Raw genomic sequence first — 111,831 nt, forward strand, 5'->3', positions numbered from 1 at the left:
CGGCCACCTCCGTCTACCCCTGGGCGGCGCAGATCGGGCCGGGCGGCGGCCCCAGCGACTACGCCGGCCTGGCCTGGCTGACCAGCTCGGACGCCCGCACGCTGGCCGCCGCCCGGCACCTGCCGGTCACCACGGCCGTCGACCTCAAGCTGCGCGACCCCGCCGCCACCGAGGCGTTCCGCGACGCGCACCGCGACCCGGACCTGCGGGTCAACCTCCACTCCTGGCAGTTCACGGCCGAGCAGGACACCGTCGTCCTCAAGGACAGCCAGCCGATCCTGGTGGTCGGGAGCTGGCTGCTCAGCTTCCTGGCCGTCACCGGGGTCGCGACGCTGGCCGCCGGCCGGGCCGCCGCGCAGACGCGCCGGGCCGGGCTGCTCAAGGCGGTCGGCGCCACCCCCGGGCTGATCGCCACCGTCCTGCTCACCGAGTACCTGGCGCTCGCGCTGGCCGGCGACGCGCTGGGGCTGGCGATCGCCCGCCTGACCGCGCCCGCCCTGGCCGGCCCCACGGCCAGCCGGATCGGCGACGCGGCCGAGCTCGGCGGCTCCGTCGTGGTCACCGCGACCGTCCTGGCCGTGGCGGTCGCGGTGCTGTCCACGCTGCGTCCGACGCTGCGCGCCCTGCGGACGGCCACCGTCACCGCGCTGTCGGCGACCGCGCGCCCGCCCCGGCACCGGCCCCTGATCACCGCCCTGTCGGCGCTGCTGCCCACGCCGCTCCTGCTCGGGCTGCGGCTGACCGCCCGCCGGCCCGGCCGGGCGGTGCTCCAGGCGTGCTCCACCGCCACCACGGTGATCGCGATGGTCGCCCTGCTGACCCTCAACGTCCAGCCGGAGCGGGGCTACGGCCTGGACGGCTCCTCCGTGCTGCCCAACCTGCGCGGCGAGCAGGACCGCCGGCTGATGCTCGCCGTCACCGCCCTGCTGATCGTCCTCGCCGTCGTGAACACCGTCACGCTCACCTGGACCACGGCCATGGAGGCGCGCGCCACCATGGCCGTCGCCCGCACGCTCGGCGCCACCCCCGGGCAGGTCGCCGCGGGCCTGTCCAGCGCCCAGCTGCTGCCCAGCCTGCCCGGCGCCGTCGTCGGCGTCCCGCTGGGCCTCGGCCTGCTCTCGCTCTTCGCGGCCGGGAACTCGGTCCAGGCGCCCTTCTCCTGGCTGGCCGGCGCGGCGCTGGCCAGCCTCCTGGCGACCGCGGCGTTCGTCGCCCTGCCCGCCCGGCTGGCCGCGCGCCGGCCCGTGGCCCAGGCGCTCAGCGCCGAGGCCGCGTGACCGGCCGCGCGGAAACCCGGTGGACGGCTTCCGTGATCTCCGGCTAGGGTGGGGCGCGTGTCCGGTCCCGAGGCGTCAAGACGCTAGCCACCGATCGTCGGTGGCTTCTCGTGATGTCCTGCGGCCGCGCCGTCCCTGAGACCGCGCGCCTTTCCGGCATCCGATCACCTTCGTCCGGACCGGTTCTTCCCGGCTGTTCCGCCACCGTCGTGGCGTCGAACCCGGGCCTTCCCTCCTCGCGGTAGCGCCCGCGCCCCGCTCTGAGCTGTGCCGCCGGCGCGCCGCGTTCCTTCGTGCTGCCTTTTGGAGTACTGCTCGTGCCTTTCGCCATCTACGTTCTCGGGCTGGCCGTGTTCGCCCAGGGAACGTCGGAGTTCATGCTGTCCGGGCTGGTTCCGGCCATCGCCGCCGACCTGGGCGTGTCCGTCCCGGCCGCGGGCGCGCTGACGTCCGCGTTCGCCGCGGGCATGGTCGTCGGGGCGCCGCTCATGGCGCTGCTCAGCCTGCGCTGGCCACGCCGGCAGGCGCTGCTCGTCTTCCTCGTCGCGTTCGTGCTCGTGCACGTGGCGGGCGCGCTCACCGCCGACTTCGCCGTGCTGCTGGTCACCCGCGTCCTCGGCGCGCTGGCCAACGCCGGTTTCCTCGCCGTGGGCCTGGCGACGGCGGCCGGCATGGTCGCCCCCGACGCCAAGGGGCGGGCCACGTCCGTCCTGCTCGGCGGGATCACACTGGCGTGCGTCGCCGGGGTGCCCGCGGGCGCCGTGCTCGGCCAGGCGTTCGGCTGGCGGTCGGCGTTCTGGGCGGTGGCGCTGGTCTCGCTGCCGGCCGTCCTGGCCGTCGTGCGGTCGGTGCCGGCCGGCGGGCCGGAGAGCGCCCGTCCGCGCGCCCGGCACGAGCTGCGGGCCTTGCGCGAGCCGCGCCTGCTGGTCGCGCTGGCGCTGGGCGCGCTGGTCAACGCCGCCACCTTCTGCACCTTCACCTACCTGTCGCCGCTGGTCACCGAGGTGAGCGGCGTCTCCGGCGGGTGGGTGCCGGTGCTGCTCGCGCTGTTCGGGCTGGGGTCGTTCGCCGGGGTGACCGCCGCGGGCCGGCTGTCGGACGCGCGGCCGGCGCTGGTGCTGGTCGCGGGCGGGCTCGCCTTGCCGGCCGGGTGGGCGCTGTTCGCGGTCGCGGCGGACGTTCCGGCCGCGGCGTTCGTCCTGGTCTTCGTCCAGGGCGCGCTGTCCTTCGCGGTCGGCTCGACCCTGATCGCCCGCGTCCTGTACGCCGCCGCCGCGGCGCCCTCGCTGGGCGGCTCCTTCGCCACGGCGGCGCTCAACGTGGGGGCCACCGCGGGCCCGGCGCTGGGCGGCGCGGCCATCGCCGCCGGGCTCGGCTACCGGTCGGCGCTGTGGGTCAGCGCCCTGCTGGTGGTCGTGGCGCTCGCCGTGGCGGCCGTCGTCCACAGGTCGCCGGCGAGCGTCACGCCGCGCTGACCGGGGGCGGGAGGATGGTCCGGCGGCGGTGACCAGGCGCGGTCGCCGGGCGTGCTCTCGTGAATGCGATGGCATGCCCGGCGATCGTGTCGCTGTTGCATAGCCAGATGGGGCTTCAGGGTTGATTATGCGGAAGGTAGGGTGTGGGTTTGTGACGACGTTCCGGATCAGCGAGGCCGCGGCGCTGCTCGGGGTCAGCTCCGACACCGTCCGGCGGTGGGTCGACGCGGGCCGGCTGGCGGCCGAGCGAGACGAGCACGGCCACCGACGGGTCGACGGCGCCGATCTGGCGGCCTTCGCCCGCTCGCAGATCGAGTCCGACGGCGAGGGCGGCCGATCCTCGGCGCGCAACCGCTTCCGCGGCGTCGTGACCGAGGTGCTCCGCGACGCGGTGATGGCCCAGGTGGAGATCGCCGCCGGGCCGTTCCGCGTGGTGTCGCTGATGAGCCGGCAGGCGGCCGACGAGCTGGGCCTGCAGGTGGGGGTGGTGGCGGTCGCCGTGATCAAGTCCACCAACGTCGTCGTGGAGATCCCCGGCCACGAGCGCGTGGCCAGTCAGATGTGAGGAGCCCCCGTGGTGTTCAGGGTCAGGTGTGCGGAGCCCCCCTTGGTGTTCATGCGTCTTTCCCGGTGGTCGATCGCCCTGCCCGTCGCGTTCGCGCTGGCCGGTCTGGCCGGCTGCGGCTCGGGCGCGCCGGCCACGTCCGCCTCGGCCGCTCCCGCCGCGTCCGCCGGTGGGGGCGCCGGGCAGGTGACGGTGTTCGCGGCGGCCTCGCTGACCGGCACGTTCACCGAGCTCGGCAAGAGCTTCGAGAGCGCCCATCCGGGAACGACGGTGAGGTTCAACTTCGGCTCCAGCGCCACCCTGGCCCAGCAGATCGTCCAGGGCGCCCCCGCCGACGTGTTCGCCGCCGCCAGCCCGGCCACCATGAAGACGGTCACCGACGCCTCCCTCGCGAGCGCCCCGGCCACGTTCGTCCGCAACAAGCTGCAGATCGCCGTGCCCGCCGCCAACCCGGCCAAGGTCGACGAGCTGAAGGACCTGGCCGACCCCGCGGTGAAGGTGGCGCTCTGCGCCGAGCAGGTGCCGTGCGGGGCCGCCGCGGTCAAGGCGCTCGGCGCGGCCGGCCTCAAGGTCACGCCGGTCACCCTGGAACAGGACGTCAAGGCCACCCTCACCAAGGTGCAGCTGGGCGAGGTGGACGCCGCGCTGGTCTACCGCACCGACGTGATCGCCTCCGGCGGCAAGGTGACCGGCATCGACTTCCCCGAGGCCGCCCAGGCGATCAACGACTACCCGATCGCGGCCCTGACCAAGGCCCCGGCCGGCGACCTGGCCCAGCAGTTCGTCGACCTGGTGCTGTCCCAGCAGGGCAAGGACGTCCTGGCCAAGGCCGGTTTCGAGGCCCCGTGACCGCGCGTTCCCGGCGTCCCGGCCCGGCGGACCCGCCCGCCGGGCGTCCGGCCGCGGGCCGTGAGATCTCGGGGCGGGCGCCGTGGATGCTGGTCGTGCCCGCGCTGGCGGGGCTGGCCTTCCTGGTGCTGCCGCTGGCCGGGCTGCTGATCCGGGCCCCCTGGTCCACGCTGCTCCAGCGGCTGGCCGAGCCGCACGTGCTGGAGGCGCTGCGGTTGTCGCTGCTCTGCGCCACCGTCGCCACGGTCTTCTGCCTGCTGCTCGGCGTGCCGCTGGCCTGGTTGCTGGCGCGGGTGTCGTTCCCGGGGCGGCGGCTGGTGCGCGCGCTGGTCACCGTGCCGCTGGTGCTGCCGCCGGTGGTCGGCGGCGTGGCGCTGCTGCTGGTGCTGGGGCGGCGCGGCCTGGCCGGGCAGTGGCTGGAGTCCGCCTTCGGCCTCACGCTGCCGTTCACGACGGCCGGGGTGATCGTCGCCGAGGCGTTCGTCGCGATGCCCTTCCTGGTGATCAGCGTGGAGGGCGCGCTGCGCGGCGCCGACCAGCGCTTCGAGGAGGCCGCCGCGACGCTCGGCGCCTCCCGCTGGACGGTGTTCCGCCGGGTGACGCTGCCCATGGTGATGCCGGGCGTGGTGGCCGGGGCCGTGTTGTGCTGGGCGCGGGCGCTCGGCGAGTTCGGGGCGACGATCACGTTCGCCGGCAACTTCCCCGGCACCACCCGCACGATGCCGCTGGCGGTCTACCTGGCGCTGGAGACCGAGCCGGCGGCGGCGATCGTGCTCAGCCTCGTGCTGCTGGCCGTCTCGGTGGTCATCCTGGCCAGCCTGCGCGACCGGTGGGTGAGCGCGCCATGACCCTCGACGCCCGTCTGGTGGTCATCCGGCCGGCCTTCACCCTCGACGTCTCGCTGCGGGTCGCCGCCGGCGAGGTGGTGGCGCTGCTCGGCCCCAACGGCGCCGGCAAGACCACCGCCCTGCGCGCCCTGGCCGGGCTCACCCCGATGACCGGCGGGCGGATCAGCCTGGGCGGCGCGCCGCTGCACACACTGCCCGCCGAGGGCCGCCCTATCGGCGTGGTCTTCCAGGACTACCTGCTCTTCCCGCACCTGTCGGCGCTCGACAACGTCGCCTTCGGGCCGCGCTGCCAGGGCGTGCCCAAGGCCGAGGCCCGCCGGACGGCCGCCGCCCTGCTGGAGCGGGTCGGCCTTGCCGCCCACGCCGCCGCCAGGCCGCGGCGGTTGTCCGGCGGGCAGGCGCAGCGGGTCGCCCTCGCCCGCGCGCTGGCCGTACGGCCCGAGCTGCTGCTGCTGGACGAGCCGCTGGCCGCGCTCGACGCCCACACCCGGCTGGAGATCCGCTCCCAGCTGCGCCGCCACCTGGCCGACTTCGAGGGCGCCACCGTGCTGGTCACCCACGACCCGCTCGACGCGATGGTGCTGGCCGACCGGCTGATCGTCATCGAGCACGGCACGGTCGTGCAGGAGGGCCCGCCGGCCGAGGTCGCCCGCCATCCGCGCACCGACTACGTGGCCCGCCTGGTCGGGCTCAACCTCTATCGCGGCGTGGCCGAGGGCGTGCGGGTCAAGGTCGGCGAGGTGCTGCTGCACACGTCGGAGGAGCTCGACGGGCCGGCGTTCGTGGCCTTCCCGCCCGCGGCCGTGGCGTTGTACCGCAGCCGCCCCGACGGCAGCCCGCGCAACCTGTGGCAAGCCCGGATCGAGGGCATCGAACGGCACGGCGACAACGTGCGCGTGCACCTCGACGGCCCCCTGACGGCCTTCGCCGACATCACCCCGGCCGCCGTCGCCGACCTCGACCTGACCCCCGGCCAGCGGATCTGGGCCTCCGTCAAGGCCACCGAGACGCACGCCTACCCGGCCTGAACGCCCCGATCCCACGGTCCTTCGCCCGCGCCGACCCGGATGGTTCCTGCGCCGCTCCGCCGCATTGGCGGAGCGGCGGGCCACCGAGGAGATCGGGGCCGGCTCTGAGCCGCTGAGGCAGGCTTACGGAGTGAGCACGACCTTGTTGCACTCGTCCTGCTTGTGCTTGAACAGCTCGAACCCGCGCGGCGCCTCGCTGAGCGGCATGCGGTGCGAGACGACGAAGCTCGGGTCGATCTCCCCCGCACGGATCCGCCGCAGCAGCGGCTCGGTGTAGCGCTGCACGTGGCACTGGCCGGTGCGGATGGTCAGCGACCGGTTCATGACGGTGCCCATCGGGAACTTGTCGACGAATCCGCCGTAGACGCCGATGACGGAGATCACGCCGCCGTTGCGGCAGGCCATGATGGCCTCCCGCAGCGCGTACGGCCGCTCGGTCTCCATCCGGGCGGCCTGCTTGGTGCGGTCGTAGGCGTACATGGTGGGGGTGGGGTGGTGGGCCTCCATGCCGACGGCGTCGATGCAGGCGTCGGGGCCGCGCCCGCCGGTCATGTCGCGCAGTGCGTCCAGCACGTTCACCTCCTCGTAGTTGAGCACCTCGGCGCCGGTGCGCTGGACCCGCCGCAGCCGGTACGGGAAGCGGTCGATGACGATGACCCGCTCGGCGCCGAGCAGGAACGCGCTGGCCGCGGCGAACTGCCCGACCGGCCCCGCGCCCCAGATCGCGATCGTCTGGCCCGGCTTGATGTCGCACATCTCCGCACCCATGAAACCCGTCGGGAAGATGTCCGACAGGAACAGCACCTGCTCGTCGGTCAGGTCGTCGTCGATCTTGATGGGGCCGACGTCGGCGAACGGGACGCGCACGTACTCGGCCTGCCCGCCGGCGAAGCCGCCCAGCATGTGGGAGTACCCGAAGATCCCGGCGGGCGCGTGGCCCATCAGCTTCTCGGCCATGCCCGCGTTGGGGTTGGAGTTCTCGCACAGCGAGTACAGCTCGGCCTCGCAGGCGAAGCAGGCCCCGCACGCGATGGGGAACGGCACCACGACGCGGTCCCCGGTGCGCAGGTTGCGCACGCCGGGGCCGACCTCGACGACCTCGCCCATGAACTCGTGGCCGAGGATGTCGCCCTTCTTGACGGTCGGGATGTAGCCGTCCACGAGGTGCAGGTCGGAGCCGCAGATCGCGGTCGAGGTGACGCGGATGATCGCGTCACGCGCGTTGAGGATCTGCGGGTCCGGGACGTCCTGGATCTCCAGGCGGTTGCGGCCCGCCCACACGTTGGCCTTCATACCCGTCCTCCGATCGGTTGTGCGGGACGCTGCTGGAGCTGGCGCCGGGCGCGGTGGCCCTCGGGGCTGCCCTCGGAGCGGACCACCTCGCCGGTCTCCATGACCTGCTTGAAGCGGCGCAGGTCGTCGCGGAGCTGCTGCTCGGGGTGCTCGCCGAACATGCGGGCGACGGCGGCGGCGAGCTTGCGGCCGCGCGCGCCGTACTCCAGGGAGACGTCCACGACCGTGCCGTGCCCGGCGGGGCCGTCGGTGCAGCTGACCAGGCCGGCGGTGGCGATGCCGGTGCCGGGCACCGACCGCCAGGCGATCAGGTCGCCGAATCGCTCGTCGATGATCTCGGCCTCCCACTCCAGGTCGACGATCGGGCCCTTGGCCTTCCAGTGGGAGTGGCGCTGGTTGACGGTGCGCACCGAGTCCAGGTGGACCATGAACGTGGGCAGGTTCTCCAGGTCGCGCCAGAAGCGGTAGACGTCCTCGCGGGGCTTGTTGATGGTGATGGAGGCGCGTACCTGGAGCGGGCCCTTGGCCTTGGCGGTGCCGCGCCGGGCGCAGGCGGCGTCCAGTGCGGTGAGGCCCGCGACGGCGCCGAGCGCGGCCAGCGCGCGGGTGCGGCGGACGCCGGTGCGGCCGGCGGCGGCCCGGCCCAGGAGGCCGAGGTCCATCGTGTCGCCGGCGACCCTGGTCCACGCCCACTGGGCGGGGTTCTTGGCGCCGAGCAGCAGCGCGGCGTGCAGGAGCTCGCGCCCGCCGACGAGCCTGGCGACGGTCGTGGCCCCGGGCGCGTCGTCGACGCCGCACAGGCGGGTCACGGCTCGTGGTGCCGCCAGTTGCGCGGCGCCCAGCGCGAGGCTGGCCCACCCGAGCGCACGGGCGAATTTGTCAGTCATCATGTGTCCTAACACAGGTTGCAGTGGTGAATGCGTGCGCCCTGGTCTGCTGACGCCCCCGCGTCCTTTGCCCCCGACAAAACGGATGACACCAGCAGATTCAGGCATCAAAGGTGCAGGTCGTCTGGATGGCCCTCCCCATGGGGCCCAGGACCAGCCCGAACGCCACCGACGTCGAGATCGCCGGAAGCGGCGCCGCCGCGGACAGCGGCGGGCGCACGTTCGTGAGCGACGAGGTCACGCCGGGCGTTCAGCGGCGGCGGGCTGCGGACCTTTGGCGAACTCCTGCACGATGCGCTCGCAGAAGGCCGGCAGGTCGTCGGGCGACCGGCTCGTGGTGATGTTGCCGTCGGTGACGACCGGCTCGTCCACCACCTCGGCGCCGGCGTTGCGCAGGTCGGTGCGCACGCTCGGCCACGAGGTCAGCCGGCGGCCCCGCGCGACGTCGGCCTCGACGAAGTTCCACGGGCCGTGGCAGATCGACGCGACCGGCTTGCCCGACTGGACGAAATCCCGGACGAACCGCACCGCAGCGGGTTCCATCCGCAACTTGTCCGGGTTCACCGTCCCGCCGGGCAGGAGCAGCGCCTCGTAGTCGTCGACCGACACCTCGCCGACCAGCCGGTCCACCGTGAAGGTGCCGGCGTCTTCGAGGTCATGGTCGCGGGCCTGGATCTCGCCGCCGGCGATGGAGACCACGACGGTGCTGGCGCCGGCGTCGTCCAGCGCCTGCCGCGGCCGCTCCAGCTCGACCCGCTCCACCCCGTCGGCCGCGAGGATCGCGACCCGGCGTCCGTTCAGCTCTCCGGCCATCTCAGGCACCCGCCCCCGCCGTCTCCGGGTGCAGGACGACCTTCGTCCAGCCCTCGTCCCGCTTGTCGAAGTGCTCGTACGCCTCAGGCGCGCGGTCGAGGGGCAGCTCGTGGCTGACGATGAAGGACGGCTCGGCCTTGCCCGCGGCGATCAGGTCGCGCAGCTGCCGGTTGTACCTCTTGACCGGGGCCTGGCCGCTGCCGATGTGCTGGCCCTTGAACCAGAACATGCCGTAGTCGAAGGCGAGTTTGCCCTGTTTGGCCAGCTCGTCGCCGGCCCCGGGGTCCTGCGGGACGAAGACGCCGACATTGCCGATCCTCCCGGTGAAGCGTACCGAGGCGACCAGCCGGTTCATCGTCAGGTCGGGCTGCTCGCGGCCGTCGGGGTCGTGCGCCTGATAGCCGACGCACTCGCAGCCGTTGTCCGCGCCCAGCCCCATCGTCTCCTCCAGAACGACCTGCACCGGGTCGACCTTGGAGTCGTCGATGGCGATCGCGCCGATCGATTCGGCCAGCCGCAGCCGGTCGGGGTGGCGGTCGACGACCATCACCTTGCTCGCCCCCCGGATGGTCGCCGAGAGGGCGGCCATCAGCCCGACCGGGCCCGCGCCGTAGATGACCGTCTGGTCGCCGGGCTGCACGCCGGCCATCTCGGTGGCGTGGTAGCCCGTCGGGAAGATGTCGGCGAGCATCACGTAGTCGGTCTGGCGCTCCTCGGCGTCCTCGCCCAGCCGCAGGCAGTTGAAGTCGCCCCAGGGCACGCGCAACAGCTCGGCCTGCCCGCCGCCGTAGGGGCCCATGTCGGCGAAGCCGTAGGCGGCGCCGGCCATCTTCGGCTCTGGCTGAGCGGTCAGGCAGTAGTTCGTCAGCTGGCGCTCGCAGTTCTTGCAGTGCCCGCACGCGATGTTGAACGGCAGGACGACCCAGTCGCCCACCTGGACCTTGTCCACCCCGGAGCCGACCTCGACCACCTGGCCCAGGTTCTCGTGCCCGAACCAGCGGCCGGACTCGAAGTCGGTCCGGCCCTCGTACATGTGCAGGTCCGAGCCGCAGATGTTCGCGGACGTGATCCGCACCAGGACGTCGGTCGGCCGCTCGATCCGCGCGTCCGGCACCTCCTTGACACTGACCTGCCGCGGTCCCTCGTACACCACTGCCTTCATGACCATCCCCCGTCGCAGATGCCTCCCTCCCCACGGGCGGCCCCCCAGCCGATACCCCCGGAAAACCCCCTGAATCCACAGCCGGGCGCGTTGAGTGTCCGAATGGGTGCTGACCGTCACAACGAGGGCTGAGAACGCCTCCAGCCCGTTCATCACCCGATACACGATGCATGTGCCGCAGGACTGTGGGTATGCGGTCCGGGATCCACCCGGCCACCGGCGAGGAGCGCTCATGGCCATCAGTGAGCAGCACCGGCCGGAGATCGTCGTCGGGCTCGTGGCGACCCCGCCGGACTATCCGGCGCAGGTGGTCGCGCGGCTCGCCGCCGAGCTGGCCGACCGGCTCGCCGAGCAGGTGGACCCGCACGTGCGGTGGACCGTCCGGGCAGGCTGGGGTGACGTGGCGCCGCGCCGTGACGGCGGCGTCGAGGCGCTGCTCGACGATCTCGCCCGCCGGCGCGCCGACGCCCGGTGGGACGTCGCGATCTGCCTGACCGACCTGCCGCTGCACACCGAGCGGGTGCCGCTGGTCGCGCAGACGTCCGCCCGGCGCCGCGTCGCGGCGGTGTCCCTGCCCGCGCTGGGGCTACGCCAGCTGCGCGCGCTCCGCGCCGCCATCCCGGGCTTCGTGAGCCGGCTGCTCACGGACACCTCCGAGGAGCGGGTGCCGCCGGCCGAACTGGCCGGCCAGGTCGCCGCCATCCACCGAGTGGTCGGCGAGGCCGAAGCCGGGGAACTGGGCTACCTCGCCTCGCGGCTGGCCGGCCGGGTGCGGCTGCTGACCGGAATGGTCCGGGCCAACCGCCCGGGACGCGCCCTGCTGGGCCTGTCCAAACTCCTGGTCGGCGCCTTCGCCACGGCCGCGTTCGCGCTCACCACCAACACCATCTGGGAGATGGGTGACGCGCTCGGCGGACTCCGCCTCACCGTGATCATGTTTCTCGGGCTGACCGCGCTGGTGACCTGGCTGATCATCGCGCACGGCCTGTGGGAGAAGTCGGACCGGGAGACACCGGCCGAGCTGGCCCGGCTGTTCAACCTGGGCACGATCCTCACCCTCGCCCTGGCCGCCGCGGTGTCCTATCTGGTGCTGTTCGCCGGAACGGCACTCGTCGCGGCGCTGCTGATCGACACCTCCGTGCTGGCAGAGAACCTGCAGCGGCCGGTCGATCTCACCGATTACCTGAAGCTGGCCTGGATCATCAGCTCGCTGGCCACCGTCGGCGGCACGATCGGCTCCGGGCTGGAGGACGAGGACACCGTGCGGGCCGCCGCCTACGGCTACCATCCCGAACCCGGCGGCTGGCGCGACGAGCTGGACGCGTGATCCCCGCTTCGGGCCAGGGCGTGTCCAGGAAGCGCTCAGGCGCTGTGGCCGTCCTGGGACGGGTCGACGTACGTGATCTCCTGGATGGCGGCGACGTCGGCGAAGCCGGCGATCGTCAGGACGGGTTCGAGCACCGGGTTGGCGACGAGCCGGATCCGCGAGGCGTGCGTGAACAGCACGGTCAGGCCCGCGCTGTCCAGGTACTCCACCTCGCTCAGGTCGACGAGCACCATGCTGTCGCCGGTTCGGGCCAGCGCCTCCTCCAGGGCCCCGGCGTTGCTCATGTCGATCTCGCCGGCGGCGGCCAGGACCTGGGTGCCGTCGGGTCGCGTCGAGGTCGCAAGGGTCAGAGGGGTGGTCATGAGCTGATCCTCGCATGCATGTCGACGGTGGTACCGGCCGCGCCGGGTTCGATGGTGACCTCGTTCATCAGGGCGCGCATGAGCGCCACGCCCCGGCCCCGGTGCGGGTTCGCCTCCGGCTCCGGAGGCTTCCAGCGGCCGGTGTCGGCGACGGTGAGCCGCAGGTCGCCGGGGGTGGCGACGGCCCGCAGGCGGATCGTCCGGCCGGGGGCGTTGCGGTGGCCGTGCTCGATCGCGTTGGCGCACGCCTCCCCCGCCGCCACGAGCACGTTCTGCACCAGCGAAGGGGCCAGCTGGCAGCGGGCCAGCCACTCCCGCAGGGCCGAGCGCACGGGGGCGAGCTGGCTGGACTCGGCCGGGAAGTCCACCTCCAGCGGGGCGGGCTGGCGGTAGAGCAGCAGCGCGACGTCGTCGTTGAAGCCGCCGTCCGGGGCGAGGGAGGACATGACGTCGCTGGCCAGTTCCTCGATCGGGGTGGACCGTCCGACCTGGACGGCGGTGCTGGCCTCGCCGATGCCCGCGGTCAGCGGACGCCGCCGCCGCTCGACCAGCCCGTCGGTGTAGAGCAGCAGGGTGGACCGGGGCGGCATGGTGCACCGGGCCTCGGTGCGCCCGCGGGACGACCGTACGGCCAGCGGGGTCGAGCGGCCGCCCTCCAGCAGCTCGGTGCTGCCGTCCGCGTGGGCCAGGATGCCGGGGGGATGACCGGCGCTGGAGTAGACGAGGTCGCCGGTGGCGGTGTCCAGGACGCCGCAGAAGACGGTGGTGCACCTGGCGCCCGGGACGAGGGCGGCGAACCGGTCGAGCGCGGTGAACACCTGGGCGGGCCCGGCGTCCTGGAGCAGCAGGGCCCGGCAGGCGCTGCGCAGCTGTCCCATGACGGCCGCGGCCTCCAGCCCGCGCCCCACGCAGTCGCCGACGACGATCCCGATGCGCTCGCCGGACAGCGGCACGATGTCGTACCAGTCGCCGCCGACCTCCAGCGGGCTGGTGGCCGGCTCGTAGCGCACGGCGAAGCCGCTGGGCAGCCGGGACGGGCCGAGGATGGCGCGCTGGAGCGCCACGGCCGCCTCGCGCTGCTGGTCGAGCTGGTGCACCCGGTGCAGGGCCTGGCCCAGGTGGCCGGCCAGCAGCGCCAGCAGGGTCTGGTCCTCGTGGGTGAACGGCCGGTTCTGGCCCAGGTCGATCCAGACGGCGAGCAGGCCCTCGGGGTGCTCCAGGGTGATGCCGGCCCCGTCCGTCTCGGAGGCGACGGCCCGCAGGGGCGGCTGCTCGCGCAGGCCCGCGAGCTTGGCCCGCACCTGTTCCGGCAGGTCCTGCCAGGCCGGGCCGGACGGCGCGGCGACCGGGCCGCGGGAGCCGTCCTCGTCCCAGACGACGGCCGCGACCTGCCGGGCGTGCCAGACCTCCTGGAGCGCGTCCAGCCCGCCGGCCAGGGCGTCGTTCAGGTTGCCGGCCTGCGAGACGCGCAGGCCCAGCGCGGCGAGCGCGCTCTCGCGCTGCACGAGGTAGTGCTCGGCGGTCACGTCCCGAAGGGTGCCCACGACGCGGCGCCGCCGGGTGTCGGGGTCGCTGACCGAGTTGAACGTGACCGCGACCCACACCTGGTGCCCGTCGCGGTGGGTGACGGGGATGACCGCGCTGCCCCTGCCCTCGCCGACGAGCCGGCCGAACGCCTCGGCGACCAGGCCGTGGGCCTGCGGGTCGCGCTCCTCATCCGGCCACCAGGGGTGCCGGGGGCGGTAGGGCAGGCCGTCGGGGCCGTAGCCGAGGATGTCGGTGAACGCCGAGTTGATCTCGATCACCGCGCCGTCCTCGTCGGTCACGAAGAACGCCTCCTGCAAGGAGTCGATCATGGCGTTGCGCCAGCGGGTGTGATGGTTGCGCAGCCGCGCCAGCTCCACATTGGCCCGCGCCCGCGCCAGCAGCTCGGCCGCGGAGAACGGCTTGACCAGGTAGTCGTCGGCGCCCGCCGCCAGGCCCTCGATCGAGGCCTCCTGCCCCGCGCGCGCCGACAGCAGCAGCACCGGCACCCCGGCGGTACGCGGATCGGCCCGCAGGGCCGCGACCAGGGCCAGGCCGTCCAGGCGCGGCATCATCACGTCGCTGACCACGAGGTCGGGCTCCTCGGCGTGCACGGCGTCGAGCGCCTGCAGGCCGTCGCCGACGGCGGTGACGTGGTAGCCGGCGCCCTTGAGCAGCCGGACGAGGTATTCACGCATGTCCCGGTTGTCGTCGGCGATCAGCACCCGGGCCGGCGGGCCGGCGCTCGGCCCCTGGGAGCCGCCGCCGTCCGCCGAGACGTCCGAGGACGTCCCCGCCCCGGTGACGTCGTCCTCGGGCAGCCAGCGCAGCGCCTCCTGCACGAACGGCTCGGCGCCGGACGAGACCGGCTCCGCCGGGCGGGCCGGCACCAGGCTCCCGGGCGGAAGGTGGTCGGCGCCGAAGGGCAGCCGGATGGTGAAGGTCGTGCCCTTGTCCTCGGCGCTGTCGGCCGTGATCGTGCCGCCGTGCAGGCCGACGAGCTCCTGGACGAGAGCCAGCCCGATGCCGCTGCCCTCGTTGGAGCGCGAGCGGGCGCTCTCGATCCGGTGGAACCGTTCGAACAGGCGCGGCAGCTCCTCGGCCGGGACGCCGATGCCCGTGTCGGAGACGGTCACCACGGCCTGCCCGTCCCGCCCGCCCACCCGGACGGCGATCGAGCCGTCGAAGGTGAACTTCAGCGCGTTGCTCAGCAGGTTGAGCACGACCTTCTCCCACATGGTCCGGTCGATGTAGACCGGTTCGTCCAGCGGCGGGCAGTCCACCTCGAAGGACAGGCCGGCCTTGTCGACCGCCGAGCGGAAGACGCTGGCCAGGTCGGCGGTCACCGCCGCCAGGTCGACCGGCTCGTAGCGGGCCTGCATGCGGCCGGCCTCGATCCGGGAGAAGTCGAGCAGCGTGTTGACGAGCCTGCCCAGGCGCAGGGCGTTGCGGTGGACGACCTCCAGGTCCTGGCGCACCTCGGGGGCGGCGCCGGCCAGCGTGTTCCGCAGTTCCTGCACCGGGCCCATGATCAGGGTGAGCGGCGTGCGGAACTCGTGGCTGATGTTGGAGAAGAAGACGGTCTTCGCCCGGTCGAGCTCGGCCAGCTCCTCGGCCCGCCGCTGCTGGGCCTGGTAGCTGCGGGCCGAGGAGATGCCAGTGGCGACGTGCCCCGCGGCCAGCTCGACGAACCCGCGGTATCCGTCGTCCAGGGCGCGGTAGCGGTTGAGCGCGGCCACCAGGAACCCGTACGGCATGCCTCCCTGCTGCAGCAGCGGCATCACCAGCGCGTGCGTGGGCGGCTCCGGCCAGTCCCCCGGCGGCAGCCCGGCGTACGGGGCCGCGTCGAGCGCCACGAGCGCCGGCTCGCCGCGGGCCGGGGCCTGGACCGGCCACACCGCGTCCGGGCCGCCGGGCGGGACGACGGCCGGGGCGGCCGGATGCCCGGCGGGCAGCCCGGTCGAGCCGGCCAGCCGCGCCCGGCCGTCGCCGTCGAACAGGTAGGTCAGGGTGAAGGGCAGGTCCTGGAGGTTGCGGCCGAGCTGGCGGCAGGCGAAGGCGAGCATCTCCTGCTCGGTGCGGACCACGCTGGGGTCGGAGCCGAGATCGCGCAGGGTGGCCATGCGGCGTTCGCCGATGACCCGCTCGGTCTCCTCGCTGACCACGCAGAGCATGCCGACCACCGAGCCGTGGTCGTCGCGCAGCGGGCTGTAGGAGAAGGTGTGGTACGTCTCCTCCTGGTAGCCGGCTCGCTCCAGGAACAGCAGCAGCGCCTCGTCCCAGGTCGCCTTCCCGGTGGCCAGGACGGCGTCGATGCGCGGGCCGATGTCGTCCCAGATCTCCGCCCACACCTCGCGGGCCGGCCGGCCCAGCGCCCACGGGTACTTCTGGCCCAGCGTGTCGCGGCGGTAGGCGGCGTTGCAGAAGAACGTCAGCTCCGGCCCCCACGCCATCCACATGGAGAACCGGGACGACAGCAGGATGCTGACCGCCGTCTGGAGGCTCTGCGGCCAGTGCTCCGGGCGGCCGAGCGGGGTCGCCTCCCAGTCGACCTCGGCCAGGTCGCGGCCGACCTCGTCGTCCACGGTGAAGATCCCGGCACCGCCCGCCGCCGCCGGCCGCCGCTCACCGTGGTCGTCGTCTGTCATCCGGCTCCCCCCTCGTTCGCTGCGGGCGCGCCTACCCCGCGTGGCGCCGGTGATGCCGCCGCGGCCGTGGACCAGCAGGTCAGGTATCACCTCGACCGTAGGTAGAATAGGGCAAATCACTCCGGGGGTCGGGCCTCCGCCCCTGCTCGGCGCCTGTGCCGGCGGAGCGAGCGGAAGGAGCCGGACGTCAGCACCGCCGATGACACGCACCGCGCGGCGGCCCTCCAGCGGCACGAGCTCCCCGCCGTGCCGGGCCGGGCGACGCTGGACCGGGTGGCCTCGCTGGCGGCGCGCCTGTTCCACGCCCCCATGGCGACCGTGACGTTCGCCGGCGACGAGGGGGTGCGCCGGGTGGCCGCCCACGGCACGCCGGCCGGCCCGTTCCCCGGCGGTTGCGAGGAGAGCCTGTACGCGGCCGTGCTCGCACGGAGCGAGGTGTGCGTGATCCCGGACGTCGCGGCCGACCCGGCGCTGGCCGCCGATCCGCCCGGTGGGACCGGCGTGCGCTTCTTCGCGGCGGCCCCGATCACCGTCCCCGACGGCCGCTGCGTGGGCAGCGTCAACGTCATGGACGTCCGCCCCCGCCAGGCCGCGGACGAGGACGTCAGCGCCCTGCGGGACCTGGCCGCCCTGGTCATGGACGAGCTGGAGCTGCGCCTGGCCGCCTCGCGCACCCTGGCCACCGAGCGCGCGTTGCGCGCCGACGCCGAGCGCCTGGCGCGCACCCTGCAGCAGACGCTCGTCCCGCACACCCTGCCGGAGGTGCCGGGCCTGCGCGCGGCCGCCGCCTACCACCCCGTCTCGGTGGACGAGGTCGGCGGCGACTTCTACGACCTGTTCCCGCTCGACGGCAACCGCTGGGCGTTCTTCCTCGGGGACGTCTGCGGCAAGGGCGCCGACGCGGCCGTGCTGACCTCGCTCGTCCGCTACACCCTGCGCGCCGCCGCCGTCTACGACCCCGACCCGTGCGCGGTGCTGGCCAACCTGGACGCGGTCCTGCAGCAGGAGCACGCCGGTCAGGTGATGCCGCCGCCGTACTGCACGGCGGTCTTCGGCGTGCTCGACCCGGTGGCAGGCGGCTTCGAGGTCACCCTGGCGGGCGGCGGGCATCCGCCCTCGCTGGTGGTGCGCGCCGCAGGCGCGATCGAGTCCGTCCATCCCGAGGGCGGGCAGCTCATCGGCATCCTGCGCGACCCGTACTTCGCCCAGGTGAGCACCCGCCTGGGGCCCGGCGACGCCCTCCTGCTCTACACCGACGGCCTGACCGAGGCGCGCACCGGCACCGGGGCCCGGCTCGACGAGGAGGGCCTGGCCGCCTACCTGGCCGCCGCCGCCCCCACCAGCGCCGACGGCCTGCTGGCCACGGTGCACAAACTGATCACGACTCTCGGCGACGGCGTGTCGGACGACACCGCGGTGCTCGCCCTGTCCGTCCCCGCCCGCTCGACGGGCGTCCCTTCTGAGGAGCCCCAGTGCAGCACGACCACGGTCTGACCATCACCTCTCAGCCCCACTCGGGGCGCATCCGCGTCCTCACGGTGGCCGGCGACCTGGACCACCACACGTCCCCCCGCCTGCACGAGGCCCTGGACGAGCTCGGCCTCGCGCCGGGCGACGGCCTGGTGATCGAGATGTCGGGGCTGCGGTTCTGCGACTCCACCGGCATCTCCGTGCTGGTCAGCGCCCATCAGCGGGCCCAGGACGCGGGCGCCCGCCTGGCGCTGGCCGGGCTCAGCCCGGACATCGAGCACCCGTTCAAGATCATGGGGCTGACCCGCCTGCTGTCCTTCCACGACGACGTCGACAAGGCCGTCGCCGCCCTGCGGTGAGGCGCTAGCTGGTGGCCCGCCAGGCGAGCGAGAGGCCGGTGGCCGCCCGTTCGGTACGGATCTCCATCATGGTGCCCAGGATGGTGGCGTGGTCGGACACGACGGGAACGCCGTCGGGCGTGTAGGTGATCCGGGTGCTGACCAGCACGGCGCTGCCCTCGGGCTCGTGCAGGCGGCGCGCGGCGGCGGCGTCGAGCAGGCCGGGCCCGACCACCTCCGAGGCACGGGCGACCGCCACCCCCGCGTCGGCGAGCGCCGCGTAGAGGGAGACGGCGGTGAAGTCGCGGTCGCGGATCTGGTCGGCCACCGGCCTGCGCACCCAGGACACCTGATGGACGGCCGGCCGCCCGGCGAACTCCCGCACCCGCTCCAGCCGCAGAGCCGTGTCGCCGGGACGCAGCCGCAGCTCCGCGGCGATCTGGTCGGGGGCCCGGCGCATCGCCCGCCCGGCCACCACGGTCCGCACGTCATGGCCCTGTTCCCGCAGGTCGTCGGCCAGGCTGCGAAGCGAGCCGAGCTGGTAGGCCAGGTGGGGCGGGGCCACGTACGTGCCCTTGCCGGGCCGCTGCACGATCAGGTGCTCGTCGCTGAGCTCACGCAACGCCTGGCGCAGCGTCATGAGGGTGACCCCGTAGGAGGCGCTCAGCTCCCGTTGCGGAGGAAGCGCCTCCCCGGGGGCGTAATGGCCCGACCGGATCTTCGCGGCGAGGTCGGCGGCGATGGCGCGGTATCTCGCCTCGTGCCCGGCGTCGGGGGTCATCGTGGTGCGTCACTCCTGGTCGAGGGCCTTCCGCAGGGTCGCGACGAAGGCCCGCAGGTCGTCCGGACCGGCGCCGTCGAGCACCCGCCGCATGACCGCGGCGCCGACCACCACTCCGTCGGCGTGCCGGCCGGCCTCCCGCGCCTGGTCAGGCGTGGAAATGCCAAATCCTAGCAAGATCGGCCGGTCGGTGCTGCGTCTGAGCCGCGCGGTGAGCTCCGCCGCCGAGGCGGCCAGGGTGGCCCGCTCGCCGGTGGTGCCCATCAGCGACACCGCGTAGACGAATCCGCGGCTGCGGCGGGCGATCTCGGCCAGCCTCGGCTCCGGCGTCGCCGGTGAGGCCAGCAGGACCAGGTCGATCCCGGCGGCGGCGGCCACGTCCGCCAGCTCGTCCGCCTCGTGCACCGGCAGGTCGGGCACGATCAGGCCCTCGACGCCGGCCCGCCGGAGCGCCGCGCAGAACGCCTCGGGCCCGTCGTGCAGCACGAGGTTGTAGTAGGTGCTGGCGATCAGCGGCACGCCCACGTCCCCGGCCTCGGCCAGGTCGGCGAGGATCCGGCGGGTGCTCGCCCCCCGGGCCAGCGCCGCCTGGCTCGCCTGCTGGACGGTGACGCCGTCCAGCGTGGGGTCGGAGAAGGGCAGGCCGACCTCGACGGCGTCCGCGCCGGCCGCGGCGAAGGCCCGCAGGTAAGCCGTCCAGCCGGGCGTGATGCCGCCGGTGACGTACGGCATGAGCAGGGCGCGGCCGGTGTCCCGGCGGGCACGCAGGTGGCGCTCGACCGCGCCGGGGGTTAGGATGTCGGTCACAGCAGCTCCTTCAGGGCGGAGACGTCCTTGTCGCCCCGGCCCGACAGCGTCATCAGGACGGTCGATCCGGCGGGCAGCTCGCCGCCGGCCGCGCGGATCACCCAGGCCAGGGCGTGCGCCGATTCGAGCGCCGGGACGATGCCCTCGGTGCGCGCCAGCCGCAGCGCCGCGGCGACGGCCTCCTCGTCGGTCACCGTGACGTACCGGGCCCGGCCCAGTTCGCGCAGGTGGGCGTGCTCGGGGCCGACGCCCGGGTAGTCGAGCCCGGCGGCGACGGAGTGGGCCTCGACGATCTGGCCGTCGTCGTCCTGCAGGAACAGCGAGCGGCAGCCGTGCAGGACGCCGAGCCTGCCGCGGGCCGCCCCGGCGCCGCCCTCCGCCTCGACGCCGACGAAGCGCGCCGTGGTGCCGGCGAAGCCGGCGAACGTGCCCGCCGCGTTGGAGCCGCCGCCGACGCACGCGACGACGTGGTCCGGCACGCCGGTCGGCTGGCCGGCCGCGAACTGGGCGCGCGCCTCCTCGCCGATGACCCGCTGGAACTCCCTGACCATCCACGGGTAGGGGTCCGGCCCGATGACCGAGCCGACGCAGTAGTGGGTGTCGCCGGTGACGCCGACCCAGTGCCGCATGGCCTCGCTGGTGGCGTCCTTGAGCGTGCGGCTGCCCGTGGTGACGGGGACCACCTCGGCGCCCAGCATGCGCATGCGGAAGACGTTCAGGCCCTGCCGCTCGATGTCGCGCTCGCCCATGAAGACGGTGGCCTCCAGCCCGAGCAGCGCGGCGGCGGTGGCGGTGGCCACGCCGTGCTGGCCCGCTCCCGTCTCGGCGATCAGCCTGCGCCGTCCCATCCGCCTGGCGAGCAGCGCCTGGCCCAGCACGTTGTTGATCTTGTGGGAGCCGGTGTGGGTGAGGTCCTCGCGTTTGAGGAGGAGCCGCACACCCAGCTCCCCCGACAGCCGGCGGGCCGGGGTCAGCGGGGTCGGCCGCCCGGCGTGCAGCGCGAGCAGTTCGGCCAGCTCGCCGCGGAAGCCCGGGTCCGCCCACGCCTGCCGGAACGCCTCGTCCACCTCGCGGCACGCCTCCACCAGGGACTCCGGCGCGTACCGGCCGCCGTACTCGCCGAACCGGCCGCGGGCTCCCGGCTCGCCCATCAACCCGGCCGCCGGGACGGGCTCGCGCAGTGGCGTCGCTTCTCGCATCCTGCTCACCTCGTTCTATAACTCTGACAAGAGTTCTATAACAGTGAGTGTGACACGGCGACGGCGGCCGCGCCACCCCGGCCGCGGCTACGTCGCGGCGAACGGGGAATCTGGCACTTCCGAGTCGGAGGAGATCGTGATGAGCACTGAGGAGAGCGAGGACGTGCGTCACGGGTGGGTGGACGACGTCCCCGTGGCCTGGATCGAGCCGGCCACCGGCTCCGGCGCGGCGGCGAGAGCGCTCGGCAGCTGACCGAGCGCGTCCTGGGCGACTTCCGGCAGGAGATGTGGCCGCTGCTGGGCCGTACGACGGTGGAGTGCGTCCGGGTCCTGGACTGGGCGGTCGCCGAGCTCGGCGCGGGGCCCGGCGCGGTCGCGGGCGGGGTGTCGATGGGCGGCGACTGCGCGGTGGCGCCGGCCGGGCTGGACCACCGGGTACGCAGGGCGGCGGCCGTCGCGGCCACCGCCGACTGGACCCGTCCGGGCATGTGCGCGCTGGACGACCCGGCCCGCCTCCTGCCGCAGGGGCACGCGGGCCGCAATGCCCAGTGGTGGTTCGACCGGCTGAACCCGCTCACCAACATCGGCGCCTACGCCCACGGACCGGCCATCGCCTTCGAGTGCGGCGCCGACGACAGCCACGTGCCGCCGCAGGGCGCCCTGCGCTTCCGCGAGACGATCGAGCACGTCTACCCGCGGCACGCCGGCCGGATCAGGGTGACCGTGCACCCCGGAACGGGCCACCTGGACGCGGCCCGCGACCCGGAACTGACCCGCCGATGCGTGACCCGGCTCGCCCGGCCCGACGGGCAGACATAGCCGCGGTCACGCCGGATCGGCGTCGGGGACGGCGTCCAGGAGGCGGGCGGCGAGGGCGCGGACGTGCCGGACGAGCTCGGGCGGCTCGTGCACCTCGAACGGCACGCCGAGCTGCGCGACCCACATCGCCAGCTCGTCCAGCGAGTGCGACCCGGCGGACAGGACGCAGGAGCCCTCGCCGGCCGGCTCGACCACCGCCATGGTCGGCGGCATCCGGGCGGCGACCACGTCCACCGGCGCCCGCACCGTGAACCGCCCCTGGTAGCGGTAGGGATCGACGGAGATCCGCTCGGAGACGTAACGCACGAGGTCGGCGGCGGGCGGCTCCCGGGGCGTGAAACGCGGGCCGTTCGGGGTGTGCAGCCGCAGCCGGTCGACGCGGAACGTGCGCCAGCCCGCCCGGCCGGTGTCCCAGGCCACCAAATACCAGCGGCGACCCGAGTTGACCAGCCGGTACGGCTCCGCGGCACGGCGATCCCCGATGCCGTCGTGGGAGCGGTAGTCGAACCGCAGGCTCTCCCGGCGGCGGACCGCCGCGGCGATCGCCGTGAGCGCGGCCGGGTCCACCGCCTCCGCCGCCCCCGCCAGCGGGACCGTCACCGAACGCAGGTCGCCGACGCGGTGCCGGAGCCGGGCCGGCAGCACCTGTTCGAGCTTGGCCAGGGCCCGGACCGAGGTCTCCTGGATGCCGGTCACGCCGGAGACCGCCGCCGTGCCGAGCCCGATGGCGACCGCGACCGCCTCCTCGTCGTCGAGCAACAGCGGCGGCAGCCCGGCCCCGGCGCCGAGCCGGTATCCGGCCGTGCCCGGGGTGGCGTCGACGACGTAGCCGAGCTCGCGCAGCCGGTCGACGTCGCGGCGGACCGTGCGGGGCGAGACGCCGAGCCGTTCGGCCAGCTCGCCGCCCGACCACTCCCTCGGGGTCTGCAACAGCGACAACAGGCGCAACAGCCGCGCCGACGTCTCCAGCATGCCGTCCATCCTAGGACCGAACCTGTCCTAACCCCTGCCTATGGTCATGGACATGAACGACGACCCGCGCATCCACCCGTTCCGCATCGACATCCCGCAGGCCCAGCTGGACGACCTGCGCGCCCGGCTGGCGGCGACCCGCTGGCCGGACGAGCTGCCCGGCGTCGGCTGGTCCTACGGCGTCCCGGTGGGCTACGCGAAGAAGCTGGCCGAGTACTGGCGCACCTCGTTCGACTGGCGGGACGCCGAGCGGCGGTTGAACGCCTTCGAGCAGTTCACCACCCCCATCGACGGGCAGAACGTGCACTTCCTGCACGTCCGCTCCCCCGAGCCCGGCGCGCTGCCGCTGATCGTCACGCACGGCTGGCCGGGCTCGGTCGCCGAGTTCATGAACGTCATCGGCCCGCTCACCGACCCGGCGGCGCACGGCGGCGACCCGGCCGACGCCTTCCACGTCGTCGCCCCCTCCATCCCCGGCTTCGGCTTCTCCGGCCCCACCACCGAGCCCGGCTGGGACCTGGAGCGCGTCGCGCGGGCGTGGGCCGAGCTGATGGACCGCCTCGGCTACCCCCGGTACGGCGCGCAGGGCGGCGACAGCGGCTCGGTGATCTCGCCGATGCTCGGCCGCGCCGCGCCAGGGAACGTCGTCGGCGTGCACGTCAACGGCGCGCTCGGGTTCCCCAGCGGCGACCCGGCCGAGCTGCGGGAGCTCACCCCCGCCGAGCTCGCCCGCCTCGGCCAGTACCAGGACCAGGACCAGGCCGGTTACGCGATCATCCAGGCGACCCGGCCGCAGACCCTCGCGTTCGGGCTGCACGACTCCCCCGCCGGGCAACTGGCCTGGATCGTGGAGAAGTTCAAGGAATGGACCGACCCCGCCCGCGAGCTGCCCGAGGACGCGGTGGATCTGGACCAGTTGCTCACCGACGTGAGCGTCTACTGGTTCACCGGGACCGCCGCCTCCTCCGCCCGCCTCTACAAGGAGGGGCAGAAGGGCTGGGGCGCGGTGGCCGAGTACTCCGCGCTGCCGCACGGCGTCGCCGTCTTCCCCGGGGACGCCGGGGTGCGCCGGATCGCCGAGCGCGAGCACAACGTCGTGCACTGGTCGGAGTTCGACCGCGGCGGTCACTTCGCCGCCATGGAGGCCCCCGACCTGCTCGTCGAGGACGTCAGGACCTTCTTCCGCCCCCTGCGCTGATGCCTCGGGCCGCCGCGGCGCGGGCCGCCGGGACCGGGGCGCGCCGCCGACGGTCAGCCCAGCCGGGATCGTGCACGACCCGTGAGCCCAGGTCGGCGTCGTGCACGAGGGTGGCGGCCTGCACCCGGTTGGCCAGGGCCGGCTTGCTCAGCACCCGGCTGACGTGCGCCTTCACCGTGGCCTCCGTCAGCCTGAGCTCCCGGCCGATCTCGGCGTTCGACAGGCCGCGGGCCACGGCCCTGATCACGTCCTCCTCCCTGGCCGTGCCGTCAGCGCCGCGAGCCCGACGCCCCGCGGTCAGGCGGAAGGGCGGATGGCCCCTGGTGGTCCTGTCACCCGGCATTACGCTGCCCCGCGCGACGATGACCTCGCCGGCCGAGGAGTTCGCCGCCCGCGGCTACCTGGTGGCGGCCGTCGAGCACACCTACGAGTCGGTCGCCACCACCTTTCCCGACGGCCGGACCGTCACCTTCGAGGCCGGCAAGGCCGGTCAGACCCCCAAGACGGGCGAGAAGGTGGCCCGGGTCAGGGCCGCCGACCCCGAGTTCGTCCTCGACGAGCTGGACCGGAGCAGGGCTGGAACGCGCTGATCGACGAGGGGCGCATCGCGATGGTCGGACACTCGAACCCCGGCACGAGCCGAGCTCCGGCGCCCCCGACGGCTCGTGGGACACGTTCTGGCCGCACGTGACCGGTGACTGGAAGCGGTGGCTGACCGTGACGGGGGCCGAGCACATGTGCTTCATCGACAGCGCGGTGCTCCAGCCGCAACTCGGCTTGCCCAAGGCCGCGATCGACGGCGAGCGCGCCGTCGCGATCACCCGCACGTACGTCACCGCCTTCTTGGACCTGCACCTCAAGCACAAGCCCGCCCCCCACACTGGTCTGAGGTGCGCTTCTGGTAACCACAGCCGGGTCCGCGGCCGAGGCGGTGTCCGGGCAGTGCGCGGTGCGGCGGGATGAGAGTGCCAGGGACGGCGGCCATCTCCAGGTCGGCCAACCGGCAGGAGCCGGCCCGCCCGGTGATGACGTTGTTCGGCGTCAGGTCCCGCAACACGGAGCCCCGCTCGTGCACGGCAGGTTGTCGGTCATCGCCCGGTGTGCCGGAGGATCGCGGCGGAGATCCGGGGAATCACCGGCGGCGGGAACCCGTGCCCCATTCCCTCGATGGGCAGGAACTCGCTGCCGGGAATCGCCGCCGCCAGGGCCTTGCCGTGAGCGAAGGGCGCCATGGGATCGTCCGAGCCGTGAATCACCAGAGTCGGAGCGGTGATCGAGCCGACAAGCCCGGAACGGTCGCGGGAGGCGAAGGCCGCGAGGATGTGGCTCTTCGAGGCGTGGCTCGCCTCGGTGGCGTTCTCGATCTCCCGCTCGATGATCGCGCGCGTGGCCCCCTCGTCGAACGCCGTCAACTGTCCGGCGAGAATGCGGGCCAGCTTGAGATGCGACTCGACGTGCTCCTCCCGGGTGCGGGGCGGGTTGGCGATCTGTTCGGCGTCCCAGGCGGCCAGCCGTGGATCGCGTTCCGTGCCCCGGAAGGTGTTGGTCGCGGGGTCGAGGGGCTCGGCGCTCGACATGATGACCGTCAGGCTGCGCAGCCGGTCAGCGTGTTCGAGCGCGATCTCCTGGGCGATCATGCCGCCCATCGACGCGCCGACCACGTCCGCCGTGGCGATGCCCAAGCCGTCGAGCAGGCCGACCGCGTCCTGGGCGAGGTCGACCATGGTGTACGGATTGGCCTCGTAATCCACGCGGCCGGACAGCCCGGTGTCCCGGTTGTCGTAGCGGATGACGTACCGGCCTGCCTCCTGGAGAAGGCGGCAGAGCTCGTCGGGCCAGGTCGCGCCTCGGGCGCCGAGCCCCATCACCAGCAGCAGCGCGGGATCGGCCGGATCACCGAACGTCTGGCACCACAGACGGATCCCGTTGGCCTCGACTGTGCGTTCCCTCATGTTCTGCCCCTCGTTCTGGCTCGCACCAGTGGCGACGACTGGCGCTACGACGTCCCGTACGAGGACGAGCACTCACGGACCATGCGCCGCCCCCATGGAAAAAAGTATATACACGTTAACTTTTTACTTGATCCAAAGCCGTCACAATGCAGTCGGCACATGCAGGACGGCGAGCATCTGGGCCCGCAGGTGCACACTCAGCGCCCGGACGTCATCGCTCAGCCGGGCGGCGAGCACCGCCGTCACCATCCCCATGACGGAGGTGACGGCGACCCGCGCCGCGAGGTCCGACAGCTCCGGCCGTACCTCGATCAGCAGCCCGACCCACTCCTCGCGTATCTGCCGCATCCGGCGGTTGAGCCGCCGCCGATCCTGCTCCGGCAGCCACAGCAGCTCGGCCTGCATGATCAGAGTCAGATTCCGGTTCTCGACGGACGACCGGGAGAACCAGTCCACCAGGGCGATCAGCGCCTCCTGCGGGTCCCGGTCCCGGTCGGCCAGCGCGGCCTGCGTCCCCTCCTGCAGGCGTTCCAGCGACAACTCGATCAGGGCGAGGAGAATGGCCTGCTTGCCGGGAAAGTGCCGGTAGACCGCCGGTCCGGAGATGCCCACCGCGGCCCCGATGTCGTCGATCCCGGTGTCGGCGTAACCACGCTCGACGAAGAGCCGGGCCGCCTGCAGCAGGATGACCCGCTTGCGCACCCCATGTTTGCGCCCCTGCGAGATGAGGGACTCCAACTCGTCGGACTCGGCCACACGCGTACCTCTCTGCAAGAAACGGCAACCACGGTTAACATATGCTACGCGTACGGAGCCGCGGTGATCGCGTGCGAGACGTGGGCGGCGGAAGGTACGCCAGTCGTCCTCGGCCACGTCCCATGCCACCAGGCACCACCGGCGCAGCCTGACAGGATCGTGCCCATGATTGACGATTTCGCGAAGGACAACCTGCACGAGAGACTGCGACGGGACCGCAGGGCGCTGCTCTGGAAACTCGACGGCCTGTCCGAATACGACGCCCGCCGACCTTTGACAGCGACCGGGACCAACCTCCTCGGCCTGGTCAAACACCTGGCCACCGTCGAGGCCAGGTACTTCGGCGAGGTCTTCGACCGCCCTTCCCCGGAACCGCTGCCCCGATGGCAGGACTCCGACGGCAGCGATCTGTGGGCGACCGAGGACGAGACCCGCGATCAGATCATCGGGTTCTACCGGCGCACGTGGGAGCACTCGGACGCGACGATCAACGAGCTTCCCCTCGACGCCCCCGGCCACGTGCCGTGGTGGCCGGAGTCGACGCCGGCCTGGCACATGAACCTGTTCGCCATCATGGTCCACGTCCTCGCCGAGTCCACCCGGCATGCCGGGCACGCCGACATCCTGCGCGAGGGCCTCGACGGCCGGACCGGGTTGCGCCCCGAACACGAGGAGCAGATCGACGAGGAAGCCCGTGCAGCCTACTGCGCGAAGATCGAGCAGGCAGCCAGGACGGCCCGCACCAATTAGGGATCGACCCCCATCGCGCCACCGTGCCCGTGCCCTCGGCGGGGCCACGGTTCACCCTCGCCCTCACCCCAACCGAAGGCGTCCTCGTCGCACGGGTCCGTCCTGACCCGGCGCAACGACGGACGTCCCCGGCCGAGGACGATGCCGCTCACAGCCACTCCGTCCGGCGGCCGGGGCAGCAACCGGTACGGCGCGGCGGCCATCCGCAGCGTCCGGCACGGTATTCGGGCCGAGAAGGAGCACTCGCCGCAAGCCGACAGCCGTTCAGAGGGCTCTCGCGCGGTCCCGGCACGGACGCATGGATGAACCCTCCAGGCCGGCGGCGCGTCCTCTTGGTATGAAGAGATCGCGGTTGACCGTCATCGCGCTGCTCGCGTCGTTGTGCGCCTGCGGCCAGTCCGGTGCCGGCCCGGTGCCCGCTGCGGCCGCGACCGAGACGATCGTGTTGCCGCGGGCCGATCAGCCCAAAGCGCATCGGCCCACCCTGGAGCGGCTCAAGCGAGAGGCGGCGTCGTCGGGCCGATCCCTGGAGGAGGTCGTCAAGCGGTACGCGGCCCGGGTGGCTGCTACCTCCTCGCCCAGGCCGACGGACTTCGAGGGTTACGATCCTGCCGTGACCGAACCGGGCGTGGTGATCGACGGCATCCCCTACGCCGAACTGGTCGACCTCGGGGCCGTCGCCAGATCGGAGGGCATCTCCTACGAGGAGGCCATCGACCGCTTCGGCTCACAGTCGTCCAACAGCCGGGTGATCGACGAACTCAATGCGGAGTTCCCTGACGAGATCTCCGGTGTCGGATACGTCGACCACCAGCGGGGGCTGCGCATCGGCTTCAAGGGTCCCATCCCGACTCGCGCGATCGAGCTGGCCAGGACCCTCCCCATGGAGGTCACCCTGATCGGCGGCAAGGGATTCTCGGCCGCGGAGCTCCGGCGGGCCCAGGACGCGGTCGTCTCCTGGCTCCGATCCCGTCCTGAGGTGGCCACGATGACGGCGTACCCGGATGAGGAGACCGGCCAGGTCAAGGTCACAGTCCAGCCGAAGGTGATGCCGGACGATGCCGAGGAGTTCAAGCGTGGTCTTCAGCTCCCGCAGCCGGACAATCCGCACATCACCGTCGAGGTCACGCTCTCCGCTTCGTCGGTCGCCGTCCGGCCGCAGTGAGGGCCACCGAAGCCTCCGCGCGACGCCATCACGCCCGAGCCACGATGCAGGTGAAGGAATGGGCCGACGAGACCCGCGCGGTCGCCAAGACCACCATCCACCGGCTGCTGTCGCGCCGCGACATCCCGCTGCGGGAGAAGACCCCGTGGCGCATGCTGTACGAGATCTGCACCAGCTGCGCCACAGCGCCGGCACCCACCTCGGCGAGGCCGAAGTGCCGCTGCAGCTCGTCATGGGCAAGATCCGGCACAAGAACCCCCGCACCGCCATGCGCTACGTCAAACCCGGGCCTGAGGTCATCGAGGTCCTGGCGCCTCGCCGCCGTACCCGCTGATCAACTGAGTGGCGGCTTGCCGTAGCCATTGGAGCTCCGGGCCGAGACTGACGCCCGGCGCCAAGGCCGCAAGCCCCAGGGCTGACACGCTCACCAGGTGGCGTCAGCGCTCGACGAGGGGTGCTCATGGGCGCTGGAACGTTAGAGAGGATCGCAGTTTCTCCATGACCATTTGATCCTCTGGAGCTTCTGCCACCGCGGCCACGAGTACGACCTGGTGCCATCAAGCCCGACTCTGATCCAGTTGCTGTCCACCCGATTCTTGATGATGACCTTGAACCAGACGTCCTCGTCGCAGCCGTTGTAGACGCTGATTCTTTGGGTGAGCCGGCCGATCGTGTGCGTGGCGCCCGCGAGGGGGGGCCGCTCCGCGTTCGACAGCGTTGCCGTGATGGAGTGAGCGCTCGTCGATAGGGCGCCTTCGGAACTGGCCGACGCCGCGGCGGCGGTCGACGAGGCGAGCAACGTGACGAGAGCTGCGGCGCTGAGGGCCGCAAGGGCCTTCTTGTGGGTCATGAGCTTCCTCCTTCTCTTGCTGGTCTGTTGACGCGTCGCTCGATGTGAGGTTGTGAAGTCAGCATGTGGCGGACCTGTTGACTTCCTGTTGAGCTTGCGTTGAGTAGGCCGCTTGGGCGGGAACTGGGGCGTCAGGTCTTGGCTGCGGTCGCGGAGCCGCTGGGTCATTGGGGCTCTGTGCGGCCGGCGGCGATGATCGGGGCGATTCTGCGGAGCAGGAGCTTCCAGCCGTCGGTGTTCTGGACGCCGCCGCGCGGTCCGGCGTCCTGAGTGCCCCTGCACCTTGGAGGAGATGGCGTCACTGCTGGTGACGATCTGGGCCGCGCGAAGCGGCCGGGTTCCGCTCACGCCCCCTTCGATCGGTTCACCGCAGAGGAGTTGATCACGTTCTGGGCCGACGACCTGACAGCCGCAGGTCCTTCCCCTCGATGTGAAGGATGAGATGGATGTTCTCTTTGCCGCGCTTCTCACGCTGCTGGCCACCGTGGTGATGGCTGCCATCACCTGCGCGCTCGTCCTGGCCGCCGATGCTGCCTGGCCGGCCGCGCTTCTGAGCGCGGGCACGGCCGGCGCGGCGACCTTCAGGACGGTGCCCCGGCTGCTCGGCAAGGACCGCCGCGAGGACGAACAAGCCGTCTGCGTGCCAGACGCGCTCACCCGCACGCGCCCTCCGCTCCACAGCTCGTGATCATTTCGGAGCGGTGCGTCGGCGAGGGCCGGGCGAAAGGTCTTCTGTGCTTCTGCGTGGGCCCCGGAGAACCTTGGCGGACTGTGCCCGGTGGCCGGCTGCATCAGCAGGGCGCCCGGGCGGACCGCCGCTGTGCGCGGGGTTTGATCGGGATCGGCGGGCGCTACCGCAGTTGGTCGCGGCCTCGGGTCAGGTAGGCGGTCTCGGCGGTGTTGCCCGCCAGCTCGACAGCCCTGTCGTAGGCCGCGCGTGACTGCCCGCTGTGTCCCAGGCGGCGCAGCAGGTCGGCGCGGGTGGCGTGGTAGGCGTGATGGCCGGCCAGAGCGTCCTCGAGGTGATCGACGGCCGCCAGCGCCACTTGCGGACCGTCGAGCTCGGCGACCGCGATGGCCCGGTCGAGTGCGATGAACGGCGAGGGGTCGCGGCGTGCCCTACGGTCCTGTTCCTCGAGCGGGACCAGTTCGCCGCCGGCCGAGATCCGGGCGGTGCGGCGGGCGTCGGTGAGGAGCATCAGCGCCGGCAGCCCGGCCACCTCGCCGTCGCCCGGCATGAGAGCACGGATCAGGCGGGCGAGCCGGATCGCCTCGGCTGTCAAGTCGAGGCGCAGGCGATCGGTGTCGGGGCCGGTCGCCAGGTAGCCTTCGTTGAACACCAGGTACAGCACGGCGAGGACGCCAGACACGCGTGCCCGCAGATCCTCCACGGCTGGTACCCGACAGGGGATACGGGCCGCCTTGATCTTGGCTTTCGCGCGGGTGATGCGCCGCTCCATGGCGGTCTCGGCCATCAGGTGGGCGCGGGCGATCTCGGGCACGGTCAGACCGCCGACCATGCGCACGGTCAGCGCTACGCGGGTCTGCATCGCCGGCGCCGGGTGGCAGCAGGTGAAGATCAGCCGGAGCCGGTCGTCGTCGATGGCGCCGAGAGGCTCGGGCGGGTCGTCGTACACCGTCTGAGCCTCCTTGTGCTGGTCTTCGCGTTTGTTCTCGCGCCGAATCCGGTCGATGGCCTTGCGGTTGGCTGTGGTGGTCAGCCAGGCGCCGGGGTTGGGCGCTTACCGTCGGCCGGCCACCGCTCGACGGCGGTCGCGAACGCCTCGGCCGCTGCCTCCTCGGCGATGTCGAGGTCACCGAAACTCCTGGTCAGAGCGGCCATCACCCGCGCCCACTCCTCGTGGTGGACCCGGGTGATCGCCTCCTCGACGTCGCTCACAGGAACGGCCGCACCTCGATCTTCCGATCGCAGACCTTCGACGCCTCCGCGGCGAGCTTGAGCGCCACATCCAGATCGGGGGCCTCCCACACCCAGACGCCGGCGAGATACTCCTTCGACTCCACGAAAGGCCCATCGCTGATCACCGCCTGCTCGCCCCGGTTGTCGATGACCGTAGCCGCGTCGGTGTCCGCAAGTCCGCCCGAGAAGACCCAGTAGCCCTCGGCGATCAGCCGTTCGTTGAACGCGCTGATGGCGGGCCGCCGGTCCGTGCTGCCAGGATCGCTCTTGTCATCGATCACGGAAACCAGGTACCGCATTTGAAGATCAACTCCTGTGGTGTCAAGACGGCGTGGCCCGATGGCCAGGGACTTCAGGCCGTCGCATACTGCGGGCGCCCAGCCGGCCGGTAGACCTGGATCGACACACCCTTGGAGTCGACCCGCGATTCGACCAGGTCGAGCGCAAGATCCGGGCCCGCGTCGGGGAACAACCGCGCGCCCTGGCCGACAACCACCGGGATCACGATCAGAGTCATCTCGTCGACCAGGTCGTTCTCCAGCAGCCACTGAATCAGGATGCCACTGCCGTGCACCTGCAGCTCACCCCCGGGCTTGGCCTTCAGCTCACTGATGGCCGCCGCGAGGTCACCGCGGAGAACGGTCGTGTCCTGCCAACGCGGGGTGGTGAGCGTGGTCGAGGCAACGTACTTGGGGGCCTCGTTCAAGGCCACGCCGATGGGATGTGCACGCATCTGGTCGATTGCCCCCCAAGAGCCGGCGAACAGCTCATAAGTGCGCCGGCCGAACAGGAACGCCTCGGCGCGCTGAAATGCCTGCGTGATGAACGTCCTGGTCTCGTCGTCCCCCTTCCCCCGGGCCCATCCGCCGCGCTCGAATCCGTTCCCGCGGTCATCCGACGCGGCGCCGTTTCCCTGCATCACTCCGTCGATGGTGACCTGAGTCATGGTCGTCAGCTTCATGTCGCGGTTCCTTCGCCTTGGCGCCGCCCCCTGCGGGCGGCCTCACCCCCGCTACGAACGCCACCGCCCCGATCCGACACCGCCTCCCGGATTTCTTTGCAGAATTTCCGGGACGCCGGCCGTCAGCGATCCGACACACCGACGCGGACACCAGCGGCGAACGCTCCGCACACATGGCCGCAGATCATTCTTGGCGGAATACGGCCCCCATCCCGATGGCAACACGGGCCCTGACTTCTCTACTCGCCACCAAGCCAAGGACCTCCCCTCCCACGACGTCTGCCCCGGAATCAGAGTGACCGACAACGACGCAAAATCTGCCTGGCGGCTGGGGACACGTTCGGGAGCAGATGGCCTACTCCTGGGGAACGGCGCGGTGGTCGTGCTCAATGTGCGTCCTGGCTCCGGTGGAGGACCTCGTGCCGGCCGCCGCACTGCGTCCGCAACTGGCCGCCGACTACCATCAGGCGGAAATCGAGCTCAATCACCGGTTCGCCCACAGGCTGTCGGCCGGGGAAATTCTCGCTGGACTGCATGCTGCTCGCCTGGAGCAACAGGGCGATCGCGCCGTCGACGAGGCCCAAGTGAATCTGAGGAAGAGGGCTCGTGCGCACATCGCCGCCGTCCGTGCGCAGGCGATCCTGGAGAAGGGGGTTCGTCCCTGGAGCGAGCAAGAGATCAGCGACCGGGCCAGCGCGCATACCTGCAAGATCCTTGCTACAGCTCGGCGTGCGGTGGCCCTGGTCGCCGCGATCCCGCCTGACGAGCTCCGTCGTCTGCGTGAGGCTGACCACCACGAGGGCCTGTGATCAATCCATCCCCTGTACGCCGGTGGTTCACGTTCTGTCTGTTCGGGCTGATGTCCTGGCTTTTCCGCGCACAGGGCGCTCGCTACGCTCGCGTCCAGCTCGCCGGTCACGCCCCCTGGCACGCTGCTTTCGACCAGGGGGCGTGGGTCACGAACCGGCGCCTTCGCGGTTCTCCAGGAGGAAGCGGCGGATCACGGCGGCCACGCGTCCGGGGTGTCCGCGCTGGGCGGTGTTCGAGGTGGCGCTGTGGTCGAGCCCGCGGAGGACCTCGCGGCGGACGTCCGGCAGGACGCGTTCCAGCCCCGTGAGGGCGTCACGCAGGTAGGACGGGCCCTTGGTGCCGCCGAGCAGCAGCACCTCGGGGCGTACCGCCGCGTACCGGGCGAGGTCGCCCGACGCCTCCGCCGACAGCTGGATGTCCTGGCGCAGCGTCGGGGCCAGCTGCGCGAACGTCGGCGTCTCGCCGAGCCTGTCGCCCTTCAGCATCAGGCCGGTCATCAGCTCCAGCACGCCGCGCGGGACGGCCATGAAGATCGCCGGTCCGAGCCGGGCGGCCTTCATACCGGTGACGAGCGCCGCCGCGGTCCTGCCCTCCGCCAGCTCCCGGTCCAGGCGGGGCAGGCAGGCGGCGGGGACGGAGCCGTCCGGGAAGAGCGGCGGCTCGAAGACGACGGCGCCGGCCAGATCGGGGCGGGCGAGCAACGTGTGGAGCGTGATGATCGCGCCGGAGCTCACGCCCGCGACGTGACGCGCGCCCGTGGCGTCGAGCAGCGCTTCCAGGTCCTCCACCTCGCGGCGCAGGCCGTAGGCGGGTCCGGCGGGGCCGCTGCGGCCGCGGCCCCGGCGGTCGGGCAGGTAGCAGGTGAAGTCCGCCGACAGGGCTTCGGCCATGTCGAGCTGGCTGTCTCCCGTCTGCATGGCGCCATGCAGGATCACCAGGCCGGGGCCGTGCCCGACCTCGCGGTAGCCGATGGCGGTGCCGTCGGCCGACGTGACCGTGCCGATGGTGGTCGTGGTCATGATGGCTTCCCTTCGTTTCCGTACGGGAAGGGAGCCCGGCTATCGTGGTTCGCGGTATCTCGTGGCCGGGGCTCCGCTTCGCGGTTCTTCGGTTTCCGAGGTCTCCCGGCGGTGGTGTTGCAGCACCGCCGCCGGGATCCGTCACTCTTCGGTCGTGCCCCTTTCCGCGAGCGCTTCGAGGTCCGGCGGCATCCGCCCGGACACGTGGAAGGCGCGCCAGGTCTCCAGGTCGGGGAAGGTGCCCTCGGCCAGCTCGGTCAGCAGCGAGCCCACCCAGGCGGCCTGCGCCTCCAGCATCGCGAGCGCGTACTCCGACTCGACGAGGAAGAGCCTCGGCAGCTCGTCCCGCTGCTGGTCCAAGGCGTGGCGGGCGGCCTCGACGCGTTCCTGGAGGAGCTGTGACCGCTGCCGCAGCAGCGCGGTGACCTCGTCGGGCGCGAGGCCGCCCATCACCGACAGCCCGGCCTCGAACGACGACGGCTCCCGCCGCGGGGTGGACAGCAGCTCGCGGGTCCAGTCCTCGGCTTCCCGGCGTCCGGCCTCGGTGACACGGTAGACGGTCCGTTCGGGGCGTCCGCCCTGCCGGCCGCTCTCCACCGCCTCCAGCAGGCCGTGCTTGGCCAGGTTCCGTACGACGGTGTAGAGGGAGCCCCACTTGATGGGCATGTCCTCGTCTTTGCCGCGGGCCCGCAACACGGAGGCCATCTCGTACGGATGCATCGGCCGCTGGACGGCGACCGTGAGCACGGCCAGCGCCAGCAGGTTCTCGACCGGCCGCCGCGCACCCATCCGCTTCCTCCTCGCCGACGATTACTCGTAAGCGAATATACGTAGGCGAGTGGCAAACCACAAGAGCCCTCGGCCGGACCCTCGACATGATCGACAAGCAGGTCACCGAGGTCCTGGCGCCCCGCCGCCGCACCCACTGATCATGACCGGCAGCCGGCTGGAGCTGTGCGAGGTCGGGGCCATCACGTCACGGATCCCTGACAGGCGAAGAAGCCCCAGGTCGCTACCGCTGATTCCGGCACTCAGCCTCCTCGAAGGCCCTCACTGCACAGCCCCGACCACGTGACCACTTCCGCCACGACCTCGTGCGCATTGACCGAACCGCTCCGCTTACCGGTCTCGGGATCGACGGTGATAGACATCCGGCGTGGAAAACACCCTGGAGTTCCCTGACCTGCTGCGACTGATCCATGAACGGTCGACCGCCTTCCGCGCCGCCGTCGCCGCCGCGCCCAGTCTGGACGCACAGGTGCCGACCTGCCCCGATTGGACGCTGTTCGACCTGGTGAAGCACCTGGGTGGAGGAGACCGTTTCTGGGCCGCCATCGTCGGCGCGGGGCCTGCCGACGCTCCCCCGGCCGAGGCCGTCGCCGCGCGCGCCGCGCTGGAAGTGCCGCGGGAGCGCGAGGCCCTGCTGGCCTGGCTGAAGGAGTCCACGGAACTTCTGCTGGGCGTCCTGCGAGAGGCGGGCCCGGACGCCGGCTGCTGGGCGTGGTGGAGTGCCCTGCAGACGCCACGGAGCTCAGGCGGAGTCGCCCGGCACCGGGTTCAGGAGAGCGCGGTGCACACGTACGACGCCCAGCTCGCCGCGGGCGCCCCGCAGCCACTGCCGGTCGAGGTCGCCCTCGACGGTGTCGAGGAGTTCCTGTTCACCTGCGTCGCGACGCCCAGCGCCTGGCCGCACAAGCCCACAACCTTCGACTTCCACGCCGCCGAGGGCCGCTCCTGGCGCCTCACGGTCGACGGCGACGGCGCACGCTCCACCCGCATCTCCGCGCCCGGCGAGGACTCGGACGAAGCCGGCGCCTCCGTCCATGGCACAGCCAGTGAGCTGGTCCTCTACCTGTACGACCGCATCCCGGCCGCCTCCTTGCGCGTCGACGGAGACGCAGGGCTGCTTGACCTGCTCCGCGCCTGGGAGCCGGAGGATTAGACCGTCGGGGGTCTCGCCCGATGGTCTCTCGTACGTGAGCGCTCCGCCACGTCGAGGTACAGAACCGCTCACGCAACGTGACTGGTTTCGCCCGATGGTTTCTCCGCGGGGTTGTGATCCAGCGGACGACGGATTGCCTGCCGCGAAGCCCCGCATTTCGGAACTCTGGGGCAGCTGATCGCGCGGCGAGGGCTTGGCGGACGACTTCTCCCCGGCGGTGCGCAGGTGGTCGGCGAAGAGGCCGGGGCCGTACCTCCCGTGAGGCGAGTTGGGCGGTGGGCAGACCGCTCAGGACGCCGGCGACTCAGGGATGAGTGCGAGAATGTCGTCGACGAGGCGCTGCCTGACCCCGCTGGGGATGGAGGCGCCCAGGGCGTTCTCGTATCCCCAGAACCCGTCGGCGGCCATCCGCGCCATGAGGCACCGGATCGCCTCGTCGTCGTGCTCGTCGACCGGCGCCGCGTCGCCGGGGAACCAGCGGTCGTAGACCCGCTGCCAGGGGGCCAGCCAGTCGGGCTCGTTGCCCGCCTCGGCGATCAGACGCGTCTCCAGGCGCGTGGAGGCTCCGGTGGACGCCAGCACGTATCCCCTCGTGCGTTCGGCGAGCGTCGCCTCCTCCGGTTCCTTGCCGGTCGCCTCGCGCAGTCCCCGCTCGACGCGGTCGGCGAGGAACTCGTGAATCCCGGCCAGCAGCGCGTGTTTCGACGGAAAGTGGTAGATCAGCCCGCGTTTGGTCACCCCGGCTTCAGCCGCGACCGCGTCCAGGGTGAGCGCGGTGATGCCGCGTTCCTCGACGACGCGCAGGGCCGCCTCGATCATCGCCGGTCGCGCATTCGGTCGTGCCATGTCCCCTCCTCGTCTCGAGGGTTAGTATACCGTCCGGTGTAGTATACCGTTTGGTGAAGTAACTGGCCTGAGGGGGAAAGATGACCGAGAACACACCGCGAGCGACGACTCGCACCTGGATCGGGCTGGCCGTGCTCGTCCTGCCGATGCTCCTGATCGCGATCGACGGCATGGTGCTGGTCTTCGCGCTGCCCGCGATCACCACGGACCTCCAGCCCTCCGGGACCGAGCAACTGTGGATCCTCGACATCTACTCACTGATGCTCGCGGGTCTGCTGATCACCATGTCGTCGCTCGGCGACCGGATCGGCCGCCGCCGGCTCCTGCTGATCGGCGCGGTGGGATTCGCGGCGGCGTCCGTGCTGGGAGCGCTGGCCATCGCACCGTGGATGCTGATCCTCGCCCGCGCGCTGCTCGGCGTCGCCGGGGCGACCATCATGCCCTCGACGCTGTCGATCATCCGCAACATGTTCCTCGACCGGAACCAGCGCCGCACGGCGATGGCGGTGTGGGCCGCAATGGGCTCCGCGGGCGCCGCGGCCGGCCCGATCGTCGGCGGCTGGATCATCGAAGCCTTCAGCTGGCACGCCGCGTTCCTGATGAACATCCCTGTCATGATCGTCCTGCTGGCGCTCGCCCCGATCTTCGTGCCCGAGAGCGCCAACCCGGCGCCGGGACGCATCGACGTCCCCAGCATCGCGCTCTCCCTCACCGGAATGGTGACGCTCGTCTACGGCGTCAAGACCCTCGCCGAGGGCAAGGAGCCGCCGGCAGCGCTCCTCACGCTCGTCGCCGGCGCCGTGCTCCTGGTGCTGTTCGTGGTGCGCCAGCTGCGCATCCCGAACCCGATGATCAACGTCCGGCTGTTTCGGGTCCGCTCCTTCACCGGCGCGGTCGTGGTCGACCTGCTGTCGGTGTTCGCCCTGGTCGGCGCGCTGTTCGCGCTGACGCAGCACCTGCAGCTCGTCGCGGGCCTGTCCACCGTTCAGGCCGCCCTCTGGATGTTGCCGCAGGCCGCGATCTCCGCGATCGCGGGGTTCCTCGCCGCCGCGCTCGTCAAGAAGATGCCCGCGTCCATCCTCGTGCCGGCGGGCGGCGTCATCACCGCGGCGGGCTTCGGGATGCTGCTGCTCCTCACGCCCCAGACTCCGCCGTTCGTGATCGCGATCTCGCTGTGCCTGGTCGGGCTCGGCGCCGGGGTCGGGCTGACGCTGACCAACGACATCATCATGAGCTCGGTACGGCCGGAGCACGCCGGGCAGGCCGCGGCCGTGAGCGAAACCGCCTACGAAGTGGGCACAGCGCTCGGCACCGCCGTCCTCGGCTCCATCCTGCTCGGCTTCTACCGGACCGGCCTGGCCTCCCAGGCGCCCGTCGGCCTGCCCGGCGAGGTGCTCTCAGCGGCCAAGGAGACGCTCGCCACAGCCCTCGCCTTCGCCGCCGACCTGCCCGGTGCGCTCGGAGCGGCGCTGGCCGACGCCGCGGTGACGTCATTCACCCACGCGCTCGCGTGGACGGGCGGCCTCGCGGCCCTGATCCTGACCGGGGTGTCGATCTTCGCAGCCATCATGCTGCGCGGCGTCTCGGCCCAAGCCGACCTGGCGAAAGCGGACCACTGATCTCCGGCCGCCGGCCCAGCTCCACGTCGCGAGGGAAGGGAGAACTGACGGACAGCCTTTCCCGTGGGAGCCGATCGGCGAGTCAGGTCTGTGCCGCGTTCAACGAGGTAGACGTTCGTCAGCTCAGGCAGAACTCGTTGCCCTCGACGTCCTGCATCACGAGGCACGACTCGTTTTCCTCATCGGCGGGCAGGAGCCGCACGCGCTTCGCGCCGAGAGGGATCAATCGTGCGCATTCGGCCTCAAGGGTTGCCAGCCGCTCTGCGCCGACCAGTCCGGTGCCGACCCGCACGTCAAGGTGCAGCCGGTTCTTGGTGACCTTGCCTTCGGGAACGCGCTGGAAGTACAGCCGCGGACCGACACCCGTGGGGTCGCTGCACGCGAACCATGAGTCCTGCTGCTCGGGCGGCAGTGTGCGAGTGAAGTCGTCCCAACTGGCGAACCCCTCAGGCGGTGCCGGCGGGACATACCCCAACACCTCGCACCAGAAGCGACCGACACGCTCAGGTGAAGCGCAATCGAAGGCGACTTGAATCTGCTTAACAGATGCCATGGGAAAATCCTCCCATAAGGCACTATGTATGCCGTAATCCCCCACCTTGCACCCCGGCCGGATTGGCGAAGTCCTGAAAAGATCCAAAGCTCCAGCCTGAACGCCTCGCCCGCCGACGGGTTGCGAGATGCGTCATCAGGCAAGATAGCGATCACCGGCATGGCGTGACCTGGACGGCCGCTGTCCGGCGCGAAGGCCTCGTTTCTCGGTCATCTGGCAATCCGGCGGATGGAGCAAGGTCGCCACGGTGGATCCGGTCATCACCGAGCAGCCCGGCCGCGCCCACCCACTTGCCCGGCATCTCGACGGCTTCCTCACCGGCCTGGCCAACGCCGGTCGCTCCGCACACCCGGCGCGCCTACCGCGGCGACCTGATCGCCTCCGCCGCCCGCGAGCTGGATTGCGTCCCGTCGCAGCAACCCGAGTGGAGGGCCTCCGACGTGCGCTCTCGGCAGCCCGACATGCGGTTCGGGGAGTGCGCGGTGCGGGTCTTGGGCGGCCCGGGGTCCGATTCGCGCAACCCGCGGGCCGACGTGCGGTTCGGGCAGCCTGCGGTGCAGGCGATGCGCGGTGCGGCGTGTGGTTCTGGGTATGCGGCCGCGCGGGTGTTTCTCGTTGATGCGGTCCACACTGCCCGGGGGTCCGTTGTCCGGGGTCGCCCGCGGTCAGTCGGTCCGTGTTGCCTGTGGTTCGGGGTCGAGGGCTCGTCGGGTGAGTTCGGCGGCGACCGCTCGTTCTCGTAGCAGGGCGGCCTCGGCGCGTGCGGCGTCCAGTTCGGCCCGTACGTCCGCCAGACGCATGCGCTCCAGCCGCAACTCCCCCAGCAACTGGTCGCGTTCCTTGACCGCCGCCGCGGCCCGTACCTTCTCCCGGGCGTGTTGTCTGCGCTCCTTGGCCAGCGCCGCGGCGGCGTCCTCCTCGGCCGACGCCAGCTTCCGGGCCAGGTCACCCACCTCGGTCGCGGCCTGGGCGGCCTCCCGCTGCGCGACCGCCCGGTCCCGTTCGGCCTCCGCGGCCGCGCGTTCGGCACGTTCGGCCCGCTCCACGGCTCGCTCCCGCTCCTGCGCGGCCGCCTCCTCCCTGGCCGTGGCCGCGATCACTGCCCGCTCGGCCAGCTCGCGCGCCCGCCCGGCCGCCGCCGCCTCCTCCCGGGCGCGATCTCTCTCCTCCCGCGCCCGGTCCGCCTCCAGCCCGGCCTGTACGGCCTGCGCCCGCGCCTCCTCGGCCCGCTCCTCGGCCGCCTCCGCCTGCTCGGCCAGCTCCTGGACGACCTGATCCCGGGTCTGCTCGGTCAGCTCCGCCTGGCGCGATGCCTCCTTCACCCGCCGTTCGGCCTGCTCGGCCCGCCGGACCGCCTTCTCGGCTGTCTGCAACGCCTGCCGTTCGGTGCTGGCCGCCTCGCGCAACGCGGCCAGGGCCTGCTCGCGGGCGCGTTCGGCGTCCTGCAGCGCCGTCTCGCGCTCGTTCTCGGCCTCCTCCAGCCGGGCTCGCATCTCGGCGGTCTGCCGGCGCGCGTGCTCGGTGGCCTCGCGGGCCAGGCGTACCTGCTCGAAGGCCTGCTCACGTTCGGTGCGGGCGATCGCCACGCGCGTGTGCGCCTCAGCCTGGACGGCGCTCAGCTTGGCCTCGACCCCGGCCGGGCTCAGCTCGTCGGACAGGGCCTGGGCCAGCGGCTCGATGGCCGCGAGAAGCCCGGTCTCCATCCGGTCGTACAACTGCTCGGCCCTGGCGAGCGCGCCTTCCAGCCCGGGGGTGGCCCGCCGCAGCTCGCGCTCCCGCTTGGCCGCCGCCTGGCACCCCTTCTCCGGACAGTACGACTTCGGCCGCCCACGCCCCGGCCGCTGCTCGATGGGAGCTCCACAATGCTTGCAAGGCGTCACCACGCCGACCTCCGCAGTCACGGCGACACCCTAACATTTTCTAATTTCTGGAAATTCAAATCCAGAAATTGACCATGCGTATGGAAGGTCTGGACGAAGCTGCCATCGCAGTGACGTTCGAGCGCGGTAGGACCACGCCACCGCAGGTCGGCGCCTTGCCCACGTGAACGGCCGGATGTCCGCCACTGACCGCAGACCCGGCCGCGCCGTCTTCCGCCCACCGGACGGACATGCAACGTCTCCGGCGTGTCGCCCCCTTCGCGTCTCCGCCACTCGCCAGAATGCCGTGCCGCACCGACAGTTCGTTCGTATCCACCGCCGTGCCAGCGCGTCCGCCACCGTGCCGGGCGTGACCACCAGCCCCACGTTCCCGCGCGCACACTCACAGGACGATGGCCAGCTCGTACACTTCGCGCCGCCCTCGTCAGGCTCAGCGCCATGTCGCGCCACGCGGTGTGTAGGGCCGGCTGACGGGTCAGCGCAGGCGGTGCGTTGTCTGTCCGGGGCGGCCGCCGGCGGTGGCTGTTCGTCCGCGTCGTGCTGGTGGAGCCGGCCGTCGGCTTGCCCGCCCTCAAAGAGCGGCTGCACGCCGTGAAGGCTGCGGGATCACGGCGGCGTTCGCGCCGTCGCCCGGGGCCGATCAAGGAGATAGGGCGAGCTTCGAGGTGAGCCGCCCGACGATCAACTCCCGGCTCGGTCGAATCGCCGAGCGCCTCGACTTCGAGGCAAGCGCGCCTGACGATCAAAACCCCGGCTCGATCGGATCGCCGAACGTCTCGGCTTCGGCGAAGCTGCTCCGACGATTCAAGTCCCAGCTCGCTTGTGGTGAAATCATCCACCGCTCAACGTGGCCTGGCTCACTGATGTCCCGGCTCAGCTGGGCCACGGACGGCAGAGCCCATGCTGCGCCGCCCCAGCTGGCTTCGCCTCACCTGGCCAGAGTTCTGGTCACGGTCGCCGCACGTCACTTGGCCCGATGCGGGGCGAGGTCGCGGCCAAGGAAGGCCAGCAGCCGCCGGTGGGCGGGCGCGCCTGCGGGCTGGTGACGTTCGGGGCCGAACATTCCGGGGCGGCGGAAGGCGTCGAAGTCCATGCCGCGCATGGTGGCGAGCAAGTCGTCGCAGGCCTGCTCGTCCACCAGCGTTTCCTGGCCGGTGGCGAACGCCAGGTCGACGCCGTGCACCAGGACCTCGGTCAGATGGATGAGTGCGGCCATCGGCCCTGACACTTCCCCGAATCCCAGCCGCACGGTCGTCTTCAGGGCACTCTCGCGGTGCCAGGCCGCGAGGTCGAGCCGGGCGGCTGCGAGAAAGGCGTCCTGCGGGTGGGTGCCAAGCCAGTCATCCTCGTGCTCGCCGCCGGGGTCGGTGCCGGTGAGCTCGGCGGCGAAGACGTGCATGCCGCCGACCAGGTGGTTGAGCTCGGTACGCACGTCCCATCCCGGGCAGGGTGTGGGGGCGGTGAGCTGCTCGTCGGTGATGCCCTTGACGATGGTCGCGGTCATGTGGATGGCCTGGTCGATCCGGCCTACAACGTTGGTCATCTGGTTGCTCATTTCGGTGGGGATTGATCAGGTCCGGCCCGGGTTCACCGCTGAGGTTCACGGGTTGCCCCGGCTCCGGAATTGGGCGCTGACCCGGTGCCCGGCCGCCAATGCCTGGTCGCCCAGTTCGTGGACGCGGGCGGCGGTGGCGCGCCACTGCGGGTACCAGGCGTCCTCGTCGCCGTCCGGGATGGCCCGTGCGGTTCCGATCACCTCGCCCAGGTCCGCCCCGCCGGAGGGGGCGGAGCACGCCGTACGAAGGGACTCGAAGAAGAACTGCACGGCGGACTCTCCAGGATTTAACGAGACGGAACGGGACCGTCTCGACATGTCGCACCATAGACCGGCCCTAGTCGAGACGCAACCGTTCCGTCTCGGGTATGCTCGGCGGCATGAGTCGATCGCCAGCAGCCCGCCCGCCCGGCGGGCCCGTGCTTCAGGGCGCCGTCACCGACGCGATCCGCACCGCCTTCCTCGAAGAGCTCGCCGAGGTCGGCTACGGCAGGTTGTCGCTGGAGGCCGTGGCCCGGCGGGCCGGCTCGGGCAAGGCCGCCATCTACCGGCGCTGGCCGTCCAAGGAAGCCGTGACCATCGACCTGATCGCCCAAGTCTCCTTCGCCGCAACCGACACCCCTGACACCGGAACCCTGCGCGGCGACGTTCTGGCCTTCCTGACCGCAGTCGACGCAGCGCTCCGGCATCCACTGGTGTCGCGAATTCTGCCCGACCTGTTCGCCGCGGGCATCCACCATCCCGACATCGCCGACTCCCTGCGCGACAGGGTCGGTGGAGCTGGACGCGAGAAAGCGGTCAGCGTCCTGCGGCGGGCCGTGGAACGCGGAGAACTCGCGCCCGACACTGACTTCGAACTCGGCCTGGACCTGCTGGCGGGCCCCCTCTACTGGAACACCACCGTCCGCCAGGCCCCCGCCGACCCGGCCCGCCTGCAGCGGCTCGCGGACAAGGTGGTGGCCGCCCTCGCGGCATAAGCCCGGCGTGCGCCCGAACCTTGCCCGCCGGCTCGGCCTCGGCCTCGGCGAAGTCCTTCAGCCCGAACGCCTTGACGATCTCCCAGGTGTGCTCCAGCGCGTCTTGTCCCGCTCGGCATGCGCTTCACGCAGGGCGGATCCTCGATGCCAACTGGGCAGCCCAGGTAGCGAACGGTTGCGAGCTGGAGAGCGAAGCCGCCGCCCATCAGGCACCCCCCCAGCTCCGGACCAGCCCGTTGTGACGTCGCTCACAAGCTGTCACAGCCACAGAGAGGGTTCCGTCTTAGAGCGCATGACGAACACGGAACGCACCACCGCACTGATCACCGGAGCCAACAAGGGGCTCGGTCTCGAAGCCGCCCGCCGTCTCGGCACGCTCGGCTGGACGATCTTCCTCGGCTCCCGCGACGAGGCCCGCGGGCAGGCCGCCGCCGCCCGGCTGGCCGAGGACGGCATCGACGTGATCATGATCCCCCTGGACGTGACCTCCGACGCGTCCGTGAACGAGGCCGTGCGGCTCGTCCGCGAGCACACCGGCCACCTGGACGTGCTGGTCAACAACGCCGGCGCGCCGGGGAACGCCGTCCCGCCCGCGGACGCCACGGCCGGGGAGATCCACGCGGTCTACGACACCAACGTCTACGGCCCGGTCAGGGTCACCCACGCCTTCCTGCCCCTGCTCCAGGCCGCCGAGAACCCGCGGGTGGTGATGGTGTCCAGCGGCGGCGGCTCCTTCGCCGTCGTCACCGATCCGGACCAGCCCGTCTCGAAGATGCACGAGCTCGCCTACAGCTCCTCCAAGGCGGCCCTGAACATGATCACCGTCCGGTACGCCCAGGCGCTCCCGCACATCAAGTTCAACGTCGCCACCCCCGGCGAGACCGCCAACCACAAGTTCGCCGCCACCGACATGAACCGTCACACCGGCCTGCTGACGGTCACCGAGGGCACGGACTCGATCGTCCGGCTCGCGACCCTGGGCCCCGACGGGCCCACAGGCGTCTTCGTCGACCGCCTCGGCCCGATCGCGTGGTGACCTCGGTGCGCCACCGGACCCGCCCGCCTGGCCACGAGGACGTCCAGTCGCACGGCTACCCTGCTGGGCGTCGTACGCAAGCACCTCCGGACGGGAAGGCCGAGCAGATGAGCCGCGGTACAGGAGCCGGCGCGACCGACCCCCTGGCGGAGGAGCCGGACGTGACCGGCTACCGGCCGCTGCTGTTCTCCATCGCCTACGGGATGACCGGTTCGGTGGGCGACGCCGAGGACATCGTGCAGGACGCGTTCCTCGGCCTGACCAGGGCGCGCAACGCGGGCACCGTGATCAGCGAGCCGAAGGCGTACCTGACGACCGCGGTGACGCGGCTGGGCATCGACCACCTGCGCTCGGCGCGGGTGCGACGGGAGACGTACGTGGGCGAATGGCTGCCCGAGCCGGTCGTGGCGCACATCGGCGAGCCGGGACCGGCCGAGCACGCCGAACTGGCCGACTCGTTGTCGATGGCGTTCCTCGTGCTGCTGGAGTCGCTGTCGCCGGTGGAACGGGCGGTGCTCATGCTGCGCGAGGTGTTCGGCTACGGCTACCAGGACGTGGCGCGGATCACCGGCAAGACCGAGGTGAACTGCCGGCAGATCCTCGCCCGTGCCAGGCAGCGCGTCGCCGCCGGCCGGCAGTCCCGCGACGGCGCGCCCACCCGGGCGCGGCGGGCGGCGGGCGAGGAGCTGGCCCGCAGATTCTTCGACGCCGCCGACGGCGGCGACCTGGACGCGCTGCTCGGCATGCTCGCGCCCGACGTGGTCCTGCACGGGGACGGCGGCGGCAAGGCCCAGGCGATGGCCAGACCGGCGGCCGGGGCGCCCCGCGTCGTCAAGATGCTGGTCGCGGGGCTGCGCCGGGTCCGCGCGCTCGGCGTCTCGGTACGGACGGCCTGGGTCAACGGCCGCCCCGGGGCGGTCATGTACGACGCCGAGGGACGCGTGGCGGGCGTGGTCGAGCTGGACGTCGCCGACGGCGTGATCCAGGCGATCCACTCGGTGGTCAACCCGGACAAGCTCGCCCATCTCGGCCCGGTCTCCGACGTCGCCCGCCTTCCGGAGAGGTGAGCCGGGTCAGGAGGACGCGGCGGCGGTGTAGCGGCGGGCCAGCTGGGCGAAGGCGTCCTTGAGCTCGGCGGGGCCGACGACCTCGATGTCGGCGTCGAACCTGCCGAGCGCGGCCGCCAGCCCCAGCCACGACCACGACCCCATGACGATCCGGCAGCGGTCCGGCCCCGCCTCCTCGACGAGCCCGTCCCGGACGTAACGGGACACGACCGCCGCGGGCAGCGCGAGGATCACCTCGCCGCGGCAGGGCCAGTCGCCCGCCTCGTCCGAGCCGCGGAAGCGCGCGGTGACGAAGGCGGTTACCCCGCCGCCGGGCAGCTCGCGCGGGGTGAAGCGCGGCCCGGTGGGCGTGCGTGGCCGGACACGGTCGGCGCGGAAGGTGCGCCAGTCCGCGCGGTCGAGGTCCCACGCGACGAGATACCAGCGCCCGCCCCAGGTGACGAGGTGGTGGGGCTCCACCCGCCGGGGCGGCGGGAGCGCGACGCCGTCGTCCGCCTCCGACGGGTAGTCGAAGCGCAACACCTCACGGGCATGGACGGCGGCGCTGAGCGCGACGAGCACCCCGCCGGCGACCTGCGGCTCGGGCCGGGCGCCCGCCCGCTCGACGGCGGTCACCTGGAGGGTGTCGATCCGGTGGCGCAGCCGTGCGGGCATGACCTGCCGGACGGTGGTGAGCGCCCGCGCCGCGGCCTCCTCGATGCCGGCCCCGGCGGTGGCGGCGATCTGGAGCGCGATGGCCAGGGCGACGGCCTGCTCGTCGTCGAACAGCAACGGCGGCAGCTCGCTGCCCGCGTCGAGCCGGTAGCCGCCGTCGGGGCCCTTGATCGCCGCGATGGGGTAGCCGAGGTCGCGCAGACGGTCGACGTCGCGGCGCACGGTGCGCGGGCTGACCTCCAGCCGCTCGGCGAGCAGCGCCCCCGGCCAGTCGCGGCGCATCTGGAGCAGTGAGAGCAGGGCCAGCAGGCGTGCCGAGGTCTTCTGCATGTCTCCCATGGTGCCGCAGGAAGAGGCCACAACCTGACCGCTTCCTCCGCCAGCATGGGCACCGCAACCGGGGGCCGGACGGCTCCCGGCGACCATGAGCCGAACCGGCGAGGAGCCTGCTATGTCTGTCAATGTCGTGATTCATCTGAACTTCCGGGGCGAGGCCGCCGCTGCGCTCGCGTTCTACCGGTCGGTGTTCGGCGGGGACGTCACCACCGTGACCTACGCGGACGCCGGCAACGTCCAGGACCCCGCCGACGCCGGCCGGGTGATGTGGGGCCAGGTGGCCGCGCCCGGCGGCTTCCGCGTGATGGCCTACGACGTGCCCGCCCACCTGCCGTGGGACCAGGGCGAGAACGCGTTCTTCGTCTCGCTCGGGGCGGGCACGGCCGAGGAGGCCACCGCGTACTGGGAGGGACTGGGCGCGGGCGCGACCGTCGTGCGGCCGCTCGGGCCCGCGCAGTGGGTGCCGCTGCACGGCATGCTGCGCGACCGGTTCGGGGTGACCTGGATCGTCGAGCACGGCGCGTCCTGAAAGAAGCAGATGACCGTTCTGAGCACCAGGGCGCTCAACCGCGCCACGCTCGCCCGCCAGTTGCTGCTCGACCGCGCCGGCCTGCCGGTCCTCGACGCCGTCGGGCACCTGTGCGGCCTGCAGGCGCAGGAGCCGCAGGAGCCCTTCACCGGGCTCTGGTCACGGCTGCGCGCCTTCGACCCGGCCGCGCTGTCGGACCTGCTGACCGGCCGGGACGTGGTCCGGACCCACCTGATGCGACGCACCGTCCACCTGGTCACCGCCGCCGACGTCCTGGCCTGGCGATCCAGGCACGACGCGATGCTGCGCCAGCGGGTGCTCGGCGTCTACCGCCGCGAGCTGGCCGGGGTGGACCTCGACGAGCTCGCGGCGGCCGGACGGGCGGTGCTGGCCGACGGCGAGCCGCGCTCGATGTCGCAGCTCGCGCGGGCGGTGGCCGATCGCTGGCCCGCGCCGGGGCCGCGGGCGCTGGGCGAGATGCTGGTCGCCGCGCTGGTCCCGATGGCGCAGCTCCCGCCGCGCGGGCTGTGGCGGGCGCGGGCGGGCGTGCGCAACCTGCCGTTGTCGTCCTGGCTGGGGCGGGAGGCGGACCCGCCGTCCGCCGACGGCTCCGATCCCGTGGGGCGGGCTCTCGTACGGCGTTACCTGGCGGCGTACGGCCCCGCCGCCACGGCCGACCTGCGCGCCTGGTCCGGCCTGGCGGGCCTGCCCAAGGCCGTGGCGGCGGTACGCGAGGAACTGGTCGCCTTCCGGGACGAACGCGGCCGCGAGCTGCTGGACCTGCCCGGCGCGCCGCGCCCCGACCCCGGCACGCCCGCCCCCGTACGGTTCCTGCCGGCGTTCGACAACGCGATCCTCGGCTACGACGACCGCGACCGGATCATCGACCGCGAACACCGCGGCCTGTCGGTCGTCGGCGCCCGGATGGTCCTGGTGGACGGCCGGGTCTCGGCCACCTGGACGGTCGAGGACGACACCGTGCTCGTCACGCCGCTGCGCGACCTGTCCCCGGCCGAGCGCGCGGCCGTCGGCGAGGAAGGAGGTGCCCTGGCGGCGTTCCTCTCCGACGGGGCCGGCGACCGCACCCGGATCCTCGGCGGCTGAATACATCCCCATAAGCTCGGCCATACTGTCAGGACCGCGGGCGTCCCTGGTGACGGACCGGCCGGCGGGTAGGAGGTGGGGACGGAGAGGAGCCGACACCATGAACGTGCCCGAGCACGACGCCGGGCCGCACCGGCCGCAGGACGGACGTCCCCGCGGGCTGTGCGACCTGACCCACGCGGGCGGGTACGTCGTGGACGACCGGGGCCGGATCGTCGAGGTCGCCCCGCGCACCGAGGCGCTGCTCCGCCGTCCCGCCGCCGAACTGCTCGGCGCGGACGCCCACGACCTGCTCCACCGCGGCCCGCGCGGCGAGACGCTGCCGCGCAGCCGGTGCGCGATGCGGCGCCCGCTCATCACCGGCGGCACCTCCCAGGGCGAGCGGGAATGGCTGGCGCGCGGCGACGGCTCCCTGCTGCCGGCCTCATGGCTGGTCACGCCCTGCCGGCTGGCCGACGGCAGGACCGGGGCGCTGGTGCTCTTCCACGACGCCGAGGAGCCCGGCGCGCAGGTCCCGGAGCCGGGGCACGAGACGTCGATGTCCGAGCTCGACCGGCTCGCCCTGCTGGCCGAGACCACCACGACCCTCGCCTCCAGCCTCGACGTGGACGAGACGCTGCGCCAGCTCGTCCGCCTGGTGGTGCCGCTGCTGGCGGACTGGGTGGTGGTGGACCTGCTCACCGAGCACGGCGGCGTGACCCGCGCCGCCGTCGTCCACCACGAGGACGGCGTCCTGGTGCACCACGAGGACCTGGAGGGGCCGATGCCCGCGGTCCCCGAGGAGTCGCCGATGCCGCTGTCGCGGGCGTTGCGCGGGGTCACCGCGACGCTGGCCGGGCCGGAGACCTACCAGGGCGCGCCCGACTCCGGCATCGCGGTCTTCCAGCAGGAGCTGTTCCGCAGGACCGGCATGCACTCGGCGGGCATCGCGCCCATCCGCGGCGTGCGCGAGGTGGTCGGGGCGCTGACGCTCGGCCGCGCCGAGCGGCCCGGCGCGTTCACCACCGCCGACCTGCTGCTGGTGGAGGACATCGCCCGGCGCGCCGGCCTCGCCCTGGACAACGCCCGCCTGTACGAGCGGCAGCGCCGGGTCGCCGAGACCATGCAGCGCCACCTGCTGCCGCGCCTGCCGTCCGTGCCCGGCCTGGAGATGAGCGCCCTCTACGTGCCCGCCCCCCGCGCCTCGCAGGTCGGCGGCGACTGGTACGACGCCTTCACCATGCCCGACGGCGCCACCGCCCTGGTGATCGGCGACGTGGTCGGCCACGACCTGGAGGCCGCCGCCGGGATGGCCCAGGTCTGCAACATGCTGCGCGCCTACGCCGGCGCCGGGGAGCAGGACCTGCCCAGCGCCATCCTCGACCGGCTCGATCGCGCGGTGGTGCGCATGGCGCAGGCCACCATGGCCACCGTCGTCCTGGCCCGGCTGGAGCACACCGACGACGGCCGCTGGCTGCTGCGCTGGAGCAACGCTGGCCATCCGCCGCCGCTGCTGGTCGAGCGCGACGGCCGTACCCGCTTCCTGGAGGAGGGCCAGGGCCTGCTGCTGGGCACCGGCATCCGCGGGGAGCGCGACGACGCCGTCGTGGAGCTGCCGCCGGGGTCCACCCTCGTGCTCTACACCGACGGGCTGATCGAGTCCCCGGGGCATTCCCTGGACGAGGGGCTGGCCCGCCTGAGCCGGTACGCCGCCTCCCACACCCACCGGCCGCTGAACGCGCTCGGCGACATGCTGCTGAAGCGCGTCCGGCCCGAGGACAACGACGACGACGTCGCCATGCTGACGCTGCGCGTGCCGCCGCGCGTCCCGGCCCCGGACGCCCTGCGCGGCGGCGTGCTGGACGGCGAGCGGAGCCTGCCCGCGATCTGACGACCGGCGCGCGTCACGACCGTCCGTGCCGCGCGCCCGGACAGACGTCCCGGTACGGCACGTCCTTCAGGTACCGCTGCCACTCCTGCGGGCTCATCGTGCGGCCCGCGCGCTCGCACACCAGGCGGGCCACGGACTCGGCGCCCACCGGGATCCGGATGATCGTCCCCGAGGTGTTGCCCGAGACGTACAGGGTCTGGTCGTCGGCGCTGAAGGCCAGCCGGTCGAGGATGCCGATGGGGAAGGAGCCGATCCGCTCCCGCGAGCCGACGTCCCAGACCTGGACGGTGTACACGTCGTCGAACGTCTCCCCGATGGACCTGCCGATCAGCGCGAGCAGCGAGCCGTCGTGGCTGAACAGCACGGTCTCGACCTGCCCCCGGGCGGCCACGCGCAGCGCGGGCGGCAGTTCGCGGCCGGTGGCGACGTCCCACAGCTCGACCGTGGCCGAGCCGAGGGCGAGCACCTGCGCGGTGGGGCTGAGCGCGATCGCCAGGCCCGACCGGTTGAAGCCGGGGCCGACGGCCTTGCCGGTGCGCAGGTCGTAGACCTTGCCGGTGGCGCTCACCACGGCCGTGCCGTCGCGGGTGGACACGATGGTCTCGGTGGCCGTGGCCAGGGGGTGGCGGGCGAGCGTCCGGCCGGTGCCGGCGTCGAGGACGACCAGCTCGTTGCGGGCGTCCCGCTGGCTCAGCTCCTTGAGCGACAGCACCAGGCGGCGGCCGTCGGGGGTGAACGTCTTCGACAGCACGAACTGCGTGCGCGGCACGGCGTGCCGCCACAACCGGCGGCCGGTGGTGACGTCCCAGAGGCCGGCCGAGGAGTCCGCGCCCTCGGCGGACAGCCGGGCGCCCGCCGGGTCGAACAGCTGCCCGGTGACGCCCGCGCTGCCGGCCATCGGGGCGCCGAGCCGGCCGCCGTCCCACACGCGGACCGGCCCCGAGTCCTTGGTGGCGGCGGCCAGGCGGCCGTCCTGGCTGAAGGCGTCCAGCTCGTAGCCCTGCGGCAGCCGGGTGGAGGGGAGGCGGGAGGTCAGGTCGGCGGTGACGGTCGAGTTGTCGAGCACGTAGCGGACGGTGTGGCCGTCGGCCTCCAGCCAGACGTCCTCGGGCTCGCCCTCGGCCTGGTAGAGGGCCACCTCGTCGCCGTCGTCGGCGTCGAGCAGGTGCAGGGTGCGGCCCTCGACGGCCAGCATCCGGCGGCCGTCGGGGCTCAGCCGCAGCCGTCCGGCCAGCGTGTCGTCCAGGGCCGACTCCTGCCAGAAGGGCCGGTCGGTGTCGGGCACCTTCCTGGCGGTGGCCAGGTCGAAGGCCGCGATGTCGCCGTTCGCGCACAGCAGCCGCCTGCTGTCCGGCGTGAACGCCACCACCGGCCCGCACGCCTTCGGCAGGCGGGTGTCCACGGTCAGACCGGGCAGGCGGATCACCTTGAGCCCGCCCTGGTTGGGCCCGACGCCCGCGATGTAGGCGCCAGAGGGCGCGATCGCCGGAGCGACGCCCGCCTCCAGCTTCGGGGTGTAGGACGCGCCGGTCCTGGTGTCCCACAGGAACTCCAGGGTGCTGTCGCGCATCACCGCGGCCAGGTTCTCGTTGCCGTCGAAGGCGACGTTCACGCCGGGGCTGCCCTCGCCGACGCGGTGCTCGTGCAGCTTGGCGCCCGTCCTGGTGTCCCAGGCGTAGGCCGTGTCCCTGCTGACCACCACCAGCGTGCGCCCGCTCGGGCTGAGCGCCGCCGCCGACGGCAGCGCGTCCAGGCCGCGCGGCCACCGCCAGAACGCGGTCTGCCGGCCGGAGGGCACGTCGTAGACCCGCACGCCGTCCTCGCCGGCGATGGCCCGGACGCGCCCGCCGGCCGCCGACGCCGACGCCGAGACGCCCTTGGCGCCGGGATCGCGGAAGACGGCGCTCTCCGGCATCGTCAGCGAGGTCGTCAGGCTCCGCCGGGTGCCGGGGGTGGGAGCCAGCCGCCAGCCCGCCACGCTGAGCAGCATCGCCGTGACCGGGTCGCTCGTCCGCAGCCGGTCGGCCTCGGCGGCGGCCTGCCGCCCGACCGCCTGGTCGCGCTGCCGGCCCGCCAGGTGGCTCTGCTCGGTCACCTGCCTGCCGCGCAGCACGGCCAGGCCGCCCGCGGCCAGCGCCACCACCAGCAGCCCGGCCAGCGCGGCCGTGGTCAGCCGCCGGCGGCGCACGCGCCGTCTGGCCAGGCCGGTGCCCGCGGCCAGGAAGTCACGTTCGAGCGGGGTCAGCGTGATGTGCCTGCGGCCGGTGGCGGCCCAGGTCAGCGCCTGGTCGAGGCGGCTGCCCTGGAGCAGATCGCCGTCCTTGCGGCCGTTGCCGGCCCACTGGCGGGCGGCGTCGCTGAGCTGACCGAGCACGGCGAGCCCGTCGCGGTCGCCGTCCACCCAGACGCGCAGCCGCGGCCAGGCGCGCAGCAGCGCGGGACGCGACAGCGCCACCGCCTCGTTCTTCTGCGTCACCAGGTAGGAGAACACCTGGAGGATGTGCTCGATCGCGCGCGTCTCCCCCTCGGAGCGTCCGGCGAGCAGGTCCTCCTTCAACGCCCAGCGCACGGCCTCGTGCCCGTCCTCGGTGACCGTCACCAGGCGCAGGAACACCTCGGCGGCCAGCTCGCGCTCCTCGGGCGCGAGCGCGCCGTAGGCGTCCTCGGCGATCGTGCCGAGCGCCGGGTCGCCCTGCTCGGGCACGTGCACGCCCCTGGCGGCGCGGCTGCCCGCCGTCAGCAGCCCGCGGGTGTCGGCGCTGTTGCCGCTGACCAGGGCGAGCAGCAGGTCGCGGGCGGTGGGACGGGCCGCCGGGTCCTTCTCCAGCGCGGCCGACACCAGCGAGGCCAGCCGGGGCGGCAGCCCGCTCAGGTCGGGCTGGGCCGACAACACCCGGTGCATGACCCCGCCGAGGTTGTCGGCGCGGAACGGGTCCTCGCCGGTGGCGGCGAACACGATGATCGCGCCCCAGGCGAACACGTCGGCGGCCGCGCCGGCCCGCTGCCCGGTGAACACCTCGGGCGCCATGTACGTGGGCGTGCCGGCCACCTCGCCGGTCCTGGTCAGCGACATGTCCAGGGTGCGCGCGACGCCGAAGTCGATCACCCGCGGGCCGTCGGTGCCGAGCAGCACGTTGTCCGGCTTCAGGTCCCGGTGGATCACGCCCGCGTCGTGCACGGCGGTCAGGGCGGTGGCGATCGCCGTGGCCAGCCGGTGCAGGTCGTCCCCGGCGAACCGGCGCCCCTGCTCGACCGCCCGGCGCAGGCTGGGGCCCGGGACGTACTCGCTGACGATGTACGGCCTGCTGCCCGACAGGTCGCAGTCGAGCACCCGCGCCGTGCAGAACGACGCCACCCGCCCGGCCGCGGCCGCCTCCTTGGCGAACCGCTCGCGGCTCACCGGGCTGTCGGCCATGTGCAGGACCTTGAGCGCGACCCGGCGGCCTTCTGGGTCGTAGGCGTCGTACACCACCCCCTGGCCCCCGGACCCGAGCCGTCCGGCCAGCCAGTATTGCCCTATACGCTGCGGTTCTCCGGCGTTCGACGCTTCCACGGCGTGTTAGATGTCCTCTCCGGTCGCAAAGTTCCCCTCGCGCAGGTAGGCGTCCAGCGCGCCGGCCGCGGTGAGCATGGCCAGGCCCCTGGCCGTGAGCCGGTCGTGCCAGTCGCGCAGCGTCGCCTGCAGGGGTTCCATGCCGCCCGCCGCGCGCACCTGGTCCAGCACCTGCCGGATCTGCTCCAGCCCGTAGCCGCCGCGCCGCAGCTGGTGGGCCAGCAGCACGTCGCGGACGTCGGCGGCGGTGTAGACCCGGTAGCCGGTACGCGGGTCGCGCCGGGGCACGGTCAGCCCGGCCCGCTCCCACTTGCGCAACGTCGCCGGCTTGACGCGCAGCCGGCGGGCCAGCGGGCCGATGAACGTCACGCCCGGCTCCGGCTCGCGCGGCGGCGCCAGGTCGCGCAGCGCGCGTTCGACGGCCTCCAGCGTGCCTCGGTCCTCGGCGAGCTGGGCGTGGCCGTCGTCGATCAGGCGCAGCGCCGCCGCGACGCCGCCGCCGTTGACGGCCCGCATGATCGCGGTCGCGGTCGCGTGCCCGTGGGCGGGGACCAGCGCCAGGAAGGTCCGCAGCGCCGCCGCGTGGCGCGGGGTGTAGACGCGGTAGCCGTGCGCGGAACGCTCGGACGGCGGCAGGATCTCCGCCTCCTCGTAGTTGCGCACCGCCTGCGTGGACAGGCCGTGCGCGCGCGCCAGATCGATGGGCCGCATGTTGAAGGTATGCCCTCCTGCCCGCTGGGGAATCGGGCAGAAGTTTACACGAAAAGTTCAACGATACGGTCGAAGGCATGACGACCTCGATCCGGGACGCCGTCCAGGCGTTCACCGGCGGCGGCGTCACCCTCGACGAGGCGATGAGCCGCGGCTTCAGCCACGGGTTCGGCGCCTCGCCCGCCAACCGCGAGCTCCTGCGCTGGATGCGGGCCCGCAACGAGCGGTCCGCGCCGCGCGACCGGCTGCGCTTCGACGCCCCGGTGGAGATCACCGCCCCGGCCGCCCCGCGCCCGGCCCTGACCGCCCTGTACGACCACCTCGCCCCCCACCTCGACCTGCCCCTGACCCGCGACGCCCTCGACGCGCTGCTCGGCCCCGACGAACGCTGGACCGATCCGGCCGCCCTCACCGACCCCTCCCGGTCGATCGGCGGCACGCCGGAGGTCAAGGAACTCCGCCTGATCGCCGACGACCTGGGCGTGCTGCTGACCGCGCACGCCCCCCGTCTGGCGGCCGTCACGTCCGAGGGCGACCGTTGGCGGGCCGGCCTGTACGTCCGCACCGCCTCCGGGCTGCTGCGCTACCACGCCGCCATGGCCGACCCCTCGCCCGCCCGCCTCGGCACGCTCATGAGCCTGCGCGACACGATGATGGCCGGCAACCTCGACGCGATCGTCCGGCGCGAGGACCGCCGGGGCCCGACCCTCGTCTTCGCCCACAACCGCCACCTGCAGCGCGACGAGAGCCGGCTGTGGTTCGCGGGCGAGCCGCTGCGATGGTGGAGCGCGGGCGCCGTCCTCGCCGCCGATCTCGGCGACCGGTACGCCTTCGCCGCCGCCGGGTTCGGCTCGCGGGGCGCCGACGTGCCCGCACCCGGCACCCTCGAAGGCATCCTGTCGGCCCTGCCCGAGGACCGCGTCGTCGTGGACCCCCGCCGCCTGGCCGGGGCGCTCGGCGGCACGCCGGCGCCCCGCGTCCCGGCGGACCACACCTACCTGTCCCTCGACCCCGCCACCGTCCACCAGGCGGACGCGATCGTCTTCCTCAAGGAGATCTGAGCTCAGCCGCCCTCCGCGACGGCCGTCCCGAGGTCCGCCGGGCGGGCGATGAACCGGTGGGCGCGCGCCAGGTCGGCGATCCGCTGAAGCTCCGCGAGGTCCAGCTCGGCGGGGAAGGTGCCGATCTCGGCTTGTGCCGCCGCCGCCCCGGTGATCTTCGTGTAGGTGGTCAGCGCGTCGCGTACCTGCCGGGGGTCGGTCGCGATCAGGTGTTGCGCCTTGGTCAGCGCGCGCCGGAAGGCCGCCAGCGTGCGGGGGTTCTCCCTGATCCACCGGTCGGTGGCCGACATGCCGGCGGTGTACAGGTTCGCGAATCCGCGGGTCATCGGGTCCTCCACGATCCGCGCGCGCCCGGTCTCACGGCCGACAGTGACGTACGGCTCCACCAGCAGCGCGGCGTCGACCTGCCCCTTGTCCATGGCGAGGAGCATCTCGGGGTAGGGCGTCTCGACCAGCAGGACGTCCCGGTAGGTGAGCCCGGCCCGCTTCAGCGCGGCCTCCAGCGCCAATGGCCCGAGCCCCGTGAGGTTCGGGACCGCGATCTTCTTCCTCCTGAGGTCGGCCACGGTCCGGGTCCTCGACCTGGGGTGCACGGCGATCGCGAAGCTCCCGGGCGCGGCCCGGTGCAGGCCGGAGACGATCTGGAAGGACTTGCCGCCCTCGTTCATTCTGAAGAGCGAGGCGTAGTCGGTCTGCGCCAGGTCCAGCCTGCCCAGGTCGAGCTCCGGGGCCGCCGCGGCGGCCCCGGAGACGATCTGCGGGACGACCGTCAGCCCCTCCTCCTTGAAGTAACCCTGGCCCAGCGCGACGAACACCGGCGCCGACTCAACACTCGCCACCACGCCGACCTTGACGACGGACCGCTCGGGCGGCTGGGCCGGGCGCACGGCGGCGCGCGGCTCGCCGGGCAGCGCCCGCACGCCGACGGTGGCGGCGAGCACGACGACGACCACCACCACGGCGGCGGCCAGGGCCATGACGTTGCGCCGCCTGCGGTGATGGGCTTCGAACGCCCTGGTCGCCAGGTCGCGCTCCGGCATGTCCTCCGCGATGCGGCCGAGCTGATCTCCGAGCCAGGTCATCGGCGTGCCCCCTCACTGTGGGCCGGGTCGTCCAGGACGGGCAGTCTGGGCCCCAGCTCGGGGGCCAGCGTCCGCAGGCGGGCCAGCGCGTGGTGCGCCTGGCTCTTGACGGTGCCGACCGAGCAACCCAGCAGGTCGGCGACCTCGCACTCGGTCCGGTCCTCGTAGAAGCGCAGGACGAGCACGGCGCGCTGCTTGGGCGTCAGCCGCATGAGCGCCTGGCGCAGCACGATCCGCAGCACGGCGGAGTCGTCGCTCACGTACGCGCGGTCGGGCGGCTCGGCGCTCGGCACCTCGTGCGAGCTGCGGCGACGTCGCCACGAGAGGTACTGGTTCACCATCATCTTGCGCGCGTAGGCGTCAAGGTCGCCGACGTGGCCCAACCTCGACCACCGCCCGATCATCCGGACGAACACGCTCTGGAGGAGGTCCTCCGCGAGGTGGACCTCTCCGGTGAGCAGGTAGGCCAGGCGCGTCAACGGGCGTTGGTGAGCATCAACGAACGCCCGGAAGGCGGTGTCGCGATCCAACGTCTCTCCTTGGTCTCGATGTCCTCCAGACGCTGTGGGCGTGGCGAAAGGTTGGCACCCGTGAGAAGCGTGTGACGGGCCCCTGCCGGCGCGGTTCATTTATCGGTATTTAATAAATGATGTCGTCAAGGCGCATTCTCCTCGCATGGCGGCGCGCGATACACGCTCGTTAAAGTCGGGGTAACGTCAGGCTCCACGGATTCCCCGACAAGAGGACGAGCCGATGAACTGCGGTCACTGCGACAGCCCCAACCTCGCCGATTCCCTGGTCTGCGCTAATTGTGGCCGCCATTTCCAGGGCGATCGCACGGCCGCGACGGAAGTCACGCGATATCTCTGCATCGCCATGATGCTCGACGCAAAAGTGCGTAATTCCACCATTCGCTCGATTCTTCATGACCGATTCCGCGCCGTCGCCCAGTCCCCCGGCGTCGACCTGGCCACGATGCTCAAGTACGGCCTGATGGCCCGAAGACGTCAGCATGTGCGTGACGCCGTGCTGGCCGTGCTCGCCGTGGCCACCCTGGCGCTGCTGTCCAGCCCGCTCGTCCTGCTCCCGATCTTCCTGGCCTGGCTCGTCGTCTTCGCCGAGCTCTACGACGCCTACGAGTCGGTCATCCTGACCAGGCTGACCCGCGACTCCTTCGACCCGGCCGAGGCGCCGCTGCCCAGCTCCCCCGCGCTGCGCGACCATCTGGTGGACATCGCCGACCGTGGCGCCGGGAACGTCACGGTGTTCGCCGACTACTCCCCCTTCGTCGGCTACGGCAGCAGGATCAACAACTGGTCGTTCACCATGAACGTCGCCAAGGCCCGGCCCGGCGAGACGGTCGTGCCCTTCGCGGTCGGCGAACTCTACGACCGGGTGGCCGCCGAGATCGCCGCTCTCGGCCTGCCCGGTCTCACCGTCGGCGACAAGCTCTTCGTCAACGGCCTCGACCTGCGCTACGAGACCGACCCCGAGCTTCAGGCCGCCGTGCTGCCCGACGCCCTCCTGCCGCCGGTGCCGACGGTGAGCGAGCGGTTCATCCACCAGCTGCGCGACAACCCGCGCACGCGGGCCCGCCCCTACCTCACGGTGAGCGTGACCGGCTGGGAGGGCGAGGTGGTCATCTCGATCTTCCTGCGGTTCGTGCTGCTCGCCGAGAAGGGCCTGATGTTCACCGAGGCCGGCTACTCGCTGCTGCCGCCGCTGCGGGAGGCCTACCGCGAGGTCGACCGGCTGGTCAACTGCGCGCCCTCGGAGCGGATGGCCCGCATCGCGCTGTCGGCGCTGCGGCGGACCGCCGCGGGGCTGGTGCTGGCCCTGCCCAACACCCTCGCCGCGCTCTCGGAGCCGAGAAGGCGCAGGCGGCAGCAGAAGGCGAGCATCAAGGCCATCCGCGGCCACACCTTCAACTACGGCGCGGCCTACAACCCCCGCGAGCACGCCACCGACCACCTCTACCACCGCTACTTCCAGCAGCTCGACAAGGAGATGTACGTCAAGGCCGCCGAGCAGCGCATCATGGACGCCGTCGCCGACTTCCTGGAGGAGCACAACGTCGACGTGAGCGACCTGCGCGACCGCCAGACGACCATCCTGAACAACGGCATCTTCGTCACCGGCCAGGCCCAGGTCACCGGGGCCAGCATGGCGGCCGGCACGGGCGCGGTCGCGCGGGTGGAGAGCCGCATCAGGCAGGGGGTCGGCCAGGCCGCCGCGGCGGCGCAGCGCCGGACCCCGGCCGGCTGACCCGCTCCCCGGACGTCTCGGGGCCGGGCGCTCATCGCGCGTCGCGCAGCCCCAGGATGTAGGTCGCGGTGAGCGCGACGGCACGGTCGTCGTCCTGCGCCAGGTCGGCGAGGGCGCGTGCCGCGGTGGCTCCCGGGATGTCGGCCAGCGCCTGCGTCAGCCGCCGGCGCGCGGACGGCTCGGCGTCACGCCGGGCGAGGCGGTCCACGAGCCCGGCGGCGATCGGGTCCGCCGCGCCGGGGCGGCCCGCCAGCGCGCTCAGGGCGTCGGCCGCGTCGACGTCGTTCGTCCCCTCGACGACCATGTCGATGAGCGTGGGGACGGCGTCGTCCACGCCGCGTGCCCCGAGCGCCAGGGCCGCGTAGCGGCGGACCACGACGTCGGGGCTGGTCAGGGCGTCCCGCAGCAGGGCGGTCGCCTCGGCGTCCGGGAGCTCGGCGATCGACTGGACCGCGCGCTTGCGCACCTCGGCCGCCGGTGCGTGCAGGCCCTGCGCCAGCAGCGCGGCGGCGCCCTCGCCCGACTGCGCCAGCGCCCATCGCAGGGCCCCGGCGACGTTCGGGTCGCTCTCGCCCAGCGCCGCCTCGACCAGCGCCTCCACCGGGACCTCGGCGACGGAGGACAGCGCCGCGCTCTGGCGGCGGCCGGCGTTCTTCGAGCCGAGCGCCTGCAGGAGGGAGACGACCTGGAGCACGTCGTCCCAGCCGGCGGGGCCGGCGGCGTCGATCCGGCGCAGTCGCGTGAGCAGCTCCGTCTCGGCCGCGATGCGTTCCCGGGTGCGCCGGATGAGGTCCTCGACGAGCCCGGACGGCGTGAAGCCGGGATCGTCGAGCGCCCGGCCGACGTCACGCAGCGACAGGCCCAGCGACCGCAGGCTCTCGATGTGGAAGATCCGCCGGATGTCCTCGCCGGAGTACTCGCGATAGCCGGCGTGGCTGCGGCCCGTCGGGCGCACCAGCCCGAGCGCGTCGTAGTGGCGCAGCATGCGGGCGCTCACCCCGGACCGTCGCGCGACGTCGCCGATCAGCACAGCCCATCATCCCTCCTGGCCGCCGGCGCCGAGGGCCACGACGCGTTTCGCCTCCTCGATCGCGAACTCGAATCCGGCCTCCGGGTCGCGCAGCAGCCGTTCCGTGGCCCCGGCGTGCGTGCGCACGCCGGGATCCGGGTCGGCCATCGCGGCCCGCAGCACCGGCTCGATCACCTCACCGAGCGCGACCAGCGCCCGGCTGAGGCTCAGCCGGGTCTCCCGTCGGCCGCGCCCGAGCTGTGTCGACAATACTTCGGCCAGTCGGGGCTGCTCCTCTTCGGGGGCCAGCAGCACCGCGGTCCGCCAGGCGCTGCGCGCCACCTCGTCGTCGGCGTCGGTCAGCAGCTCGCGGGTGATCGCCGGCCACGCCCGCCGGTCGCCGATCTTGGACAGCGTGTGCAGCGCCTGGCCGCGGGCCTGCGCGCGTGCCGAACGCAGCTCGCCGAGCAGCCTCGGGACCGTCAGCTCCGCCGGATGGCGGGTGAGCGCCCAGGTGAGCATGTCGCGCACGTGGAACTCCGGCTCGACCGCGCAGCGCTCGACGAGCGCGTCCACGAGGCGCGGGTCCGGCGTCGTGCCCACCGCCAGGGCCGCCCGCAGCCGTACGGACGGGTCGCCGGCCGCCAGCCCTCCGACGGCGCCGGTGGGGTCCTGGTCCTGTTCCTGTCTGGTCATCGGGACCACCTCCTCGGCGACCAGTGAAGACCTTGTCACAGTGTCAAGGTCAAGCGGCCCGGCCCGCGCGGTCAGTCGCGCGGCCCGGTGACCGCGTGCTGCCGTTCGGGCTCGACGGGCATCGGGCGTTCGTGGAAGCCGCCCTGCGCGCTCCGGACGATCACGCCGCTCTCCGGCCCGTGCTCCCGGTCGTGCCGGTCCTGGAGGCGCAGGCCGAGGCAGAGCCGGTGGGTCAGCCAGAAGGCGACGACCGGGCCGAGCAGGACGGCGTACCTGAAGAAGATCGTCACGGCCTCCACCGTGAGGTGGAACTGGTGGGCGAGCTGGTCGTTGGCCGCGGCGGCCCACAGCAGCCCGTAGAAGGCGACCCCGGCGGTGGCGACGGCGGTCCGCACGGGCGCCTCGCGCGGCCGGTCCAGCACGGCCGGGCCGGTCGCCTCGGTGGCCAGGCGGCTCCTGCTCTTGGGCCGGCCGAGCGCGTCGCGCCGGCCGAGCCGCCGCAGGACGAGGCGCTCGCCCAGCGGGTAGCCGGCCAGGACGGTGAAGAACACCCCGGGCACCACCAGCGTGGGCACCAGGACCGCGAGGCTGAGCGTGTACCCCCCGATCGTCAGCTCCCAGCCCGGCATGATCCGCAGAGCGCCGTCGAGGAAGCCCATGTACCAGTCGGGCACCGAGCCGGCCGAGATCTGGCCGGGCCCGGCCGGGCCGTACAACCAGATGGGGGCGATCTGGAAGGCCAGGCCGAGGATGACCAGGACGCCGATCGTCGTGCCCGCCATCAACGGCCGCACGCCCGCCCGAGCCGGGACCGGCGCGGCGAACCGCGAGTGCCCGTGCCGGCGCACCAGCCATTCGCGGGCGGCGAGCAGCGCGACCATGGCCGCCGGGATCACCAGCACGTGCGTCCAGTACATGGTGGGGATGATGCTGTCGCCGGGGAACCCGGCGCCGAAGAGCAGCTGCGCGCCGTACGACCCCACGACGGGGATCGACAGCAGCACCGACTGGATCAGCCACAGGCTGCCGCCGGAGAGCATGTCGTCGGGCAGGATGTTGCCGGTCTCCCCCGCGGCCATTCCGAGCGGCAGCAGCGTCACCCAGATCAGCCACTGCGGCACCCGCGGCCGCCGGAACGCGCCGGTCACGAACATGCGCAGCAACTGCAGCGCGACCGCCGCCACGAACACCAGCGCTGACCAGTGGTGCACCTGCCGGACGAGGAGCCCGCCGCGCACCTCCAGGCTCAACCGCATGGTCGAGTCGAACGCCCTGCTGACCGGGACGCCGCTCAGCGGCGTGTACACGCCTTGGTAGAGCACCGGGGACATGTCCGGGTCGAAGAACACCATGAGGAACAGCCCGGTCACCACCAGGACGGCGAAGGACCAGATCGCCACCTCGGCGAACATGAACGACCAATGACCGAGCCCCGACGACTGACGTTTCCGCACCGATGAGCGCATCGGACCCTCCTCGTTTCGCCTTCGCCTACAAGACGGGATCGGCGGCCGAGATGTGACGTCGAGGAGGGTGAGTTACGTCATAACGGGTCGCTCCCGGCGTCCGGGCCTGCCGGAGCGCGGGCACTCCGGCAGGCCGACGTCAGCGGCGGGGCCGGGGGTTCACCCCTTCACCCCTTCACCGCTCCGCCGAGCAGCCCGGAGACGAACTGCTTCTGGAAGACGAAGAAGATGAGCATCAGCGGCAGCGTGGCCAGCAGCGCGCCCAGCATCAGGCCCGAGTAGTCGACGCGGGTCAGCCCGGTCAGGTGGCTGAGCGCGACCGGCAGCACGTACTTCTCCTCGCTGGTGAGCATGAGCAGCGGCCAGATGAAGGAGTTCCACTGGCTCATGAACGTGAAGATGACCAGCGCGCCGAGCTGCGGCCGGACCACGGGCAGCACGATCCGGTAGAAGATCCGCAGGTCTCCGGCGCCGTCCAGGCGTCCGCTCTCGATGAGCTGGTCGGGGAAGTCGAGGAAGGCCTGGCGCATGAGGAAGATGCCGAACGAGTTGGCCAGGAACGGGATGACGATCGACTCGTAGGAGTCGACCCAGCCGATGCTGGCCATCATCTGGAACAGCGGCACCAGCAGCACCTGGAACGGGATCATCATCGTCGCCAGGATCACCGCGAGCAGCAGGCCGCGCCCGCGGAAGCGGTACTTGGCCAGGCCGTACCCGCCCATGGCGCTGACCAGCACGGACAGCGCGGTGTAGACGAGGGCCGTGCCGAGGCTGTTGAGCACCACGCGGGAGAAGCCGATCGTCTCCTCCAGCGACCGCAGGTTGTCCAGCAGGTCGTCGCCCGGCAGGAACGGCGGCGGGCTGCGGAACAGCTCCGACGTGTCGTGCGTGGAGGCGACGAACATCCAGTAGAACGGCGCGACGCTGACCACCGCGCCGGCCGCCATGAGCAGCCAGAGCAGCAGGCGTTTCATGACTTCTCCTTCCCGAACCACTTGAACTGGGCGTAGGAGAGCACCCCGATGAGCAGCACCACCACCCAGGCCATCGCCGCGGCGTAACCGAAGTCGAACTGCTTGAAGCCGACCTGGTAGAGCAGCAGGATCGGCGAGGTGGTCGCGTCGTCGGGGCCGCCGTCGGTGAGCAGCTTGTTCTCGTCGAACAGCTGCAGCGTGCCGATCGTGGAGGTGATCGAGCAGAACAGGATCACCGGCTTGAGCTGCGGCACGATCACGCTGACGAACGACCGCAGCGGCCCGGCCCCGTCGATCGAGGCGGCCTCGTACTGCTCCTTGCCGATCGCCTGCAGGCCGGCCAGCAGGATGATCATGTTGTAGCCCGTCCACCGCCAGGTGATGGACGCGATCAGCGCCACCCGCGCCCAGGCCGGGTCGTCCAGCCAGGCGATCTCGGCGCCGAGCAGCTGGTTGACCATGCCGCCGTCGGTGCGCAGCAGCACCCGGAAGACCACCGCGTAGGCGACCAGCGTCGTCACGGCGGGCAGGAAGTACGCGATCCGCAGCGTGGCGCGGAAGCGCAGCCACGACTGGTTGAGCACGTACGCCAGCGCCAGCGCCAGCCCGATCATGATGGGGACCTGCACGACCAGGATCAGCCCCACGTTGACCAGGGACTGCAGGAACCTGTCGTCGTGCAGGAGGCGCTGGTAGTTCTCCAGGCCGGCCCATTCGGTCAGGCCGTCCTCGGTCCGCTGGAGGCTCTGCCAGAGGCTGGCCCCGAGGGGGTAGGCGAAGAAGAGCGCCAGCAGCGCGGCGGCGGGCCCCGCGAAGATCCAGGGGACCAGGCGGCGCCGAACGGTCATCCGATCTCCCGCTTCGTGGCGGACGCGATCTGCTCGGCCGCCTCGTCCAGCACGGCCTTGGGGTCCTTCCCGCCCACCACGGCACGCTGCAGCAGCTTCTTCAGCAGCTCACTGGCCTCGGCGTCGTCGTCGGTGGACTCCACGGCCGGGATGGCGCGCACCTGGTCGGCGAAGATCTTGTTGACCGGCTGCCCGGCGAAGTACTCGACCGGCTCGGAGAAGTACGGGTCGGCCAGTGCGGGCAGGTAGGCCGGGAAGAGCGACTCCTGCTTCATCATCGACAGCTGGCTGTCCTTGTTCGCCGTGACGAACTCGACGAACGCCCACGCCGCCTGCTGGTTCTTCGTCTGGCCGGTGACCGCCAGCATGGACCCGCCGTTGGCCGAGGTGCGCACCCCGCCCGGCTCGAACGCGGGCAGCGGGATCACGCCGAACTTGCCCTTGAGCTCCGGCATCTCCGACACCAGCGTGCCCGTCCACCAGACGGCGGTGGGCGCGACGGCCGCCTTGCCCTCCTTGGTCGCGGTGACCCGGCCGTCCCAGCCCTGCTCGTTCTGCAGCAGGCCCTTGTCGTTCATCGTCTTGATCAGGGTCAGCGCTTTGACGGCGGCCGGGGTGTTGACCGCGACCTTGCCGTCCACGAACCTGCCCTGCTTCTGCTGCTGCAACAAGGTGGTGAACAGCGGCTCGCTGTTGCCCAGGTCGGAGACCATGAGCTTCTTGCCGGTCTTGGCCTTCAGCGTCTCGCCGGCCTTGATCAGGTCGTCCCAGGTCTGGATGTCCTCGGCCTTGATCCCGGCCTGCTCGAAGTAGTCGCGCCGGTAGAACAGGCCGACGGGCGCGGAGTCCCACGGCAGCGCGAACAGCTTGCCGCCCTCGCCGGAGGCCGTCTGCCACTTGGCCGGGTCGAAGTCGGCCTTCAGCTTGCCGGCGACCGGGCCGAGGTCGGCCAGCCCGTTGGGGAAGTTCTTGGCGTAGCCGGGGACGCGCTCGTCCTCAAGGTGCACGACGTCGGGCAGGCCGGTGCCGGACTGCATGCCGACCGTGACCTTCTCGTAGATGTTGTCGTAGCCGACGTCCGTCACGTCGATCTTCACCTTGGGGTGCAGCTTGGTGAACTCGGGCGCCAGACGCTTCAGGGCGGTCGCGCCCACGTCGAACGACCACACCTTGACCTCGCCGGACAGCTCCGCGGGGGTGGAGGCGGCGATCGAGGGAGCGGGCCCCTTGGCCGCGCCGGTTCCGCCGGTGGCGCATCCGGCGGCGAGAAGCCCGGTGGCCAGCAGCCCGGCCGCGATTGTGTGGATCTTCACGGTGACCTCTGGATCTGTAACATGTCACACTCTGAATACTGAGTGCTGAGTAACGTACGCTGAATACGCCTGGTGCACCAGAGGTGAAATCGAACCGTTCCCGATGGATGTGAGCGGACGGGCGGAAAGGCCGTTGCGTCCCCCTCGTCCTGCCGGGATGATCGGCCCCCATGGGGAACGTGCTGCTGACCGGGGCCACCGGAGGCATCGGAAGGGCGCTGGCCGCCGCGCTCGACGCGGCCGGGCACCGGGTGATCGCCGTCGGACGCGACGTCGGGCGGCTGGACGTCCGCGGGATCGAGGCCGACCTGGCCGACCCCGCGTCGCTGGCCCCCGCCATGGAGGCGCTGACGGCCGAGCCGACGGAGATCCACGCGGTGGTGCACTGCGCCGGCATCTCCCCCGTGGAGGCCGTCGCCGAGGCCGGCCCCGACACGTGGCGGCGGACGATGGCGGTGAACGTGGCCTCCGCCGCCGAGCTCGTCCGGCTCGCGCTGCCCGCGTTGCGGCGGTCCAAGGGCCATGTGATCTTCGTGAACGCCTCACCCGGGCTGACCGGCGTCCCGCGCTGGTCGGCGTTCGTGGCCAGCAAGGCGGCGCTGCGCGAACTGGCCGACTCGCTGCGCGAGGAGGAGGCCGGCCACGGGGTCCGGGTCACCACGGTCTACCCCGCGGCCACGGCGACCGACCTGCTGGGCGAGGTCAGGGCCGCCTTCGGCCGCCCGTACGACCCGCAGGCGTGCATCCGGCCGGAATCGCTGGCCGCGATGGTCGTGTGGGCGCTGAACGCGCCGGCCGACTCCTACGTCTGCGAACTGTCGGTGCTGCCGGGCTGACCCCTGCTCATGCCGTCAGGACGGCCCGGCGTCACGTCGGCGGCCCAGGTCGCGAGATGGTCGAGGCGCGGGCGCCTCAGCCTTGGGCCGCGGCGTCGAGCTCGACCTCGACCTCGATGTGGGGCGACAGCGCCCGCAGGAAGTCCGGCGCGTCGAAGACGCGTCCCGCCGAGGCCACCCCGGCGGCCCTGGTCCGGCCGGTGAGGATGCGCTCGACGGCCTCCACCGCGAGCGGCGCGCTGACGGCGTAGATGTCCCGGCCGCGGGCCACCGCCCGGCGTTCCCCGGCGCCCGAACGCACGACCACGTCCACGACGAACGGCTGCGCCGACCGTCCGTGCTCGTCGGCCGCGACCGGGGCCGGGGTGTCGGGGTTCACCACGTCCGTGGCCGCCTCGACCGTCATGTAGTTGCGCACCTCGGGGATGTCCAGGTGGCTCGGGACGGTCACGATGTCGGCCATCGAGAACTCGGCGATGACGTCGCGCGTCCCGGTCGGCTCGGGGAAGGACCACGTCCCGGCCGGCGCCCGGTCGTCGCGGTACTCCAGCCGGCCGCCGGCGTGGCGGACGCGCCGGCCGGCGCGCCGCTCCCTGGAGACCTTGCCCGCGGCCCGGGTGCCGGCCGTGGGGTGCCAGCTGTCCAGCCCGTAGGCGACGTGCGCCTCGTCGGCGCCGGTCCAGTCGTCCATCGCCGCCGTGACCAGCAGGTCGCCGAGCCCGCCGAAGAAGGCCATCGCGGGGACGATCACCGCCCCCGCCTCCCTGGCGCGCTCCGCGAACAGCTCGAAGGTGTCCACGTTGGCCTCGATCTCCGCCGCGACGTCCACGTACGGGACGCCGGCGCGCAGGGCCGCCTCGATCACGGGGGCGGCCGTGGCGGCGAAGGGCCCGGCACAGTTGATCACCGCGGTCACGCCGTCCAGGGCGCGGTCCAGTGCCGCCGGATCGTCCACCGACGCCTGCCTGACCGCCAGTTCGGGGTACGCCTCGGCCAGCGCCTTCAGCGCGTCGCCGTCGCGGCCCGCCAGCACGGGCACCAGCCCGCGGCGCAGCAACTCCGCCACCACGAAACGGCCCGTGTGCCCGTACGCGCCGTAGACCGCCACCGCGGAGCCCGTCGTCGTCATCTGTGTCATGTGCGCATCAGCCATGCGGACATCCTGGCGGCCCGCCGCGTCGCCGCACGAGCGTCCGGAACGACACGATGCGTACAATTCCGGACGTGACCACAGTCGCGGTAGCCGTCGCCGACGGGATCCTGCACTTCGAGCTGGCCCTGGCCTACGAGCTGTTCAGCTCGCCCCCGCCCGTCCCCGACGAACGCTGGTACGAGCCGGTCATCTGCGGAGCCGGTCCCGTACGGGCCGACGGGCGGTTCCTGCTCGAACCCGACGCCGGGCTCGACCGGCTCGTCCGGGCCGACACGGTGATCGTCCCCGGCTGGGCCGAGGTGGACGAGGAGCCGCCGGCCGACCTCGTCGCGGCCGTGCGCGCGGCGCACGAGGCGGGCGCGCGGGTCGCCTCGCTGTGCACGGGCGCGTTCGTCCTGGCCGCGGCCGGCCTGCTGGACGGACGGCGAGCCACCACCCACTGGGCCCACACCGAGACGCTGGCCGCCCGCCATCCCCGGATCCAGGTCGATCCCGACGTGCTCTACGTGGACGAGGGCAGCGTGCTCACCGCCGCGGGCAAGGCCGCCGCCCTGGACCTGTGCCTGCACCTGGTCCGCCGCGACCACGGCTCGGCGGTCGCCAACGCGATCGCGCGCCGCCTGGTCGTGGCGCCGCACCGGCCCGGCGGCCAGGCCCAGTTCGTCGCCACCCCCGTCCCCGAGCCGCACGGGCATCCGCTCAGCGACCTGCTCGCCTGGGCGGGCCGGAACCTGGACCAGCCCCTGACGGTGGAGGACCTGGCCCGCCGGGCGAACCTGAGCTCGCGCCACCTCGGCCGCCACTTCAGGTCCATGACCGGCACCACCCCGCTGCAGTGGCTGCTCACCCAGCGCATCCGCCGCGCCCAGGAGCTCCTGGAGACCACCGACGACGGCGTGGACGCCATCGCCGAGGCCACCGGCATGGGCACCGCGGCCACACTGCGCCGGCACTTCAACCGCACGGTCGGCGTGCCTCCGGACGCCTACCGGCGCACCTTCCGCGCCCGCGGGGCGACGCCCGCTCAGCGGACGGCGGGGTGGAAGTCGTAGGGCTTGGAGTCGTACACGTAGTAGACGCAGTCGGCGCCCGCGGCGCACTTGCCCCAGTGCTCGGCCTTCGACGGGTAGTACAGGTAGTCGCCCGCGCCGATCCGGTACGTCCTGTGGCCTTTGACGTTCCACAGCATCACGCCGGAGACGCCGACGACGTGCTCGGGGCTGGTGTGCCAGTGCGGCGGGAAGGGCGTGCCGGCCTTGAGGGTGAACACGGCCTCCGAGGGGCCGGTCTTCGGGTCGCCCTTCAGCTGGACGAACGTGCAGCCCTTCAGCCCCTCGCAGGGGGCCCCGGCCTCCTCGTGCGAGTGGTGGACGACCTCGCCGGGGCCGGAGTCGGCGTACGCGCTGGGGGCGCCGAGCACCATGAGGGCCAGCGAACCGGCCGTGATCACTTTCTTGAGCATCTCGATCTCCAAGTGGACTGTGGTCCGAATAACTCCGGCAACGTATCGGACCGCGGTCCGGTTGGTCAAGGACGGCACGACCCGCCGCCGCGTGCCAGACTCCTGGCCATGGCGGACTCGACCAGGACGGACGGCGACGGCGGACAACTGCGCGTGGGCGTCCTAGGCCCCCTGTCGCTGGTGACCGCCGACGGTCCGGCGCGGGTCGGCGGCGCGCGACTGCGGGCGCTGCTGGCCAGGCTGGCCCTCGACGCCGGTCGGGCCGTCCGGCCCGAGACCCTGACCGAGGCGTTGTGGGACGACGCGCCGCCGCAGGCCCCCATGCACGCGCTGCAGTCGCTGGTGTCCCGGCTCCGGCGCGTCCTCGGGCATCCCGGGCTGCTCACCTCCGGCCCCGCCGGGTACCGTCTGGCCGTCGAGCCGGACGCCGTCGACGCCGTGCGGTTCGAGCGGCTGGTCAGGCAGGGGCGGGCGGCCGCTCGCGACCGGCCCGCCGAGGCGGCCGCCGTCCTGCGGGAGGCCCTGGGCCTGTGGCGCGGACCGGCCCTGGCCGACGTGCGGGCGGCGCCGTTCGCCGCCGCCGAGGCCGACCGGCTCGAACGCGCCCGGCTGGCCGCCCTGGAGGACCGCATCGAGGCCGACCTGACGCTGGGCGACGACCCGCTGAGCGCTCCCCCGCTGGGCGCTGACCTGAGGTTGGGCAATGACCTGAGGCTGAGCGGCGACCTGGCGCTGGGCAGTGATCTGAGGCTGGGCGGTGACTTGGCGCTGGGCGGTGACCTGGTGCTGGGCGCCGATCTCGGCCTGGTCGCCGAGCTGGAATCGCTGGCCGCCGCCCACCCGCTGCGCGAGCGCCTGCACGCCCAGCTCATCCGGGCGCTCGCCCGCGACGGGCGCGGGGCCGAGGCGCTGGCCGCCTACCAGCGCATCCGCGGCCGGCTCGCCGACGACTTCGGCGGCGACCCGGGACCGCACCTCCAGGAAGCCCACCTGGCGGTCCTGCGCGGCGACCTTCCCGGCCCCCGCCGGCTGCCGGGACCCTCCGGGCCGTCCGGGCCACCTGGCCCCTCCGGGGCGCCCGGGCCGTCCGGGCCGCCGTCAGGGGCGTCGGGGTCTTGGGGGTCGTCGGGGCAGCCTGGGCCATCCGAGCCATCCGGGCCATCCGGGCCGTCGGGGCCGTCGGGACCACTTGGCCCCTTCGGGGCGGCTGGGCCGTACGGGCCGTTGCCGTCGGGCCGGTCGCACGGCAATCTCGACGTCCCGCTCACGAGCTTCGTGGGCCGCGACGAGGACGTGCGCCGGGTGACCGGACTGCTCGGCCGGGCCCGGCTGGTCACCCTGGTCGGCCCCGGTGGGGCGGGCAAGACCCGGCTGGCCGGGGCGGTCGGCCGGCAGCTCACGCCGTCCGGCGGGGTGTTGTTCGTGCCGCTGGCCGCGGCCGGGCCCGACGACGTCCCCCGCGTGCTGCTCGACCTACTGCGGACGCGCAAGGAGGGCGCGCCCGCGCGGGCCGAGCCGGACGATCTGGTCGAGCTGCTCGCGGACGACGACCTGGTCCTGGTGCTGGACAACTGCGAGCACGTGATCGGGGCCGCCGCCACGCTGTGCGGGACGCTGCTCGGCCGCTGCCCGCGGCTGCGGGTGCTGGCCACCAGCCGCGAACCCCTGCGCATCGACGGCGAGACCCTGCACCCGGTCCCGCCGCTGGACCTGCCGGAACCGGATGCGACGCCGGAGGCGGCCCGGGCCGTCGCGGCGGTCCGGCTGTTCCGCGACCGCGCCGCCGCCGTACGGCCCGGGTTCGTCCTGGAGGGCGGCGCGCTGGCGGCGACCGTCGAGATCTGCCGCCGCCTCGACGGCCTGCCGCTGGCGATCGAGCTGGCCGCCGCCCGGCTGCGCGTCCTGCCGGTCGAGGCGGTCGCGGCCCGGCTGGACGACCGGTTCCGGCTGCTCACCGCCGGCAGCCGGACGGCGCTGCCGCGCCACCGCACCCTCGCCGCCGCCGTCGCCTGGAGCTGGGACCTGCTCGACCCCGGCGAACGATCCCTGCTGGAACGGCTGTCCGTCGTACGCGGCAGCTTCACCGAGGCCGCCGCAGCCGCGATCGGCTACTCGGACACCGCGACGGCCCTCAGCAGCTCGAACGCCACCGCAGCCATCGGCGGGTCTGACGACGCGGTGGCCGTCGGCGGCGTGGACGACGTGCCGGAGCTGTTGGCGGCGCTGGTCGACAAGTCCCTGCTGCATCTGGTGGACTCCGCCGACCCGGCCGAGCCGCGTTACCGCCTGCTGGAGACCATCCGCGAGTACGGCCTGGCGCGGCTGGCCGAACGCGCCGAGGTCGCCGCCACGCGCGACCGGCACGCCCGGTTCTTCCTGCGGCTGGCCGAGGCCGCCGACCCCCACCTGCGCACGTCGGACCAGCTCCGCCCGCTGGCCCGCCTGGCGGCGGAACGGGACGACCTGTCGGCCGCGATCCGCTGGACGGTCGAGTCCGGGGACGCCGAGCGGGCCGTACGGTTCGGCGTCGCGCTGAGCTGGTACTGGTTCCTGCGGGACTTCCCGCCCGAGTCGCTCGACCTGCTCGGCCGGGTGCTGCAGACCGACGGTCCGGCCGACCCGCGATCCCGCGCGCTGGTCGCCGCCGCCCACGCGATCGCCACCGTCGAGGCCGCCGGGCCGGAGGAGACCGACGCCGCCTTCGACCGGATCAGGACGGCCCTGGCCCAGCTCGTCCCAGGCACGCATCCCATCGCCGAGATGGCCCGCCTGGCGGTCGGCATAGCCGCGAAGGGCGGCCACGCCGTACCGGCCGAGGGGACGGACCCGTGGAGCCGGTCGCTGGCGCTGCTGGTCAGCGGCGTGCTGGCCATGAACACCGGCCACCTCGCCGAGGCCGAGGACACGCTGGGCCGCGCGCTGGCCGGCTTCGAGCCGCTCGGCGAGCGCTGGGGGCAGGGCATGACGCTGAGCGCCCTCGGCTCGGCGCTGGTCCGGTCCGGCTCGGCGGCCGCCGCGCCCGCCCTGGCCGAGCGCGCCAACCGGTGCTTCCGCGAGCTCGGCATGCCCGAGCACACCATGGAGAACGAGGTGGCCGCCGCGCTGCACCGGGCCGAGTCCGGCGACGTGGACGGCGGCCGGCGGGCCCTGACCGGCCTGCTCGACCGGGCCGGGCGCAGCGGGTCGGCCGAGTCGAGCACCCAGGCGCGCCTGGGCCTGGCCCGGCTGGAGCTGGCCGCCGGGCGGGCGGCGGCGGCCCGCGAACATGCCCTGGCCGGTCTGGCGTGCGCCCCTCCCGATCGATCCACCACGCCGCCGCTGACCGCGCTGCTGCTGGGCGTACTGGCTCGGGCGGACCTCGCCGAAGGGTTCCCCGACCAAGCGGCCCGCCGGCTCGATCATCCGGCGGTGCGCCTGACGCTGACCTGGCACACGCCGGTCGCGGCCGCGACCGCGGTGGTGGCCGCCGCGATCGAGCTCGGCCGGGACCGGCCGGAACGGGCCGGCCGGCTGCTCGGGGCCGCCACCGTCCTGGGCGGCTGGACCGGCCCCGGCGACCCCGACCTGCGGCGGCTCACCCGGCGGGCCGAGACCGCCCTGGGCCCCGCCGGGTTCGCCGCCGCACACGCGGGCGGCGCGGCGATGTCACGAGCACAGGCCGAGAGCCTGGTGACAGCAGCCGTCACCACGCCGCCCAGCTAGCGCCGCTCACCAGACCCAGCCACGCGCCGCTCATCCAGCGCCGCTCATCCAGCGCCGCCCGGTCACGCGCCGCTCGGCCGACGCTGCCCGATCACCGCGCCGCTCAGCCGGCGTCCGGCACCGGCTTGCCGAACATCGTGCAGGTCACCGCCGTCTGCAGCGCCTGGACGGCCTTGGCGAGCTTCGGGTCGGCCTCGAACTCGGCCCAGAACTCCGACGCGACGAGCACGGTGGCCGTGCGGCCGCCGGTCCGGTCGGTGAGGTTGGTGGTCAGGTAGCCCGGCATGCCGCCGTCGTGTCCCCAGAACGTGCCGCACGGATGGGCGGCGGTCTGGATGCCCAGCCCGTAGCCGGGCCCGTCCGGCTGCCGCGGATCCATCGGGACGGTGGTACGCAGCTGGGCGGCGGGCAGCAGCCTGCCGGACATGAGCGCGGCGTGGAAGCGGGCCCAGTCGCGGGTGCTGGACACCACCGCCCCGGCCGGGCCGCCCCAGCCGGGGTCGTGGCCGGAGACGTCCACATGCCCGTCGTGGCGCGGCCCGGCGAGCCGCCGGAACGCGGCCGGCACCGCGGGCGGCTGGTGGGCGGCGTCCGGCTCGTAGCCGCGGGCGTACGGGCCGCGCCAGGCGGGCCCGGTCGCGTAGTAGGTGCGGCCGAGGCCGAGCGGCCGGGCGATCCGGTCCCTGACCAGCGCGGCCAGGCTCGTCCCTGTGACCCGCTCCAGGACCGCGCCGATGGCGGCGTAGCCGGTGTTGCTGTAGGACCACTTGGCGCCGGGCGCGAACAGCGGAGCATGCTTCACCCCGAGGGCCAGCAGTTTCGCCGGGGTCCACCGCCGCCGGTCCTTGCCGAGCAGCGAGGGCCGGACGGCGGGGTCCTCGGTGTAGTCGTACAGGCCGCTGGTGTGGTTCAGCAGCATGCGCAGCGTGATCGCGCCGCCGCCGGGGACCTGGCCGGGCAGCCACTTGTCCACCGGGTCGGTCAGGGCGAGCCTGCCCTCGGCGACGAGTTGCAGCACCAGCACGGCGACCATGGTCTTGGTGTTGGACCCCATGCGGAACTCGTCGCCCGCCTTGAGCACGTGGTCGCGTCGGGTCCAGGCGGCCTGCTCGGCGATCTCGACGGGCCGGCCGCGGCCGTCGTCGACCCGGACGAGCACGCCGGGCGCCCCGGCCGCCACCACCTTCCGCGCCAGGCGCTGCAGCAGGGCGGGCGTCCCGTCCAGGGCCGGCCGGGACGTGGCGGCGGCCGGGAGCGCCGCGACCACCGCCAGGCCCGCGGCGGGCACGGAGGCCGTGAGCGCGCGCAGCCACCGCGGCCGCCGTGCCGGGCGGGCAGCCCGGCGGGACGGGACATCACAGGGGTACATGAACCGGTTCCTCCTCCATAGGGTGACACCAACGCCCCCACCCTCCGGCCCCCCGCTCACAAACCGCACACATCCCGCTGTCAGCCGCCGCGATGAGTTCGCCCCACCGGTGGAGTCTTCATGGCGACAGGAAGGAGTGGTCCGAGTGGATCTGTACAGCGTGGTGTGCGTACGCGACCGGGCGGCGGCGCGGAAGTGGTACGAGGTGTTCTTCGGCCGCCCGGCGGACGAGATCGTCGGCGAGGAGCACCTGTGGCAGGTCGGCGAGAACGCGTGGGTCGTCATCGACGACCGGCACATGCGGGCCGCGCGCGTCGGCGGCACCATGATCACGTTCGGCGTGTCCGGCCTCGACGACATCCTGGCCAGGCTGGCCGGGCACGGCATCGAGCACGGGCCCGTGGAGACGTACGGCAACGGCGTGCGCCACGTGGACGTCCTCGACCCGGACGGCAACAGCCTCTCGCTCGCCGAGGCCCCGCCGCGGTGATCCGGTTAGGCTCGGGACGTGTTCGACTCGCCCGACTTCGACCTGGCGCCCTACGCCGGCCTCGACACCTCGGCGTACGTGCGGCACACGTACAACAGCTGGGACGACGCGGGCTGGCGGTCGCTGCTGGTGCAGGGCTTCCGGCACGCGCCCGAGGCCGAGCACTTCCCCCTGCCCGCCGTGTCCGACCTGCATCTCGTGCTCTGCGTGGCGGGGAACGCCGACCTGCGGATGCACGCGGGCGGCAGGCCGGCCCGGCGGCGCTGGGTCCCGGGCCACCTGGAGCTCATGGTCCCCGGCCGCGCCGGGTCGATCAGCTACCGGGCGGCGGCCGGGCTGCGCACCGTCCAGGTGCACGTCCCCGCGGCGGCCGTCCGGCGGGCCGCCGACGCGCTGGGCGGTCGCGAGCCCGACTTCGAGGCGACGGCCGCGGCCCTGGCGGCCGGTGATCCGGTCGTCGAGCAGCTGCTGCGCGCGCTGCCGGGCCGGGCGGCGGCCGGCGACCTGTACGCCGAGTCCGCCGCCGCCTTCCTCGTGACGCACCTGCTGACCCGGGGCGGGGCCGAGCGCCTGCCCGGCCCGGAGCACGCGGCCGTCCGGGCGGCTGTCGCCGTCATGACCGAGCGCCTGGCCGAGCCGCTGACGCTGGCCGCCGTCGCGGCCGAGGTGCATCTGAGCGTGTACCACTTCGTCCGGGTGTTCCGGGAGGGCACCGGCCAGACGCCTCACCGGTTCCTCACCGGGCTGCGCATTGAGGAGGCGCGGCGGCTGCTGTCGTCCACCTCGCTCAGCGTCGAGCAGATCGCCGGGCGGTGCGGGTTCGCCGGCGCGGGCTCGTTGTCGTCGGCCTTCCTGCGGCAGACCGGCGTGCGGCCGTCGGCGTACCGCAAGAACTGACCGATCGACGGCAATCGTGCGCATGGCCCACGGGCGGGGCCGGTGCCTACGTTGGAGCTCATGCCGTACTCCTTCGCCGTGACCGCCCGCTCGCAGGCCGCCCCCGAGGCCGTCTTCGCGGCGCTCACGCACGCCGCCACCTGGCCGTCGTGGTCGCCCATCGACTCCGCCGACGTCGAGGGCGGCGATCCGGCGGCCCGGCAGCAGGCGGGCGACACCAGGGTCTTCCGCACCGGGCGCAACGTCTCGCGTGAGCGCGTCGTCGAGCTCGTCCCCGACCGGCGGTTCGTCTACGACAACCTGGGCGGCCCGTTCCGCTCCTACCGCGGGACGGTCGAGCTCGCGCCGGCCGCCGGCGGCGGCACCGACATCACCTGGTCCGCCGCCTTCGAGCCGAGGATGCCGCTGTCGGGCGCCTTCTGGCGGTGGTACCTGACCCGTTTCGTGCAGGGCATGGCCGACGGCCTGGCCGCCTACGCCGCCCGCGCGGCGAAGTGACCGCGGTTCGATGTTTGGCGCGGCTGACCCGGGAAGAGTGGGTGGGCAACGTTCTCTAGATCATCAGGAGGAAACCCCTTGTCTCAGGACATGTGGAGCTACGGCTCCGACGTCTACGGCGACAAGACTCTCGACGTGGTCGGCTTCGACGTCGAGGCCACCGACGGCTCGATCGGCTCGGTGGACGAGGCGAGCCACACCGTCGGCGACAGCTACCTGGTGGTCGACACCGGTCCGTGGATCTTCGGCAAGAAGGTCGTGCTGCCGGCCGGCACCGTCACGCGGATCGACCCGCAGGAGCGCAAGGTCCACCTCGCGCGGACCAAGCAGGAGATCAAGGACTCGCCGAAGTTCGACGAGGACGCCGTGTACAACGACGACGTCCACCGCAACGAGGTGGGCGCGTACTACAGCCGCTTCAACGGCACCGTCTGACGTAACCCGGGTACCCGCCGGGGTGCCCGCCGGGCGCGACGCGCGCCGCAGCAGCTGCCAAGGCCCCACAGCTCTGCGACCGGCGGGCCCCCGAGGGCCGGACGTCTCAGGACGTCCGGCCGGTCTGGTGGGTCAGGATGCGCAGGGCGTCGGCGGAGGACGGGTCGGCCGGGGTGTAGATCTCGACCCGGTGGTCGGGGCTGTCGGGCTGGAGCCAGACCTGGTAGTCGACGTCGACCGCGCCGACCGTGGGATGCCGCAGGCGCATCGTGCCCACCGTGCAGTCGGCGACCTCGCCCACCGCCCACAACGCCGCGAACTCCGCGCTGTGCATCGTCAGCTCCCCGATCAGCTCCGCCAGGCGGGCGTCCGAGGGGAACCGGCCCGCGGTGAGCCGGAGGTAGGCGACATGGATGCGGGCTAGTTCGTCCCAGTTGCGGTGCAGGTCGCGGAAGAGCGGATCCAGGAAGAACATCCTCGGGACGGACGGGCGGTCCGCCGGATCCCAGGGCGCCTCGAACGGCAGATGCTCCCCCATCAGCGCATGACCCGTACGGTTCCACGCGAGCACGTCCCCACGCCGGCCGAGCACGACCGCCGGCGTCGTGTCCTTCAGCGACTCCAGCAGCGCGAGCACCCGCGGATGAGGCTCCTCCACGGGCGGCCTGGACAGCCGGGACCGGGCCGGTTGCCGGGCGAGATTGTGCAGGTGGACGGTCTCGATCCGGTCGAGCCGCAGCACCCGCGCCAGCGCGTCGAGCACCTGCTCCGAGGCGGTCTCCGCCTGCCCCTGCTCCAGACGCGTGTAGTACCCGGCGCTCACCCCCGCGAGCTGCGCCAGCTCCTCGCGCCGCAGCCCCGGGACCCGGCGGGCCGTCCCGAACGTGCGCAGCCCGATCGCGGCGGGCGTGACCCGGTCACGACGGCTCTTCAGAAACGCTCCGAGACTCTCCACGCCACCGAGCCTAGGCCGACCGGCGGGCCGCGTGGGTACACCTGCTGGGTGCACCCACGCCAGGGGGATGGTTGAGCGGCGCGCCCTGCCCGAGTGTCGGCCCCATGTATCGACAGCACACGCGCACTCCCCCGGGCCTGCGGGCCTGGCTCGGTCTCCTGGTGATCCTCGGGCCCGTCCTGCTGGTCTCCATGGACGGCTCGATCCTGTTCCTGGCGATGCCCCGGATCAGCCAGGCCCTCACGCCCACCGCGGGCCAGGCCCTGTGGATCCTCGACGTCTACGGCTTCGCCGTCGGCTCCCTGCTGATCGCGTTCGGCAACCTCGGCGACCGGTACGGGCGGCTGCGGCTGCTCATGGTCGGCGCCGCGGTCTTCGGCGCCGGCTCCACGGCGGCGGCGTTCGCGCCCAGCGCCGAGCTGCTGATCGCGGCCCGCGCGCTGATGGGCGTGGCGGGCGCGACCCTGCTGCCGTCGGCGCTGGCTGTGCTCAGCGAGCTGTTCGCCGACCCGCGGCGCCGGGCGCAGGCCATCGGCGTGTTCGCCGCGGCGTTCGCGGCCGGGTTCGCCGCCGGGCCGATCGTGGGCGGCGTGCTGCTGGAACGGTTCTGGTGGGGGTCGGTCTTCCTGGTCAACCTGCCCGTCCTCGCCCTGTTCCTGGTCTTCGCGCCGATCCTGCTCCGCGAGGTGCGGGCGACCCGCGCCGGGCGCGTGGACGCGCCCAGCGTCGTGACGTCCGCGGCCGGGCTGCTGCTCGCGATCTACGCGCTCAAGCACGCCGCCGCCGACGGGCTGTCGGCCGTCCCGGTCGTCGCGGGGGCGGCCGGGGCGGGGCTGCTGGCGTGGTTCGTCCGCAGGCAGCGCGGCCTGGCGCAGCCGCTGATCGAGTTCTCGCTGTTCCGCGACCGGGTGTTCACCGTGGCGATCGTCACCGGGCTGCTGCCGCTGGCGGCGTGGTCGGCGACGGCGTACCTGTCGGGCGTCTACCTCCAGTCCGTCCTCGGCCTGCCCGTGCTGCACGCGGCGCTGCTCGCGCTGCCCGGCGCGGTGGTGCTCACCGTCACCTGCGTCGTCACGCCGTTCGTGGTCGACCGTGTCGGCCGGCGGGCCGCGCTCGCCGTCTGCCACTTCTCCGTCGCGGCGGGGCTGCTGCTCCTGCTCCCGACGGCCGTCACGGGCGGTGTGGGCTGGTACGTCGCGTCCACGGTCGTCGCGGGCGTCGGGTACGGCATCTCGTTCAGCGTCGTGGCCGACACCGCGGTCGGGGCCGTACCGCCGGAACGGGCCGGAGCGGCGGGGGCGCTGGCCGAGACCAGCAACGAGATCGGCAACGCCCTCGGGATCGCGCTGCTCGGCTCGCTCGCCGCCCTGGTCTTCCGGCTCCGCGGGCCGGACCTGGCCCCCACCCTGGACGAGACCCTCCAGCTGCCCGCTCTCGTGCCGGCGGCGGCCGCGCAGGCCGAGTCGGCGTTCGTCGCCGGGCTGCACGTGGCCGCGGCGGTGGCCGGGGTCCTGCACGTGGTGCTCGGCGTCGTCGCCCTGCTGCGCACGCCGGTGCGGGACGCCCCGCGGCCGGTCGGCCCCTGAGCGGCGGGTCCTCAGCCGTCGGTCAGGAAGGCGAGGGCGTCGGGGGCGAATCTCCTGTCGGTGAAGGTGCCGCTGTGGCTGCGGCCGGGGTAGACGACGAGCTGGGCGTCGGGGATGCCGTCGACCGTCTGCCGGGCCAGGTCCAGCGGGTAGACCAGGTCGTCGCCGCCCTGGATCAGCAGGGTGGCCGCCTTGATCTCGTGCAGCCGGCCGCGCAGGTCGAAGCCGTCCTCGGCGTTGAGCACGGTGACGGCGTCGGCGTGGTCGGCGCGCCCGCCGTCCGACAGCCACAGCAGGCCCCTGAGCAGGACGCGGCCGAAGGCCGACGCGGTGACGATCTCGGCCAGCGCGGGGCTCGGCCGCCTGCCCCGGCGGGCCCGTTCGATGTAGCCGCGCTGGGCCCGACGGCCGGCCGGGCCGAGGGTGCAGGCCGTGCCCGCCAGGACGAGCCGGTCGACCAGGCCGGGATGGTCGGCGGCCAGTTGCAGGGCGATGGCTCCGCCGGTGGACAGGGCCAGCACGTTGACCGGTCCGTCGAACGTGGCCCTGATCGCCTGGGCGAAGATCGCGGCGAGGCCGGCCATCGTCGTGGTGGACGGCAGCCCGGGCGGGCGGTTGACGACGTACACGGTGAAGTCGCGGGTGAACGGCCGGACCAGCCGCATCGTGGACCAGCGCGTCATGCCCGTCGGGTTGGCCGCCTGCGGGGTGTAGATCAGGACGATCAGGGGCGGCCCTTCGCCGGCCGACAGGTACGGCAGGTCGTTCAGCATGGGGGATCCCTTCCGCGGCTGCGCCGGTTGACTGTATCCGTATGAACAGTTTGGATTTTTGTTCACAGCATACGCGCGAACGGGCGGCCCGTCGCGGCGGCGACGGCTCGGCGACACCCGAGCCGATGGGCTACAGTCGTCCGCCATGGCCGACTCCTCCTCCTACCTCACGGCGACCGCGCGCGCCTACGACGCCGTCGCCGACCTGTACGCCGACCTCGCCCGCGACTCGCTCGACCGCCTGCCGCTGGACCGCGCGCTGGTCGCCGCGTTCGCCGAACTCGTCCGGGCCGCCGGGCCCCGGCCCGTGGTCGAGGCCGGGTGCGGCCCCGGGTACATGACGGCCCACCTGCGTGACCTCGGCCTGGACGCGTTCGGCGTCGACCTGTCCCCCGCGCTGCTCGACATCGCCCGCAGGGACTATCCCGGCCTGCGTTTCGAGCTCGGCTCGATGGACGCCCTCGACGTCGCCGACGGCGAGCTGGGCGGTCTGATCTCCTGGTATTCCATGATCCACGTCCCGCCGGCGGAACTGCCGCCGTACTTCGCCGAGTTCCGCCGGGTGCTGGCCCCCGGCGGCCACTTCCTGGTCGGCTTCTTCGAGTCCGAGGGCGACCCGGTCACGGAGTTCGACCACAAGGTCACGCCGGCCTACCGATGGCCGATCGACGAACTGGCCGACCTGGCCCGCAAGGAGGGCTTCGTCGAGGTGGGCCGGATGCTGCGCGAGCCGCTGGAGGACGAACGCTTCCGCCGCGGCCACCTGCTGATGCGCGCCGCGTCCCCCGACGACGCACACTAGACGCACGGGCACCCGGGCATCCCGGCCCCGACCGGCACGCCCGCCGCCCGGACACGCCAGGGAGGTGGGGTGCCGTGCTCTTGAGACGAGTTGTCCTGGTGGTCGTCGTCTTGGGTGTGATCCTGGCCGGCGGCGGGATTCTGGTGGCCTTCGGGTGGCCCCTGATCTACCGGTGGCAGCACGAGGAGACGACGGCGCAGGCCCAGAAGGAGACCCGGCGGCTGGCCGACGGCTACGCGGGCGACCTGCGAACCCTGCTCGCCGGCCGGTGGCCGACGGACCAGCAGGTTCGTGAGCTCGGCAACGGTTACGAGGTGCGCGTGGCGCACGTCACGAACCAGCGGCCGTCCGTCAAGGTCGAGGTCGAGACGATCACCACCGTGCGCGAGTCCTTCGGCGGCGGCCTGTTCCGGGCCTGTTTCCAGGTCGAGGCGACCAGGGCGGTCGGCGGCGTCCGGACCTCGGTCACTCCAGGAGGCGACTGCTCGGGCTGACCCGGGCGCGTTCGGTCAGTTCGGCGTACTCCTTTCCGGTCGTGGCGAAGGCCAGGGTGCCGCGCTTCGGGCCGGTGAGCACGACATACAGCCAGGAGCCCCCCGCGCCTGCCGAGCGGGTAGCGGACGCAGCTGTCGACCTGCAGCGACATTCCGCGGGCCAGCCGGTTGCGCAGGACGCGGGCCACCTTCGGCATGTCGGCCTCCCTGGGCGACGCCGGAAAGGCGTAGAAACCGGCGACTTGAGTTCGCCCATAGGCGAGCTCCTAGCGTCGCTGCCATGACGGAAACCAACGCCGACAGCCGCCTCCGGATCGCCGTGGTGATCGGAAGCGTGCGCAGGCCCAGAATGGCCGACCCGCTCGCCGCCTGGCTGGAGCGCGAGCTCGGCACCATCGACTGGCTCGACCTCGACATGATCGACCTGGCCGCGGTCTCGCTGCCGATGCACGAGCTGCGGCCCGGCGGAGGGGCCGCGTCCCCGATCGGCGACGCGCTCGCTGGCGCCGACGGGTTCGTGTTCCTCGTCCCGGAGTACAACCACAGTTTCCCCGCCGCCGTGAAGAACGCGATCGACTGGCACTTCACCGAGTGGGCGTACAAGCCGGTCGCGTTCGTCGGGTACGGCGCCTCCGGCGGCATCAGGGCCGTGGCGCAGTTGCGCATGGTCTTCCCCGAACTGCGGGCCGCCACGGTCCGCGAGTCGGTGCTGATCCCGATGGCATGGGAGCACCTGGACGCCGGCGGCCGTTTCGTCCCTCCGCCGGGCACGACGCAGGCGCTGCACACGACGATGGGCGAGCTGCGCACGTGGGCGCGGGCACTGCGTTCCGTCCGCGTCCCGGACCCGGCCGGTCTGCGTTGAGCAGGCTGACCGGGCCGGAGCTGCGCGCCGCGGTCGTCCTCATGGCCGGCGGGTCCGGCCGGACCTGGTGGGGCGGTCCTGCTGGTGCCGGGCATCGTCGCGGTGGCGTACGGCATCAGCGCCCAGGACACCCCGGCCTGGACGCGGATCGCCGCGGTGCTCGCCCTGTGCGCCGCCCCCTACTTCGGCTCGGCTCTGCTGATGCCCACCTACGTCCAGACGCTGCGTCTGGACAGCGCCTCGGTCACGGCGGCGCTGATGATCCCCGGCGCGGTCGGCGCGTCGCTCGCCGCCCTGGCCGCCATGGACGCGGCGGACCGGGCGGCGCAGGCGGTCACCGTCACCGACGCCCTGCGGCTGACCCAGGCGGCGGCCCTCGTCGTGATGTCGCTGGCCCTCGTCGTACGATTGCGCTCTCCGGCCCGGCACCCGGCGCTGCCAGGCCGGCGGAAGTCGGCTGAGAGGACGGTGGGCACGCCATGACCGTCACCGACCGTCCCGGCCCCGAGACGATGGCCTCCCTCACGGTCGGGCAGGTGGCCAGGGCCGCCGGGGTGACGCCCAACGCCGTCCGCTTCTACGAGCGCTACGGCGTGATCACCGGCCACCGCAACAGCGGCAACGCCCGCCGCTTCACCGTCGACGCGGTCTGCCGGATCAAGCTCGCCCTCGCCGCGCAGCGGGTCGGCATCACCCTCAAGGAGAGCGCCGACATCCTCTCCGGCATCCCGCCTCTGTCCCGCGACCTCGGCCAGTGGGCCGGCGCGGGCGAGGAGCTGGTCCGGATCGGCCGGGCCCGCATCGACCAGCTGCAGACCACCGTGAACGAGCTGGCCACCCTGGACTTCCTCCAGTCCCCTTGATCACCCTGCGGACGTCGAGCGGCACGCCTGCCGCCCGCCCGCGGCCTTCGGGTGACTCATCCCCAATTGACAGGGAACACATCATGAGCAACCTCCATGGCAAGACCGCGCTCGTCACCGGCGCGAGCAGAGGGATCGGCCGGGCCATCGCCCAGCGCCTGGCCGCGGACGGCGCGCGCGTCGCCGTCCACTACGGCGGCAACGACCAGGCCGCCGCGGAGACCGTCGCCGCGGTCGAGGCGGCGGGCGGGCAGGCGTTCGCCCTGCGGGCCGAGCTGGGCACGCCCGGCGACGCCGACCGCCTGTGGGCCGCCTTCGACGCCCGCGCCGACGGGCTGGACATCCTGGTCAACAACGCCGGCATCCTGAACGACGAACCCGGCATCGAGCACGTCACCCGACGCCAGTTCGAACGGCTCTTCGCGGTCAACGCCACCGCCCCGTTCTTCGTCACCCAGCTCGCGCTCCCCCGCCTGCGTGACGGCGGCCGGATCGTCAACGTCTCCACGATGCTGACCCGCGGCTCGGCGATGCCGACGGCGATCAGCTACGCGATGTCCAAGAGCGCGCTCGACGTGCTCACCTCGACGCTGGCCAAGCAGCTCGGGCCGCGCGGGATCACCGTCAACACCGTGGCGCCCGGCGTCATCGACACCGACATGCACGAGGGCAGGCTCGTCGGGGAGGCGCTGACCTGGTTGTCGTCGCTGTCCCCCATGGGCCGCGTGGGCACCCCCGCGGACGTGGCCGACGCGGTGGCCTTCCTGGCCGGCGACGACAGCCGCTGGGTGACCGGCCACTGGCTGGACGCCTCGGGCGGCACCCTGCTCTGACGGCGCGACCCGGGGCGGTGGTGGCGCCGGCTGTAGTGCGGAGACACCCACACGTGGGATCGATCGCGTGCCGGTCGCGCCGACATGCTGGACGACATCGCGGCCACGTCATCAAGGGAGTTTCCCCATGTCCCACCATCCTGCCCTCACCGTCCGCGGCGCCGCCGCGGTGCTGGCCCTCACGTTGGGGGCCGCGAGCCCGGCGTCCGCCGACGCCGCACCGCGCAGCCGTCCGGGCGACGCCGTACGGACGGCGCTGAACGAGCTGGTCGGCGGCGGCGAGTTCGCCGGCGCGCTGGCCGCGGTGCGGGAGCCCGACGGGCGCGGCCGGGACTACACCGCAGGCGTCGGCGACCTGGCCACGCGGGCGAAGGTCCCGGTCAACGGGCGGGTACGCATCGCCAGCACCACCAAGACCTTCACCGCCACGGTCGTGCTGCAACTGGCCGGCGAGGGCAAGGTGGAGCTGGACGCGCCGGTCGAGACCTACCTGCCGGGGCTGGTGCGCGGCAACGGGTACGACGGCCGCCTGATCACCGTCCGCCGGTTGCTCCAGCACACCTCGGGCCTGCCCGAGCACGGCAGGGCCATCGCGGGGACGTTCTTCGACAACCAGCACCGCTACTTCGAGCCCAGGGAACTGGTCGATCTGGCTCTGGCGCACAAGCCGCTGTTCGCTCCCGGCAAGGGCTGGAGCTACAGCAACACCGGGTACGTCCTGCTCGGACTGCTGGTGCAGAGGGTCACGGGCCGGCCGATCGGCGTGGAGATCACCGACCGGATCATCAGGCCGCTGGGACTCGGTGACACCTACTGGCCCGATGCCGGCGAGCAGCGGATCCGGGGCGCCCACCCCAGGGCCTACAAGTCCAGGACCGGCAGGCCGGGTGGCGAGCCGGTGGACGTGTCCGAGATGGACCCGTCGCGGGGATGGGCGGCCGGGCAGCTGGTCAGCACGCCGCGGGACGTCAACCGGTTCCTTGGCGCGCTGCTGGGCGGCAGGCTGCTCAAGCCGGCCATGCTGGCGCAGATGAAGCGGACCGTCCCGGTGCCCGGGGCGCCGCGCGGGTGGGGGTACGGGCTCGGCCTGACGAAGATCGCGCTGAGCTGCGGCGGCCTGGCCTGGGGGCACAGCGGCGACGTCGGCGGGTACTCGACCCGCGGCGGCGTCACCGAGGGCGGCCGGGCGGCCACCGTCACCGCGACCGAGAAGTCCCTCACGCCGGAGGGCGACAGGCAGCTCGACGCCACCCTCGACACCGCCCTCTGCGCGGGACGACAGCCGGCCGCGGGTCAGGCTCTGAGGTAGGCGAGCACGGCCAGGACCCTGCGGTGCCCGCTTTCGGAGGGTTGCAGGCCCAGCTTGGCGAAGATGTTCCTGATGTGCTTGTTGACCGCCCCCTCACTGATCACCAGCCGCTCACTGAGGTCGGTGTTGGACAACCCCTCGGCCATCAGCGCGAGCACCTCCCGCTCCCGGGCGGTCAACGCGTGGAGGGGATCACCGGCCCGGCGGCGGACCAGGAGCTGGGCGATCACCTCGGGGTCGATCGCGGTCCCGCCCCCGGCCACCCGGTGCAACGCGTCCACGAAGGACTGCACCTTGCCGACGCGCTCCTTCAACAGGTAGCCGACGCCCGCGCCACCCTCGCTGAGCAGGGCGGAGGCGTAGGTGTCCTCGACGTAGGAGGACAGCACCAGGACGGGCAGCCCGGGCCGCGTCCGCCTGGCCTCGATCGCCGCGCGCAGGCCCTCGTCGCGGAAGTCCGGCGGCAGCCGTACGTCCACGATCAGCGCGTCGGGCTCCTCGGCCGCGACAGCGGCGAGCAGGTCGGCGGCGTTGTCGACGGCGGCCGGCACCTCGACGCCCTCGGCGGCCAGCAGCAGCGCCAGCCCTTCGCGCAGCAGCGCGTCGTCCTCGGCGATCACAACCCGCATGGCAACTCCACTTTCAACAGGGTCGGCCCGCCTTGCGGGCTCGTCAGGGTGCTCCGGCCGCCGAAGGCGGCGGCTCGGTGGTCGATTCCGGTCAGGCCGCTGCCGGCGCCGCTCTCGGCGCCGCCCACGCCGTCGTCCTCGATCTCCACGGTCAGCAGGCCGCCGTCCAGGTGCACGCGCACCGCCGCCTTGCCGGCGCGGCTGTGCTTGGCGACGTTGGTGAGCGCTTCGGCGACGGTGAAGTAGGCGGCCGCCTCGACGGCCGCCGGCAGGCGGGGGAAGTCGGCGGTCTCGACGGTGCAGGGGACGGGGCTGCGCGCGGCCAGCGCGGTGAGCGCGCCGTCGAGCCCGTGTTCGGTGAGGACGGGCGGATGGATGGCCCGGATGGCGTCACGCAGGTTGACCAGCGCGTCGGAGGCGGCCTCATGGGCGCGTACGGCCAGCTGCCGGGTGCCGTCGGGGGCGCCGGCCAGGGCACGTTCGAGCATGCCGAGGTGCATGACGACGGCGACCAGGCGGTTCTGCGTGCCGTCGTGGAGCGTGCGTTCGATGCGCCTGAGCTCCTGCGCGTGGGCTTCGAGCGCCGAGGCCCTGGCCGCGGTCAGCATCGCCACCTGCTGCGCCAGCCGTACCCGGCCCACGGGTTCGAGCAGGCGGCGGTTGAGCCGTCCGGACAGTGCCGCGGCGGCCGGCAGGACCAGGCAGGCCACGCCCACATAGCCCGCGGCGACGAACGGGCCGGTCAGGGCCAGCGGCCAGGAGTCGACGGCGTAGCCGAGCACCGACGGCGGGCTGCCCGGCGTGAGCCGCCACCACAGCGGCAGGGTGGCCGCGTTGAGCGCGGCCAGGGGCAGGCCGAGCGCCAGGAAGCCGAGGACGACGCCGGTCAGGCCGTGCGCGAGGAGCCAGAGCACCTCCCGCGGCGTGGCGGGGTCGCCCACGGCCGCGCGCACGCGTACCGGCAGCGGCCCCTCAAGCGGCAGGTGCGGCGGGGCCGGCACCCCCAGACGGCGGCGCTGCCATCCGGCCAGCCGCCTGACCAGACGCGTCACCGGCGGGATCAGGGGCAGGCCGACCCCGGCCAGGCCCAGCAGCGTGACACAGACGACCAGCCAGAACAGCGGCAGTGCGAGCAGCGCGGCGCCGGACCCGAGGATCAGGAAGAGCGCGGCCTTCCGCGTGGCCGTCAGGACGTTCATGGCCGACATTCTGCATGGTGGTGCCCGCACCACCATCAAGACGCCCATCGGTGGGATGTCGTCCCCTCACCCCTCGCTCCTACGTTTGGTGCGGTCCAGGAGAGAGCGATGGAGGGCTGCGTTGGCGGTTCGGGTGGAGGAGCTCCACAAGACGTACGGGAAGGTGACCGCGCTCGACGGGGTCACGCTGGAGATCGCCGACGGCGAGTTCGTCGCGATGATGGGCCCGTCAGGGTCGGGCAAGAGCACGTTGCTGCACTGCGCGGCCGGGCTGGACACGCCGAGCTCCGGCCGGGTGCTCCTGGGCGGCGTGGACGTGACGGCGCTGGACGAGCCGGGCCTGGCCGCGCTGCGCCGGGAGCGGATCGGCTTCGTCTTCCAGGCGTACAACCTGCTGCAGGCGCTCGACGTCGCCGACAACATCACCCTGCCGCTGCGCCTGGCCGGACGCCCGGTGGACGAGGCGAGACTCATGGCCATCGCGTCCAGGGTGGGGCTCGGCGCGCGGCTGGGTCACCGCCCGGCCGAGCTGTCCGGCGGCCAGCAGCAGCGGGTGGCGCTGGCCAGGGCGCTGATCACCGATCCCGAGGTGGTCTTCGCCGACGAGCCCACCGGCGCGCTGGACACGCGGACCGCCCGCGAAGTGCTGACGTTGCTGCGCGAACTGGTGGACGAGGCCGGACAGACCCTCGTCATGGTCACCCACGACCCGGTCGCCGCCTCCTACGCCCACCGCGTGGTCTTCCTCGCCGACGGGCGGCTGGCGGGCCAGGCGCTGCGGCCCAAGCCGGAGCGGGTGGCCGAGCGCATGACGCAACTGGGCGCGTCATGACCGACCTGATCTGGAAGCTCCTCAAAGCCGACAAGGCGGGCCTGGCCGGCGCGTTCGCCGCCCTGTTCGCCGCCTCGGCGCTGCTGACCGCCTGCGGGCTGATCCTGCAGTCGGGCCTGGCCGCCGGGGTCCCGGCCGAGCGGTACGCCGCCGCCGACGTCGTGGTGAGCGGCCCCGACTCGGTGCGGGTGACGATCGGCGGGGAGAGCGAGACCGAGCCGCTGACCGAGCCCACGACCCTGCCGAGCACTCTGCTCGAACGGGTGGCCACGGTGCCGGGCGTGCGCGCCGCCGTCCCCGACCGCGGCTTTCCCGTCGATCTCGTCATCGGCGACGGCTCGCCGGCCGCCACCGGCCACGGCTGGTCCACCGCGCCGCTGGCCCCGTTCACCCTCGCCGCCGGGCACGCCCCCGGCCCCGGCGAAGTCGTCATCGACGCCTCCGCCGGGCTGCGGCCGGGCGATCGCGTCACCGTCGTCGCCGGCACGGCTCCCGCCGCCGCCTACCGCGTGGCCGGTGTCGTCCGCGGTGAACTGCGCCGACCGCTGGTGCTCTTCCCCGACGAAGAGGCCACCCGCCTGTACGGCGGGCCGGCGGCGCTCGACGCCATCGGCGTGCTGGCCCGGCCCGGGATCGACCCGGAGGAACTGGCCGGACGTCTCAAGGAGACACTCGGCGACTCCGTCACCGTCGCCACGGGCGAGGCGCGCGGCCGGGCCGAGTTCGGCGACGTGCGGAAGGCGCGCTCCGACCTCCAGGAGCTGGCCGCCTCGCTGATCGGCAGCGTGGTCGTGATCGCCGGGCTGGTGCTGACCGGCGCGCTCTCGCTCACCGCCCATCGCAGGCGACGCCAGATCGCGCTGCTGCGGGCGGTCGGCGCGAGCTCGCGGCACGTCACCAGGATGATCGCCGCGGAGACCGCCGCCGTCGCGCTGCTCGCGGGCCTGTCCGGCGGTCTGCCCGGCGTCCTGCTGGCCGCGCTGCTGCTCGACGCGCTGCGCCTGGTGGGCCTGGCGCCCGCCGACTTCGAGATCTCGGTGGGGCCGGTCCCGATGGTGGCCGCGGTCGCCGTCTGCCTGCTCCTGTCGCAGGCCGCCGCCTGGGTGGTCGGCCGCCGGGTGTTGCGGCCGCTGCCCGCGCAGGCGCTGACCGAGGTGTCGGTGGAGCCGTCCCGGTTGCCGGCGGTCCGGCTCGCCTCGGGCGTGCTGCTGCTGACCACCGGTGTCGCGGGGGCGTCGGCGCCGCTGTGGTGGAGCAGCGTGTTCGCGGTGGCGCTGGCGGCCGGCGGCGGCCTGATCATGATCATCGCGTTGAGCGTGCTCGGACCACCCATCGTGCGGCTGGGGACCAGGATGCTCGCCGGGCGGCTGCGCCGGCGGTACGGGGCGGCGGGCCATCTGGCCGTGGCCAACAGCCTCGCCCACTCACGGCGGCTGGCCGCGACGGTCTCGCCCATGGTTCTCGCGATCGGCTTCGCGCTCCTGCAGATCGGCCTGCCGGCCACGACCGCCGCCGCGGCCCGGCGCGATCTGGAAGAGGGCACCCTGGCCACGCACACGCTCACCGGTGGTGAGTGGGGCCTGCCGCCCGGCGTGCGCGCCGACGCCGCCAGATTGCCCGGGGTACGGGCGGTCACGCCGATCGTGCGGACCCGCGTCCACGCCGCGATCCGCCTGCTCGACAGCCCCGAAGTGCTCGACTACCAGGCGCAGGCCGTCGATCCGGCGGGGCTCGCCGGCACTGTCGACCTGGGGGTGGAGGCCGGGTCGGCGGCCGGGCTGCGTCCCGGCACGGTGGCGGTCAGCCGGGCCGCCGCGGGCACGCTGTCGGCGAAGGTCGGTTCGACGCTCACCCTGTACCTGGGGGACGGAACGCCGTACCGGCCACAAGTGGTGGCGATCTACCGCCGCGGCTCGGGCTTCGGCGACCTCACGCTGCCGCGCGCGGTGGTGCCGGCGAGTCGTGACGACGCCGTCCTCGTGCGCGCCGACCCGTCGGCCGACCTGGGCGCGCTCGTCCGGGCTCATCCGGGGCTGGTGGTCGGCGACGGCGCGGCCATGCGGGCCGCCCAGGAGGAGGGCGAGGCCGCCGCGATGCTCGGCGGGCTGCTGCCACTGCTGCTGGTCTTCGGATATCTGGCGGTGTCGGTGGCCAACGCCCTGACCCTGGCGGTGACCGAGCGGACCAGGGAGTTCGCGCTGCTCCGCCTGGCCGGGGGCAGCCGCGGCCAGGTCATGCGGATGCTGCGCGCCGAGTCGGTGCTGACCGTCCTGCTCGCGGTCGGCATCGGGACCGCCGCGCCGCTCCTGCCGCTGACGATGATCGCCTACGGCCTGACCGGGCTGCCGCTGCCCACCGTCCAGCCCGTGACCTACCTGGCAGTGGTCGGCGCCACCTCGGCGCTCGGCGTGCTGTCGGTGCTCGTCCCCGCGCGGATCGCCCTGCGAACGCGTCCCGTCCAGGCCCTCAGCGGCCGTGGCTGAAAAAGGAGATCGACATGACCGAACCCCGTTGGACCCCGCCGAGGCAGAAGCGGCAGTGGCCCTGGATCCTGCTGGCGATCGTCGTCGTCGCCGTCGTGATCAACGTGACCCTGACCATCTGAGGCTCTGCGAACTCGGACGACGTCCGCGCGCTGACCGTCCGAGGGGCGCATGTCGGCGGAGCGGAGCCTCGACAATGGGAACATTATGGACAATCACCTCACCGCAGCCACGAGGGGACGCGTGCGGGCGCGCGACCTGGGCGTCGTCGTCGGCGCCCTGCCGACCGGGCCGTTGAACGCGATCACCGACGTCGAAGGCGTCCTGGTCGGCCACACCACCCTCGACGACGGCGCCGACCTGCACACCGGGGTCACCGCCGTCGTCCCCCGTCAGCTCACCGCCGAAGGGCGGGCGCTGCCCGCGGCCGTGTACGCCGGCAACGGGTACGGCAAACTGGTCGGCTCCACCCAGATCGACGAGCTCGGCGTGCTGGAGTCGCCCGTCGTGCTGACCGCCACGCTGTCGGCGTTCCGGGCGGCGGACGCGCTGCTCACCTACCTGATGGACCGCAGCCCGGAGGGCATCTCCTTCAACCCGGTCGTGGGCGAGACCAACGACGGCTACCTGTCCGACATCCGGCGCCGCCCGATCACCGAACGGCACGTGCTCGACGCGCTGGAGGGGGCGTCCGGCGGGCTGCCCGCCGAAGGATGCGTGGGGGCGGGCACCGGGACGACGGCGCTGGGCTACAAGGCGGGCATCGGCACCTCGTCCAGGCGGCCGGTGGCCGAGGGGACGGCGGTGACGGCGGTGACGGTCGGGGCGCTCGTCCAGGCGAACTTCGGCGGCGTGCTGACCGTGGGCGGCGTCCCGATGCCGGTCGAGGAGCTCGTCCCGGGGGCCACCGGAGAGGAGCCCGCCGGCAACTCCTGCATGATCGTGGTGGCCACCGACGCGCCGCTCGACGCGCGTCAGCTCGCCCGCCTGGCCCGCCGGGCGATCTTCGCGATGGGCCGCGTCGGGGCGTCGTACTCCCACGGGAGCGGCGACTACGCCATCGCCTTCAGCACCGCGTCGCCGGAGCTCCCGCGCCTGCCCGACGCGGGCCTGAACCCGCTGTTCGCCGCGGTCATGGACGCGGTGGAGGAGGCGCTGCTCAACTCCCTGTTCACCGCGACGACCACCACGGGCGTCCGCGGCCGTACCCGTCACGCCGTTCCGTACGACCGGCTGCCGCGGACCGGCGTGGGAGAGCCGGTCGGCTAGCTGTTCTGTCCCGTGAGGTCGGGCACGCGGCCGGCGGATGGCAAGCCGGTCAGGACGCCTGGATCTCGTCGAAGACGGCGATGGCCGTGGCGGGATCCGGGCCGACGAGACGTTCCAGGCCGTCCGCCGTCATCTTCGCCCACCTGCCGGCCCGTTCCCACATCCGCTCCTCGAAGGCGCGGACGACCTCGTCCGGGTCGCCGGGGCCGGCGGCCAGGGCTTCGGCGAGCTCGGCGCCCTCCAGCATCGCCAGGTTCGCGCCCACCCCCAAGGGCGGCATCAGGTGGGCGGCGTCCCCCAGGAGCGTCACCCCGGGGACGTGGGCCCAGGTGTGGGAGACGGGCAGGACGTAGAGGGGGCGGTCGGCGAACGCGGTGCCGCGGCGCAGCAGGTCGAGCACGGGGTCGGCCCAGCCCTCGAACAGCGCCAGCAGGCGGGACCGCACGGCCTCGACGCCGTCCGGGCCCGTGTCCCCGTCCGCGTGCCGCTCCAGCGGCGCCCGGAACTGGGCGTACACCTTGACGTGGCCGCCGCTGTTGCGCTGGGCGACGAGGGCGCGGTTCACGCCGTAGACGGCCAGGGAACCGTCACCGATCAGCCGGGCGAGGTCCGGGTGGCGGGTGTCGACGTCGTTCAGGGAGGTCTCGACCGCGGTGACGCCGGTGTAGTGCGGCGTCGCGGCGGAGAGCGCCGGGCGGACCCGGGACCAGGCCCCGTCCGCGCCGATCACAAGGTCGAACGTCTCCTGCCGCCCGTCGGCGAAGCGGAGCAGCACGCCGTCCCGCGTGCCCGGCGTCACCTCCGTCACGCCGTGCCCCCACCGGACGTCCAGGGGGCCGAGCAGCAGGTCGCGAAGCTGCCCGCGGTCGATCTCCGGATTGGCCCGGTCGTCCGGACGGGGCCGCCAGTCGCGCAGCACGGTCCCGTCCGGCGCCAGGATGCGCATGGCCTGCCCCTCGGGACGGGACAGCGCCCGGAACTCCGCCAGCAGCCCCGCCTTGTCCAGCGCGCGCTGGCCCATCCCTTCGTGCAGGTCGATCGTGCCGCCCGGAGGACGGGCGTCGGGCGCGGCATCGCGTTCGAAGACGGTGACGGGGTGGCCGTGGCGGTGCAGGACGCGGGCGAAGGTGAGGCCCCCGGGTCCGCCTCCCACGACGGCGATACGATGTCTCATGTCGATACACTGTCTTGCGGCGAGACGGTGTATCGCAACAGTACGATGTATCCATGACTGTGTGGGACCGTCCGGAGCCGCCGACCCGCCCCGCGCCGCTCGACCGGCAGCGGATCGTCGCCGCGGCCGTCGCGCTGGCCGACGAGGGCGGGCTGGAGGCGGTGTCGTTGCGCAAGGTCGCCGCCCGGCTCGACGTCGGCCCGATGCGGCTGTACGGATACATCTCCACCAAGGAGGAGCTGTTCGACCTCATGGTGGACGAGGTCCACGCCGAGATCCTGCCCGACGGGCGGCCCGGCGACTGGCGGGAGGCGTTGCATGGCCACGCGGTGCGCACCAGGCAGGCCGCCCTCCGGCACGAATGGCTGGCCGATCTGCTCGGCGGCCGTCCGAGCTTGGGCCCGAACGCCCTCGCCGTGACCGAACGCACGCTGGCCGCCCTCGACGGCCTCGCCGACCTCGACACCGTCACGCACGCCGTGCAGACCGTCGGCGCGTACACGACCGGCGCGATCAGGCGCGAGATCGCGCAGCTGCGGGCCGAGCGCGCCACGGGCCTGTCCGAGCTCGACTGGCAGCGCGCCTACGGCCCGCACGTGAGCCGGATGCTGGCCACGGGCCGCTACCCCACGCTGGCCAGGTTCGTGCACGACGGCAGGGAGGTGACCGCCGAGGAGTCCTTCGCGACCGGCCTGGAGTGGGTCCTCGACGCCGTGGCCGCCAGACTCGACCGGCCGCCGGCGTGACGCCCCCCGCGCCGCCTCCCGGGCCGCCCGCCACACCGCCCCCCGGGCCGCCTTCCGGGCCGCCCGCCACGCCACCCCCTGTGCCGCCTTCCGGTTCCGCGGCGGCGGCGCCCGCGGCGGCGGGCCGGCGGATGTGGCCGCTGTACGCGGCCGGGTTCACCACCGCGTTCGGCGCGCACGGCATCGCCGCCAACCTCGGCGGGTTCTCCGCGGACGCGGTCACCTCGCTGCTCGTCCTCGGCGGGCTGCTGGCCCTGTACGACGGCGCCGAGGTGCTGCTCAAGCCGCTGTTCGGCAGCCTCGCCGACCGCGTAGGCGCCCGTCCGGTGCTGGTGGGCGGGCTGGTGGCGTTCGCGGTCGCCTCCGGCCTGTACGTCGTCGCCGACAGCCCCGGCTGGTTGTGGGCCGCCCGCCTGGGCCAGGGAGCGGCGGCCTCGGCGTTCTCACCGTCGGCCTCGGCGCTGGTGGCCAGGCTCAACCCGGCCGCCAAGCTCGGCCGGGCCTTCGGCGGCTACGGCTTCTGGAAGTCGATCGGCTACACCCTGGGCCCGCTGCTGGGCGGCGTGCTGGTGTGGGCCGGCGGCCTGCGACTGCTGTTCGCGGTCCTGACCGTGCTGGGCGCGGCGGTCGCCGTGTGGGCCGCGCTGGCCGTGCCCGCGGTGCCGCCGCTGCCCAAGGTCCGCCAGACGGTGCTGGACCTGGCGCGGCGTCTGGCCGATCCGGCCTTCCTCGCGCCGACCGCCGCGCTGGCCGGGGCCACCGCCGCGCTGTCGGTCGGCGTGGGCTTCCTGCCCGTGTCCGGCCGGGCCGCCGAACTGGGCACGGTCGCGACCGGCGCGGCGGTGTCCGTCCTGGCGGCGTGCGCGGCGGTGGTCCAGCCCAGGGCCGGGCGGGCCCTCGACGAAGAGCGTCTGTCGACCCGTACCGGCCTGCTGGGCGGGCTGCTGGTCACCGCGGCCGGGCTGGCCTGCGCCATGCTGCCCGGCCTGGCCGGCATCCTGTCGGCCGCCGTGCTGATCGGGGCCGGGACGGGGCTCATCACCCCGCTCGGTTTCGCCGCCCTCGCCGCCCGCACCCCGGCCGAACGCATGGGCCAGACCATGGGCGCCGCCGAACTGGGCCGGGAGCTGGGCGACGCCGGCGGCCCGTTGCTCGTGGCCGGCGTCGCCACCCTGGCCTCGCTCACCTACGGCTACGCGGCCCTCGCGCTCCTGCTCGCCGCCGGCCCGCTCGTCGCCCTCACCCTGCGCCGCCGTCGCACCCCCTGAAGGACCGCCCCCCTTAGGGCAGCCGCGACACCGGGGCGGTCCGGTGACAGTGGGGTGACAGGCGTCGTTCGGGGCGTGTTAGGCGCCGATCCCTATAACCGATGGCATGTCGATCACCGACCTCCTCCGCCGGGAATGGGCCGCGTTCCGCCGTCCCGGCCGCCTGACCGCCCTGGCCGTCGCGGTCCTCGCCGTCATCGGGCTGGGCCTGTCGTCGGCGTCCGGGAGCCGTTCCTCCTGCGACGGCCCCTGCCCCGCCACCCCCGTGGCCGCCGACGGCTCCGCCGTCGGCGACACGTTCTGGTTCCTGCACCGCGGCCTGGGCCGCCAGGGCGCCATCACGGTCCGGATGACGTCCATGACCGGGACGATCACCTATCCCCCGCCGAACCACGACAGCATCGTCGCCGGTCTGGTGCCCTGGGCGAAGGCCGGGATCATCGTCAAGGACGGCCCCCGCCAGGGCTCCCGTTACGCGGCCCTGGCCATGACCGGCACCCACGGCGTGCGCTTCCAGTACGACTACCGGCACGACGTAGCCGGCAGCCGCGACCGGCTCCCCCGCTGGCTGCGCCTGACCCGCTCCGGCGACACCATCACCGGCGCCGAGTCCGCCGACGGCGACCGCTGGCACACCGTCGGCACGGCGACGCTGGCCGGGCTGCCGGACACCGTGCGGGTCGGCCTGTTCGCCACCTCACCCGGCGACCTCACGCTCCGCGAGACCGGCCTCGGCGGCGCGGTGGAGGAGTCGCGGTTCACCCAGGCCGTCGGCGTCTTCGACCACGTCACCGTCGAGGGCGGCGATGGCGGCTGGGTCAGTGAACCCGTCGGTCAGATGAACCAGACCGACTGGGAGAAGCACCACAATCCCTCCGGAGCCGTGCGGAAGGGCGAGGTCGTCACGGTCAGCGGCACCGGCGACATCGGCCCGCTCGCCGAGGACAGTCCGCGCGTCGTCGAGAACCTCCTGGCCGGGCTGGTGATCGCGCTCGCCGTCGTGCTCGTGGTGGCGGCCCGCCTCGGCTCGCGCACCGCCCGGGAGGCGGTCCCGCGGCGGGGGGTCGCCGCCCGCGCGGCCGTCACCGGGGTGGCGGCCTTCGTGACCGGGCTGGTCGCCGCAGGGGTGGTGCTGCCGGTGGGCGTCGCGATCATGAAGGGCAACGGAGTGCCGGCGCAACCGCTGTCGCTGCTCACCGGCGCGCGGGTGATCGTCGGCGCCGGCCTGGTGCTCGCGCTGAGTGCCGTCCTCGCGTACGGGCTGGGCGTGTGGCTGCGCCGGGCGGCGGTCCTCGTCGCGCTCGCGCTGGTCGCGCTGCCGTACGGCCTGACGGCGTTCCCGCTGCTGCCCGACGCCGTCGCCGGCCGGCTGCTGCGGCTGACCCCGGCGGCGGGCTTCGCCGTGCTGCAGACCCGGGTGGAGTATCCGCAGGTGACCGCCCATTACGCGCCCTCGGCTGGGTACTTCCCGCTGCCCGGGTGGGCGGGGCTCGCCGTGCTGGGCGCGTACGCGGCGGTCGCGACGTGGCGGGCCCTGCGCCGCGGGGCAGAGCCGGGACCGTCCGCGCCGCCCGGTTCTGGCATCATCACCGGATGATCCCCATGACGACCGACCGGCTGCTCCTGCGTCTGCCGGACGACGACGACCTCGCCCCCTTCACCGCCATGAACGCCGATCCCGAGGTCATGCGGTACATCGGCGACGGCTCCGTCCTGCCGCCGGACCCGGAGCGCACGGCGGCGTGGATCGCCCGCGCCCGGCGGGAATGGCAGGAGAGCGGGCACGGCCCGCTCTCCGTCGTCGTGCGCGAGACCGGGCTGACGGCCGGCTGGGTCACCCTGACGGTGCCCGCGTTCCTCCCCGAGATCCTGCCCGCCGTGGAGATCGGCTGGCGGCTCGGACGACCGCACTGGGGCCACGGCTACGCCACCGAGGCGGCCGGACGGTTGCTGCGGTTCGGCTTCGCCGAGTGCGGCCTCGACCGGATCGTCAGCATCCGTCACGTGGACAACCAGCGGTCCCGCCGGGTGATGGACAAGCTCGGCCTGCGGTTCGCGTTCGAGACGGTGGTGCCGGGCCACGGACGGCCGGTCGCCGTGCACGAGATCACCCGAGCCGCCCACGAGGAGCCCCCACCGCTACGCCGGAGGTAGGTGGGCCCGATTGTCGGCGAACCTCCCGCGGTGATTTGATGGGGATCATGGCCCTCGACGAGCTGCGCGACCTCCTGCTCCGCCACGCTCGACCCGATCTCCGCACGCCCATCGAGGACGTCCTGATCTTCAAGGCCGAGCGCCCTCAGCCCCCGACGCCGACGACGTACGGCAAGGTGCTGGCGCTCGTCGCCCAGGGCACGAAACGGTTCGCGCTGGGCGACCGCCTGTACGAGTACCACGAGGGGCAGTACCTCGTCGCCTCGATCGACCTGCCGGTCACCGCCCATTTCGCGAAGGCCGACGCCGAACGACCCGGGCTCGGGGTCGGGCTGACCCTGCGTCCGGCGGCCATCGCGGAGGTGCTGCTGCAGGCGGGCCCGGCCGATCTGCCGGAGCTCGGCGACGACGCGCCGCCCGGGCTGGCGGTCAGCACCGCCTCCGCCGAGCTGCTCGACGCGGTCGTCCGCCTGCTGCGCCTGCTCGACCGGCCCGGCGACATCACCGTCCTCGCGCCGCTGGTCAAACGGGAGATCCTCTGGCGGCTGATCACCGGCGACCAGGGCGCGATCGTGCGCCAGTTCGGGCTTCCCGACAGCAGCCTCAGCCACGTCGCCCGCGCGGTGCAGTGGATCCGCGACCACTACGCGCAGCCCTTCGCCGTCGAGGACGTGGCCAGACTGGCGGGGATGAGCGTCTCGGCCTTCCACCGCAACTTCCACGCCGCCACCGCGATGAGCCCGATCCAGTTCCAGAAGCAGATCCGCCTCCAGCAGGCCCGGCTCCAGCTCGCCGCGGCGCCGGGTGACGTCGCCGCCGTCAGCCGGCGCGTCGGCTACACCAGCCCGTCCCAGTTCAGCCGCGAGTACCGCCGCCAGTTCGGCGCCCCGCCGAGCCAGGACGCCAGGCGCCTCACTCCAGCACGCGATCGAGACGGATCGGCAGGGATCTCTGCCTGACGCCGGTGGCGTGCCAGACGGCGTTCGCGATCGCGGCGGCCGTGCCGACGTTGCCGATCTCGCCGGCGCCCTTGACGCCCATGGGGATGCCGGGCTCGTGGTCGGGCACGAAGTCGGCCTCGATGTCGGGCACGTCGGCGTGCGCGGCGATGTGGTAGCCGGCGAAGTCCGCGTTGACGTGCCGGCCGGAGACCGGATCGCGCAGGCCCTCTTCGTGCAACGCCATGGAGAGCCCGCCGATCATTCCGCCGACGACCTGGCTGCGGGCCATGAGCGGGTTGACCACTCGGCCCACCGCGAACATCCCGAGCAGCCGCCGCACCCGCACCTCGCCCGTCATCGGATCGACGGTCACCTCGGTGAACACGGCGCTGAAGGCGTGCCGTTCCAGGGACGGCAATCCGCCGAGCGAGCTCGTGGTGTCGGCCGTGACCGTCCCGCGGCGGCCCTGGCCGCGTAGCTTCTCCGCGGCCTCGATGATCGCCCAGCCCCAGGACGTCGTCCCCCGGGAACCGCCCGCGCCCCACGCGGGACCGAGGCCGCTGTCGGAGATCCGGAGCCGGATCCGGTCCGTGCCGACCGCCAGGGCGTCGGCGGCGATCGCGGTCAGCGCGGTGCGCGCGCCGGTGCCGAGGTCGGTGGCGCCGACGGCGACCGTGAAGGTCCCGTCCGCCTCGGTGGTGATCGTGGCCGAGGAGGGGAAGGCCCCGGCGCTGAAGGACGTGGCGGCCAGCCCCGTGCCGACCAGCAGAGGCCCCTCCCGCCTCGTCCTCGGCCGATGATCGCGGGTGTCCCAGCCGAACCTGCGGGCGCCTTCGCGCAGGCACGCGACCAGATTGCGGCTGCTGAACGGCAGGCCGGACACGGGACCGGCCACCGGCTCGTTGCGCAGCCGCAGTTCCAGCGGATCCATGCCCAGCCGCTCGGCCAGCTCGTCCATGGCCGATTCGAGGGCGAACGACCCGGGCGCGGCGCCCGGTCCCCGCATCGAGTACGGCGGCAGGATGTCGAGCGGCACCGCGCTGAGCCGGGTTCGGATCGCGCGCGCCGCGTAGAGCGTCTTGGTGAGCTCGGTGCAGCCCTCCAGGTACTCCACCAGCGGCGAGATCTCGAACGCCGCCTCGTGGTGGATCGCCCGCAGCCCACCGTCCGCGTCGGCGCCGATCCGGATCAGCTGGTCGGTCGCGGGCCGCATCGCGGTCGCCAGGAACACCTGGGCACGGGTGAGCGTGACCCGCACCGGCCGGCCGAACAGCCGCGCGGCCATCGCGGCCAGGATCAGCTGCGGACCGCAGAGTCCCTTGGAGCCGAAGCCGCCGCCGACGTGCTCGGTGCGGACGCGTACCAGGTCCGGGCTCAAGGAGAACAGCGTGGCCAGGGTGCGGGCCACGGAGAACGGTCCCTGGTTGGAGTCGATCGCCTCCAGGTGCTCTCCCTCCCACCACGCGGTCGCCGAGTGCGGCTCCATGGCGCTGCAGTGTTCCTCGGGGGTGCGGTAGCGCTCCTCGACCACCACCCGCGACGCGGCGAGCTCCGCCGCCACGTCGCCGACGTCCACGGGCTCGTCGAAGATCGTCACCGCCGGGCGGCTCGCCGGGTGGTCGGCGGTGAAGGCCGTGTCGTGCGGCTCCTCGTCGTAGATCACCGGCAGCGCCTCGGCCGCCGCCCGGGCCTGTTCGAGTGTCTCGGCCACGACGAGCGCGACGGGCCGGCCGGCGAAGGGGATCACCTCGTCCTGCAACAGCTGCAACTGGCCGTCCGGGCCGAAGAAGCCGCCCGCCGCCGGATCGAGCCGAGGCGCGTTCCGGTGGTCGATCACACCCAGCACGCCGGGCATGCCCTGGACGGCGCAGACGCCGACGTCCCTGACGCGGCCCCGCGACACGGTGGCCAGGACGACCACGCCGAAGGCCAGGCCCGGCACCGGCACGTCGGCGGCGTAAAGGGCGGCGCCGGTGACCTTGGCCCGGCCCTCGATCCGCGGCCGCGCCGCCCCGACCGCGTTCGTCATGGCAGGAGCTCCTTCAGGACGGTCTCGATGAGGTTGGCGGCCAGCCGCACCTTGTAACCGTTGCCGGGCAGCGGTTCGGCGGCGGCCAGTTCGGCGTCCGCGGCGGCACGGAACGCGCCGGGCGTGCGGGGAGCGTCCGACAGGAAAGCCTCGGCGGTGCGGGCGCGCCAGGGCCGCGAGGCGACCCCGCCGAGAGCGATGCGCACCGAGCCGTCGTCCGGGTCGAGCGCCGCCGCGACGGAGACCGTGGCGAAGGCGTAGGACGCGCGCTCGCGGACCTTCCGGTAGCGCGAGCGCGGGGACACCGCGCTCCCGGGCAGGGCCACCGCGGTGATCAACGCGCCCGGCGGCAGCGCCGTCTCGCGGTCCGGCGTGTCCCCGACCGGCGGGTAGAAGTCCGCCAGTGGGAGCTCCCCGGGGCCGTCGAGCGTCTCGTAACGCACGACCGCGTCGAACGCCAGCATCGCGACCGCCATGTCGGAGGGATGGGTGGCCACGCAGCTCGGCGTCCAGCCGAGGACGGCGTGGTTGTGGTGCTCCCCGGCGATCGCGGGACAGCCGGCGCCGGGGACCCGCTTGTTGCACGCCTGCGCGGCGAAGTAGGCGCACCGGGTCCGCTGGAGCAGGTTGCCGCCCACCGTGGCCATGTTGCGCAGCTGGCCGGACGCGCCGGCCAGCACCGCCTGGCTCAGCGCCGGGTAGCGCCGCCGCACCTCGGGGTGGGCGGCGAGGTCGCTGTTGGTCGTCGTGGCGCCGACGACCAGCCCGCCGTCCGGCGCCTCGGCGACGCCGGCGAGCGGCAGCCGCCGTATGTCGACCAGCCTCGTGGGAGCCTCCACCCCGGCCTTCATCAGATCGACGAGATTGGTGCCGCCGCCCAGGTACCGGGCGCCGCCGCCGGCCGCGATCAACGCTTGACGGACGTCCGTCGCGCGTTCGTAGGCGAACTCCCTCATCCCGCGATCTCCTTCCGGGCAGCCGTCTCCAGCACGGCCCGGACGATGGACGGGTAGGCGCCGCAGCGGCACAGGTTGCCGCTCATCCGCTCCCGCACCTCCGCCGCGTCCAGCACCGGCGCCGGGCCGTCCGGGGACACGTCGGCGGTGACCGCGCTGGGCCAGCCCGCCGCGTGTTCGGCCAGCATCCCGGCCGCCGAGCAGAGCTGCCCGGACGTGCAGTATCCGCACTGGAAGCCGTCGAGCCCGATGAACGCCCGCTGCAGCGGCAGCAGCTCCCCGTCACCGGCCAGCCCTTCGACGGTCGTGACCTCGGCGTCCTCGGCGGCCACCGCCAGCGTCAGGCAGGAGACCACCCGCCGGCCGTCGAGGAGCACGGTGCACGCGCCGCACTGGCCGTGGTCGCAGCCCTTCTTGGGGCCGGTGTGGCCGACGTCCTCGCGCAGCGCGTCCAGCAGCGTCGTGCGGTTGTCGACGTCCAGCCGGTGCGGCACGCCGTTGACCTGGAGCGAGATCACGCTGCGGTGATGGTTCGTCATCGTCCTCCCTCTCTCGGGGCTACGTAATCAGTCCCGTGCCGGGCGGACGATCCCCGAAGCTCGCGCGTCCTTGCCCATTCCTGCTCACGAGGCGGGCGGCTCTCGGCGGCGATCAGCGCGGCCAGGACGGCCACCACGACGACCGGCCCGACCGGCGGCGGGAGGACCGCGGCGACCGGCGCGGCGGCAAGGACGACGCAGGCCGCGGCCGCCCGCCGGCGGCCGAGCGTGCGGTGCGTCCGGAGCCTGAACAGCAGATGTCCCACGAGGTAGAGCGCGACACCGCCATGGAGCGCGAGCGCGGAGAACACACCCAAGGGCGCACCCTCGCCGGCGTGCGCGACCACGCCCTCGACACCCAGAGCGGTGAGCAGGATCCCGGCGATCATGGGGAAGTGCCCGTAGGTGTAGGCCTCGACGGCCAGCATGACCTGCTCCTCGCCGCGTACGCCGCGCAGCCTGCGCTCGGCCGCGCCCGCCACCACGTCGAAGTAGAGCCACCACAGGCACACCGCGACGGCGATGCCGAGGACGGCCGCCAGCAGCAGCCCCGCGCTGACCGGCCGTCCCGCGGCGCCGGCGCCGACGGCGACGACCGACTCGCCGATGGCCAGGATCAGGAACAACCCGTGCCGCTCGGTCAGGTGCGCCGGGCTGCGCAGCCGCCAGTGACCGTTCCTGGCCGTGAGGTAGATGCCCGCCCAGTCCACCACCAGGGCGACCGCGAACAGCAGCACCTGCGTCCAGCTCCCCAGCGCCGTCCCGGACACCAGGAGCGCCGCGCTCGCCGTCATGGGCAGCCAGGTGATGGCGATCTGACGGCGCAGCCCGGTGTCGCCGTCCGCGGCCACGGCGAAGACCACGAGATGCACCCACCGGACCACCAGGTAGGCGCCCACCAGCACGAAGGCGCCCGGCCCGGCGGCCCACGCCTCCGGGATGGTGAGGCCGACCACGAACATCGCCGCCATCGCGACGACCATCCCGCCCCGCAGCAGACCGCCGTCCGCCCGGGAATGGTTGCCCAGCCAGGTGTAGCCGGACCAGGTGCCCCACAGCAGCGCCAGCATCAGCAGCCCCCGGAACACGCCGTCGGCGTCGCGCTCGCGGGCCATGGAGCCGGTGAGCTGCGTGATCGCGAAGACGTAGACGAGGTCGAAGAACAACTCGAAGGGCGTCGCCCGGTGGTCCTCGCCGACCGGCGAAGTCTTCTGCCGCATCTAATCGAGGGCCAGGGCCGGGACACGGGGCCGGCGGCAGAAGTAGACGAACGCGGGCGGCACGTTGGCCCACACCGTCCGGCTGACCACGACCTCGTCGAACAGCCCGTCCAGGGACCGCCGTAACCGTCGCGCCGGCGGCGTCCACCGTGTGTGCGCGTAGGCGAACGTGGTGAACGCACCGTGCGGGGCGAGGGCGCCGGTGAGGGCGTCGAGCAGGTCGTGCTGGCGGTCAGCGGTGAACGCCGCCCAGGGCAGTCCGCTCACGATGACGTCCGCGCGGTGGTGGCCGCGCGCCGCGAGCACCTCGCCCAGGTCGCGGGCGTCGGCCACGGCGACGTCGATCCGCGGGTACCGGGTGGCGAGACGCCGCGCGAACCGCTCGTTGACCTCGACGGCCAGGTGACGGCCACGGCCGCCGAGCCGGCGCTGGATCGCCGCGGTGAACGCGCCCGTGCCCGGACCGACCTCGACGACCAGAGGGTCACCGTCACGTGTGACAGGCGAGGTGATCAGGTCGGCCAGCGGCTCGCCGCTCGGCGCGACCGCGCCGACCGTGAAGGGGGCGCGCGCGAACTCGTGCAGGAACGCGGCGCGGTCGGGGGCGCTCACCGGACGGCTCCGGAAGACGTGCCCAGCACCCGGGCGAGCCAGTCGTTCCTGGCACGCCGGGCCGCGACCGAGATCCGGGCCTCGGGGCACAGGGCGTCGAAGCCGTGAAAGCCGCCCGCCCAGACGTGCAGCTCCGCCTGGCCGCCGGCGGCCCAGATCCGGGTGGCGAACGCGACGTCCTCGTCACGGAACACCTCGGCCGTCCCTGCGTCGAGGTACGTGGTCGGCAGGCCGGACAGGTCGTCGGCGATCGCGGGCGACAGGTAGCCGGACACCTCGCCGCCGCCGATGAGCGACCGCCAGCCGAACGCGTTCATCTCGCGGGTCCAGACCCCGGGCGCGCCGGAGTACTGGCGGCTGGAGGCGGTGTCGTTGCGGTGATCGAGCATGGGACAGATCAGCACCTGCGCGGCGATCGGCGGCCCGCCCCGGTCACGGGCCATCAGGGTGAGCCCGGCGGCCAGGCCACCGCCGGCGCTGACCCCCGCCACGACGATCCGGCTCGGGTCGATGCCCAGCTCAGCGGCGTGCTCGGCGACCCAGAGCAGGCCCTGGTAACAGTCCTCGACCGGGATCGTGCCGGTGGCCTCCGGCGCCAGCCGGTACTCCACGGAGACGACGGCGGCGCCGAACAGGTCGAGCCAGTCCAGGGGGATGTCGATCTGCGAGAAGCGGTCTCCCATGACCATGCCGCCGCCGTGGACCCAGTAGACGCACGGGGCCGGCGCGTGATCGGTCCTGGCCGGGGTGAAGATCGACATGGGGACGGGCGCGGTGATCTCGCGGTGGCCGGCGGCGCGGCCCTGGAGGATGACGTCGATTGGCGTGGACGGCAGCCCGCGCAGCTCGGCGAGCACCTCCGCGTCGAGCTCGGGCATGGGAGGCAGGCCGGCGAGGAACGCGCGCAGTTCGGGGTCGAGGCCGGGACGGGGCATGGTGGTCTCCTCGTTCACAGGGCGGCCTTGCCGCCGACCGGAATCTCGTCGGCGTACCGCGGCTGCCCGGCCAGCAGCGGCTGGAGGGCCGCGGCGAACGTCTGGGCCTGCTCGGTCGCGAAGAACCGGGCGTGGGCCTCCTGGCTGACCCAGCCCTCGGTGACGTGAACGGTGTCCGGATCGCCGGCCGAGCGGCCGACCAGGAAGACACGGCAGTCGTCGTTCGGCAGGGACGGCGCGTCGAGCAGGGCGGCGACCAGGTCGTCGCCCCGGCCCGGTTGCGCGGTCATGGCGGCGTGGAAGCCGTGGCCGATGGTCATGGGATCACTCCTCACGGGTGGATCTGTCGCAGCCCACTGTGGGCGCCGCCCGGCCGGCGCCACATCAGTCATCCGACTCCCGCCTTGCGCGCCCATGGCGGCCGATGACCTAACCGCTGATGCGGTTAGGTCATTTGACAGATGCGCGGTCCGGGCGTGTGCCCGACCATCGACACGTGACGAGTCCTCCAGAGCCGCCGGCCGTCCTGCGCATGCGGGAGGTCCGGGACCGGGCGCTGTTCGACCCGGACGACGGTGCGGTCACGCCGTCGAACCGGGCCGAGCTCAAAGCGGTCGCACACCTGCTGAACGTGCTGCTGGCCAGCCTGGTGGTGTCCTCGTTGCAGTACGAGCAGCACGCCCTGCTCGTCCGCGGGCCGTCACACCGGCCGGTCGCGCAGTTCCTCCACGGCTGCGCCGACCGTGACCGCGCCGGCGCGCGGCTGCTCGCGACCCGCATCGCCCAGCTCGGGTTCGCCGCCGACCACGACCCACGGCACCTGCCGGCGCGCTCGCGCATCACCTTCCAGACGTTCCCAGACGGCGATCTGACCGGCATCGTGACGCAGGACCTCGTCGGGGCGCGGATCCTCGTCCAGTCGTTGCAGGAGGCGGTGCGCTGGGTCGGGGCCGACGACCCCACCACCCGGCGCCTGCTGGAGCGGCTGCTGGAGGAGAAGGAGGCGCAGGCCGACGAGCTCAGCGCGGGGCTTCGGAATCCGGTGCGAGAGCATCCCTGAGCCCGGCGCGGGAGGCGACGCCGAGCTTGGGGAAGATGCGGTACAGGTGCGCGCCCACCGTCCGGTGCGAGAGGTACAGCCGCTCGGCGATCTGTTTGTTGGTCAGGCCGCTCGCCGCCAGCTCGGCGATCTGCAACTCCTGCGCGGTCAGGGCGGCCGGGCCGCCTGCCGAGGTCTCGGCCGTCCGGTGTCCGGCGGCGTGCAGCTCGTTCCGTGCACGCTCGACCCATGGCCCGGCGGCCATCGCGGCGAAGCCGTCGCGGGCGATGAGCAGATGCCGGCGCGCCTGCGCCGCCGACCTGTCCCGGCGCAGCCTCTCGCCGAGGACGAGCCGGACGCGGGAGGCGTCCCACAGCCACCGTTCCGCCACGTGGCCCGACAGCAGCGACTCCAGCCGCGCCCTCGTCTCCTCGTCGTCGGACACGAGGAACTCCGCCGCCGCCTGGATCAGCGTCATCCGGGTGGACAACGCGGCCACGTCGGCGGCCCGCATCGCCTCGACGTGCGCCCTGGCCTCGACCATCCGCCCGGTCCGCACCGCCGCCTCGACGAGGTCGAGCATGACCCACGTGCAGTGAGGCACGTACGCGGCGAGCGTGCCGGGCGGGCTCATCGCGGCGGCGTGGTGGAAGGCCGCGCCGAAGTCGCCCTGTCCCAGCGCCGCCAGGGCACGCGGATGCTGGGCGAACAGCGCCGCGGCCGTCACACCGCGTGGGAGCGCCCAATGGGTGATCTCGTCGGCGAGCGCGTACGCCTCCTCGTAGCGTCCCCGTCCGGCGGCGAGGATCGCCCTGTTGTACCGGAAGTACCACGCGAAGAAGGAGAAACCGCTGGTCTCGCAGACCTGCCGGCCCTCACCGGCCAGCTCCTCGGCCTCGTCCCATCGGCCGACGAGGAAGTCGTCCAGGCACAGGTGCATGAGGGCGCCGAGGTGCCGCCGGGGCGCGCCTCCGTCCCGTCCCTGCTGGACCAGCCGCCACGAGGACTCGCGGCAGTCCCCCAGCCGGTCCAGATAGACCGAGGCCGTGCCGACCCGCACGATCCGCGTGGGGTCGGTCTCGTCCGCCATGGTGTCGAGGATGCGCCGGCTGCTCGCCAGCGCCGACGCCCCCGTGCGGACCGGGTCCGGGAAGGTCCTGCTCGCCAGCGACAACACGTCGGGCGGTCGCGGCTCCAACCGCTCCAACACCCGGTAGAACGGCTCCCAGTATTCCGGAGCGCTGCCGTACCAGGACAACAGCATCAACGTGTGCATGGCCTCGACGAGCGCGGGATCCTCCGCCCGGTAGCCGTGCTCGGCGGTCTCGATGGCGCCGAGCAGGAGCCGGTGGGCGGTGGCGACGTCGCCGTCCCCGTTGAGCATCAGGAACGCGGCCGCGTTGGCCGCGTGCAGCGAGCCGGTGGAATCCGGAGCCGCCCGCCGCGCGTCGGTCAGGAGCGTCTTCGCGTCGTCGATGGCCCCGCTCGCCTCGGCGCCGATGTACGCGGCCTCGGACAGCCGACGCCCCCGATCGGCGCTCGTCACGCTCAACTCGGCCGCCCGGATCAGCGCGGCGACCGCGGCCAACGCGTCACCGCGCAGCATGATGCGATGCGCCGAGCCCTCCAGCAGCGCCGCCACCGTCTCGTCCGGGCCGACGGCGGCCGCGGCCAGGTGCCACGCACGACGTTCCTGGTCACCCGGCAGGGCGCCGGCGAGGGCGACATGCGCGGTCCGGCGCTCTTCGTGCGTGGACCCCGCCACGATCGCGGACCTGATCAGCGGGTGCCGGAACGCGATTCGCGCCGTGGCGTCGTCCACGCGTACCAGCTGCGCCCGCTCGGCGGGGGCGAGGTCGGCCAGCCCGGCCTCGTCCGCCGAGGCAGCTCTGAGCACCCGGACGTCGCCGGTGCCCTCGAACGCGGCCAGTAACAGCATTCTCCGGGTCGATGCCGGCAGATCGGCGATCCGGGCGGCGAACATCGCCTGGAGCCGGTCGCTGAGCGGGACCACCTCCGAGTGCGCCACCGCGGGATGCGTCGCGCCCAGCAACGTCGAGGGCAGTTCCGTCAAGGCCAGCGGATTGCCCTGTGCCAGATCGAGCAGCCGGTTCCTGATCCGTACCGGCATGTCCGGGAAGTGCACGTCGACCAGTTGCCCTGCCGCCGCTCGATCCAGGGGCTGGACGGCCATCTCGGTCAACCCGCGCGGCGCCGCGGAGCTGACTGCGCCCGTCCTGGCGGAGAACAGCAGCGCGGCCCCGACCCCCTGCAGCCGGCGGGCGACGAATCCCAGCACGACGGCGCTGGCCCGGTCGATCCATTGAACGTCGTCCACCAGAAGGGCGAGCGGTGTCTCAGCGGCGACCCTCTTGGCGAGCAGGAGCGCGGCGTTGCAGACCAGGAGCGCGTCTGTGGGCGCGCCGACGCCGAACCCCAGCGCCACCGACAATGCCTCTCGAAGCTGCGGCGGCAGGTGCTGGATGTCGGCTTCGACCGGCAGGAGCAGCTGATTGAGGCAGGAGTAACTGACGTCGGCCTCGAACTCGGACCCCGACGCTCGCAGCACGCGCATCCCCGCCGTGACTGCCAGCTCGGCCGCGGCGGCCATGAGAGCGGACTTGCCGATGCCGGGGTCACCCCACATCAGCCGCGCGTCGCCATGCCGCCGAGCCGCGTCGAGAAAGCCGGACAGCTGTTCGAGCTCGGCACGGCGGCCGAACAGTGCATGACTGGCCACGGATACCTCACTGCGTCGGTCAGTGCCTCACCACTTCCGGATGCGGGCTGCTGCGAGCATAGCCGTCACGTGATCACCCTCAGGCGCTGCTTCCGCCTCTCCTCTGAGGAGAGCGGGATTGAGCAAAAGATCGCCACTATCGAGCAAATCCGCCGCGCCTCACCCCTATGAGGGCTCCACCGTAATCGGGGGGGTGTGGCCTGGTCAGCGCAGTAGAAGACCAGGCCGCAGGGGGCGAGGCCGGCCGCTAGATTCCGGCGGTGCGCCCGCGTTCGTGTTCGGCGTTGATCCGCAGCGCCTCGGCGAGCTGGTCTTCCAGGATGATGATCCGGCAGGCCGCCTCCACCGGAGTGCCCTGATCGACGAGCTCTCGGGCACGCGTGGCCAAGCGCAGTTGGTAACGGGAGTAGCGGCGGTGGCCGCCGCTGGAGCGTTTCGGCTCGATCAGACGGGCGGCGCCCAGGGCCCGCAGGAACGTGGGGGTGACGCCGAGCATTTCGGCGGCCGCGCCCATGCTGTAGGCGGGGTAGTCCTCATCGTCGAACCGCTCTTCGGCCGTGCATTCGGCCGTCGTTTTCGTGATCCTGCCGCGAGCCGGTGTGTCACCCTCGGCAGCCGAGCGACGTTGATCCATGTATTCCCTTCTCGTCACGCGAACAGGGGGCCCCGGCGCCTGTTGCGCCGGGGCCCCGAAAGAGTTCAACACCATCTACCGGCCATCCGGCCGGCTTACTGTTGTGCGCATCCGCCGCAGAGAGCGGCGGTGATGCGCGGATCGCGGATGCGTGACCGTAGACCACCTTCCAATCCCGTGGAACTGCGGTACCCGAGCGGCGGAACTTCAGCCGGCAACGGGCGATCCCGATGGCGTCAACACTCCCTTCATCTTTCTCTTCCGGACCACTTGCCAACTTCATCTTCGGCAGCGCGTCCACGATCAGGGCCCTAATTACTGCGCTGGCCCGTCACGTCGACCTTCTGCCGTCAACCTCTGACTTCATCTTGCTGCGGGCAGTTCGTCGTGATGCCTAGGAACTACTTCGCTGCCCGGTGGATCCGTTCCTTGCGATGTCAGAAACAATAATGCCCACACTCGCGAATGTCTACCACCGCCACTACAGATTTTCAGCTCCGAGCATGGCAGCCTTCCGGCCGGGCCGGCACCGGCCCGGCGTCTCGGACGGCGAGGCCGACCCGCTGCCCGAAGGCTTCTAGGTCGCGAAATAGGCTGCGACCTCGGGGCGGACCGGTGGCACCGCGCGCGGCGTGGATCCCGAGCGGAGCGACAGGGTCGCGTGGTAGGCCGCCGCGACGGCGTCGCGCGCGGCCACCGGTGAGGTGTCGGTGCTCCCGCCCTCCCTGGCGAAGCGGAGGAACTCCGTCATCAGCGCCCGGTCGGCCCCGCCGTGCCCGCCCTCGGCCTCGGGCACGGCGGGCACGGTGACGACCAGGTCGCCGTCGGCGTCGTAGTCGCGCCGCCGCTTGTTCCACACCCGCACGACGCCGGTGCCCCGGTGGTCGCCGAAGTTCTCCAGCCGGCCCTCGGTGCCGATCACCGTGTAGTTGCGCCAGTAGTCGGGCGTGTAGTGGCACTGCTGGTAGCTGGCCTGCACCCCGTTGTCCAGGCGCATCAGGACCATCGACAGGTCCTCCACGTCGATGACCGGGTTGAGGCCGCGCTGGCTGAGTGGCGGCCAGTTGCGTCCGGGGTCGAACCAGTGCTCGTCCAGGCCGGGCGAACGGTCCTCGACGCGGTCGTAGACGCCCAGGGCGCCCATGGCCGTCACCAGGCCGGTGCGCGAACCGGCCAGCCAGTGGATGACGTCGAGGTCGTGGGCGCCCTTCTGCAGCAGCAGGCCCGTGGTGCAGCGGCGGTCGGCGTGCCAGTCCTTGAAGTAGTAGTCGCCGCCGTGGCCGACGAAGTGGCGGCACCAGACGGCCGTCACCTCCCCGATCGCGCCCCGCCCGATCAGTGAGCGCATCTCGCGGACGACCGGCATGTGCCGCATGTTGTGGCCGACGTACAGCCGGGCGGCGTGGGCACGGGCTGCCTCCAGGACGCGGTCGGCGTCCTCCACGGTGGTGGCCAGCGGCTTCTCCACGAACGTGGGCAGGCCCGCGCCCAGGACGGCGATCGCGTGCTCGGCGTGCAGGTGGTCGGGGGTGGCCACGATGACGGCGTCCGCGTCGAGCGCCTCCTCCAGGCGGGTCGTGGTGCGCACGTCGTCGCCGAACAGGGTCCTGGCGTGCGCGAGGCGGGCCGGGTCGAGGTCGCAGACGGCGGTGATCCGGGCGCCCCGGCCGGGACGGTGCGCCTCTCGGGCGATGCTGACCCGCTGGCCCGCGCCGATCACGGCGATGCGGAGGTCGCTCACGACGGATGGTCCTCTCTGCTGTGCGTGGCGCCGATCCTACGTAAGGCAAGCGTTTGCGGCAATTGCCGAGAAGACCTTGATGACGACGTGTTTGATGGGATAAACAGGTTGCGCAACCGCTTGCCGCGATGGGGGACTGCATGGCGAGATACGCGATGACCGGCGCCCGGGTGGTCCTGCCGGAGGAGATCCGGGAGGACCTGGCCGTCGTCGTGTCCGGTGACCGGATCGAGGCGGTCCTGCCCGCCGCCGCGCTGGACGGCGTGCCGCGCGTGGACGCCGGCGGCCGGTACCTGACGCCGGGCCTGATCGATCTGCACACGCACGGAGCCGCCGGCCACGGGTTCGACCAGGGCGAGGCCGCGGCCTGGGCGGCGGTGCTGGCCGCGCAGGCGCGCTTCGGCGTGACCGCCGCGCAGGCGTCGCTGGCCACGGCTCCCCTGGCCGACATGGCCGACCGCCTGGCCCTAGCGCGGACGTTCGCCGAACGGGACGCCAGGAGGACGGAGGAGGCCCCGCGAGCCGGCGCCCGGCTGCTCGGCGTCCATCTGGAGGGGCCGTTCCTGGCGCCCGAGCAGGCCGGGGCGCACGATCCGGGCCTGCTCCTGCGCCCGTCGGGCGAGGCGGTCGGCACGCTGCTGGCCGCCGGGACGCCGAGCATGATCACCCTCGCGCCCGAGCTGCCCGGCGGCATCGAGGCCGTGCGGCGGTTCGCCGCCGCCGGGAGCGTCGTGGCCGCCGGGCACAGCCAGGCCGCCGGGGACGTCTTCGCCGCCGCCGTCGCGGCCGGGGTCACCCACCTCACCCACCTGTGGAGCGGGCAGTCCGCGCTGACCAGGCAGGGACCGTGGCGGGTGCCGGGACTGCTGGAGGAGTCGCTGGCCAGTGACGGGCTGACCGCCGAGGTGATCGCCGACGGCCGGCATCTGCCGCCGCAACTCCTGCGGATCGCCGCGCGCTGCCTGCCGGGGCGGTTGTGCGTCGTGTCGGACGCCACCCCGGGCGCCGGGTTGCCGGACGGCTCGCCGTACCGGCTGGGCGCGCTGGACTGCGTCGTGCGCGACGGCGTGGGGATGTCGCCGGGCGGCGCGGCGTTCGCGGGCAGCACGACCGGGCTCGGTCCGATGCTCGGCCACCTGCGGCGCGAGCTGGGGATGAGTGTGCCGGAGGTGGTCGCGATGGCCACGGTCACGCCCGCGCGGGTGCTCGGGCGGCGCGACCTGGGGGCGCTGCGGGCCGGCTGCCTGGCCGATCTGGCGCTGTTCGACGACGACTTCGGCGTGCGGGCCACGATCGTGGGCGGGCGCTGGCTGCTGGACGAGGACGGGCTTCGGGAAGGGGCTGCGTGATGGGCGAGGATCTGCTGAGGCTGCGCGAGGGGGACGACGTCGCGGTCGCCTTACGTGACCTGCGCGCGGGCGAGCGGCTCGGCGGGCTGATCGTGGCGGAGGAGGTGCCGAGAGGGCACAAGGTCGCGTTGCGGGCGTTGCGGGCCGGTGAGCCGGTGCTCAAGTACGGCCAGCACATCGGGGTGGCGTCGGCCGGGATCACCCCGGGCGCGCACGTGCACACGCACAACCTGCGCTACGACGACACGGCCCCCCGCCGCGCGGCCCACGCCGCACCGGCGCGGACGCCCCCCGCGGCTGACGGGATCTCGTACTTCGACGGCTACGTACGGCCGGACGGCAGGGTCGGGACCCGCAACCACATCGGCATCCTGACCTCGGTCAACTGCTCGGCCACTGTGGCCAAGCTCGTCGCCCGGCGTTTCCAGGACCACGACGGCATCGACGGCGTCGTCGCCCTGACCCACAACACCGGCTGCGGCCTGGCCGACGACGGCGAGGGCCTGGAGATCCTGCGCCGCACCCTCGACGGCTACGCCGCGCACCCGAACTTCGGCGCCATCCTCATGCTCGGCCTCGGCTGCGAGGTCAACCAGCCCACCACCGCGATCCCCACGCTGAGCATCCAGGAGCTCGGCGGCACGCGTAAGACGGTCGACGCCGCCACCCGGGCCGTCGAAGAGCTCCTGCCCGACGTCGCGAGGGCGAGACGCACCCCGGTGCCCGCCTCGGAGCTGATCCTCGGCCTCCAGTGCGGCGGCTCCGACGGCTACTCCGGCCTGACCGCCAACCCCGCCCTGGGGGTGGCCGCCGACCTCCTGGTCGCCCAGGGCGGCACCGCCGTGCTGGGAGAGACGCCGGAGATCTACGGCGCCGAGCACCTCCTCGCCGAACGGGCCGCCACCCCCGAGGTCGCCGCCCGGCTGATGGAACGCATCGCCTGGTGGCGCGAATACGTCGCCACCCACGGCGGCAGCATGGACCACAACCCCTCCCCCGGCAACCGGGAGGGCGGGATCACCACGATCCTGGAGAAGTCCCTCGGAGCGGTCACGAAGGGCGGTTCCACCCCGCTCACCGCCGTCTACGAATACGCCGAACGCGTCGAGGCCAAGGGCCTGGTCTTCATGGACACCCCCGGCTACGACCCCGTCTCGGCCACCGGCATGGTCGCCGGAGGCGCCAACGTCATCTGCTTCACCACCGGCCGCGGCTCGGTGTACGGCTGCCGCCCGGTGCCCAGCG

At 73.2% G+C, this 111,831-nt stretch carries 107 protein-coding genes and 2 pseudogenes (2 of these 109 running past the window's edge); 54 read left to right on the forward strand and 55 right to left on the reverse strand.

Features of this window, described 5'->3' with window-relative positions:
- From ABT158_RS23215 to ABT158_RS23240, 6 genes are all read left to right on the forward strand, one after another.
- Nucleotides 1-1,277: the 3' portion of an FtsX-like permease family protein gene (locus ABT158_RS23215; protein ID WP_352356518.1), read on the forward strand. The gene continues 526 nt to the left of window position 1, outside the view; 1,277 of the gene's 1,803 nt are visible here — the last part of the coding sequence; its start codon lies off the left edge, out of view; it ends in the stop codon at nt 1,275-1,277.
- 317 nt (nt 1,278-1,594) lie between these two features.
- Nucleotides 1,595-2,752 (forward strand): Cmx/CmrA family chloramphenicol efflux MFS transporter, encoded by a 1,158-nt coding sequence (locus ABT158_RS23220; protein ID WP_352356520.1) that lies wholly within the window; start codon nt 1,595-1,597, stop codon nt 2,750-2,752.
- Between the two features lie 151 nt (nt 2,753-2,903).
- Nucleotides 2,904-3,317, forward strand: a complete 414-nt coding sequence (locus ABT158_RS23225) for a TOBE domain-containing protein (RefSeq protein WP_352356522.1) — start codon at nt 2,904-2,906, stop codon at nt 3,315-3,317.
- 51 nt (nt 3,318-3,368) lie between these two features.
- Nucleotides 3,369-4,166 carry a molybdate ABC transporter substrate-binding protein gene (modA, locus tag ABT158_RS23230; RefSeq protein WP_352356524.1) on the forward strand — a complete coding sequence of 266 codons (798 nt, stop codon included), beginning with the start codon at nt 3,369-3,371 and terminating at the stop codon, nt 4,164-4,166.
- A gap of 86 nt (nt 4,167-4,252) precedes the next feature.
- The gene (locus tag ABT158_RS23235) at nt 4,253-5,014 is read left to right on the forward strand and encodes an ABC transporter permease (RefSeq protein ID WP_352356796.1); all 762 of its coding nucleotides are present in this window, start codon (nt 4,253-4,255) and stop codon (nt 5,012-5,014) included.
- The gene (locus ABT158_RS23240; protein ID WP_352356526.1) at nt 5,011-6,042 is read left to right on the forward strand and encodes an ABC transporter ATP-binding protein; all 1,032 of its coding nucleotides are present in this window, start codon (nt 5,011-5,013) and stop codon (nt 6,040-6,042) included. The genes ABT158_RS23235 and ABT158_RS23240 overlap by 4 nt, the downstream gene beginning before the upstream one ends.
- A gap of 123 nt (nt 6,043-6,165) precedes the next feature.
- Here the strand turns inward: ABT158_RS23240 and ABT158_RS23245 are convergent, their stop codons facing one another.
- From ABT158_RS23245 to ABT158_RS23260, 4 genes are all read right to left on the reverse strand, one after another.
- Nucleotides 6,166-7,335 (reverse strand): zinc-dependent alcohol dehydrogenase, encoded by a 1,170-nt coding sequence (locus ABT158_RS23245; RefSeq protein ID WP_352356528.1) that lies wholly within the window; start codon nt 7,333-7,335, stop codon nt 6,166-6,168.
- Nucleotides 7,332-8,225 (reverse strand): SRPBCC family protein, encoded by an 894-nt coding sequence (locus tag ABT158_RS23250; protein ID WP_352356530.1) that lies wholly within the window; start codon nt 8,223-8,225, stop codon nt 7,332-7,334. Before ABT158_RS23250 ends, ABT158_RS23245 begins: the two co-directional genes overlap by 4 nt.
- Before the next feature lie 234 nt (nt 8,226-8,459).
- The gene (locus tag ABT158_RS23255) at nt 8,460-9,035 is read right to left on the reverse strand and encodes a type 1 glutamine amidotransferase domain-containing protein (RefSeq protein ID WP_352356532.1); all 576 of its coding nucleotides are present in this window, start codon (nt 9,033-9,035) and stop codon (nt 8,460-8,462) included.
- A 1-nt stretch (nt 9,036) separates the two neighbouring features.
- Entirely contained in the window at nt 9,037-10,197 is a 1,161-nt protein-coding gene (locus ABT158_RS23260) for a glutathione-independent formaldehyde dehydrogenase (RefSeq protein WP_352356534.1), read from the reverse strand.
- Between the two features lie 232 nt (nt 10,198-10,429).
- Here ABT158_RS23260 and ABT158_RS23265 point away from each other — a divergent pair, with 232 nt between their 5' ends.
- Nucleotides 10,430-11,524, forward strand: coding sequence for a DUF2267 domain-containing protein (locus ABT158_RS23265; RefSeq protein ID WP_352356536.1), 1,095 nt, complete (start codon nt 10,430-10,432; stop codon nt 11,522-11,524).
- Between the two features lie 35 nt (nt 11,525-11,559).
- Here the strand turns inward: ABT158_RS23265 and ABT158_RS23270 are convergent, their stop codons facing one another.
- Entirely contained in the window at nt 11,560-11,886 is a 327-nt protein-coding gene (locus ABT158_RS23270; RefSeq protein WP_352356538.1) for an STAS domain-containing protein, read from the reverse strand.
- Nucleotides 11,883-16,058 carry a SpoIIE family protein phosphatase gene (locus tag ABT158_RS23275; protein ID WP_352356540.1) on the reverse strand — a complete coding sequence of 1,392 codons (4,176 nt, stop codon included), beginning with the start codon at nt 16,056-16,058 and terminating at the stop codon, nt 11,883-11,885. The genes ABT158_RS23270 and ABT158_RS23275 overlap by 4 nt, the downstream gene beginning before the upstream one ends.
- 246 nt (nt 16,059-16,304) lie before the next feature.
- On the opposite strand from ABT158_RS23275, the gene ABT158_RS23280 reads away from it, so the two are divergent.
- Together ABT158_RS23280 and ABT158_RS23285 are read left to right on the forward strand one after the other, a co-directional pair.
- On the forward strand, nt 16,305-17,552 hold the full coding sequence (locus tag ABT158_RS23280; RefSeq protein WP_352356542.1) for a PP2C family protein-serine/threonine phosphatase: 1,248 nt from the start codon (nt 16,305-16,307) through the stop codon (nt 17,550-17,552).
- Nucleotides 17,531-17,887, forward strand: a complete 357-nt coding sequence (locus ABT158_RS23285) for an STAS domain-containing protein (RefSeq protein WP_352356544.1) — start codon at nt 17,531-17,533, stop codon at nt 17,885-17,887. Before ABT158_RS23280 ends, ABT158_RS23285 begins: the two co-directional genes overlap by 22 nt.
- Nucleotides 17,888-17,891: 4 nt before the next feature.
- On the opposite strand, the gene ABT158_RS23290 is transcribed toward ABT158_RS23285, so the two are convergent.
- Genes ABT158_RS23290 through trpB form a run of 3 tightly spaced genes read right to left on the reverse strand, consistent with a single transcriptional unit; the run spans nt 17,892 to nt 20,653 of the window.
- On the reverse strand, nt 17,892-18,647 hold the full coding sequence (locus ABT158_RS23290) for a GntR family transcriptional regulator (RefSeq protein WP_352356546.1): 756 nt from the start codon (nt 18,645-18,647) through the stop codon (nt 17,892-17,894).
- A 9-nt stretch (nt 18,648-18,656) separates the two neighbouring features.
- The gene (gene trpA / locus ABT158_RS23295) at nt 18,657-19,454 is read right to left on the reverse strand and encodes a tryptophan synthase subunit alpha (RefSeq protein ID WP_352356548.1); all 798 of its coding nucleotides are present in this window, start codon (nt 19,452-19,454) and stop codon (nt 18,657-18,659) included.
- On the reverse strand, nt 19,451-20,653 hold the full coding sequence (trpB, locus tag ABT158_RS23300) for a tryptophan synthase subunit beta (protein ID WP_352356550.1): 1,203 nt from the start codon (nt 20,651-20,653) through the stop codon (nt 19,451-19,453). Before trpB ends, trpA begins: the two co-directional genes overlap by 4 nt.
- Before the next feature lie 285 nt (nt 20,654-20,938).
- Here trpB and ABT158_RS23305 point away from each other — a divergent pair, with 285 nt between their 5' ends.
- A complete protein-coding gene (locus tag ABT158_RS23305; protein WP_352356552.1) occupies nt 20,939-21,472 on the forward strand; it encodes a hypothetical protein in 534 nt (177 codons plus the stop codon).
- A 6-nt stretch (nt 21,473-21,478) separates the two neighbouring features.
- Here the strand turns inward: ABT158_RS23305 and ABT158_RS23310 are convergent, their stop codons facing one another.
- The gene (locus ABT158_RS23310; protein WP_352356554.1) at nt 21,479-22,444 is read right to left on the reverse strand and encodes a helix-turn-helix transcriptional regulator; all 966 of its coding nucleotides are present in this window, start codon (nt 22,442-22,444) and stop codon (nt 21,479-21,481) included.
- A 52-nt stretch (nt 22,445-22,496) separates the two neighbouring features.
- On the opposite strand from ABT158_RS23310, the gene ABT158_RS23315 reads away from it, so the two are divergent.
- The gene (locus ABT158_RS23315) at nt 22,497-23,642 is read left to right on the forward strand and encodes an epoxide hydrolase family protein (RefSeq protein WP_352356556.1); all 1,146 of its coding nucleotides are present in this window, start codon (nt 22,497-22,499) and stop codon (nt 23,640-23,642) included.
- Nucleotides 23,643-23,736: 94 nt separating this feature from the next.
- Here the strand turns inward: ABT158_RS23315 and ABT158_RS23320 are convergent.
- Nucleotides 23,737-23,901 (reverse strand): annotated as a pseudogene (locus ABT158_RS23320) (response regulator transcription factor); the annotation flags it as partial.
- Nucleotides 23,902-23,905: 4 nt separating this feature from the next.
- Between ABT158_RS23320 and ABT158_RS23325 the strand changes: the two are divergent.
- The gene (locus ABT158_RS23325) at nt 23,906-24,232 is read left to right on the forward strand and encodes an alpha/beta hydrolase (RefSeq protein WP_352356558.1); all 327 of its coding nucleotides are present in this window, start codon (nt 23,906-23,908) and stop codon (nt 24,230-24,232) included.
- A 97-nt stretch (nt 24,233-24,329) separates the two neighbouring features.
- Complete coding sequence (locus ABT158_RS23330; protein WP_352356560.1) at nt 24,330-24,605, forward strand: hypothetical protein; 276 nt, start codon at nt 24,330-24,332, stop codon at nt 24,603-24,605.
- A gap of 125 nt (nt 24,606-24,730) precedes the next feature.
- On the opposite strand, the gene ABT158_RS23335 is transcribed toward ABT158_RS23330, so the two are convergent.
- Nucleotides 24,731-25,666 (reverse strand): alpha/beta fold hydrolase, encoded by a 936-nt coding sequence (locus tag ABT158_RS23335; RefSeq protein WP_352356562.1) that lies wholly within the window; start codon nt 25,664-25,666, stop codon nt 24,731-24,733.
- Between the two features lie 69 nt (nt 25,667-25,735).
- The gene (locus tag ABT158_RS23340) at nt 25,736-26,350 is read right to left on the reverse strand and encodes a TetR/AcrR family transcriptional regulator (protein ID WP_352356564.1); all 615 of its coding nucleotides are present in this window, start codon (nt 26,348-26,350) and stop codon (nt 25,736-25,738) included.
- Nucleotides 26,351-26,515: 165 nt separating this feature from the next.
- On the opposite strand from ABT158_RS23340, the gene ABT158_RS23345 reads away from it, so the two are divergent.
- The 3 genes from ABT158_RS23345 to ABT158_RS23355 all read left to right on the forward strand — a co-directional run bounded on the left by ABT158_RS23345 (nt 26,516) and on the right by ABT158_RS23355 (nt 28,599).
- Nucleotides 26,516-27,100, forward strand: coding sequence for a DinB family protein (locus tag ABT158_RS23345; protein ID WP_352356566.1), 585 nt, complete (start codon nt 26,516-26,518; stop codon nt 27,098-27,100).
- Nucleotides 27,101-27,452: 352 nt separating this feature from the next.
- Nucleotides 27,453-28,265: a hypothetical protein gene (locus ABT158_RS23350; protein ID WP_352356568.1), complete on the forward strand. Its 813-nt coding sequence runs from the start codon at nt 27,453-27,455 to the stop codon at nt 28,263-28,265.
- A 145-nt stretch (nt 28,266-28,410) separates the two neighbouring features.
- The gene (locus ABT158_RS23355; protein ID WP_352356570.1) at nt 28,411-28,599 is read left to right on the forward strand and encodes a tyrosine-type recombinase/integrase; all 189 of its coding nucleotides are present in this window, start codon (nt 28,411-28,413) and stop codon (nt 28,597-28,599) included.
- Nucleotides 28,600-28,740: 141 nt separating this feature from the next.
- Here the strand turns inward: ABT158_RS23355 and ABT158_RS23360 are convergent, their stop codons facing one another.
- Nucleotides 28,741-29,115 carry a hypothetical protein gene (locus tag ABT158_RS23360; RefSeq protein ID WP_352356572.1) on the reverse strand — a complete coding sequence of 125 codons (375 nt, stop codon included), beginning with the start codon at nt 29,113-29,115 and terminating at the stop codon, nt 28,741-28,743.
- 442 nt (nt 29,116-29,557) lie between these two features.
- Between ABT158_RS23360 and ABT158_RS23365 the strand changes: the two genes are divergently transcribed.
- A complete protein-coding gene (locus tag ABT158_RS23365; protein ID WP_352356574.1) occupies nt 29,558-29,803 on the forward strand; it encodes a hypothetical protein in 246 nt (81 codons plus the stop codon).
- A gap of 163 nt (nt 29,804-29,966) precedes the next feature.
- Here ABT158_RS23365 and ABT158_RS23370 read toward each other — a convergent pair whose 3' ends face one another.
- The 4 genes from ABT158_RS23370 to ABT158_RS23385 all read right to left on the reverse strand — a co-directional run bounded on the left by ABT158_RS23370 (nt 29,967) and on the right by ABT158_RS23385 (nt 31,997).
- The gene (locus ABT158_RS23370; protein WP_352356576.1) at nt 29,967-30,752 is read right to left on the reverse strand and encodes an RNA polymerase sigma factor; all 786 of its coding nucleotides are present in this window, start codon (nt 30,750-30,752) and stop codon (nt 29,967-29,969) included.
- A gap of 80 nt (nt 30,753-30,832) precedes the next feature.
- A complete protein-coding gene (locus ABT158_RS23375; RefSeq protein WP_352356578.1) occupies nt 30,833-31,015 on the reverse strand; it encodes a hypothetical protein in 183 nt (60 codons plus the stop codon).
- Entirely contained in the window at nt 31,012-31,335 is a 324-nt protein-coding gene (locus tag ABT158_RS23380) for a YciI family protein (protein ID WP_352356580.1), read from the reverse strand. Before ABT158_RS23380 ends, ABT158_RS23375 begins: the two co-directional genes overlap by 4 nt.
- A gap of 53 nt (nt 31,336-31,388) precedes the next feature.
- On the reverse strand, nt 31,389-31,997 hold the full coding sequence (locus ABT158_RS23385; protein ID WP_352356582.1) for a dihydrofolate reductase family protein: 609 nt from the start codon (nt 31,995-31,997) through the stop codon (nt 31,389-31,391).
- A 407-nt stretch (nt 31,998-32,404) separates the two neighbouring features.
- On the opposite strand from ABT158_RS23385, the gene ABT158_RS23390 reads away from it, so the two are divergent.
- A complete protein-coding gene (locus ABT158_RS23390; protein ID WP_352356584.1) occupies nt 32,405-32,806 on the forward strand; it encodes a hypothetical protein in 402 nt (133 codons plus the stop codon).
- A gap of 147 nt (nt 32,807-32,953) precedes the next feature.
- On the opposite strand, the gene ABT158_RS23395 is transcribed toward ABT158_RS23390, so the two are convergent.
- Together ABT158_RS23395 and ABT158_RS23400 are read right to left on the reverse strand one after the other, a co-directional pair.
- Nucleotides 32,954-33,826: an alpha/beta fold hydrolase gene (locus ABT158_RS23395; RefSeq protein ID WP_352356586.1), complete on the reverse strand. Its 873-nt coding sequence runs from the start codon at nt 33,824-33,826 to the stop codon at nt 32,954-32,956.
- A 141-nt stretch (nt 33,827-33,967) separates the two neighbouring features.
- Nucleotides 33,968-34,615 (reverse strand): PadR family transcriptional regulator, encoded by a 648-nt coding sequence (locus tag ABT158_RS23400; RefSeq protein WP_352356588.1) that lies wholly within the window; start codon nt 34,613-34,615, stop codon nt 33,968-33,970.
- 367 nt (nt 34,616-34,982) lie between these two features.
- Between ABT158_RS23400 and ABT158_RS23405 the strand changes: the two genes are divergently transcribed.
- On the forward strand, nt 34,983-35,768 hold the full coding sequence (locus ABT158_RS23405) for a maleylpyruvate isomerase family mycothiol-dependent enzyme (RefSeq protein WP_352356590.1): 786 nt from the start codon (nt 34,983-34,985) through the stop codon (nt 35,766-35,768).
- Nucleotides 35,769-36,056: 288 nt separating this feature from the next.
- Here ABT158_RS23405 and ABT158_RS23410 read toward each other — a convergent pair whose 3' ends face one another.
- Entirely contained in the window at nt 36,057-36,614 is a 558-nt protein-coding gene (locus ABT158_RS23410; RefSeq protein WP_352356592.1) for a TetR/AcrR family transcriptional regulator, read from the reverse strand.
- A gap of 80 nt (nt 36,615-36,694) precedes the next feature.
- Here ABT158_RS23410 and ABT158_RS23415 point away from each other — a divergent pair, with 80 nt between their 5' ends.
- Entirely contained in the window at nt 36,695-38,233 is a 1,539-nt protein-coding gene (locus ABT158_RS23415) for an MFS transporter (protein ID WP_352356594.1), read from the forward strand.
- Between the two features lie 118 nt (nt 38,234-38,351).
- Here ABT158_RS23415 and ABT158_RS23420 read toward each other — a convergent pair whose 3' ends face one another.
- From ABT158_RS23420 to ABT158_RS23435, 4 genes are all read right to left on the reverse strand, one after another.
- Nucleotides 38,352-38,786 (reverse strand): VOC family protein, encoded by a 435-nt coding sequence (locus ABT158_RS23420; protein ID WP_352356596.1) that lies wholly within the window; start codon nt 38,784-38,786, stop codon nt 38,352-38,354.
- 665 nt (nt 38,787-39,451) lie between these two features.
- Nucleotides 39,452-40,687, reverse strand: a complete 1,236-nt coding sequence (locus tag ABT158_RS23425; protein WP_352356598.1) for a coiled-coil domain-containing protein — start codon at nt 40,685-40,687, stop codon at nt 39,452-39,454.
- A gap of 943 nt (nt 40,688-41,630) precedes the next feature.
- Complete coding sequence (locus ABT158_RS23430; RefSeq protein ID WP_352356600.1) at nt 41,631-42,209, reverse strand: TIGR03086 family metal-binding protein; 579 nt, start codon at nt 42,207-42,209, stop codon at nt 41,631-41,633.
- A gap of 57 nt (nt 42,210-42,266) precedes the next feature.
- Nucleotides 42,267-42,491: a hypothetical protein gene (locus ABT158_RS23435; RefSeq protein ID WP_352356602.1), complete on the reverse strand. Its 225-nt coding sequence runs from the start codon at nt 42,489-42,491 to the stop codon at nt 42,267-42,269.
- A gap of 110 nt (nt 42,492-42,601) precedes the next feature.
- On the opposite strand from ABT158_RS23435, the gene ABT158_RS23440 reads away from it, so the two are divergent.
- The 3 genes from ABT158_RS23440 (at nt 42,602) to ABT158_RS23450 (ending at nt 45,301) form a co-directional block, all read left to right on the forward strand.
- Nucleotides 42,602-43,198 carry a TetR/AcrR family transcriptional regulator gene (locus ABT158_RS23440; protein ID WP_352356604.1) on the forward strand — a complete coding sequence of 199 codons (597 nt, stop codon included), beginning with the start codon at nt 42,602-42,604 and terminating at the stop codon, nt 43,196-43,198.
- A gap of 292 nt (nt 43,199-43,490) precedes the next feature.
- Nucleotides 43,491-44,234 (forward strand): SDR family NAD(P)-dependent oxidoreductase, encoded by a 744-nt coding sequence (locus ABT158_RS23445; RefSeq protein WP_352356606.1) that lies wholly within the window; start codon nt 43,491-43,493, stop codon nt 44,232-44,234.
- Nucleotides 44,235-44,341: 107 nt separating this feature from the next.
- Nucleotides 44,342-45,301 (forward strand): RNA polymerase sigma-70 factor, encoded by a 960-nt coding sequence (locus ABT158_RS23450; RefSeq protein WP_352356608.1) that lies wholly within the window; start codon nt 44,342-44,344, stop codon nt 45,299-45,301.
- 6 nt (nt 45,302-45,307) lie between these two features.
- Here the strand turns inward: ABT158_RS23450 and ABT158_RS23455 are convergent, their stop codons facing one another.
- On the reverse strand, nt 45,308-46,285 hold the full coding sequence (locus tag ABT158_RS23455; protein ID WP_352356610.1) for a helix-turn-helix transcriptional regulator: 978 nt from the start codon (nt 46,283-46,285) through the stop codon (nt 45,308-45,310).
- Between the two features lie 121 nt (nt 46,286-46,406).
- Here ABT158_RS23455 and ABT158_RS23460 point away from each other — a divergent pair, with 121 nt between their 5' ends.
- From ABT158_RS23460 to ABT158_RS23470, 3 genes are all read left to right on the forward strand, one after another.
- The gene (locus ABT158_RS23460; RefSeq protein WP_352356612.1) at nt 46,407-46,820 is read left to right on the forward strand and encodes a VOC family protein; all 414 of its coding nucleotides are present in this window, start codon (nt 46,407-46,409) and stop codon (nt 46,818-46,820) included.
- Nucleotides 46,821-46,829: 9 nt separating this feature from the next.
- On the forward strand, nt 46,830-47,924 hold the full coding sequence (locus ABT158_RS23465; protein WP_352356614.1) for a winged helix DNA-binding domain-containing protein: 1,095 nt from the start codon (nt 46,830-46,832) through the stop codon (nt 47,922-47,924).
- Between the two features lie 100 nt (nt 47,925-48,024).
- On the forward strand, nt 48,025-49,794 hold the full coding sequence (locus ABT158_RS23470; RefSeq protein WP_352356616.1) for a SpoIIE family protein phosphatase: 1,770 nt from the start codon (nt 48,025-48,027) through the stop codon (nt 49,792-49,794).
- A 13-nt stretch (nt 49,795-49,807) separates the two neighbouring features.
- Here ABT158_RS23470 and ABT158_RS23475 read toward each other — a convergent pair whose 3' ends face one another.
- Together ABT158_RS23475 and ABT158_RS23480 are read right to left on the reverse strand one after the other, a co-directional pair.
- Nucleotides 49,808-53,347 carry a WD40 repeat domain-containing serine/threonine protein kinase gene (locus ABT158_RS23475; RefSeq protein WP_352356618.1) on the reverse strand — a complete coding sequence of 1,180 codons (3,540 nt, stop codon included), beginning with the start codon at nt 53,345-53,347 and terminating at the stop codon, nt 49,808-49,810.
- Nucleotides 53,348-53,353: 6 nt separating this feature from the next.
- On the reverse strand, nt 53,354-54,058 hold the full coding sequence (locus ABT158_RS23480; RefSeq protein WP_352356620.1) for a TioE family transcriptional regulator: 705 nt from the start codon (nt 54,056-54,058) through the stop codon (nt 53,354-53,356).
- A 77-nt stretch (nt 54,059-54,135) separates the two neighbouring features.
- Here ABT158_RS23480 and ABT158_RS23485 point away from each other — a divergent pair, with 77 nt between their 5' ends.
- Entirely contained in the window at nt 54,136-55,119 is a 984-nt protein-coding gene (locus ABT158_RS23485; RefSeq protein ID WP_352356622.1) for an erythromycin esterase family protein, read from the forward strand.
- A gap of 2 nt (nt 55,120-55,121) precedes the next feature.
- Here the strand turns inward: ABT158_RS23485 and ABT158_RS23490 are convergent, their stop codons facing one another.
- Together ABT158_RS23490 and ABT158_RS23495 are read right to left on the reverse strand one after the other, a co-directional pair.
- Nucleotides 55,122-56,201: an ABC transporter substrate-binding protein gene (locus tag ABT158_RS23490; RefSeq protein ID WP_352356624.1), complete on the reverse strand. Its 1,080-nt coding sequence runs from the start codon at nt 56,199-56,201 to the stop codon at nt 55,122-55,124.
- Complete coding sequence (locus ABT158_RS23495) at nt 56,198-56,731, reverse strand: SigE family RNA polymerase sigma factor (RefSeq protein ID WP_352356626.1); 534 nt, start codon at nt 56,729-56,731, stop codon at nt 56,198-56,200. The genes ABT158_RS23490 and ABT158_RS23495 overlap by 4 nt, the downstream gene beginning before the upstream one ends.
- A gap of 364 nt (nt 56,732-57,095) precedes the next feature.
- Between ABT158_RS23495 and ABT158_RS23500 the strand changes: the two genes are divergently transcribed.
- Nucleotides 57,096-58,466, forward strand: coding sequence for an AbeC-like domain-containing protein (locus ABT158_RS23500; protein WP_352356628.1), 1,371 nt, complete (start codon nt 57,096-57,098; stop codon nt 58,464-58,466).
- Nucleotides 58,467-58,497: 31 nt separating this feature from the next.
- Here ABT158_RS23500 and ABT158_RS23505 read toward each other — a convergent pair whose 3' ends face one another.
- The 6 genes from ABT158_RS23505 to ABT158_RS23530 all read right to left on the reverse strand — a co-directional run bounded on the left by ABT158_RS23505 (nt 58,498) and on the right by ABT158_RS23530 (nt 64,775).
- Nucleotides 58,498-59,496 (reverse strand): HEAT repeat domain-containing protein, encoded by a 999-nt coding sequence (locus ABT158_RS23505; RefSeq protein WP_352356630.1) that lies wholly within the window; start codon nt 59,494-59,496, stop codon nt 58,498-58,500.
- A gap of 6 nt (nt 59,497-59,502) precedes the next feature.
- A complete protein-coding gene (locus ABT158_RS23510) occupies nt 59,503-60,171 on the reverse strand; it encodes a HEAT repeat domain-containing protein (protein ID WP_352356632.1) in 669 nt (222 codons plus the stop codon).
- A gap of 71 nt (nt 60,172-60,242) precedes the next feature.
- The gene (locus ABT158_RS23515; protein WP_352356634.1) at nt 60,243-61,637 is read right to left on the reverse strand and encodes a cytochrome b; all 1,395 of its coding nucleotides are present in this window, start codon (nt 61,635-61,637) and stop codon (nt 60,243-60,245) included.
- A gap of 167 nt (nt 61,638-61,804) precedes the next feature.
- Nucleotides 61,805-62,614, reverse strand: a complete 810-nt coding sequence (locus tag ABT158_RS23520) for a carbohydrate ABC transporter permease (protein WP_352356636.1) — start codon at nt 62,612-62,614, stop codon at nt 61,805-61,807.
- Entirely contained in the window at nt 62,611-63,462 is an 852-nt protein-coding gene (locus tag ABT158_RS23525) for a carbohydrate ABC transporter permease (RefSeq protein WP_352356638.1), read from the reverse strand. Before ABT158_RS23525 ends, ABT158_RS23520 begins: the two co-directional genes overlap by 4 nt.
- Complete coding sequence (locus tag ABT158_RS23530) at nt 63,459-64,775, reverse strand: ABC transporter substrate-binding protein (protein WP_352356640.1); 1,317 nt, start codon at nt 64,773-64,775, stop codon at nt 63,459-63,461. The genes ABT158_RS23525 and ABT158_RS23530 overlap by 4 nt, the downstream gene beginning before the upstream one ends.
- Before the next feature lie 170 nt (nt 64,776-64,945).
- Between ABT158_RS23530 and ABT158_RS23535 the strand changes: the two genes are divergently transcribed.
- Nucleotides 64,946-65,611, forward strand: coding sequence for an SDR family NAD(P)-dependent oxidoreductase (locus ABT158_RS23535; protein ID WP_352356642.1), 666 nt, complete (start codon nt 64,946-64,948; stop codon nt 65,609-65,611).
- Between the two features lie 76 nt (nt 65,612-65,687).
- Here the strand turns inward: ABT158_RS23535 and ABT158_RS23540 are convergent, their stop codons facing one another.
- Nucleotides 65,688-66,764, reverse strand: coding sequence for a saccharopine dehydrogenase family protein (locus ABT158_RS23540; protein ID WP_352356644.1), 1,077 nt, complete (start codon nt 66,762-66,764; stop codon nt 65,688-65,690).
- Between the two features lie 71 nt (nt 66,765-66,835).
- On the opposite strand from ABT158_RS23540, the gene ABT158_RS23545 reads away from it, so the two are divergent.
- Nucleotides 66,836-67,816 (forward strand): helix-turn-helix domain-containing protein, encoded by a 981-nt coding sequence (locus ABT158_RS23545; RefSeq protein ID WP_352356646.1) that lies wholly within the window; start codon nt 66,836-66,838, stop codon nt 67,814-67,816.
- Here ABT158_RS23545 and ABT158_RS23550 read toward each other — a convergent pair.
- Nucleotides 67,789-68,226, reverse strand: coding sequence for a cupin domain-containing protein (locus ABT158_RS23550; protein WP_352356648.1), 438 nt, complete (start codon nt 68,224-68,226; stop codon nt 67,789-67,791). The two genes, ABT158_RS23545 and ABT158_RS23550, sit on opposite strands and share 28 nt — an antisense overlap.
- A 108-nt stretch (nt 68,227-68,334) precedes the next feature.
- Between ABT158_RS23550 and ABT158_RS23555 the strand changes: the two genes are divergently transcribed.
- Nucleotides 68,335-71,928, forward strand: coding sequence for an AfsR/SARP family transcriptional regulator (locus ABT158_RS23555; RefSeq protein ID WP_352356650.1), 3,594 nt, complete (start codon nt 68,335-68,337; stop codon nt 71,926-71,928).
- Nucleotides 71,929-72,031: 103 nt separating this feature from the next.
- Here ABT158_RS23555 and ABT158_RS23560 read toward each other — a convergent pair whose 3' ends face one another.
- On the reverse strand, nt 72,032-73,297 hold the full coding sequence (locus ABT158_RS23560; RefSeq protein WP_352356652.1) for a serine hydrolase domain-containing protein: 1,266 nt from the start codon (nt 73,295-73,297) through the stop codon (nt 72,032-72,034).
- A gap of 145 nt (nt 73,298-73,442) precedes the next feature.
- On the opposite strand from ABT158_RS23560, the gene ABT158_RS23565 reads away from it, so the two are divergent.
- The 4 genes from ABT158_RS23565 to ABT158_RS23580 all read left to right on the forward strand — a co-directional run bounded on the left by ABT158_RS23565 (nt 73,443) and on the right by ABT158_RS23580 (nt 75,617).
- Nucleotides 73,443-73,787 (forward strand): VOC family protein, encoded by a 345-nt coding sequence (locus tag ABT158_RS23565; protein WP_352356654.1) that lies wholly within the window; start codon nt 73,443-73,445, stop codon nt 73,785-73,787.
- Between the two features lie 18 nt (nt 73,788-73,805).
- A complete protein-coding gene (locus tag ABT158_RS23570; protein ID WP_352356656.1) occupies nt 73,806-74,684 on the forward strand; it encodes an AraC family transcriptional regulator in 879 nt (292 codons plus the stop codon).
- A 60-nt stretch (nt 74,685-74,744) separates the two neighbouring features.
- On the forward strand, nt 74,745-75,182 hold the full coding sequence (locus tag ABT158_RS23575) for an SRPBCC family protein (RefSeq protein ID WP_352356658.1): 438 nt from the start codon (nt 74,745-74,747) through the stop codon (nt 75,180-75,182).
- 78 nt (nt 75,183-75,260) lie between these two features.
- A complete protein-coding gene (locus ABT158_RS23580) occupies nt 75,261-75,617 on the forward strand; it encodes a PRC-barrel domain containing protein (protein ID WP_352356660.1) in 357 nt (118 codons plus the stop codon).
- Nucleotides 75,618-75,723: 106 nt separating this feature from the next.
- Here ABT158_RS23580 and ABT158_RS23585 read toward each other — a convergent pair whose 3' ends face one another.
- Nucleotides 75,724-76,572 carry a helix-turn-helix transcriptional regulator gene (locus ABT158_RS23585; protein WP_352356662.1) on the reverse strand — a complete coding sequence of 283 codons (849 nt, stop codon included), beginning with the start codon at nt 76,570-76,572 and terminating at the stop codon, nt 75,724-75,726.
- 104 nt (nt 76,573-76,676) lie between these two features.
- Between ABT158_RS23585 and ABT158_RS23590 the strand changes: the two genes are divergently transcribed.
- On the forward strand, nt 76,677-78,158 hold the full coding sequence (locus ABT158_RS23590) for an MFS transporter (RefSeq protein ID WP_352356664.1): 1,482 nt from the start codon (nt 76,677-76,679) through the stop codon (nt 78,156-78,158).
- Between the two features lie 11 nt (nt 78,159-78,169).
- Here the strand turns inward: ABT158_RS23590 and ABT158_RS23595 are convergent, their stop codons facing one another.
- Nucleotides 78,170-78,931, reverse strand: coding sequence for an alpha/beta fold hydrolase (locus tag ABT158_RS23595; RefSeq protein ID WP_352356666.1), 762 nt, complete (start codon nt 78,929-78,931; stop codon nt 78,170-78,172).
- A 145-nt stretch (nt 78,932-79,076) separates the two neighbouring features.
- On the opposite strand from ABT158_RS23595, the gene ABT158_RS23600 reads away from it, so the two are divergent.
- Nucleotides 79,077-79,733 (forward strand): class I SAM-dependent DNA methyltransferase, encoded by a 657-nt coding sequence (locus ABT158_RS23600; RefSeq protein ID WP_352356668.1) that lies wholly within the window; start codon nt 79,077-79,079, stop codon nt 79,731-79,733.
- Between the two features lie 80 nt (nt 79,734-79,813).
- Nucleotides 79,814-80,227: a hypothetical protein gene (locus tag ABT158_RS23605; RefSeq protein ID WP_352356802.1), complete on the forward strand. Its 414-nt coding sequence runs from the start codon at nt 79,814-79,816 to the stop codon at nt 80,225-80,227.
- A gap of 116 nt (nt 80,228-80,343) precedes the next feature.
- Here the strand turns inward: ABT158_RS23605 and ABT158_RS23610 are convergent.
- Nucleotides 80,344-80,424: pseudogene (locus ABT158_RS23610) on the reverse strand (hypothetical protein); the annotation flags it as partial.
- Between the two features lie 83 nt (nt 80,425-80,507).
- Here ABT158_RS23610 and ABT158_RS23615 point away from each other — a divergent pair.
- From ABT158_RS23615 to ABT158_RS23635, 5 genes are all read left to right on the forward strand, one after another.
- Complete coding sequence (locus ABT158_RS23615; protein WP_352356670.1) at nt 80,508-81,092, forward strand: NADPH-dependent FMN reductase; 585 nt, start codon at nt 80,508-80,510, stop codon at nt 81,090-81,092.
- A gap of 84 nt (nt 81,093-81,176) precedes the next feature.
- A complete protein-coding gene (locus tag ABT158_RS23620; protein WP_352356672.1) occupies nt 81,177-81,575 on the forward strand; it encodes a hypothetical protein in 399 nt (132 codons plus the stop codon).
- Complete coding sequence (locus ABT158_RS23625; protein WP_352356674.1) at nt 81,572-81,955, forward strand: MerR family transcriptional regulator; 384 nt, start codon at nt 81,572-81,574, stop codon at nt 81,953-81,955. Before ABT158_RS23620 ends, ABT158_RS23625 begins: the two co-directional genes overlap by 4 nt.
- Nucleotides 81,956-82,038: 83 nt before the next feature.
- Entirely contained in the window at nt 82,039-82,788 is a 750-nt protein-coding gene (locus ABT158_RS23630; protein ID WP_352356676.1) for an SDR family oxidoreductase, read from the forward strand.
- Between the two features lie 127 nt (nt 82,789-82,915).
- The gene (locus ABT158_RS23635; protein ID WP_352356678.1) at nt 82,916-84,097 is read left to right on the forward strand and encodes a serine hydrolase domain-containing protein; all 1,182 of its coding nucleotides are present in this window, start codon (nt 82,916-82,918) and stop codon (nt 84,095-84,097) included.
- Here the strand turns inward: ABT158_RS23635 and ABT158_RS23640 are convergent.
- Both ABT158_RS23640 and ABT158_RS23645 read right to left on the reverse strand, forming a co-directional pair.
- Nucleotides 84,082-84,726, reverse strand: coding sequence for a LuxR C-terminal-related transcriptional regulator (locus tag ABT158_RS23640; RefSeq protein WP_352356680.1), 645 nt, complete (start codon nt 84,724-84,726; stop codon nt 84,082-84,084). The two genes, ABT158_RS23635 and ABT158_RS23640, sit on opposite strands and share 16 nt — an antisense overlap.
- Entirely contained in the window at nt 84,714-85,925 is a 1,212-nt protein-coding gene (locus tag ABT158_RS23645; RefSeq protein ID WP_352356682.1) for a sensor histidine kinase, read from the reverse strand. The genes ABT158_RS23640 and ABT158_RS23645 overlap by 13 nt, the downstream gene beginning before the upstream one ends.
- 121 nt (nt 85,926-86,046) lie before the next feature.
- Here ABT158_RS23645 and ABT158_RS23650 point away from each other — a divergent pair, with 121 nt between their 5' ends.
- From ABT158_RS23650 to ABT158_RS23660, 3 genes are all read left to right on the forward strand, one after another.
- Nucleotides 86,047-86,757 (forward strand): ABC transporter ATP-binding protein, encoded by a 711-nt coding sequence (locus tag ABT158_RS23650; protein WP_352356684.1) that lies wholly within the window; start codon nt 86,047-86,049, stop codon nt 86,755-86,757.
- Nucleotides 86,754-89,240 (forward strand): FtsX-like permease family protein, encoded by a 2,487-nt coding sequence (locus ABT158_RS23655; RefSeq protein ID WP_352356686.1) that lies wholly within the window; start codon nt 86,754-86,756, stop codon nt 89,238-89,240. Before ABT158_RS23650 ends, ABT158_RS23655 begins: the two co-directional genes overlap by 4 nt.
- Before the next feature lie 207 nt (nt 89,241-89,447).
- The gene (locus ABT158_RS23660) at nt 89,448-90,509 is read left to right on the forward strand and encodes a P1 family peptidase (RefSeq protein ID WP_352356688.1); all 1,062 of its coding nucleotides are present in this window, start codon (nt 89,448-89,450) and stop codon (nt 90,507-90,509) included.
- Between the two features lie 49 nt (nt 90,510-90,558).
- Here ABT158_RS23660 and ABT158_RS23665 read toward each other — a convergent pair whose 3' ends face one another.
- On the reverse strand, nt 90,559-91,683 hold the full coding sequence (locus ABT158_RS23665) for an FAD-dependent oxidoreductase (RefSeq protein WP_352356690.1): 1,125 nt from the start codon (nt 91,681-91,683) through the stop codon (nt 90,559-90,561).
- Nucleotides 91,684-91,736: 53 nt separating this feature from the next.
- Here ABT158_RS23665 and ABT158_RS23670 point away from each other — a divergent pair, with 53 nt between their 5' ends.
- The 5 genes from ABT158_RS23670 (at nt 91,737) to ABT158_RS23690 (ending at nt 96,810) form a co-directional block, all read left to right on the forward strand.
- The gene (locus ABT158_RS23670; protein ID WP_352356692.1) at nt 91,737-92,429 is read left to right on the forward strand and encodes a TetR/AcrR family transcriptional regulator; all 693 of its coding nucleotides are present in this window, start codon (nt 91,737-91,739) and stop codon (nt 92,427-92,429) included.
- Between the two features lie 80 nt (nt 92,430-92,509).
- Nucleotides 92,510-93,697, forward strand: a complete 1,188-nt coding sequence (locus ABT158_RS23675) for an MFS transporter (protein WP_352356694.1) — start codon at nt 92,510-92,512, stop codon at nt 93,695-93,697.
- 106 nt (nt 93,698-93,803) lie between these two features.
- Nucleotides 93,804-95,294 carry a DUF1349 domain-containing protein gene (locus tag ABT158_RS23680; RefSeq protein WP_352356696.1) on the forward strand — a complete coding sequence of 497 codons (1,491 nt, stop codon included), beginning with the start codon at nt 93,804-93,806 and terminating at the stop codon, nt 95,292-95,294.
- Nucleotides 95,291-95,851, forward strand: a complete 561-nt coding sequence (locus ABT158_RS23685; protein ID WP_352356698.1) for a GNAT family N-acetyltransferase — start codon at nt 95,291-95,293, stop codon at nt 95,849-95,851. The genes ABT158_RS23680 and ABT158_RS23685 overlap by 4 nt, the downstream gene beginning before the upstream one ends.
- A gap of 38 nt (nt 95,852-95,889) precedes the next feature.
- The gene (locus tag ABT158_RS23690; RefSeq protein ID WP_352356700.1) at nt 95,890-96,810 is read left to right on the forward strand and encodes an AraC family transcriptional regulator; all 921 of its coding nucleotides are present in this window, start codon (nt 95,890-95,892) and stop codon (nt 96,808-96,810) included.
- On the opposite strand, the gene ABT158_RS23695 is transcribed toward ABT158_RS23690, so the two are convergent.
- Genes ABT158_RS23695 through ABT158_RS23725 form a run of 7 tightly spaced genes read right to left on the reverse strand, consistent with a single transcriptional unit; the run spans nt 96,764 to nt 103,403 of the window.
- Complete coding sequence (locus tag ABT158_RS23695; protein WP_352356702.1) at nt 96,764-98,821, reverse strand: xanthine dehydrogenase family protein molybdopterin-binding subunit; 2,058 nt, start codon at nt 98,819-98,821, stop codon at nt 96,764-96,766. The two genes, ABT158_RS23690 and ABT158_RS23695, sit on opposite strands and share 47 nt — an antisense overlap.
- Nucleotides 98,818-99,777, reverse strand: coding sequence for an FAD binding domain-containing protein (locus tag ABT158_RS23700; protein ID WP_352356704.1), 960 nt, complete (start codon nt 99,775-99,777; stop codon nt 98,818-98,820). Before ABT158_RS23700 ends, ABT158_RS23695 begins: the two co-directional genes overlap by 4 nt.
- The gene (locus ABT158_RS23705; protein ID WP_352356706.1) at nt 99,774-100,316 is read right to left on the reverse strand and encodes a (2Fe-2S)-binding protein; all 543 of its coding nucleotides are present in this window, start codon (nt 100,314-100,316) and stop codon (nt 99,774-99,776) included. The genes ABT158_RS23700 and ABT158_RS23705 overlap by 4 nt, the downstream gene beginning before the upstream one ends.
- Nucleotides 100,313-101,536 (reverse strand): low temperature requirement protein A, encoded by a 1,224-nt coding sequence (locus ABT158_RS23710; RefSeq protein ID WP_352356708.1) that lies wholly within the window; start codon nt 101,534-101,536, stop codon nt 100,313-100,315. The genes ABT158_RS23705 and ABT158_RS23710 overlap by 4 nt, the downstream gene beginning before the upstream one ends.
- Complete coding sequence (locus ABT158_RS23715; RefSeq protein ID WP_352356710.1) at nt 101,537-102,148, reverse strand: class I SAM-dependent methyltransferase; 612 nt, start codon at nt 102,146-102,148, stop codon at nt 101,537-101,539.
- Entirely contained in the window at nt 102,145-103,083 is a 939-nt protein-coding gene (locus tag ABT158_RS23720; RefSeq protein ID WP_352356712.1) for an alpha/beta hydrolase, read from the reverse strand. The genes ABT158_RS23715 and ABT158_RS23720 overlap by 4 nt, the downstream gene beginning before the upstream one ends.
- Before the next feature lie 14 nt (nt 103,084-103,097).
- Nucleotides 103,098-103,403, reverse strand: coding sequence for a putative quinol monooxygenase (locus ABT158_RS23725; protein WP_352356714.1), 306 nt, complete (start codon nt 103,401-103,403; stop codon nt 103,098-103,100).
- A 176-nt stretch (nt 103,404-103,579) separates the two neighbouring features.
- Between ABT158_RS23725 and ABT158_RS23730 the strand changes: the two genes are divergently transcribed.
- Nucleotides 103,580-104,143: a ferritin-like domain-containing protein gene (locus tag ABT158_RS23730; protein ID WP_352356716.1), complete on the forward strand. Its 564-nt coding sequence runs from the start codon at nt 103,580-103,582 to the stop codon at nt 104,141-104,143.
- Here ABT158_RS23730 and ABT158_RS23735 read toward each other — a convergent pair.
- From ABT158_RS23735 to ABT158_RS23745, 3 genes are all read right to left on the reverse strand, one after another.
- Nucleotides 104,103-106,862, reverse strand: coding sequence for a helix-turn-helix transcriptional regulator (locus tag ABT158_RS23735; RefSeq protein ID WP_352356718.1), 2,760 nt, complete (start codon nt 106,860-106,862; stop codon nt 104,103-104,105). The two genes, ABT158_RS23730 and ABT158_RS23735, sit on opposite strands and share 41 nt — an antisense overlap.
- Nucleotides 106,863-107,109: 247 nt before the next feature.
- Nucleotides 107,110-107,376, reverse strand: coding sequence for a helix-turn-helix domain-containing protein (locus ABT158_RS23740; RefSeq protein WP_352356798.1), 267 nt, complete (start codon nt 107,374-107,376; stop codon nt 107,110-107,112).
- Nucleotides 107,377-108,073: 697 nt separating this feature from the next.
- Nucleotides 108,074-109,237: a Gfo/Idh/MocA family protein gene (locus ABT158_RS23745; protein WP_352356720.1), complete on the reverse strand. Its 1,164-nt coding sequence runs from the start codon at nt 109,235-109,237 to the stop codon at nt 108,074-108,076.
- A gap of 140 nt (nt 109,238-109,377) precedes the next feature.
- Between ABT158_RS23745 and ABT158_RS23750 the strand changes: the two genes are divergently transcribed.
- Nucleotides 109,378-110,586, forward strand: a complete 1,209-nt coding sequence (locus ABT158_RS23750) for an N-acetylglucosamine-6-phosphate deacetylase (RefSeq protein ID WP_352356722.1) — start codon at nt 109,378-109,380, stop codon at nt 110,584-110,586.
- Nucleotides 110,586-111,831, forward strand: partial view of a UxaA family hydrolase gene (locus ABT158_RS23755; RefSeq protein ID WP_352356724.1) — the 5' portion only. It continues 218 nt past the right edge of the window; the window shows 1,246 of its 1,464 coding nt (coding positions 1-1,246); the start codon lies at nt 110,586-110,588; its stop codon lies beyond the right edge, outside the window. The genes ABT158_RS23750 and ABT158_RS23755 overlap by 1 nt, the downstream gene beginning before the upstream one ends.

The sequence above is a fragment of the Nonomuraea sp. NPDC001636 genome, from assembly GCF_040298265.1.
In the GTDB taxonomy this organism is placed as follows: Bacteria; Actinomycetota; Actinomycetes; order Streptosporangiales; family Streptosporangiaceae; genus Nonomuraea.

Bases quoted from the DNA above. Each gene is read 5' to 3' on its own strand.
- modA (WP_352356524.1), top strand. From the start codon at position 3,369: ATGCGTCTTTCCCGGTGGTCGATCGCCCTGCCCGTCGCGTTCGCGCTG.
- ABT158_RS23235 (WP_352356796.1), top strand. From the start codon at position 4,253: ATGCTGGTCGTGCCCGCGCTGGCGGGGCTGGCCTTCCTGGTGCTGCCG.
- ABT158_RS23240 (WP_352356526.1), top strand. From the start codon at position 5,011: ATGACCCTCGACGCCCGTCTGGTGGTCATCCGGCCGGCCTTCACCCTC.
- ABT158_RS23245 (WP_352356528.1), bottom strand. From the start codon at position 7,335: ATGAAGGCCAACGTGTGGGCGGGCCGCAACCGCCTGGAGATCCAGGAC.
- ABT158_RS23250 (WP_352356530.1), bottom strand. From the start codon at position 8,225: ATGATGACTGACAAATTCGCCCGTGCGCTCGGGTGGGCCAGCCTCGCG.
- ABT158_RS23255 (WP_352356532.1), bottom strand. From the start codon at position 9,035: ATGGCCGGAGAGCTGAACGGACGCCGGGTCGCGATCCTCGCGGCCGAC.
- ABT158_RS23260 (WP_352356534.1), bottom strand. From the start codon at position 10,197: ATGAAGGCAGTGGTGTACGAGGGACCGCGGCAGGTCAGTGTCAAGGAG.
- ABT158_RS23265 (WP_352356536.1), top strand. From the start codon at position 10,430: ATGGCCATCAGTGAGCAGCACCGGCCGGAGATCGTCGTCGGGCTCGTG.
- ABT158_RS23270 (WP_352356538.1), bottom strand. From the start codon at position 11,886: ATGACCACCCCTCTGACCCTTGCGACCTCGACGCGACCCGACGGCACC.
- ABT158_RS23275 (WP_352356540.1), bottom strand. From the start codon at position 16,058: ATGACAGACGACGACCACGGTGAGCGGCGGCCGGCGGCGGCGGGCGGT.
- ABT158_RS23290 (WP_352356546.1), bottom strand. From the start codon at position 18,647: ATGACCCCCGACGCCGGGCACGAGGCGAGATACCGCGCCATCGCCGCC.
- trpB (WP_352356550.1), bottom strand. From the start codon at position 20,653: ATGCGAGAAGCGACGCCACTGCGCGAGCCCGTCCCGGCGGCCGGGTTG.
- ABT158_RS23305 (WP_352356552.1), top strand. From the start codon at position 20,939: ATGTGGCCGCTGCTGGGCCGTACGACGGTGGAGTGCGTCCGGGTCCTG.
- ABT158_RS23310 (WP_352356554.1), bottom strand. From the start codon at position 22,444: ATGCTGGAGACGTCGGCGCGGCTGTTGCGCCTGTTGTCGCTGTTGCAG.
- ABT158_RS23315 (WP_352356556.1), top strand. From the start codon at position 22,497: ATGAACGACGACCCGCGCATCCACCCGTTCCGCATCGACATCCCGCAG.
- ABT158_RS23345 (WP_352356566.1), top strand. From the start codon at position 26,516: ATGATTGACGATTTCGCGAAGGACAACCTGCACGAGAGACTGCGACGG.
- ABT158_RS23360 (WP_352356572.1), bottom strand. From the start codon at position 29,115: ATGACCCACAAGAAGGCCCTTGCGGCCCTCAGCGCCGCAGCTCTCGTC.
- ABT158_RS23365 (WP_352356574.1), top strand. From the start codon at position 29,558: ATGGATGTTCTCTTTGCCGCGCTTCTCACGCTGCTGGCCACCGTGGTG.
- ABT158_RS23380 (WP_352356580.1), bottom strand. From the start codon at position 31,335: ATGCGGTACCTGGTTTCCGTGATCGATGACAAGAGCGATCCTGGCAGC.
- ABT158_RS23385 (WP_352356582.1), bottom strand. From the start codon at position 31,997: ATGAAGCTGACGACCATGACTCAGGTCACCATCGACGGAGTGATGCAG.
- ABT158_RS23395 (WP_352356586.1), bottom strand. From the start codon at position 33,826: ATGACCACGACCACCATCGGCACGGTCACGTCGGCCGACGGCACCGCC.
- ABT158_RS23400 (WP_352356588.1), bottom strand. From the start codon at position 34,615: ATGGGTGCGCGGCGGCCGGTCGAGAACCTGCTGGCGCTGGCCGTGCTC.
- ABT158_RS23410 (WP_352356592.1), bottom strand. From the start codon at position 36,614: ATGGCACGACCGAATGCGCGACCGGCGATGATCGAGGCGGCCCTGCGC.
- ABT158_RS23415 (WP_352356594.1), top strand. From the start codon at position 36,695: ATGACCGAGAACACACCGCGAGCGACGACTCGCACCTGGATCGGGCTG.
- ABT158_RS23420 (WP_352356596.1), bottom strand. From the start codon at position 38,786: ATGGCATCTGTTAAGCAGATTCAAGTCGCCTTCGATTGCGCTTCACCT.
- ABT158_RS23430 (WP_352356600.1), bottom strand. From the start codon at position 42,209: ATGACCAACGTTGTAGGCCGGATCGACCAGGCCATCCACATGACCGCG.
- ABT158_RS23440 (WP_352356604.1), top strand. From the start codon at position 42,602: ATGAGTCGATCGCCAGCAGCCCGCCCGCCCGGCGGGCCCGTGCTTCAG.
- ABT158_RS23445 (WP_352356606.1), top strand. From the start codon at position 43,491: ATGACGAACACGGAACGCACCACCGCACTGATCACCGGAGCCAACAAG.
- ABT158_RS23450 (WP_352356608.1), top strand. From the start codon at position 44,342: ATGAGCCGCGGTACAGGAGCCGGCGCGACCGACCCCCTGGCGGAGGAG.
- ABT158_RS23455 (WP_352356610.1), bottom strand. From the start codon at position 46,285: ATGCAGAAGACCTCGGCACGCCTGCTGGCCCTGCTCTCACTGCTCCAG.
- ABT158_RS23460 (WP_352356612.1), top strand. From the start codon at position 46,407: ATGTCTGTCAATGTCGTGATTCATCTGAACTTCCGGGGCGAGGCCGCC.
- ABT158_RS23465 (WP_352356614.1), top strand. From the start codon at position 46,830: ATGACCGTTCTGAGCACCAGGGCGCTCAACCGCGCCACGCTCGCCCGC.
- ABT158_RS23470 (WP_352356616.1), top strand. From the start codon at position 48,025: ATGAACGTGCCCGAGCACGACGCCGGGCCGCACCGGCCGCAGGACGGA.
- ABT158_RS23480 (WP_352356620.1), bottom strand. From the start codon at position 54,058: ATGCGGCCCATCGATCTGGCGCGCGCGCACGGCCTGTCCACGCAGGCG.
- ABT158_RS23485 (WP_352356622.1), top strand. From the start codon at position 54,136: ATGACGACCTCGATCCGGGACGCCGTCCAGGCGTTCACCGGCGGCGGC.
- ABT158_RS23490 (WP_352356624.1), bottom strand. From the start codon at position 56,201: ATGACCTGGCTCGGAGATCAGCTCGGCCGCATCGCGGAGGACATGCCG.
- ABT158_RS23510 (WP_352356632.1), bottom strand. From the start codon at position 60,171: ATGACCAGACAGGAACAGGACCAGGACCCCACCGGCGCCGTCGGAGGG.
- ABT158_RS23515 (WP_352356634.1), bottom strand. From the start codon at position 61,637: ATGCGCTCATCGGTGCGGAAACGTCAGTCGTCGGGGCTCGGTCATTGG.
- ABT158_RS23520 (WP_352356636.1), bottom strand. From the start codon at position 62,614: ATGAAACGCCTGCTGCTCTGGCTGCTCATGGCGGCCGGCGCGGTGGTC.
- ABT158_RS23525 (WP_352356638.1), bottom strand. From the start codon at position 63,462: ATGACCGTTCGGCGCCGCCTGGTCCCCTGGATCTTCGCGGGGCCCGCC.
- ABT158_RS23535 (WP_352356642.1), top strand. From the start codon at position 64,946: ATGGGGAACGTGCTGCTGACCGGGGCCACCGGAGGCATCGGAAGGGCG.
- ABT158_RS23540 (WP_352356644.1), bottom strand. From the start codon at position 66,764: ATGGCTGATGCGCACATGACACAGATGACGACGACGGGCTCCGCGGTG.
- ABT158_RS23550 (WP_352356648.1), bottom strand. From the start codon at position 68,226: ATGCTCAAGAAAGTGATCACGGCCGGTTCGCTGGCCCTCATGGTGCTC.
- ABT158_RS23555 (WP_352356650.1), top strand. From the start codon at position 68,335: ATGGCGGACTCGACCAGGACGGACGGCGACGGCGGACAACTGCGCGTG.
- ABT158_RS23560 (WP_352356652.1), bottom strand. From the start codon at position 73,297: ATGTACCCCTGTGATGTCCCGTCCCGCCGGGCTGCCCGCCCGGCACGG.
- ABT158_RS23575 (WP_352356658.1), top strand. From the start codon at position 74,745: ATGCCGTACTCCTTCGCCGTGACCGCCCGCTCGCAGGCCGCCCCCGAG.
- ABT158_RS23590 (WP_352356664.1), top strand. From the start codon at position 76,677: ATGTATCGACAGCACACGCGCACTCCCCCGGGCCTGCGGGCCTGGCTC.
- ABT158_RS23595 (WP_352356666.1), bottom strand. From the start codon at position 78,931: ATGCTGAACGACCTGCCGTACCTGTCGGCCGGCGAAGGGCCGCCCCTG.
- ABT158_RS23600 (WP_352356668.1), top strand. From the start codon at position 79,077: ATGGCCGACTCCTCCTCCTACCTCACGGCGACCGCGCGCGCCTACGAC.
- ABT158_RS23615 (WP_352356670.1), top strand. From the start codon at position 80,508: ATGACGGAAACCAACGCCGACAGCCGCCTCCGGATCGCCGTGGTGATC.
- ABT158_RS23625 (WP_352356674.1), top strand. From the start codon at position 81,572: ATGACCGTCACCGACCGTCCCGGCCCCGAGACGATGGCCTCCCTCACG.
- ABT158_RS23630 (WP_352356676.1), top strand. From the start codon at position 82,039: ATGAGCAACCTCCATGGCAAGACCGCGCTCGTCACCGGCGCGAGCAGA.
- ABT158_RS23635 (WP_352356678.1), top strand. From the start codon at position 82,916: ATGTCCCACCATCCTGCCCTCACCGTCCGCGGCGCCGCCGCGGTGCTG.
- ABT158_RS23640 (WP_352356680.1), bottom strand. From the start codon at position 84,726: ATGCGGGTTGTGATCGCCGAGGACGACGCGCTGCTGCGCGAAGGGCTG.
- ABT158_RS23645 (WP_352356682.1), bottom strand. From the start codon at position 85,925: ATGAACGTCCTGACGGCCACGCGGAAGGCCGCGCTCTTCCTGATCCTC.
- ABT158_RS23655 (WP_352356686.1), top strand. From the start codon at position 86,754: ATGACCGACCTGATCTGGAAGCTCCTCAAAGCCGACAAGGCGGGCCTG.
- ABT158_RS23660 (WP_352356688.1), top strand. From the start codon at position 89,448: ATGGACAATCACCTCACCGCAGCCACGAGGGGACGCGTGCGGGCGCGC.
- ABT158_RS23665 (WP_352356690.1), bottom strand. From the start codon at position 91,683: ATGAGACATCGTATCGCCGTCGTGGGAGGCGGACCCGGGGGCCTCACC.
- ABT158_RS23670 (WP_352356692.1), top strand. From the start codon at position 91,737: ATGACTGTGTGGGACCGTCCGGAGCCGCCGACCCGCCCCGCGCCGCTC.
- ABT158_RS23680 (WP_352356696.1), top strand. From the start codon at position 93,804: ATGTCGATCACCGACCTCCTCCGCCGGGAATGGGCCGCGTTCCGCCGT.
- ABT158_RS23685 (WP_352356698.1), top strand. From the start codon at position 95,291: ATGATCCCCATGACGACCGACCGGCTGCTCCTGCGTCTGCCGGACGAC.
- ABT158_RS23690 (WP_352356700.1), top strand. From the start codon at position 95,890: ATGGGGATCATGGCCCTCGACGAGCTGCGCGACCTCCTGCTCCGCCAC.
- ABT158_RS23695 (WP_352356702.1), bottom strand. From the start codon at position 98,821: ATGACGAACGCGGTCGGGGCGGCGCGGCCGCGGATCGAGGGCCGGGCC.
- ABT158_RS23700 (WP_352356704.1), bottom strand. From the start codon at position 99,777: ATGAGGGAGTTCGCCTACGAACGCGCGACGGACGTCCGTCAAGCGTTG.
- ABT158_RS23705 (WP_352356706.1), bottom strand. From the start codon at position 100,316: ATGACGAACCATCACCGCAGCGTGATCTCGCTCCAGGTCAACGGCGTG.
- ABT158_RS23710 (WP_352356708.1), bottom strand. From the start codon at position 101,536: ATGCGGCAGAAGACTTCGCCGGTCGGCGAGGACCACCGGGCGACGCCC.
- ABT158_RS23720 (WP_352356712.1), bottom strand. From the start codon at position 103,083: ATGCCCCGTCCCGGCCTCGACCCCGAACTGCGCGCGTTCCTCGCCGGC.
- ABT158_RS23725 (WP_352356714.1), bottom strand. From the start codon at position 103,403: ATGACCATCGGCCACGGCTTCCACGCCGCCATGACCGCGCAACCGGGC.
- ABT158_RS23740 (WP_352356798.1), bottom strand. From the start codon at position 107,376: ATGGGCGCGGCCGCCGAAATGCTCGGCGTCACCCCCACGTTCCTGCGG.
- ABT158_RS23750 (WP_352356722.1), top strand. From the start codon at position 109,378: ATGGCGAGATACGCGATGACCGGCGCCCGGGTGGTCCTGCCGGAGGAG.